This window comes from Methylobacterium sp. J-067 (assembly GCF_022829465.1).
GTDB lineage: Bacteria > Pseudomonadota > Alphaproteobacteria > Rhizobiales > Beijerinckiaceae > Methylobacterium > Methylobacterium litchii.
Genome location: NZ_JAKSXZ010000101.1, coordinates 1 through 115,343, shown reverse-complemented (window position 1 = coordinate 115,343; position 115,343 = coordinate 1). Strand labels below are relative to the sequence as shown.

Sequence of the window (115,343 nt, the reverse complement as noted above, 5' to 3'; positions counted from 1 at the left end):
CTGATCGGCCTGCAGACCGACCCGGACGTGCAGAACCTGCAGCGCAACCTCATCGACACGCTGCGGGCCATTCCGCTGGGCGGCGGCTCGCTGATGGTCGACGGGCGCCGCACCCGGCTCAAGAGCTTCCCCATCGGCATCGACGTGGCGGGCTTCCAAGAGGCCGCCGACAAGGCCGGCTCCAACAAGGTGGTCCGCGAGACCATGGCGGGCCTGCGCACCCGCAAGCTGCTGATCGGCGTCGACCGGCTGGACTATTCCAAGGGCGTGCCCGAGCGGATGGAGGCGGTGGAGAGCTTCTTCGCCTCGAACCCCGACCAGCGCGGCAACGTCACCTACATCCAGATCACCCCGAAATCCCGCAGCGAGGTGCCGGAATACGAGCAGCTGGCCCGCGACGTGAACGAGAAGGTCGGCGAGATCAACGGCTCGCTCGGCGACCCGGCCTGGACGCCGATCCAGTACATCACCAAGGCCTATCCCCGGCCCGTGCTGGCGGGCCTCTACCGGGCGGCCCGCGTCGGCCTCGTCACGCCGATGCGCGACGGCATGAACCTCGTCGCCAAGGAATACGTCGTCGCCCAGAGCGAGGACGATCCCGGCGTGTTGGTGCTCTCGAAATTCGCGGGCGCGGCAAGGCAATTGCCGGAGGCCCTGCTGGTGAACCCCTACGACCGGTTCGAGGTCGCGGAGGCGATCCGCATGGCGCTCTACATGCCCAAGGCCGAGCGCGTGGCGCGCTGGCGCCCCATGGCCGAGCGCATGGCCCGTGAGGACGTGGATTGGTGGGCGCGCAACTTCCTCGTCGAGCTGGAAGCCTTCCGCACCACCGAGCGCGAGCCGCCGACCACCGCCGCCGCGGCGGAATAACCCCGATCCTGTCCGGACCACGCCCATGATCGCCGTCGATGACGGGGTGCCGGCACCGCTCGGCGCGCATTTCGACGGGCGCGGGGTGAACTTCGCCCTGTTCTCCGAACACGCGACGGCGGTCGACCTCTGCCTGTTCGAGCCCGGCGAGCGGCACGAGACCCGCACCGTGCGGCTCCCCTGCCGCACCGACGACGTGTGGCACGGCTACCTGCGCGGCCTCCTGCCGGGGCAGCTCTACGGCTACCGGGTGCATGGGCCGTGGGACCCCGCCAACGGCCACCGCTTCAACGCCTCGAAGCTCGTGCTCGACCCCTACGCGCGGGAGATCCGGGGCCGCATCCGCTGGCACGACGCCCTCTATAGCCACCGCCGGAGCGGGACCCGCGCCGACCGGATCGACCGCCGCGACAGCGCCATCTACATGCCGCGCGGCGTCGTCACCGCCCCGGACGTGCCCGACCTCGCCCTCACCCCCGTGCGCCGGCCGCTCTCGGAGACGGTGATCTACGAGGCGCACGTCAAGGCGCTGACCCGCACCCACCCGGCGATCCCCGAGCAGGAGCGCGGCACCTACGCCGCCATGGCCCACCCGGCGATCATCGACCACCTCGTCAAGCTCGGGGTCACGGCCCTGGAACTGCTGCCGATCCAGGTCTTCGCCGACGACCGGTTCCTCGTGGACAAGGGCCTCGTGAACTTCTGGGGCTACCAGCCCTACGGCTATTTCGCCCCGGATCCGCGCTATCTCGGGGAGGGTGGCGTCGGCAGCCTCAAGGCCGCGATCCGCGAGTTGAACGCCGCCGGCATCGAGACCTGGCTCGACGTGGTCTACAACCACACCGCCGAGGGCGGCCTGACCGGGCCGACCCTGAGCTTCCGCGGCATCGACAACGCCAATTACTACAAGGCCGAGCCGGGCGACCCGTCCCGCGACCTCGATTGCACCGGCTGCGGCAACACCCTCGACGTGAGCCATCCGCGCGTGATGCAGATGGTGCTCGATTCCCTGCGCCACTGGGTGAGCGCCTACGGCATCGCGGGCTTCCGCTTCGATCTCGCCTCCAGCCTCGGGCGCTCCCCCGTGGACTTCACCCCCCGCGCCGCCTTCTTCCAGGCGGTGGCGCAGGACCCGGTTTTGGCGCGGGTGAAGATGGTGGCCGAGCCCTGGGACATCGGCATGGGCGGCTACCAGCTCGGCGGCTATCCGCGCGGCTGGAGCGAGTGGAACGACCGGTTCCGCGACGCCGCGCGGGGCTTCTGGCGGGGGGATTCGGGCACGCTCGCCAAGCTCACGCAGGGGCTGACCGGCTCGCGGGAGACCTTCGCCCAGTCGGGCCGCTCGCCGCTCGCCAGCATCAACTTCATCGCGAGCCACGACGGCTTCACCCTGGCCGACGTCGTCGCCTACGAGGAGAAGCACAACCACGCCAACGGCGAGGACAACCGCGACGGCCACGGCCACAACGTCAGCCGCAACTACGGGGTCGAGGGCGACACCGACGATTCCCGCATCCTCGCCCTGCGCGCCCGCCAGAAGCGCAACATGCTCGCCACGATCTTTCTCGCGCAGGGCGTGCCGATGCTGCTGATGGGCGACGAGCGCTCGCGCTCGCAGGGCGGCAACAACAACGCCTACGCCCAGGACAACCCGACGAGCTGGATGGACTGGACGTCCGATCCCGACCCGGACCTGACCGCCTTCGTCGCCCATTGCCTGAGCGTCCGCCGCGCGCAGCCGGCCCTGCGGCGGCGGGCCTTCTTCACGGGCGAACTCATCGATCCGGAGGAGCCCCTGCGCGACGTGCACTGGCTCTCCCCCGAGGGCGTCGAGATGGAGGGCCGCCACTGGGGCGACGACGGGTTGCGGGTCTTCGGGATGCAGATCGGCAACGACCGGGTCGAGGCCGACCGGCTGCTGATCCTGTTCAACGGCGGGGAGGAGGAGGTGGCCTTCCGCCTCGCCCCCATCGTCGGAGGCCCCTGGACGCCGTCCCTCGACACGGCGCGCCCCACGGGCGAGCCGGCCGCCGACGCCCCCGCCTACCCGGCGTCCGGCGCCGTGCCCCTGCCGGGCCGCTCGGTCCTGATGCTGACCGCCTCGGGAGCGCCGTGAGGCGGCTTCCGCCCGCGATGACGGCGGCCCTGATCTGCACCACCCGGCATCCTCGACGCGACTTGGCGCGCTAGGTGCGTTGCATGGGAACCGGATCGGAGCCGGGGCCTTCTCCCATCACCAGGGTGCGGCCCCGCTTCGCGGCGGATCCGACGCGAGCGAAAAAGGATGGCGGCCTAAGATGCGGCATGCCCACAGCATGGATTTCGGGGCCGAGATCGTCGAGGGCGGCGTGCGCTTCGCCCTCTGGGCGCCCACCGCCCGGAGCGTCACCGTCGTCGTGGACGGCACCGAGCACCCGTTGCCGGAATCCGGCGGCGGCTGGCGGCGCACCGCACTCCCCGGCATCAAGCCTGGCGCCCGCTACGGCTTCCGGATCGACGGCGACCTCGTCGCGCCCGATCCCGCCTCGCGCTTCCAGCCGGAGGACGTGTCCGGCCTCTCCGAGGTGATCGACCCCCGCGCCTTCGCCTGGACCGACGACGCGTGGCATGGCCGCCCCTTCGATGAGGCGGTGATCTACGAATGCCATGTCGGCGCGGCGACGCCGGAGGGCACCTATGCCGGCCTCGAGAAGCGCCTGCCCGACCTGAAGGCGCTCGGCGTCACCGCCATCGAGCTGCTGCCGCTCGCCGACTTCAAGGGAAGCCGCAACTGGGGCTACGACGGGGTGCTGCCCTACGCGCCGGACGGCGCCTACGGGCGGCCCGACGACCTCAAGCGCCTGATCGACACGGCCCACGGCCTTGGGCTGATGGTCTATCTCGATGCGGTCTACAATCATTTCGGCCCGGCCGGGAATTACCTCCACGCCTACGCCAAGACCTTCTTCACCGAGCGCCACCAGACCCCCTGGGGCGCCGGCATCAATTTCGACGGCAAGGACAGCGGCGCCACCGTGCGCCAGTTCTTCATCCAGAACACCCTGTACTGGCTGGAGGAATACCGCTTCGACGGCCTGCGCTTCGACGCCGTCCACGCCATCCTCGACGATTCCGCCAAACACTTCCTCGGCGAACTCGGCGAGACCGTCCGGCAGCGGTTCCCGGGCAGGCACATCCACCTGATGCTGGAGAACGAGAAGAACGAGGCCCGCTGGCTCGAACGCGACGCGGGCGGACGGCCCCGGATGCACGACGCCCAATGGGCGGACGACCTGCACCATTGCTGGCACGTCCTCCTGACCGGCGAGGATGCCGGCTATTATGAAAGCTTTGCCGACAAACCCGTCGAACGCCTCGCTCGCTGCCTGTCCGAGGGCTTTGCCTACCAGGGCGAGCCCTTCCCGACCCTCGACAACCATCCGCGCGGCGAGCCCTCCGCGCACCTGCCGCCGTCGGCCTTCGTCACCTTCCTCCAGAACCACGATCAGGTCGGCAACCGCGCGCTCGGCGAGCGCCTGAACCACCTCGCCGACCCGGACAAGCTGGCGCTCGCTCGCGCGGGCTTCCTGCTGGCGCCGCAGATCCCGATGCTGTGGATGGGCGAGGAATGGTCGGCCTCGACGCCGTTCCTGTTCTTCGTCGACTTCGCGCCGGACGAGGAGCTGAACAAGGCGGTGCGCGAAGGGCGCCGCAAGGAGTTCAAGAGCTTTGCCGCCTTCGCGGACGACACGTCCAAGATCCCCGACCCGACCGAGGAGGAGACCTTCCTCGCCTCGAAGCTCGATTGGTCGGAGCGGGAGCGCTCCCCCCACCGGGAGGTGCTCGCCGACACGACGCACCTGCTCGCCCTGCGCCGCGACGTGGTGGTGCCGCTAGCGAAGTCTGGCATCGCGGGCGCGCAGGCGCACCTGCCCCGGCCGGACGTGATCGATTGCACCTGGACCTTCGCGGCGGGCACCCTCCGCTTCGTGGCGAATTTCGGCGACGAGCCCTTCACGGTCGAACCGGGCAAGGGCCGCTCCGTCTGGACGAACGCGCCCGACGGGCGCGGCGCATCCCTGCCCCCCTGGACCGGCGTGGTCCTGACGGAGTCCCGTTCGTGAGCCGCCTCAAGGAAGACCTCGCCGATCTCGTCGGCGTTGCAGCCGGCTACACGGATGCCTTCGGCAAGCCCGTCGAGATCTCCCTCGACGTCCGCGTCGGCCTGCTCGCCGCCTTGGGCTTCCCCGTCGCGGACGAGGCCAAATTGCGGGAGGGGCTGGACGCCGTCCGTAGCCTGCGCTGCAACCTCGTGCCGCCGCTCCTGCCGGTGGAGGCACGCCGCGCCACCCGCATCCCGCTGCGCCTGCCCGGCGGGGCGAGCACTTTGGTCTGGCGCCTCGTGGACGAGCGCGGGGCCGCCCGCGAGGGCCGCGCCGCGATCACCCCGTCGGACCCGGCCTTCGATCTGCCGCCGCTGACCCCCGGCTATCACCGCCTGACCGTGGCCGTGGGCGAGGCCCGCGCGGAGTCCTTCGTCATCTCGGCGCCGCAGCGCTGCTGGCGCCCCCGCGCCTATGCGGAGGAGGGCGCCTCCGATTGGGGTCTCGCGGCGCAGCTCTACGGGCTCCGCTCCCCGGGCAACATCGGCATCGGCACCTATGCCGACGCGGGCGAGGCGGCCCGCGAGGCGGCGCTCCGCGGCGCGGCGTTCTTGGGCTTGAGCCCCGTGCACGCCCTGTTCGGCTCCGACCGCACCAAGATCTCGCCCTACTCGCCCTCTTCGCGGCTGTTCCTCGAAACCCTGTTCATCGCGCCCCGCGCCCTGCCGGGGCTGCAGGGCTCGCGGGCGGAGCAGATCCTGACCGAGTCCGCCCCCGCCGTGGCGGCGTTGCGCGAGGCCGCGCTGGTGGACCATGCCGGCGTCGCCGCCGTGCTCGATCCGGTGCTCCGGGCGCTCTGGGTGGACTCCCCGGCCCGGGCCGGCACCGACGAGGCCTTCGACCGCTTCCGGCGGGAAGGCGGGGAAGACCTCGTCTCCCACGCGCTGTTCGAGGCCCTGTCCGCCCACTTCAAGGGGCGCGGCGCCCATTGGCTCGGCGACTGGCCGGAGGATTTCCGCCGCGCCGGCACGGACTCCGTCACCGCCTTCGCCGCCGACCACGCGGAGGAGGTCAGCTACTTCACGTGGCTGCAATACCTCGCCGACACCCAGCTCGCCGCCGCCTCGCAATCGGCGCAGGATGCCGGGATGCGGCTCGGCCTCTACCGCGACCTCGCGGTCGGCGCCGACCGGGGCGGATCGGAGATCTGGTCCCATCCCGAGCGCTTCGCCGACAAAGTCTCCATCGGCGCGCCGCCGGACCTGCTGGCGCCCAAGGGCCAGAACTGGGGCCTGCCCGCCTTCGACCCGCTGGAGATGGAGCGCGATGGGCTCGCCGCCTTCCGCGCCCTGGTCCAGGCGAACATGCGCCATGCCGGCGCGATCCGCATCGACCACGCCTTCCAGCTCGCCCGGCTGTTCCTGATCCCGCTGGGCGAGGGGGCGCATGCCGGCGCCTACGTCGCCATGCCCTTCGAGCCGATGCTCGCGGTGCTGCGGCTGGAGAGCCACCGCAACAAGTGCCTCGTCATCGCCGAAGACCTCGGCACCGCGCCGGAGGGTTTTTCCGACGCGCTGATGAAGGCCGGCGTCCTCAGCTACCGCATCCTCGCCTTCGAGCGCGAGGGCGACGGCCGGTTCAAGGCGCCCGGCGCCTACCCGCGCGACGCGCTCACCGCCATCACCACCCACGACCTGCCGACCTTCGTCGGCTGGTGGCGCGGGGTCGACACCGACACCCGCCAGTCGCTGGGCCTCTACGATCAGGACCGGGCGGAGGCCGAGCGCGGCGAGCGGGTGGTGGAGCGCCGCCGCCTCGCCGAGGCCCTGGCCGGGGAACAGTTGCTCCCTGAGTCCGAGCCGCCGGAGGCCGCGCCCTTCGAGGGCGCCGCCCGCTACCTCGCCCGCGCCCCCTCGGTGCTGACGGCCGTGCAATACGAGGACGTGGTCTCCGAACTCGCCCAGGCCAACGTGCCGGGCTCGACGGAGGGCTATCCGAACTGGCGGCGCAAGCTCGACCGCGACCTGTCCGAGATCGCCGCGCCGGGCGGGCCGCTGGCCAAGCTCGCCGCCGCCCTCTCGGCCGAGGACCGGGGCGCGCGCAGCGCCTCGCGGCTGGCCGACGCCCCGCCGCGGGCGACCTACCGCCTGCAATTCCACAAGGACTTCACCTTCGCGGATGCCGAAAGGATCGTCCCCTATCTCGCCAAGTTGGGGATCAGCCACGTCTACGCCTCGCCGCTCCAGAAGGCGCGGCCCGGCTCGACCCACGGCTACGACATCGTCGATCACGGCCGGATCAACCCGGAACTCGGCGGCGAGGAGGATTTCGCCCGCCTCGCCGACGCCCTCCATGCCAACGGGCTGAAGCTCCTCCTCGACATCGTGCCCAACCACATGGGCGTCGGCGGGTCCGACAACCCGTGGTGGCTCTCGGTGCTGGAATGGGGCGCCCTGTCCCCCTTCGCGCACGCCTTCGATATCGATTGGCAGCGCCTCGGCGCCGGCCGCAACCTCGTGATCCCGTTCCTCGGCGAGCGCTACGGCGAGGCGCTGGAGAACGGCCTCCTCGAACTGAAGTTCGATCCCGAAAAGGGCGCGTTCAGCGTCTGGCACTTCGAGCACCAGCTTCCGATCCGGCCCTTCAGCTACCCGACGATCCTGAGCCGGGTGCTCGCGGCCATCGGCGCGGTCGATGACGACACGACGGCGGAACTGCTCGCCATCTCCGAGCGGCTGCGGGCCATGTCGCTCGACACCGACGAGACCCGCCGCCGGGGCTTCCCGGAGGAGGCCGAGGACCTGAAGCAACGGCTCGCCGCCGTCTACGCCACGTCGCCCTCGATCCAGCAGGCGACGGAGCGGACGCTCGCCTTGCTCAACGGCTTCAAGGGCCGGCCCGACAGCTTCGGCACCTTGCACCGGCTGCTCGAAGCCCAGGCCTACCGCCTCGCCCATTGGCGGGTGGCGTCGAGCGACATCAACTACCGCCGCTTCTTCGATGTGAACTCGCTCGCCGGCCTGCGGGTGGAGAAGTCGGACATCTTCCACCGCTCGCACGAGGTGGTCTTCCGCCACATCCGCGAAGGGCGGATCGACGGCTTGCGCATCGACCACATCGACGGTCTCGCCGACCCGGCGGGCTATGCCCGCGCGCTCCAGGCGGCGGTGGGTCCCGGCTTCTACGTGGTGGTGGAGAAGATCCTCGAACCCGGCGAGCGCCTGCGGCCCTGGCCGGTCGCCGGCACCACCGGCTACGACGTGCTGAACCAGCTCGACGGCGTGCTCGTCGACAAGGGCAAGCAGACCAAGGTCCGCCGCCTCTACGAATGGGCGACCGGCATGGACGAGCCCTACGGCGTGCAGTTGCGCGCCGCCAAGGCCGAGATCCTGGAGATCAGCTTCGCCAGCGAACTCGAAGTGCTGACGAGCGACCTCAAGGAGGTCGCCGACGGCGACCGCCGCACCCGCGACTTCACCGTCAACGCGCTGCGCCGGGCGCTGATCGAGATCATCGCGCGCTTCCCGACCTACCGCAGCTATCTCCCCGCCGATCTGGAGGAGGGCGAGGTGGAGCCGGAGGACGTGCGGCTCATCGAGGGCGCCGTGGCCAAGGCCAAGCGCTGGTCGAGCCTGCCCGACCGCTCGGTCCACGACTTCGCCCGGGACGTGCTCCTCGGCCGGATCGAGACCTCCGGCCCCGGACGGCCCGACCCGCACGTGGTGCTGCGCTTCCGCCGCCGATTCCAGCAGCTCACCGGCCCGGTCATGGCCAAGAGCCTGGAAGACACGCTGTTCTACCGCTACGCGGCGCTGCTCGGCCTCAACGAGGTCGGCGGCGATCCGGGCGAGTACGGCATCGACGTGGAGCATTTCCACGACCTGCAGGCCGCCCGCGCCCGCGACTGGCCGAACGCCATGATCGCCACGGCGACCCACGACACCAAGCGCGGCGAGGACGCCCGCTCGCGCCTCCTCGCCCTCTCCGAGATGCCCGAGGGCTGGGCCGGCGCCTGGGACCTCTGGCAGAAGACCAGCGGCCCGCATCTCTCGCGGATCGACGGCGAGCCGGCGCCCGACGCCAACGACCAGTGGATGTTCTTCCAGGCCATCCTCGGGGCGTGGCCCCTCGAATTGCTGGAGGGCGAGGACCGGCCGGCGGTCGAGTCGTTCCGCGAGCGCCTCAACGCCTATGCCGAGAAGGCGATGCGCGAGGGCAAGCGCCGGTCGAGTTGGGTCAACGTGGACGAGACCTACGAGGGCACCGTCCGCAAGCTGTTCGAGGCGATCATCGCGCCGGGCTCGGACTTCCTGCGGGAGTTGCGCCCCTTCGCGCAGCGCCTCGCCCATCTCGGGATGCTCGCGGGCCTCGGCCGCACCGTGCTGAAGACGACCCTGCCGGGCCTGCCCGACACCTACCAGGGCACGGAAATCTGGGACTTCTCCTTCGTCGATCCCGACAACCGCCGCCCGGTCGATTACGCCGCCCTGACGCGGATGATCGACGGGGAGGGCGAGGTGGCGCCGCTCCTGTCGCACTGGCCGGACGGCCGGGTGAAGCAGGCGACGCTCCACCGAATGCTGGCCGAGCGCGCTGCCCGGCCGGAGTTCTTCGCCCGCGCCGGCTACGAGGCGGTGGAGGCCACGGGCGAGCGGGCGGCGCATGTGCTCGCCTTCCGCCGCACCGATCTCGATCCGGCCGGGGAGGGCGACCTCGTCGTCGCGGTGCCGCGCCTGTTCTCCGGGCTCGTCGGGGACACGATGTGGTCCGGCGAGGCCTTCGCCGGCACCACCCTGGCGCTGGGGGCGGGGACGCGCTGGCGCGACGTCGTCACCGGGCGGGCGATCGACGGAAAGGGGGCCGACGCCGGCACCCTCTTCCGGGACCTGCCCTACGCCGTGCTGCGGCGGGTGGGGTGAGGCGACCCGAGACCGTCACAGGTCTCGGGCTAGGGCAGGGCACGCGTGAGGCCGGCACGGCCGGCCACCTCACGCGTTAGCGAGCAGCAGAAGAGGCATCCGCATGAACGCACCGACCAAGGCCGCCGCGCCCGCACAGGCGACGGGAACCCCCGGCACGCTGCCGGCCTCCCTGGCGCCCCGGGCCGAGGGGCCGCGGATCTACAACCTGTTCCCGCTGCTCGTGGGACGGGTCTCGGCCTGGACCGCCGAGCTGCCGCGCATCGCCGATCTCGGCTTCGACTGGATCTACCTGAACCCGTTCCACCAGACCGGCGGCTCGAAGAGCCTCTACGCGGTGGCCGACACGGACAGCCTCGACGAGCGCCTGCGCGACCAGGACGGCACCCCCGACGACGAGCAGATCCGCCGGTTCTGCGCCGCCGCCCGCGCGGCCGGCATTTCGGTGATGACCGACCTCGTCATCAACCACACCGCCGACAACGCCCGCCTCGTCCACGAGCGGCCCGACCTGTTCATGCGCGAGCCCGACGGGTCGATCATGCACCCGGCCGCGGTGGATCCCGACGACCCGTCGATCCGCACCGTCTGGGGCGATCTCGCCGAACTCGACTACCACAGCCCCGTCGCCCGGCAGGCGCTGACGGAGATCTTCGCCGGCTACGTCGCGCGGATGCAGGATCTCGGCGTCGGCGGCTTCCGCTGCGATGCCGCCTACAAGGTCCCGCCGGAGGTGTGGCGCGTGCTGATCGCCGCCGCCAAGGACAAGGACCCCGCCTGCCTCTTCGCCGCCGAGACCCTGGGCTGCACCTTCGAGGAGGCGCGGGCCACCGCCGGCGCCGGCTTCGACTACCTGTTCAATTCCTTCGCGTGGTGGGACCTCAAGAAGCCCTGGGCGCTGGAGCAATACGAGCGCCTGCGGGTGCTCGCCCCCTCCATCGCCTTCCCCGAGAACCACGACATGCCCCGCCTCGCCGCCGGGATCGGCGGGGGCAAGGAGGCGGTCGCCACGCAGTTGCGCACCCGCTACGCGCTCGCCGCCTTCTTCTCGGCCGGCGTGCTGATGCCGATCGGCTACGAATGGGGCTACCGCCGGGCGCTCCATGTGGTCGACAGCCACCCGGGCGACCGGGAGCACGACACCGGCGTCGACATCTCGGACGCGATCCGCGCCATCAACGCCCTCAAGGCCGAATTGCCCGCCGCCAACGTCGAGGGAGCGCAGATGCGCCTCTCGGCGCCGGATGCGGGCTTCGTCGCCCTCGTCCGCTACGACACCGGCCACCACGCCTCGGCGGGCCACGCGGTGCTGGTGCTCTACAACCCGACCGAGGCCCCGGAGCCGGTGGAGGCTGGGCCGCTCATCGCCCGCGCGGGCGGGATGCTCGGCCCCTTCGTGGACCGCACGCCGGGCGTCGAGCCCATCGCCTTCCACGGCGGCAGCCATGTCGACCTCGCGCCGGGGGAGCTGCGCATCCTCGCCGCGAGCCGCGCCAGCGTCGCCCGCCAACCCACCCGTGGCGAGCCCGAGGGCGAGGGCCGGGTGGTCATCGAGGCGGTGACGCCGGAACTCGACGGGGGCCGCTCGGCAGTCAAGCGCATCGTCGGCGAGGACCTGCGCGTCGAGGCCGACATCTTCTCCGACGGCCACGAGATCATCGCCGCCGCGATCCTGTCGCGGGTCGTCGGCACGACGGAATGGCGCGAGGACCCGATGGTCTTCGTGGACAACGACCGCTGGGCGGGCCGCTTCCCCCTGGAGCGCAACGCCCGCTACGAGTTCACCATCGACGCGTGGCGCGACCCCTTCGCCTCGTGGATGCGCGACACGATCAAGAAGCGCGACGCGGGCGTCGATGTGCGGCTCGAAACCATCGAGGGCGTGACCCTGGTGGAGAACGCCGCCTCGCTCGCCACCGGCCGTGACAAGGACCGCTTGGCGGCCCTGGTCGCGGCGCTCGCCGCCGAGCAGAGCGGGTCCGCCGCCCAACTGGAAAAGATTCTCCAGCCGGATTCCGTCGCCCTGGTGCGGCCCCATGCCGAGCGGGTCAACCGCTCGCGCTACCCGGTGGCGATTCCCGTGATCGCCGACCGCCTCGCGGCCCGGTTCTCGGCCTGGTACGAGATCTTCCCCCGCTCGCAATCCATGGACGTGAACCGCCACGGCACGTTCGACGACGTGATCGCAAGGCTGCCGGAGATCCGCGAACTCGGCTTCGACGTGCTCTATTTCACGCCGATCCACCCGGTCGGGCGCACCAACCGCAAGGGCAAGAACAACACCCTGAAGGCCCTGCCCGGCGATGTCGGCTCGGTCTACGCGGTCGGCGCGGAGGAGGGCGGCCACGAGGCCGTCCACCCGGACCTCGGGACGCTGGAGGACTTCGAGCGGCTGGTGGCGGCGAGCCACGCCTACGGCATGGAGATCGCCCTCGATTTCGCGATCCAGTGCTCGCCCGACCATCCCTGGATCAAGAACCACCCGGAATGGTTCGAGTGGCGCCCCGATGGCACCCTGAAGTTCGCCGAGAATCCGCCGAAGAAATACGAGGACATCTCGAACGTCCATTTCTACGGCGGGGCCCTGCCCTCCCTCTGGATCGAACTGCGCGACATCCTCCTCGGCTGGTGCCAGCGCGGGGTGCGGATCTTCCGCGTCGACAACCCGCACACCAAGCCGATTCCCTTCTGGGAATGGGTGATCGGCGAGGTGAACGGGCAATTCCCGGACGCGATCTTCCTCGCGGAGGCCTTCACCCGGCCGAAGATGATGAAGAAGCTCGCCAAGGCCGGCTACCAGCAGAGCTACACCTACTTCACGTGGCGCAACACCAAGGCCGAGCTGATCGAGTACAGCACGGAACTCGCCGGCGAGATGGGCGAGTACTACCGCCCGAACTTTTTCGCGAATACGCCCGACATCAATCCCTACTACCTGCAAACCAGCGGCCGGGCCGGCTTCGTGGTGCGGGCGACGCTCGCCGCGACGCTCTCCTCCGTCTACGGCATCTACAACGGCTTCGAATTGTGCGAGGCCGCGCCTTACCCCGGCAAGGAAGAGTATCTGAACTCGGAGAAGTACGAGCTGAAGGCCTGGGATTACGACCGGCCGGGCAACATCCGGGAGCACATCGTCAAGCTCAACCGGATCCGGCGCGACAACCCCGCCCTGTGGGACTTCCGCAACGTCGTGTTCACGCCGGCCTGGAACGACAACATCGTCGCCTACGCCAAGACGACGCCGGAGGGCGACAACTGCGTGTTCGTGATGGTCAACCTCGATCCCAAGAACCGCCAGGAATGCAGCTACGAGGTGCCCCTCTGGCTCTTCGGCCTGCCCGACGACGGGGCGGTGGAGGTCGAGGACCTGCTGCAGGGCTACACGTTCTCGCTCCGGGGCAAGGGGCACCGCATCGCCCTCGATCCGGCGGAACGCTCCTGCGTGATCTGGCGTCTCACCCCACCACGCCGGGTTGCGGGCTGAGGCTGCCCGTGGCACCTGCGGCTTTCTACGAAGGCCGCCCGGCCGCCGGCCGACTCCTGGCCGGCTCCTTCGACTTCATCGATGAGGCAGCGACGCGATGATCGATCGCAGCGATCCGCAATGGTACCGGGACGCCATCATCTACCAGATCCACGTCAAGTCGTTCTTCGACTCGAACAATGACGGGATCGGGGATTTCGAGGGGCTGACCCAGCGCCTCGACTACGTCCGCGACCTCGGCGTCACGGCGATCTGGCTGATGCCGTTCTACCCCTCGCCGCTCCGCGACGACGGCTACGACATCGCCGATTACGAGGGCATCAACCCGTCCTACGGGACGATGGAGCAGTTCCGCGCCTTCGTGGAGGCCGCCCACGAGCGCGGCCTGCGCGTGATCACCGAATTGGTCATCAACCACACCTCGGACCAGCACCCCTGGTTCCAGGCCGCCCGCGAGGCGCCGGCCGGCTCGCCGGAGCGGGACTTCTACGTCTGGTCGGACACCGACGAGCCGTACAAGGACACGCGGATCATCTTCCTCGACACCGAGGCCTCGAACTGGACCTGGGACCCGGTCGCCAAGCAGTATTTCTGGCACCGCTTCTACAGCCACCAGCCCGACCTGAACTTCGACAACCCGAAGGTGCTCGAAGCGGTCATCGCGACGATGCGCTATTGGCTCGACATGGGCGTCGACGGCCTGCGCCTCGACGCGATCCCCTACCTGATCGAGCGCGACGGCACGAACTGCGAGAACCTGAAAGAGACCCACGACGTCATCAAGGCGATCCGGGCCGCCCTCGACGAGAGCTACCCCGACCGGATGCTGCTGGCCGAGGCCAACCAGTGGCCGGAGGAGACCGCGCAGTATTTCGGCGACGGCGACGAATGCCACATGGCGTTCCACTTCCCGCTGATGCCGCGCATGTACATGGCGATCGCCCGCGAAGACCGGCACCCGATCACCGACATCATGCGCCAGACCCCGGAGATCCCGGAGGGCTGCCAATGGGCCATCTTCCTGCGCAACCACGACGAGCTGACCCTCGAAATGGTCACGGCGGAGGAGCGTGACTACCTCTGGTCGTTCTACGCCGCCGAGCGCCGCGCGCGGATCAACCTCGGCATCCGCCGCCGCCTCGCGCCGCTCCTCGAGAACGACCGGCGCAAGATCGAACTCATGAAGTCCCTCGTCCTGTCGATGCCCGGCACGCCGGTGCTCTACTACGGCGACGAGATCGGCATGGGCGACAACATCTATCTCGGCGACCGCGACGGCGTGCGCACGCCGATGCAGTGGACGCCCGACCGCAACGGCGGCTTCTCCCGCGCCAACCCGCAGCGGCTGTTCCTGCCCGCGATCCAGGACCCGATCTACGGCTTCGACGCGATCAACGTCGAGGCGCAGACCCAGGCGCAGACCAGCCTCCTGAACTGGACGCGGCGGATGATCGCCATCCGCAACAACAGCGTCGCCCTGGGGCGGGGCTCGATCCAGTTCCTCTACCCCTCGAACCGCAAGGTTCTGGCCTGGATCCGCGAGCACGAGGGCGAGCGCATCCTGTGCGTCGCCAACCTGTCGCGGGCGCCGCAGGCGGTGCAGCTCGACCTGTCCGAGTTCCGCACGGCGGTGCCGATCGAGCTGACCGGCGGCACCGAGTTCCCGCCCATCGGCGAGTTGCCCTACCTCCTCACCCTGCCGGCCTACGGCTTCTACTGGTTCTCCCTGTCGGCGGCCCAATCGGGCGTGGTCGGCCCGCAGCAGGAGCCGCCGGAACTGTTCACGATGGTCCTCACCGGGGGCATCGAGAGCCTGATGGCGGGGCGCGAGCGCGTCGCCTTCGAGCGCACCGTGGTGCCGCCCTTCCTGATGAGCCGCCGCTGGTTCGGGGCCAAGGGCTCGCGGATCAAGGGCGTGAAGGTGGTCGATTGCGCGGCCTTCGGCCCCCGCGAGGGCGGCGAGCCGCGCTACCTGCTGCCGCGCTTGGCCGTCTCGCTCTCCAACGGCGAGACCCACGAGTACTTCGTGCCGGTGGGCGTCGATGAGGGCCGCGAGGACGCGGACCTGATGGAATTCGCCGTGGCGCGGGTGCGGCGCGGGCCGCGCACCGGCCTGCTCTTCGGGGCGGCGGGCTCCAACGACTTCGCCGCCTGCCTCATCGAGGACATGCGCCAGCACCGGGAGATCCCGACCGAGCGCGGCAAGCTCGTCTTCGCCACCACCTCGGCCTTCGATCCGGGCGTGAGCGTGGACGTCGCCGACATCCGCCGCCTCAAGGCCGAGCAGAGCAACACCTCGATCGCGGTGGGCTCGAAGCTGATGCTCAAACTGCTGCGCCGGCTCCAGCCGGGCACCCATCCCGAGATCGAGGTCGGGCGCTTCCTCACCGAGGTGGCGGGCTTCCCCCACACCCCGGCCTTGCTCGGCACGCTGGAGCACGTTGCCGAGGACGGCACCCGCACCGCGCTCGCCGTGCTGCAGAAGTTCGTCCTCAACCAGGGCGACGCGTGGACCCTGATGCTGGAGGGCCTGCGCCGGGACTTCGAGACCGTGGTGCTCGCCCCCGAGAGCGAGGCCCTGAGCCCGCAGGAGGCGTTCCGCGATCACATGCGCTGGGCCGATCTCCTCGGCCAGCGCACGGCGCAGATGCACGCCGCCTTCGCCATCGAGACCGACGACCCGGCCTTCGCGGCGGAAGCCTTCGAGGAGGACGACCTCGCGATCCTCGCCAGGGACGCCCGCCATCAGGCCGAGCGCGCCTTCCGGGGCCTGAAGGGCCTCGCGGAGCGCGGCCTCGATGCCGGCAAGGACGCCTGTGCCGATCTCCTCGGCCGCCGGGCCGAGGTCGAGGCGCTGATCGAGCGCCTGACCCAGGGCTCGCTGCGGGGTGCGCACAAGATCCGCATCCACGGCGATTACCACCTCGGGCAGGTGCTGGTCGCCGAGAACGATCTCATCATCGTCGACTTCGAGGGCGAGCCCTCGCGGCCGGCGGACGAGCGGCGGGCGAAGTCGATGCCGCTGCGCGACGTCGCCGGGATGATGCGCTCCTTCGCCTACGGCGCCGAGACGGTGATCCGCGAGATCGCGAGCCGCTTCGCGGATTCGCAGGAGCGCGCCCGCGCGGCGGCCACGGCGTGGCGTGGCATGATCGATGCGGCGTTCCTCGACGGCTACCAGGGGGCCGTGGACGGCACCCGGGCCGCCGTGACCGACGAGCCCACCCGTGACCGTCTCTTGCGGCTCTGCCTCCTCACGAAGGCGCTGTACGAGGTCGATTACGAGGCCAACAACCGCCCGGACTGGATCGAAATTCCCGCACGTGGGGTTCTGTCCATTCTGGACGAGGACGGAGAGCGTACCGAATGACGGTGACCGACGAGACCTTCGCGCTACGGGCCGGAGAGGGAGCTTCCGGCTCGCCCGCTGGCTCCGAGCGTGCCGCGTCCCCGACGATCCCGACCGTCCACGCGGATGCGATCGCCGCGATCATGGGCGCCAGCCACGGCGATCCCTTCTCCGTGCTCGGGCCGCACAAGGTCGGCCCGAACCATTGGGAAGTCCGCGCCGTGCTGCCGGAGGCCCGCGCCGCGAGCCTGATCCTCGGCGAGCGCACGGTGCCCTTCGAGAAGCGCCACAATGACGGCTTCTTCGTCGCCCGCGTCGAGGGCGAGGGGCGGCCCCTCTACGAGATCGAGATCGAGGCCTGGGACGGCGCCACCCGCCGCCGCTTCGACCCCTACGGCTTCGGCTCGTCCATCGAGCAATACGATGTCGCCGGCCTGCGCGAGGTCGGCACCAACCTCGTCTACCGCATCCTCGGCGCCCAGGCCGGGCGCCTCGACGGGATCGACGGGTTCCGCTTCGCCGTCTGGGCGCCCAACGCCAAGAAGGTCAGCGTCGTCGGCGATTTCAACGAGTGGGACGGCCGCCGCCACCCGATGCGCCTCTGGCAGGATGGCGGGGTGTGGGAGCTGTTCGTCCCCGGCCTCCAGCCCGGCGGGCGCTACAAGTTCGAGATCCGGGGGCCGGACGGTGCCCTGGTGCCGCTCAAGGCCGACCCGGTGGCCTTCGCCGCCGAGCATCCGCCGGCCACCGGCTCGATCCTGCACGGCCTCGGGGCCTTCGACTGGCGGGACGACGGCTGGATGGGCAGCCGCGGCGCCAAGGATCCGCGCCACGCCGCGATCTCGATCTACGAGGTCCATCTCGGCTCGTGGATGCGGGTGCCGGAGGAGGGCAACCGCTACCTCACCTACAAGGAACTGGGCGAGCGCCTCATCCCCTACGTGAAGGAGATGGGCTTCACCCATATCGAGATGCTGCCGATCACCGAGTTCCCGTTCGACGGGTCCTGGGGCTACCAGCCGGTGTCGCTGTTCGCGCCGACCAGCCGCTTCGGCACGCCGGACGAGTTCTCGGCCTTCGTGGATGCCGCCCACGAGGCCGGCATCGGCGTGATGCTCGATTGGGTGCCCGGCCACTTCCCCCTGGACGCCCACGGCCTCGGCCAGTTCGACGGCACGCATCTCTACGAGCATGCCGACCCGCGCCAGGGCTTCCACCAGGATTGGGGCACGTACATCTACAATTTCGGGCGGACCGAGGTCGCGACCTTCCTCACCGCCAACGCCCGGTTCTGGCTGGAGCATTACCACCTCGACGGCCTGCGCGTGGATGCCGTCGCCTCGATGCTCTACCTCGACTACTCGCGCCGCCAGGGCGAGTGGATCCCGAACCGCTACGGCGGCAACGAGAACCTCGAGGCCATCGACTTCCTGCGCAAGACCAACGAGGCCACCTACAGCCACGCCCCGGGCACGATCACGGTGGCGGAGGAATCGACCTCCTGGCCGGGCGTCTCGCACCCGACCTACACGGGCGGCCTCGGCTTCGGCTTCAAGTGGAACATGGGCTGGATGCACGACACCCTGCACTACATGCAGGAAGACCCGATCCATCGCCGCTACCACCACCATAACCTGACCTTCGGGCTGCTCTACGCCTTCTCCGAGAACTTCATCCTGCCCCTGTCCCACGACGAGGTGGTGCACGGGAAGGGCTCGCTCCTGTCCCGGATGCCGGGCGACCGCTGGCAGAAGTTCGCGAACCTGCGGGCCTATTTCGGCTTCATGTGGGGGCACCCCGGCAAGAAGCTGCTCTTCATGGGCGGCGAGTTCGGCCAGGAGCGGGAGTGGAACCACGATGCCAGCCTGGACTGGCACCTGCTCGACGACCCCCTGCACAAGGGCGTCAAGGACGTGGTGCGCGACCTCAACCACCTCTACGCCGCGACGCCGGCCCTCCACAGCCGCGACTCGGAGCAGGCCGGCTTCCAGTGGCTCGTGGCGGACGACCAGGACAACAGCGTCATCGCCTGGGCGCGCAAGGGTGCGGGCGGCGAGATCGCCATCGTGGTCTCGAACTTCACGCCGATCCCGCGCGAGGGCTACCGCGTCGGCGTGCCGGCGGGGGGCCATTACCGCGAGGCGTTCAACTCGGACGCCGCGCAGTATGGCGGCTCGAACATGGGCAACGGCGGCGGCCGCGCGGCGGAGGCGCAAGCCAGCCACGGCCAGCAGCACTCGCTCAGCCTGACGATCCCGCCGCTCGCGACGGTGATCCTCGTGAGAGAGGGGTGAGGGTGTTCCCTCTCCCCGTTCGCGGGGAGAGGGAGGCGCCTTAGACCGTGCTCCACCGCAGGGCGACGCTGTTGCCGATCGCCCTGGCGTAGAGGTCCGCGTAGTTGTCGGCCGCGCGGTCCCAGCCGAAGCGGGTCGCCATGGCTCGGCGGCGCATGGTGTTGAGGCGCTTCTTCTGGCCGAAGGCGTCGAGCGCCCGGCGCACCGCGCCGGTCAGCCCGCTGGGCGAGGGGTCCGAGAAGGAGAAGCCCGTGGCGCCGTCCTCGACCGTGTCGGCGAGGCCGCCGGTCTGCCGCACGATCGGCAGGGAGCCGTAGCGCTGGGCGTACATCTGCGCGAGCCCGCAGGGCTCGAAGCGCGAGGGCATCAGCAGGAAGTCGCTGCCCGCGAAGATCCGCCGGGCCTGCCCCTCGTCGAAGCCGACATGCACGCCGACCTGCTCGGGATGCCGCTTGGCGAGGCCGCGGAGCGCTCCCTCGAACCGGCCCTCGCCCTGGCCGATCACCACGAGCTGGCCGCCCTCGGCGACGATGGTCTGGGCCGCCTCCAGGCTGAGGTCGATGCCCTTCTGGTGCACCAGCCGCGAGACGATGGCGAAGAGCGGCCCGCGCGAGACCGCCATGCCGAAATCCTTTCGGACCACATCGGCGTTGGCGCGCTTGCCCTTCCAGTCGTCCGCCTCGAAGGGCAGGGCGAGGTGCGGGTCGGTACGCGGGTCCCAGGATTCGTCGATGCCGTTCAGGATGCCCGCGAGGCGCCCCTGGCCGGCGCGCACCCGCAGCAGGCCGTCGAGGCCGCAGCCCATCTCCGGCGTCTGGATCTCGCGGGCGTAGGTCTCGCTCACCGTCGTGACCTGCGAGGCGTAGTAGAGCCCCGCCTTCAGGAACGAGAGCTGCCCGTAGAACTCGCAGCCATCCATCTGGAAGGCCGAATCCGGCACGCCGATCCGGTGCATCCCGTCGCGGGGGAAGAGGCCCTGGTAGGCGAGGTTGTGCACGGTCAGCACGCTCGGCAGCCGCACGCCGCGCCAGGCGAGATAGGCCGGGGCCAGGGCGGCCTGCCAATCGTGCAGGTGCAGGAGGTCCGCCGCCCAGCCGGCATCGACACCCAGCGCGAGGTCCGCCGCCGCGAGGCTGAGGCGGGCGAAGCGCACGTCGTTGTCCGCGAAGTCGCCCGAGGCGTCGCCGTAGGGCGTGCCCGGACGCTCGTAGAGTTCCGGCGCGATCAGCACGTAGACGCGCAGGCCGTCGGCCGTCTCGGCGAGGCCGAGGTCGCAGGGGGGGATGCCCGCGAGCCCTTCGAGGCGGGCCACCACCGGCATGTCCGGGAAGGCCGCGCGCACCTGCGGGTAGCCGGGCATCAGGACGCGGACGTCGTAATGCGCCCGCAAGGCCCGGGGCAGGGCGGCCGAGACCTCGCCGAGGCCGCCGGTCTTCACGAAATCGGCCATTTCCGGGGTGGCGTAGAGGATGCGCCGGCCCATCGGAATCGCAGAGGGCAGGGGCTTGTACGTGCACATGTCGGACTTCCGCGCGGTCAGTCCGGAGCGGTGCACGTGAAGCATGGGCGGTCTTCCAGCCCGGGAGAGATGCCCCGGATGCGCAAAGACCGGGTCAAACGGAACTGCCGCGATCTCAACCACGCCTAACGCTCCCTGTGCGCGACGGTTCCGCTGCGACGCACAAACGAGGCCACTTTTTCGGTTAAGGGCGCGTTATTGATGGTTGCAGTGCGACAATAAAAATCACGCTCGCGCTGTGAAAAGCAGTCGGGCCGGGCTTGCTAGTCTTTTGTGCAGGGCCGTCCAGGGGTCTGCCCTTGATCGCCAAGTCACTGTGCCTATAAAGACACATCGTCGAGGCGCCGATGCCGAAAAGAGCGGCGTCACAAGGTGTTGCCTCGACTTTGCCCGAGACCGTCCACAGGATCGGTGCGATCGGGCCCGGATGCCGGCCCGTTCATGCGGCGGCAATCTGGAACAGAACATAATCCGCCGACGTTATTGGGGGTTCGACTGTGCTCACCGAAGTTCAGACGCGTGCCGCTTCGCCCAGTGCCCCGTCCGAGACCGGACGCGACTCCGTGAAGGCGGCCGTCATCCCGGCGAAGGTGCGTCCGGTGCTGGCCGGAACCGGCGATCCCGTGGTCGACCTGCGGGAGGCGATCCGGGCCAAGCTCGGCATCGTCATCGGCACGACGCCGGAGAATGCCCGTCCGCGCGACTGGTTCGTGGCGACGGCGCTCGCCCTGCGCGACCGGATCGCGGAGGCCGGCCTGCCGAACGCGGGCAAGATCCCGCACAAGCGCGTCTATTATCTCTCGCTGGAATTCCTCATCGGCCGTCTGATGTCGGACGCGCTGAACAATCTCGGCCTCACCGAGACCGTGCGCGAGGCGCTGGCCGAACTCGGCATCGACCTCGATGCCGTGCAGGACGCCGAGCCCGACGCGGCTCTGGGCAATGGCGGCCTCGGGCGTCTGGCGGCCTGCTTCATGGAGAGCATGGCGAGCCTGTCGATCCCCGCCATGGGCTACGGCATCCGCTACGACCACGGCCTGTTCCGCCAGTCCTTCAAGGACGGCTGGCAGCAGGAGGCGCCGGAGACGTGGCTTGCCGAGGGCAACCCCTGGGAGTTCGCCCGCCGCGACGCGACCTACCGGATCGGCTTCGGCGGCGGCGTGACCATGTCGCTCGCGGGCGAGGGGATCGAGCGGCGCTGGCAGCCGGCGGAGACCGTGCTGGCCGTGGCCCATGACGTGCCGGTGGTCGGCTGGCGCGGGCGGCAGGTCAACAGCCTGCGCCTATGGAAGGCCGAATCCGAGGCGCCCCTCGACCTCGCCCGGTTCAACGGCGGCGACCATGTCGGCGCCCTCTCCCAGCGGATGAGCGCCGAGGCGATCTCCCGCGTCCTCTACCCGAGCGACGCCTCCGCCGAGGGGCAGGAACTGCGCCTGCGCCAGGAATACTTCTTCACCTCGGCCTCGCTGCAGGACCTCGTGGCCCGGCACAAGGCCGAGCGCGGCGACCTGCGCTCGCTGCCCGACCACGCCGCGATCCAGCTCAACGACACCCACCCGGCCATCGCCGTGCCGGAGCTGATGCGCCTCCTCACCGACGACCACGGCCTCTCCTGGGAGGATGCGTGGCACGTCACCACCAACACCCTGCACTACACGAACCACACCCTCCTGCCAGAGGCGCTGGAGACGTGGCCGGTGGAGCTGATGGAGCGGCTGCTGCCGCGCCACATGCAGATCATCTACCTGATCAACTGGATGCACCTCGAGGAGCAGGGCCAGTCGGGCAAGGGCGATGCCGCCCACCTCGCCTCGGTCTCGCTGATCGACGAGGCGAATGGCCGGCGGGTGCGGATGGGCCACCTCGCCTTCCACGGCGCGCGCCGGGTGAACGGCGTCTCGGCGCTCCACACCGACCTGATGCGCTCCACCGTCTTCTCCGACCTGCACGCGCTCGATTCGGACAAGATCGTCAACAAGACCAACGGCATCACCTTCCGCCGCTGGCTGCACACGGCCAATCCCGGCCTCACGAAGCTCGCCGTCGAGGCGGTGGGTGAGGGCGTCCTCGACAATCCCGAACGGCTCACCGGCCTCGACCGGTTCGCGCAGGATGCCGGGTTCGTCGCGCGCTACCGGGCCGTGCGCCGCGAGCGCAAGGAGGCGCTGGCGTCCATCGTCGCCGACCGCACCGGGATCGACATCGATCCCGACGCGCTCTTCGACGTGCAGGTGAAGCGCATCCACGAATACAAGCGCCAACTGCTCAACGTCCTGGAGACGGTGGCGCTGTATCAGGCGATCAAGGCCGAGCCGAACCGGACCTGGACGCCGCGCGTCAAGATCTTCGGCGGCAAGGCGGCGCCGAGCTACGTCCAGGCGAAGCTGATCATCAAGCTCGCCGCCGACGTGGCGCGGGCGGTCAACGACGACCCGGAGGTGGCGGGCCGCCTCAAGGTGGTGTTCCTGCCGAACTACTCGGTGAGTCTCGCGGAGGCGATCATCCCGGCGGCCGACCTGTCGGAGCAGATCTCCACGGCGGGCCTCGAAGCCTCCGGCACCGGCAACATGAAGTTCGCCCTGAACGGCGCGCTGACGGTCGGCACGCTGGACGGCGCCAACATCGAGATCAAGGATCACGTCGGCGCGGAGAACATCTTCATCTTCGGCCTCGACGCGGCCGGGGTGATCGCCCGCAAGGCGGTGCCGGGCTATGCGCGGGCGGCGATCGCGGCCTCCCCGCGCCTCGCGGCGGCGCTGGACATGATCGCCTCCGGCCGGTTCTCGCCGGAGGAGCCGGGCCGCTTCCGCCCGCTCACCGACGACCTGCGCCACCGCGACCCCTACCTGCTGACCGCTGACTTCGACGATTACTGGCGGACTCAGCGCGCCATCGACGCCGCCTGGGGCGACCCGGCGACGTGGTGGGCCAAGGCGATCCACAACACCGCCCGGATGGCGTGGTTCTCCTCCGACCGGTCGATGCGCGAATACGCCCAGGAGATCTGGCGCGTCCGCCTGGATTGAGGGGGATTCCCAAGGGCGAGCCCCAAGGGCAATTTCTTGGGTGGGGTGCCGGGGCGACGCCCCGGCATCGTCGGCGTGGAAGGACAGCGATGCGTACCCTGTTCCGGCTGGCCTTCTGGGGCATGCTCGGCCTTCTGGCCTTCGTGACCCTCTCGCCCATCGGGCTCCGGCCGGAGGTCGGCCCGGCGAATGTCGAGCGTGCCCTGGCCTACGCGGCCTTCGGCACGCTGGCGGCGTTGGCCTATCCGCGCCAGCGCCTCGCGATCCTCGTCTTCGTCGTCGTGGCGGCGGGCCTGCTCGAAGCTGGGCAGAACCTGTCGGCAACCCGCCATGGCCGGGTCGGCGACTTCCTGGTGAAGGCCGCGAGCGGCGTCGCCGGCTGGCTCGCGGCCAGCGCGGTCATGGCCCTGGCCCCGCGCGCGAAGGCCGGCTGACGGGGCCTAATCCTCGTCGGAGCCGAGATAGAGGCCCTCGGCGATGCCGTCCTCCATCATCATCCGGGCGCGGGCGCGCAGCTTCTCGGTCTCGCTCTTGAGCTGGCCGCAGGCGGCCAGGATGTCCCGGCCGCGCGGCGTGCGCACCGGCGAGGCGTAGCCGGCGTTGAACACGATCTCCGAGAAGCGCTCGATCCGCTCCCAGTCGGAGCATTCGTAGCGGCTGCCAGGCCAGGGGTTGAACGGGATCAGGTTGATCTTGGCCGGGATGCCCTTGAGCAGCCGCACCAGTTCCCGCGCATCCGCATCGGAATCGTTGACGCCCTTCAGCATCACGTACTCGAAGGTGATGCGCCGGGCATTGTTCAGGCCCGGATAGGCGCGGCAGGCGGCGAGCAGGTCGCGGATCGGATACTTGCGGTTCAGCGGCACCAGTTCGTCGCGCAGGTCGTCGCGCACGGCGTGGAGGGAGATCGCGAGCATCGCGTTCGCCTCGGCGCCGAGACGGGGGATCTGCGGCACCACGCCGGAGGTCGAGACGGTGATCCGCCGCCGGGACAAGCCGAGGCCCTCCTGATCCGACATCACGCCGACCGCATCGACCACCGCGTCGAAATTGTACAGCGGCTCGCCCATGCCCATGAACACGATGTTCGTGACGAGCCGGCCGACTTCGCCGGCGCCCCCGGCGTCGCGGCTCGGCATCTGGCCGGTCCAGTCGCCGAGTTCGTCGCGGGCGACGACGAGCTGCTGCACGATCTCGGCCGAGGAGAGGTTGCGCACGAGGCGCTGGGTGCCGGTGTGGCAGAACGAGCAGGTGAGGGTGCAGCCGACCTGACTCGACACGCACAGGGTGCCGCGATCCGGGCCGGGGATGTAGACGCACTCGATCTCGGCGCCGCGATTGTGCTCCTGCGCATTGGTCGGCGCCATGCGGATGAGCCACTTGCGGGTCCCGTCGCGGGAGACCTGCCGGGTCACGACTTCGGGCCGCTCCAGGGTGAAGTGCTGGGCGAGTTCGGCCTTCAGGCCCTTGCCGACATTGGTCATCTCGGCGAAGTCCTGCGCCCCGCGCAGGTTGACCCAATGCCAGATCTGGCCGGAGCGCATCCGGCTCTCACGCTCGGGCACGCCGGCCTCGATGAGGCGGGCCTTCAAGGCGTCGCGGGTCAGGCCGACGAGGGAGAGCTTCCGGCCGGGCAGGGCCTCGGGTCGGAACTCGGGGGTCTTCTCGATCGCGGAGAAAGCGGCCGCGCGGGCGCTGTCGAGCGACGGCGTCGCCATGGTGATGCACATCCCTTCGTGTGAAGGGAGTTCATATAGTCGATTTGGCCTCGGGATGCGACCTAGCGGGCTATGCGCCCCCGGCATCCCGGACCAATCCCGTCATTGCTTCGCTTACGCTCGCAATGACGGAAAGGATAATGCTGGGCGCCTAGGCGCCCGGCCTCCTCACGCAGCGGCAGTCTTCACCGGGATGCCCTTCTCGGACAGGAAGGTCTGCAGCTCGCCGGACTGGAACATCTCGCGGGTGATGTCGCAGCCGCCGACGAACTCGCCCTTCACGTAGATCTGCGGGATGGTCGGCCAGTTGGAAAAGGCCTTGATGCCCTCGCGGATGCCCTGGTCGGCCAGGACGTTCACGCCCTTGAACGGCACGCCGAGGTAATTGAGGATCTGCACCACCTGCCCCGAGAAGCCGCATTGCGGCATCTGCGGCGTGCCCTTCATGAACACCACCACGTCCTGGGAGGCGATCTCGTTCTGGATGGTCGAATGGGCGTCGGTCATCGAAGAGTCCTTGGTTTCCGTGTCCGTGATCTAGTGACGGTCGGGCGGGGATTTCAACACGGCGGCGAGGCGTTCGAGCGCCACATCCAGGCTGAAGCCCTTGGCCGTCAGTTCCTCCGGGGTGAACGGCATCTGCGCCGGCAAGCCGCGCAGGAGCTTGTCTCCGAAGATGTTCAGCGAGGCATCGGCCTGCCGCATCGCGTTCGTCCACAGGTGGTCCCAATCGATGCGTTGGCGCATCGAAGGCCGATAGTGGCGGTAGGCCGCTGCCTGAAACATGATGATCTCAGCGCGCCACGATTGCGTCGGCTGGGATTGGGGGGCGGAGACATATTTAAGGATGTGCACGAGCATCTGAGAGAGGGCAGAGTCCACGCCCTTGAAATCGGACCGCCCCACGCTCTCGATCTCCTCGATCACGTTCTGCCAATCGACCGCGTTCGACAGGTCGCTCCGGGCGGCGAGGGCGCGCAGGGCCGCGACCTGCTCGTCGGCCCAGGTCACGATGTCGTCGTCGTAGAGGGTCGGCTGGTCCATCGGCAGCGCCTCCGCGGGGGATCTCAATCCTGCGGGACGCCCGTGGTCAGCGCAAGGGCGTGGAGCACGCCCCCCATGCGACCCTGCAGGGCGCCATAGACCATCTGGTGCTGGGCGACCCGGGTCTTGCCCTTGAAGGCGTGGCTCAACACCGTGGCGGCGTAGTGGTCGCCGTCCCCGGCGAGATCGCGGATCGCCACCTTCGCGTCGGGCAGGGCCTCGACGATCATGCGTTCGATCTCGCGGGCATCCATCGGCATGGGGTTTCTCCGGATTCAGGCGGCGGGGGCGGCCGGCTGGCTCGCCATGTAGGTCGGCAGCCAGCCCTCGTGGGCCTCGCGCAGGTCGGCGATGGCGACGGTCTCGCCGCCCGGCAGGGTCAGGCGGTCGGACCCGGTGATGCCGATGACGGCCGCGTCGATGCCCTGCGCCGAGGCGCTGTACAGGAGGTCGGTCGCCGCCTCGGGCGGGATGGCGATGAGGTAGCGGGCCTGATCCTCGCCGAACAGGTAGGCGTGGGCGGGCAGGTCCACTGGCACCTCGGGGAGCGCCGCGCCGATGCCGCCGGCCATCGCCATTTCGGCGAGGGCCACGGCGAGGCCGCCATCCGACAGGTCGTGAACCGTGTCCGCGACGCCGGAGGTGATGAGGCCGCGCACGAAGTCGCCGTTGCGGCGCTCCAGGCCGAGATCGACCGGCGGCGGCGCGCCCTCCTCGCGGCCCTCTACTACGGCGAGGTAGGCGGACTGGCCGAGCCAGCCCTCGCCCGCGCCGATCAGCACCAGGGCGTCGCCCTCGCGCTTCAGGGCGATGGTGGCGTGGCGGGTGACGTCGTCCATCACGCCGACGCCGCCGATGGTCGGGGTGGGCAGGATGCCGACGCCGTTGGTCTCGTTGTAGAGGGAGACGTTGCCGGACACGACCGGGAAGTCGAGGGCGCGGCAGGCCTCGCCGATGCCCTTCAGGCAGCCGACGAGCTGGCCCATCACCTCGGGCTTCTCCGGGTTGCCGAAGTTCAGGTTGTCGGTGATGGCGAGCGGCTTGCCGCCCACCGCCGTGATGTTGCGCCACGCCTCGGCGACCGCCTGCTTGCCGCCCTCGACCGGATCGGCCTCGCAATAGCGCGGCGTCACGTCGCAGGTGATCGCGAGGCCCTTCGGCCCGTCCTCGACCCGCACGATCGCCGCGTCGCCGCCGGGCTTCTGCACGGTGTTGCCGAGGATGAAGTGGTCGTACTGCTCGTAGACCCAGCGCTTCGAGGACAGGTCCGGCGAAGCGAGGAGGCGGGTCAGGGCGTCCGCCAGGGAGGCGGGGGCGGCGATGTCGGCCGGGCGGATGACGTCCCGATGGGTGTTGGCGATGTGCGGCCGGTCGTAGAGCGGCGCCTCGTCGCCGAGTTCCTTGATCGGCAGGTCGGCCACCGTCTCGCCGTGCCACTTGATGACGAAGCGCAGGGTGTCGGTGGTCTTGCCGATTACCGCGAAGTCGAGGCCCCACTTCACGAAGATGCCTTCCGCCTCCGCCTCCATGCCGGGCTTGAGCACCATGAGCATCCGCTCCTGGCTCTCGGAGAGCATCATCTCGTAGGGGGTCATGCCCGCCTCGCGGGCGGGCACCTTCTCGATGTCGAGTTCGACGCCGAGGTCGCCCTTGGCGCCCATCTCGACCGCCGAGCAGGTCAGCCCCGCCGCGCCCATGTCCTGGATGGCGATGACCGCGCCTGAGGCCATCAGCTCCAGGCAGGCTTCGAGGAGCAGCTTCTCGGCGAAGGGGTCGCCGACCTGCACGGTCGGGCGCTTGGCCTCCGTGCCCTCGTCGAACTCAGCCGAGGCCATGGTGGCGCCGTGGATGCCGTCGCGGCCGGTCTTGGAGCCGAGATAGACGATCGGGTTCCCGACGCCGGCCGCCGCCGCATAGAAGATGCCGTCCTGCTTGGCGAGGCCGACCGCCATGGCGTTGACGAGGATGTTGCCGTCGTAGCGCCTGTGGAAGCCGACCTGCCCGCCGACGGTGGGCACGCCGAAGGAATTGCCGTAGCCGCCGACGCCGGCCACCACGCCGGAGACGAGGCCCCTTGTGCGGGGATGCTCGGGATCGCCGAAGCGCAGGGCATTCAAGGCGGCGATGGGCCGGGCGCCCATGGTGAACACATCGCGCAGAATGCCGCCGACGCCGGTCGCCGCGCCCTGGTAGGGCTCGATGAAGCTCGGGTGGTTGTGGCTCTCCATCTTGAAGACGCAGGCCAGCCCGTCGCCGATATCGATGACGCCCGCGTTCTCGCCGGGGCCCTGGATCACCCACGGCGCCGAGGTCGGCAGGCCGCGCAGGTGCTTTCGCGAGGACTTGTACGAGCAATGCTCGTTCCACATCGCCGAGACGATGCCGAGCTCGGTCAGCGTCGGGTCGCGGCCGATGAGCGCCCGGAAGCGGTCGTACTCGTCCGGTTTGAGGCCGTGCTGGGCCACAAGCTCGGGCGTGATCGGGACATCGTTGCGGAACATGCGGCGGTCTCGACGAACAGGCCTACGGCGGCGGACCCGGACACGGTGCTGGAGTGGGCCGCGACGGATTAGTGCCTTCCTGACCTGCGATGCAACATCTTGGGTGAGAGTCGCCTGAACGGAACAGGGGATCAGGCGGTCGTGGGATGGCTCAGGAACTCCTTGATCGCCTCCGCGAAACGATCTCCGTACGCCTCGCGCTTGCGCTCGCCGACGCCGTGGATGCTGCGCATCGCCCAGAGATCGACGGGTTTCTGCCGCGCCATCTCGATCAGCGTGCGGTCGGGGAAGACCATGAAGGCGGCGATTCCCTCGGCCCTGGCGATGGTCGCGCGCAGACCACGCAGATGCTGGAACAGCGCCTCGTCCGCCTCGGGCAGGCCCAGTTCCTCGGCGGCGCGGGGGGCGGTGCGGCGGCGCTCGCGGGTTTCGGGCTTGGGCTCGGGGTCCGGCCGCAGGGTGATGGGCTCGCGCCCGTAGAGGATCTCCGTGCCCTTCTCGGTGAGGCTGAGGCCGCCATAGCCGTCGGCGTTCTCGGCCACCGCGCCCGCCGCGAAGAGCTGGCGCAGGATCGCCCGCCACGCCGCCACCGGCTTGTCGGCGCCGACGCCGAAGGTCTTCAGCCCGTCATGGCCGTTGCGGCGGATCGGGTCGCTCTCCTTGCCGTGGACCACGTCGCAGACATAGGCCGCGCCGAAGCGCTGCCCGGTGCGCACGATGGCCGAGAGCAGCTTCTGCGCCGGCACGGTGCCGTCTACCAGCTCCACCCCGTCCCGGCAGAGGTCGCAGCGGCCGCAACGCCCGCTGGTCTCGCCGAAATAGGCGAGCAGCGATTGCCGCCGGCAGGAGGCGCCCTCGCAGAGCGAGATCATCGCCTCGAGTTTGCGCCGCTCGACCCGGCGGCGCTCGTCGGAAATCTCCTTCTCGTCGATCTGGCGGCGGCGCAGCGCCATGTCGTCGAGGCCGTAGAGGGTCAGCGTGTCGGCGGGCAGGCCGTCGCGGCCGGCGCGGCCGATCTCCTGGTAGTAGCCCTCCACGTTGGTCGGCATGTCGGCGTGGATGACGAAGCGCACGTCGGGCTTGTTGATGCCCATGCCGAAGGCGACGGTGGCGGTCATCACCATCCCGTCCTCCTGCAGGAAGCGGTCCTGGTTGCGGGCCCGCGTCCCCTGGTCGAGGCCGGCATGGTAGGGCAGGGCGGTGAACCCGTCCTTGCTGAGCGTTTCGGCCAGTTGCTCCGTGCGCTTGCGCGACGAGCAATAGATGATCCCGCTCTCGGAGCGGCGGTGCCGCAGGAACCGCTCGATCTGCCGGGACGGGTTGTCCTTCGGCTGGAAGGTCAGGCGGATGTTCGGCCGGTCGAAGGAATGGACGAAGATCCGCGGGTGCCGCCCCTCGGGGAACAGGCGCTCGGCGATCTCGGCGCGGGTCGCCGCGTCGGCGGTGGCGGTTAGCGCCACGGTCTGGACGTTGCCCAAAGCCTCGCGGGCGCGGGCGATCTCCCGGTATTCGGGGCGGAAATCGTGCCCCCATTGCGAGACGCAATGCGCCTCGTCCACGGCGAGCCGCTGGACGCCAGCCCCGCGCAGGGCCTCCATGCAGCCGTCCATGAGGAGGCGTTCCGGGGAGACGAACAGCAGGCGCATCTCCCCCGAGCGGATCGCCCGCCACGCCTCGCGCGATTCGGCCTCCGGCACGGTGGAGTTGAGGGTCGCCGCCGGGATGCCGACGCTGCGCATCTGCTGCACCTGATCGTGCATCAGGGCGATCAGCGGCGAGACCACAACGGTGAGTCCGGCATCGACCAGGGCCGGCAGCTGGTAGGTCATCGACTTGCCGGAGCCCGTGGGCATCACGGCGAACACGTCCTGCCCGTCGAGGACCGCGCCGATCACCTCGTCCTGGCCGGGCCGGAAATCCTCGTAGCCGAAGGTTTCCTTCAGCGCGGCGCGGGCCTCGTCGAGGCGGGTCATCCGGGTTCTCTCAATTTCTGGTGTGCTTGCGGCAAGGGTCGGGCTGGCTTACGTTTTTTGCGCTCACCAAGGAGGCCGCCATGCCGCTCACCATCGCCAGCGACGAGGTCGATCAGCTTGCCGAGAAATTGGCATCGCGGACGGGCGTGAGCAAGGCCGAGGCGGTGCGGGTCGCGTTGGTGAACGAACTGGCGCGGCAGGACGAGTCGTTGGCCGACTTTCTCGACAGGATCAAGCCGATCCAGGATGCCTTGGCGGCATACCCAAAATCCGGCCTGAAGGCCGACAAGGCCTTCTATGACAGCCTCTACGAGGATTGATGGTCATCGATGCTTCGGCTCTCGTTGCGATCCTCTGTCGCGAGCCCGGCTATGAGCTTATCGCCGACCAAATCCGACGTGCATCGCGACGTCTGACCAACGGGATCGCCCTGTTCGAGACGGCATTGGCCGTGGCTCGAATCCAATCAGTCGGCATCGATGACGCGGTCGCGATCGTGAATGATTTCCGCGTGAGAAACGGCATCGTGCCGGTCTCGATGGGATTGGTGGAAGCCCGCCTCGCCCTCGCCGCCCATGCCCGCTTCGGCAAGGGCCGCCATCCGGCGCGCCTCAACCTCGGCGATTGCTTCGCCTATGCCTGCGCCAAGGCGCACGGGGCGCGGCTGCTGTTCGTCGGCGAGGATTTCCCGCAGACCGACATCGCCCCCGCGCTCTGAGGCTCCCCTCACCCCCCGTGGAACTCGGCGATGTGCTGGGCCACGATGGCGTCGAACGAGGCGTCCGCCTGGAAGCCCAGTTCCGTCGCGGCCTGGGTGTCGAAGGCGGCGGGCCACGTTTCCACGATGCGCATCACCGCCTCGTCCGGCTCCCGGCGGATCAGGGCGACCGCCTCGTCGCCGGCCGCGCGACGCAGGGCCTCGATCTCCTCGGCGACCGTCGCGGAGACGCCCGGCATGGTCAGGCTCCGGCGGGTGCCGAGGCGCGTGAGGTCGAGGACCGCCGCATGGGTGAGGAAACCCACCGCCGCCGCCGGGCTCGCGAACCAGTGCCGCACCGTATCCGGCACCGGCAGGCGGGCTTCCTGCCCGGCCAGCGGCTCGCGGATGATGCCGGAGAAGAAGCCCGAGGCCGCCTTGTTCGGCTTGCCCGGCCGCACGCAGATCGTCGGCAGGCGCAGGCCGATGCCGTCGAAGATGCCCCGGCGCGAATAATCGGCGAGGAGCATTTCGCCCATCGCCTTCTGCGTGCCGTAGGAGGTCGCCGGGCGCAGGATGTAATCGTCGGGAATCACCCCCGGGAAGGGCGGGCCGAACACGGCGAGCGAGGAGGTGAACACCACCTTCGGCCGGTAGCCCTCGATGGCGCGGATCGCCTCGAACAGGAAGCGTGTGGCGTCGAGGTTCACCCGGTAGCCGAGGTCGAAATTCGCTTCCGCCTCGCCCGAGACCACCGCCGCGAGGTGGAAGATCACCTCCGGCCGGTCGCGCACCGCCGCTGCGGCGGCGCCAGGCACCGACAGGTCGGCGGCCTCCGCGCGCACCGGGCCGGGCACGCCGTCGGGGGCGGTGGGGGCGACCACATCGAGGAGCGTCAGGCCGGTGAGCGGCTGCCCGCCGACCATCCCCTCGCTCACGAGGGCATCGACGAGGCGCCGGCCGATCATGCCGGCGGCACCGAGGATCAGAGCGTGCATCGAAACCTCACTGCATCATGTCGAGGGCGCGGGCGAAGAAGTCGGGGCCGCCGAAATTCCCCGACTTGAGGGCGAGCAGCATCGGCTCCGGGCGGCCGGCGCTGCGCAGCACCGGCACGCCCGCGGCGATCTCCGGCCCGACGAGGAAGGCGCGCAGGCCGAGACGGTCGACGCAGGCGCCGGAGGTCTCGCCGCCTGCGATCACGAGGCGCCGCACGCCCGCCGCGACAAGCCCCTCCGCGATGGCCGAGAGGGCCGCCTCGACGGCATGGCCCGCGGCTTCCGATCCGTGCCTGGATTGGAGCGCCCGCACCGCCTCCGGCTCGTCTGAGGAGGCGATCAGCACCGGGCCCCGCGCGATCCGCTCGCGGGCGAAGGCCAGCGCCTCGGCCACCACCGCCTCCGGCTCGGACAGCAGCCGTCCGGCATCGAGGCGCAGCACCGGCATCAGGGCTTCCGCTGCCGCGACCTGCCCGAGGGTCGCCTGCGAGCAGCTTCCGGCGAGGCAGGCGGCATGGCCGCCGACCGGCTCGCCCACGGCGGCGCCGGCCGCGTCCCGCGTGCCTCGGCCATCCGCCGCCAGGGCGCGGGCCAGCCCCAGGCCGAGGCCCGAGGCGCCCACCGAGAATCGCCTCGCCACGATGGCGCGGCCGAGCGTTTCGAGGTCGTGGTCGAAGATCGCGTCGGCGATGGCCGCGCCCTTGCCCTCGGCGGCGAGCGCGTCGAGCCTGGCGGCGACGGTCTCCGGTCCTTTCGCGACGGTCGCCATATCGATGAGCCCCACCCCGCTCCGGCTCTGGCGGGCCAGCACCCGCACGAGGTTGGCGTCACGCATCGGGTTGAGGGGGTGGTCCTTCAGCGGGCTCTCGTTGAGGGGCACGGCCCCGACGAACAGGTTGCCCTGGTAGACGCTGCGGCCCGTCTCCGGGAAGGCGGGGGTGACGAGGGCGATGGCCTCCCCCGCCGCCTCGCGCAGGGCGTCCGTGACGGGGCCGATATTGCCCTCGTCCGTCGAGTCGAAGGTCGAGCAGACCTTGAACATCACATGCGCCGCGCCGCGTCCGCGCAACCACGCCTCCGCCTCGAGCGAGCGGGCGACGGCCTCCGGCGCCGGGATCGAGCGGCTCTTGAGCGCGACGACCACCGCATCCGTCTCCGGCAGCGAGAGGTCGGGGGCGGGGATACCGATGGTCTGGACCGTGCGCAGGCCCGCCTTGGTCAGGGTGTTCGCGAGGTCCGAGGCGCCGGTATAGTCGTCGGCGACGCAACCGAGGGCGAGCGTCATCGGGATCAGGCCTTCCTGTAGGGGGCGAACCAGCCGAGGCCCGCCTCGGTGTTCCCCGCCGGGATGTATTCGCAGCCGACGAACCCGTCGTAGCCGAGCCGGTCGAGTTCCGCGAACAGGAACGCGTCGTCCATCTCGCCGGTGCCGGGCTCGTGCCGGTCGGGCACGCTCGCCGTCTGCACGTGGCCGACCATCGGCATCAGGTCGCGCAGGCGCATGGTCACGTCGCCGTGCAGGATCTGGCAATGGTAGAGGTCGAACTGGAGCTTCAGGTTCGGCAGGGCCAGCTCGCGGATCAGGGCCGCCGCCGCCCCGAAATCGTTGAGGAAATAGCCCGGCATGTTCCGGCCGTTGATCGGCTCCAGCACGAGATCGAGCCCGGCCGGGGCGAGCGTGTCGGCGGCGTAGGCCACGGCCTTCCGGTAGGCGTCGCGGGCCCGTAGGTCCGCCGGGTCGGCGAGCCCGGCCATCAGGTGCAGGCGCTTCACGCCCGTCGCCCCGGCGTAGCGGAGGGCCGTCTCGACGCCCGCCTTCACCTCATCGAGCCGGTCGGGGAGGGCGGCCAAGCCCCGCTCGCCCCCGGCGAAATCCCCCGGCGGCATGTTGAACAGCGCCTGGGTCAGGCCGTTCGCCCGCAGCCGCTCGGCGATGGCCTCCGGCGGATGCTCGTAGGGGAACAGGAACTCCACCGCCGTGAAGCCCGCCCGGGCGGCGGCCTCGAACCGGTCGAGGAACGGCACCTCGTTGAACATCATCGTGAGGTTGGCGGCGAAGTGGGGCATTTTCTTCGGACTCCCTGGGTCGAGGACGGCGGTCTACTTTTCCGGCAGCAGGGCCCCGGAGACCTGCGCGTAGAGTCTTGCCACGGAGGCGTCGTCGTCCCGGCCCATGCCGGCGCCCGAGGCCATCAGGAACATCTGCAGGGCTGCCGCCGCCACCGGCACCGGGTATTTTTCCGCCCGCGCCATGTCCTGCACGATGCCGAGGTCCTTCACAAAGATGTCGACGGCGCTCTTCGGCGCGTAATCCGCGTCGAGGATGTGCGGTACCCGGTTCTCGAACATCCACGAATTGCCGGCCGACTTCGTGATCACCTCGTAGACGCGACGGAGGTCGAGGCCCTGCTTGGCCGCGAAGCTCATCGCCTCGCAGGCGGCGGCGATGTGCACCCCCGCCAGCAGCTGGTTGATCATCTTGAAGGCCGCGCCCTGGCCCGCCTCGTCGCCGAGTTCGTAGACCGTGCCGGCCATGGCGGTGAGGGCGTCCCGCGCCCCCGCGAACGCCGCCTGCGAGCCCGAGGCGAGGAAGGTCAGCGCCCCCTCGGCGGCGCGCGCGGCGCCGCCGCTCATCGGCGCGTCGAGATAATGCCGGCCGGTCTCTTCCAGCTGGGCCGCGAGGCGCCGGGCGATGGCCGGATCCATCGTCGCGGAGGAGACGAACACCGCCCCCTCCGGCATCGCCGCCGCCGCGCCGTCCGACCCGAACAGCACCGCCTCGGTCTGGGCGGCGTTCACCACCACCGCGACCACCACCGAGGCGCCCGTCGCCGCCTCGGCGGGGCTGGACGCCGCCTCGCCGCCGGCCTCCCGGAAGCGGGCGACGGCCTCCGGGTTCACGTCGCAGGCCGCGACGGAAAAGCCCGCCCGCAGGAGCGAGGCCGCCATCCCTGAGCCCATCGAGCCCAGGCCGATCACCGCCGCGCGGCGCTGTCTGGTGTCCGTCATCGCGGGCTCCTCACTTGTTCACGAGACGGGGCGGCACCGCGAACACGCAGGCCGCGCCGAGGACCAGCGTCACCGCCAGCACGTACATGCCGGCGGCGGTGCTGCCGGTGTAGTCGCGCAGCGCCCCGATGGCGTAGGGGCCGGCGAAGCCCGCGAGGTTGCCCACCGAGTTGATGAGGGCGATGCCCGCCGCCGCGCCCGCGCCGCTGAGGAAAGCGGTCGGCAGCGACCAGAACAGGGGCGAGCAGGCGAGCACGCCGCCGGCCGCCACCGAGAGCGCCGCGATGGCGACCACCGTGTCGGTGCTGGAGGCCGAGACCGTGAAGCCCACCGCGCCGATCAGCGCCGGGACGATGAGGTGCCAGCGCCGCTCGCGGAAATGGTCGGCGCTGCGGCCGAGGGCCACCATCACCACCGTCGCCACGAGGAACGGGATCGCGCTCACGAGGCCGATGTTGAAGTTGCCCTGGATGCCCGAGGCCTTGACGATGGTCGGCACCCAGAAGGCCAGCCCGTACTGCCCGGCCACGAACAGGAAGTAGATCAGGCTCATGAACCACACGCGGCCGTTGCGGAACACGGTGGCGAGGGAGTGTGGGCTGTCGGTCTTGGTGCGCTCCTCCGCGGCGATGTCGCGCTCCAGCACCTGCCGCTCGGCGGTGTCGAGCCACTTCGCCTCGGCGGGGCGGTTGTCGAGGTAGAGCAGCACGGCGATGCCGACGAGGACGGCGGGGACCGCTTCCAGCAGGAACATCCACTGCCAGCCGGACAGGCCGTGGGTCTCGTGGAACGTGTCCATGATCCAGCCCGAGAGCGGGTTGCCGAACACGCCCGAGACCGGGATCGCCGCCATGAACACGGTGATCACCCGCGCCCGGCGGTGGGAGGGGAACCACGAGGTCACGTAGAGGATGACGCCCGGATAGAACCCGGCCTCGGCCAGCCCGAGGAGGAAGCGCATCGCGTAGAAGCTCGCCTCCGAGTTCACGAACACGAACGCCCCGGAGATCAGCCCCCAGGTGATCATGATCCGCGCGATCCAGACCCGCGCGCCGACCCGGTGGAGGATGATGTTCGAGGGCACCTCGAACAGGAAGTAGCCGAGGAAGAAGATGCCCGCGCCGAGGCCGTAGGCGGTCTCGGAGAAGCCGAGCTCCTTCGACATCTGCAGCTTGGCGAAGCCGACATTCACCCGGTCGAGATAGGCGACGATGTAGCAGAGCATCAGGAACGGCACGAGCCGCCAGAAGACCTTGGCGTAGGTCTTGTCGATGAAGCTCTTGTCGCTGGACGCGGTGCTCCCCGGCGCCGTGGCGGCCTGCACTGGCATGGCTGTGTCCCTCCCTCGCCCCCCGGTTGCGGGTGGGCCGATCCACCGCTCCCCGGCGGCTGTGAATCGCGCTATATCTCGCTTTGGCAGCGCTGCCAATTCTGTTGTGAAACAAAATGCAGCCCTGTATGCCGGTCCTGGGGAAGGGCGCCGGGAGGGTGCGGGGATGGCAGGGTTCGACCCGCCGGGACGGCTCGTGACGCTCACCGACGTGGCGCGGGAGGCCGGCGTCGGCGAGAGCACGGTCTCGCGGGTGCTGCGCAACCACGGCTCCTATTCGAAGCGCGCGGGCGAGCGGGTGGCGGAGGCCGTGGCCCGCCTCGGCTACGTGCCGAACCGGCTGGCGGGGAGCCTCGCCGGGGGCGGGGCGGGCACGGGGTCGGGCCTCGTCGGGGTGGTGATCCCGTCCCTCGCCAACATCGTGTTCCCGGACCTGCTGCGCGGCCTCACGGCGGCCCTCGACGGCACGGGGATGCAGAGCGTCGTCGGCGTCAGCGAATACGATCCCGACCGGGAGGAGGCGCTGGTCGCCGCGCTCCTGTCGTGGCGGCCGGAGGCGCTGCTGCTCACCGGGCTGGAGCACAGCCCCGGCACGGTGAGCCTCGCCCGCGCGGCGGGGGTGCGGGTGGTGGAGATGATCGACACGGACGGGGAGGGGATCGACCGGGTTGTCGGCTTCTCGAACCGGGCGGCGGGGGAGGCGAGCGCCCGGCATCTCCTGGCCCGGGGCTACCGGCGGATCGGCTATATCGGCCTCGATCCGGGGAGCGACCGGCGGGGCGGCAAGCGGCTCGCGGCCTTCGAAGCGGTGCTGGCGGAAGCCGGCCTGTCCCTCGTGGGCCGGGAGGTCCGAGAGGGCCGCTCCTCCGCCGCCATGGGCCGGGCGGGGTTCGAGGCGCTGCTGGCGCGCCACCCTGACCTCGACGCGGTGTACTTCGCCAACGACGACATGGCGCTGGGCGGCTGGTTCGCCTGCCTCGCGGCGGGGCTCGCCGTGCCCGAGCGGATCGCCCTGTTCGGGTTCAACGGCCTCGACTTCACGGAGGCGATGCCCCAACCCCTTTCGACGATCCGCACCCCGCGCCTCGCCATCGGGCGCGCGGCCGCCGCCTGCCTCACGGGCGACGGCCCGGCCCGGATCGACCTCGGATTCGACCTCATCGAAGGAGCCACCGCATGAGCGAGGAAACCCGCCTGCGCGAGGAGATCTGCCGCTACGGCCGCTCCCTGTTCGAGCGCGGGCTGACGCCCGGCTCCTCGGGCAACATCTCGCTCCGCCTCCCCGATGGCGGCTGGCTGGTGACGCCGACCAACGCGTCGCTCGGCTTCCTCGACCCGGCGCGGATCTCCCGCCTCGACGGGGCGGGGCGGCTCCTGTCCGGCGACAAGCCGACGAAGGAGATCCCCCTTCACACCGCCCTCTACGAGAGCCGGGGGAGCGTGAAGGCCATCGTCCACCTGCACTCGACGCACGCGGTGGCGGTGTCGATGCTGCCCGAGATCGACCCGAAGGCGGTGCTGCCGCCGATGACGCCCTATTACCTGATGCGCACCGGGGGCACGGCGCTGGTCCCCTATTTCCGCCCCGGCGACCCGGCGGTGGCCGACGCGATCCGGGGGCTCGCCGGGCGCTATTCCTCCGTGCTGCTGGCCAACCACGGGCCGGTGGTGGCGGGCGACAGCCTGGAGGCGGCGGTCTTCGCCACGGAGGAGCTGGAGGAGACGGCCAAGCTCTACCTTCTCCTGCGCAACCTCAACCCGCGCCACCTGTCACCGGGGCAGGTGCAGGATCTGGTGAGCCATTTCGGCCTGACCCTGCCGGAGCATGACGGGCACGATCACGGGTGAGGGCAGCGCGGGCGGGCGAATGGGCCGCCCTACCCCTCGATCTTCGAGAAGTCCGCGACCTCCCGCGTGGCGGCGCGCAGCGCGTTGAGGAGCGCCAAGCGGTTCTCGCGGAGCTTCGGGTCGTCCGCGTTCACGGTGACGTCCGTGAAGAAGGCATCGACCGGGGCGCGCAGCGTCGAGAGCGCCCGCATGGCGCCGGCGAAATCCTCGGCCGCGACGGCCTTCGATGCCTCGGCGCGGGCCGTCTGCAAGGCCTCTGCCAGCGCCCGCTCGGCCGGCTCGCCCTGGGCGGCGAGGGCCGCATCGGGTTCGGCGTCGTAGGCGCGGCCGTCCTTCTTCTCCTCGATGCGCAGGATGTTGGCCGCGCGCTTGTAGCCCGCGAGCAGGTTCTTGCCGTCCTCGGTCTCCAGGAATTTCTGAAGGGCTTCGACCCGGCGGGCGATGAGCAGCAGGTCGTCCTGGCCGGGCAGGGCGAACACCGCGTCCACGAGGTCGTGCCGGGCCCCCTGGTCGCGGAGGTAAACTTTAAGGCGGTCGGCGAAGAAGGCGAGGAGATCCAGCGACTTAACGTTCGTCGTTTGACCGCCCCAGTCGACAGAACCAACACCTGCTGCGAACGCGCTTACTCCCGCAGGCGCATTCGCGATCTTCGCCTCGATGATGGACCTGCCGACTTCATCCGAATGCTTGTCGAAAATTCGCACAAGATTCAGCCGTCTGCCCTCAAGCAGATATCGGATCACCCCCAACGCCGCCCGGCGCAGCGCATACGGATCTTTGCTCCCCGTGGGCTTCTCGTCGATGGCCCAGAAGCCCACCAGCGTGTCGATCTTGTCGGCCAGCGCCACGGCGATGGCCACGGGGTCGCTCGGCACCCGGTCGGTGGGGCCCAGCGGCTTGTAGTGGTCGCCGAGCGCCGTCGCGACGCTGGGCGGAAGTCCTTCCAGCGCCGCGTATTTCGCGCCCATGAGGCCCTGCAACTCGGGGAACTCGCCGACCATCTCGGTGACGAGATCGGCCTTGGCCAGCCGCGCCGCCTGCTCGGCCTGGGCCGGATCGGCGCCGACCAGCGGGGCCAGCTCCTTCGCGAGCGCCGCGATGCGCTGGATGCGCATTCCCTGCGTCCCGAGCTTCTCGTGGAAGACGATAGTGTCGAGCTTCGGCAACCGGTCTTCGAGCTTGGTTGCCTTGTCGGTCTCCCAGAAGAACTTGGCGTCCGAGAGCCGCGCCCGCACCACCCGCTCGTTGCCGGCGGTGATGGCGAGGCCGCCGTCGGATGCCAGAAGATTCGAGACCAGGATGAAGGCCGGCGCCAGATCCTCAGAGCCGGACTTTCGCAGCACGAAGCACTTCTGATTCGCGCGGATCGTGGCGCGGATCGCCTCGGCGGGGATGTCGAGGAAGGCGGCGTCGAAGGAGCCGAGCAGCACCACCGGCCATTCCACCAGTCCGGCTACTTCCTCCAGCAGGCCCTCGTCCTCCACGAGGTCGAGGCCGCAGGCGAAGGCGAGGTCGCGGGCGTCGTGCAGGATCACGTCCTTGCGCCGGTCGGCGTCGAGGATGACCTTCGCCTTCTCCAGCGCCTGGATGTAGTCGTCGAAGCGGCGGACCTCGATCGGGCCCGGTGCCAGGAACCGGTGGCCGTAGGTGGTGGTGCCGGCCCTGATGCCGCCGACCTCGAAGGGGACCACCTCCGGCGTCTCGGTCTCGGGGCCGAAGGTCGCCACGATCGATTGCAGCGGGCGCACCCAGCGCAAGGCGCCGGGCTGGGCCGAGGCCGCGCCCCAGCGCATCGCCTTCGGCCAGGGGAAGCTCTTGACGATCTCCGGCAGGATCTCGGCCAGCACGTCCAGCGTCTCGCGCCCGGCCTTCTCGATCACCGCGAGGTAGAACTCGCCCTTCTTCGGGTCGGTGATCGTGGTCGCCTGATCGAGGCTCGTGAGCCCGGCGCTCTTGAGGAAGCCCTGGATCGCGGCCTCGGGGGCGCCGACGCGGGGGCCGCGCCGCTCCTCGCGCACGGCCTCGCCGCGCGCCGGCAGGCCGGCGACGTGCAAGGCGAGGCGGCGGGGCGTCGCGAAGGCCTTGGCGCCCTCGTAGAGGAAGCCGCGCGCCACGAGGGCGTCGGTGACGAGCTTCCGGAGATCCTCGGCCGCACGCCGCTGCATGCGGGCGGGGATCTCTTCCGAGCGGAGTTCGAGCAGGAGGTCGGGCATGGCGCGGCCATATCGCCGCGCCGCAACCCTGTCGAGGGCTCAGGCCGGCGTCAGCGCGCCTCGCCCTTCAGGATGGTGGAGAGCTGCCACTTCCGGTCGCCGATGGAGTGGGCGTCGGAGACCCGCCACGCCCCATCCTCGCGCACGAGGTCGTAGACGATGGATTTCGCGCCGTCGCCGCCCTTGCGCTGGACCGTGACCTTCGCCTGGTCCTTGCCCTCGGTGGCCTCCTTGAAGGTGAGGTTCTTCACCGTGTCGGGCTTCATCGGCTCGCCGTTGAGGCGGAAGTCGAAATCGAGGTTGCCGGTGGCGCCGTTCGCCTGCTTCGCGTCCGCGTCGAACAGCCCCTGCAGGCGCTTGGTGTAGACGGCCGAGTGATTCGGGTGCGGCTCGGCATAGAGCTTCTTCACCACGGCCTCCGGGCCGGGCTCGGCAGCGAGCGCCGGGGCGAGGCCCAGCACGAGGAAGCCGAGGGCGAAGGCGGTCTGTTTCATGATGCAAATCCCGCTGTGAGAGGCGCCGGAGACGCCTGCCTGAGCGGGGTGTGGAACGCGCGAGGGGCCAAGGGGCTCCCTTGAGGATCCGCCTACGCCCCGCCGCCCGCCGTCTTCAGCCACGCCGCGCCGCAGGCCTTGGCGAGTTCGCGCACCCGCAGGATGTAGCTCTGGCGCTCCGTGACCGAGATCACCCCGCGCGCGTCGAGCAGGTTGAAGACGTGGCTCGCCTTGATGCACTGGTCGTAGGCCGGCTGCACCATGCGGTGGCGCTCGCCCTCGTTCGGTGCACCCGCGTCCAGGTAGGCACGGCAGGCGGATTCCGCGTCGGTGAACTGGCGGAACAGCATCGTCGTGTCCGCCGCCTCGAAATTGTGGCGGGAATATTCCTGCTCGGCCTGAAGGAAGACATCGCCGTAGGTGACGCGGTCCTCGCCCTCGGCGCCGTTGAAGTCGAGGTCGTAGACGTTCTCGACGCCCTGCACGTACATGGCGAGCCGTTCGAGGCCGTAGGTCAGTTCCCCCGCCACGGGGGCGCATTCGAAGCCCGCGACCTGCTGGAAGTAGGTGAACTGGCTCACTTCCATCCCGTCGCACCAGCATTCCCAGCCGAGGCCCCAGGCGCCGAGCGTCGGGCTCTCCCAATCGTCCTCCACGAAGCGGATATCGTGCAGCTTGAGGTCGACGCCGATCGCCTCAAGCGAGGCGAGGTAAAGTTCCTGCAAGTTCGGCGGGTTCGGCTTCAGGATCACCTGGAACTGGTAATAGTGCTGGAGCCGGTTCGGGTTCTCGCCGTAGCGCCCGTCCTTCGGCCGGCGGGAGGGCTGGACATAGGCCGCCTTCCACGGCTTCGGCCCCAGCGCCCGCAGGGTCGTGGCCGGGTGGAACGTGCCCGCGCCGACCTCCATGTCGTAGGGCTGCAGGATCACGCAGCCCTTGTCCGCCCAGTAGGTCTGGAGCGCCAGGATCAGCCCCTGGAAGGATCGGTTGGGAGTGGGCGCGGGGCTCGGCATGCTCGGTCGGTGCTTTCGGACTCGGCCGGGGGTCTAGGAGAGCGGCGCCGTCGGCGCAAGGCGCGGCGTCCGAGGGGCGCGCCCTATGGCGCCGACGCGAACGGTCAAGATTGCTGCGACGACCGGAACCGGGATGCCCACAGCCAAGTTATTCGCGCAACCAGGGGTTATCCGGCGCCCGATGTGCTGCCGAATGTTGCGGAAACGGACCATGACCACGTCGCCCAGGAAGTCTTTCGCCCGTCGTAACCTTGCCCTCGTCGCCACCCTCGCCCTCTCGGCGATGGCCGCGACCCCGGTCGTGATGAACGCGAGCCGCGCGCTCGCGACCTCGGACGACCCCATCCCCGCCGCGACGCTCCGCGTCGAGCCGGTGGATGTCGCCCCCATCGCCCCGGTCGCCAAGCCGGCATGCCCGCACAAGGTGCGTGTCGTCTACGGCAGCTACGGCACGCCGGAGGGCTGCGCCGCGGTTCGCTAAACGTCACCCATGCCCGGCGGCCTCGCCCGAGAGCCGCCGGAGATGCAATTCCTCGAGGTCGAGTTCGGCCTCGATGGTCCTCAGCACCGAGCCGTGGATGCGGCCCTCCCGGTGCAGGGAGGCGAGGGCGGCCCGCCCGGCCCGGACGGCCCCGAGGGCGGCCTCCATGTGGGCGTCGCGCTCCCCTTCGGCCTCGGAGCGCGCGTCGCGCAGGCGCGAGGTCGCCCAGACCCGGCGGCGATACTGCTCCACGAGGATCGGGTGGCGGTGCTCCCCCGTCTCGGGGGCCAGCAGGGTTTCCAGGGCGGCGAGCCCGGCCTCGTTCACGGCGACGCGGGCCATGGCGGCGTCGAGATGTCCGTCCGGCAGGCTCGTGCGCGCATCGAGGCGCAGGCGCCGGATCAGTGGGCCCAGCGTCGTGCCCTGCACCAGCACCGTGAACAGGATCACCGCGAAGGCGGCGAACAGGATCGGGTCGCGGCCGGGGAAACCGAGCGGCAGGGCGAGGGCCGCCGCCAGCGTCACGACCCCGCGCATCCCCGCCCAGCCGACCACCAGCGGAATCGCCGGGCGGAGCGCGGGGGACGGGTCCCGCCAGCGCCGGGGCAGCAGCCGCGACAGGTAGACGGCGGGAAACACCCAGGCGAGCCGCGCCGCGACGCAGGCGAGCGTCGCCGCCAGCGCCAGGGGCAGGCCGGCGATGAGCGCGTCCGCGCTGCCGCCCATCCGGTCGAGTACGCCGCGCAGCGCCAGCCCGATCAGCACGAAGACCAGCGCCTCCAGCACGAAGACCACGAAGCCCCACACGGCCAGCGCATGCGTGCGGGTGCGGGCGTCGAAGGTCTCGTGCTCGCGCCCGCCGAGCATCAGGCCGCAGGCCACCACGGCGAGGACGCCGGAGGCGTGGATCTCCTCCGCCGCCAGATAGGCGAGGTAGGCGACGAGGAAGGTGACGATCGTGGCCGCGTCGGCATCGTGCAGGCGGGCGACGACCCGCGTGGCGACGAAGCCGAGGGCGACGCCCACCGCCACGCCCGCCACGGCGAGCCACGCGAAGCTGCCGAGCGCCGCCCAGGCATCGAAGGCACCGGTGAGGGCAGCGGCCACCGCGAAGCGGTAGAGCACGAGGCCGGAGGCGTCGTTCACGAGGCTTTCGCCTTCGAGGACGGTGACGGTCTTGCGCGGCAGCGTCACCCGCGCGAGCACCGCCTTGGCCGAGACGGCATCCGGCGGCGAGACGATGGCGCCGAGCGCGAAGCAGGCGGCCCAGGGCAGGCCGGGGGCGACCGCATGGGCGACCACCCCGACGACCAGCGTCGTGAACAGCACGGCCCCGAGGGACAGGGAGAGGATCGGCCCGATCGCGTCGCGAAAATCCCGCCAGACGGTGAAATAGGCCGATTCGAGCAGGAGCGGCGGCAGGAACAGGACCATGATCAGGTCCGGGTCGAGATCGAAGGCCGGCAGGCCCGGCGCGACGGCGAGCGCCATGCCGCCGACCACGAGGGCCACGGCGGGCGGCAGGCCGAGCCGGCCGGCGACCAGGGACAGGACCAGCGCGGCCGCGAGCAGCGCGAGCACCAGTTCGAACAGGGCGACGGGTGTCATGCCCCCGCTGTGGACGCGGCGACGCTCCGGGGCAAGCCGGACGGGTTGTTCAGAGCGCGCCTTCGCGGATCGCGCCGGGGTCGGCGAGCGCGTGCAGGAGCCGCGCGGCGCTGTGGGCGAAGCGGAGCGTCACCGCCTTGCGCCGGGGGCCGCTGAGGGCATGCTCGGGCGCCTCGCGCAGGATCGCGGCGCCGTAGGCGTCGGCGACGATCAGGCCGCATTCCTCGGGGATCAGGTCCTCCGGCACGTCGTCGGGGATCGCGAAGAAGAAGCGGTCGCAGAAGTCCCGGTAATCCGGCCATTTCCGGTCGGCGCGGAAATCGGCCACGCTCGACTTGATCTCCACGATGGTGAGCCGCCCGGCGCCGCAGAGGGCGATGACGTCGGCCCGGCGCCCGTTCACCAGGGAGAATTCCGGCAGGGTCACGCAGCCCATCTCCGAGAACAGCCGCCGCACCCCGCGCTGGATCCGCAGGGCGGTGGGGGATTGGCGCCGGTCCGGGGGGAGGATCAGCGCGGGTTCTGGTGTGGCGGTAGCTGTCATGACCGAATCGGTATCGTGCCGAATCGGGACATGGTGAAGGCGCGCGTCGGCCGCGTCACCTGCGGCGCGGCATCACGCGGCTCACTTCTCGAACCACGCGAGCAGCCCGGCGCCGGGCGCCAGCAGCACGAAGGCCCAGACCAAGGCCGAGGCGACGTTGGCCAGTTGGAAGGGCAGGCGGCTCATGCCGAGCACCCCGGCGAGCAGCGGCACGAGGGCCCGCGCCGGGCCGAAGAAGCGCCCGAGCGCCACGGCGGCGACGCCCCAGCGGTGGATGAACCCCTCGGCCTTGGCGGTCATCTCGGGGTAGCGGCTCAGGGGCCATTTCTGCTTGGCGCCCGGCCCGAGCCAGTGGCCGAACTCGTAGGAGACCCAATCGCCCAGGGCCGCTCCGACGGCGGCGCCGATCACCACCGGCCAGAAGGCGAGCCCGGCCCCGCCGACCAGCGCGCCGACGGCCACGAGGATCACCGTCGCGGGCACGAAGATCGAGAGGACGGCGATCGATTCGCAGAAGGCGAGCCCGGCCGCGATCAGCGGCGCCCAGGCCTTGTGGGTCTCGACGAAGGCCATCGTCGAGTCCTTGAGGGCTTCGATGTCCATGGGGGCGGAAAGCTCTCCTTGCGTCGGTCCCATCTGAGTCCGGCATGGCAGCTCGGCAAGAGCGGGGGTGCGAAGGCGCGTGGAACGGGCTAACCACGGCGCGTCGAGGAGCCCTTTAAGTGAACGTCCTCTCCATCCAGTCCCATGTCGCCTACGGCCATGTCGGCAACGCCTCGGCGGTGTTCCCGATGCAGCGGCTCGGGGTCGAGGTGTGGCCGGTCCACACCGTGCAGTTCTCCAACCACACCGGCTACGGCGCGTGGCGGGGCGAGGTCTTCGCCGCCGAGACGATCCGCGACGTGGTGCGGGGCGTCGGCGAGCGCGGGGCGCTCGCCCGCTGCGACGCGGTGCTGTCCGGCTACATGGGCTCGGCCGCCATCGGCGAGGCGATCCTGGAGGCGGTGGCCGCCGTGCGCGCCGAGAACCCGGCCGCCCTCTATTGCTGCGATCCCGTGCTCGGCGATACGGAGGAGGGCGTCTATGTCCGCCCCGGCATCACCGAGTTCATGCGCGAGCGTGCCGTGCCCGCCGCCGACATCCTCACCCCGAACCAGTTCGAGCTGAACCTCCTGACCGGCCTGCCGAGCGGCACCCTGGACGAGGCGCGCGCCGCCATCGCCGCCCTGCAGGCGCGGGGGCCGCGGGTGGTGGTCGTGACCTCGGCGGCCACGGCCGAGACCCCCGCCGACCGCATCGACCTATTGGCCGGGGAGGGCGGGCGGCTGTTCCGGGTGCGCACCCCGCGCCTCGACCTCGCGATCAACGGCGCGGGCGATTGCATCGCCGCCCTGTTCCTCGTCCACTACGCTCGGGAGCGCTCCGCCGCCCTGGCGCTGGAGAAGGCGGCGGCCTCGGTCTACGGCCTGCTGCGCGCCACCGCCGAGGCGGGCTCGCGGGAGATCCTGACCGTGGCCGCGCAGGACGAGTTCGTCGCCCCCTCCGCCGTGTTTCCCGCCGAGGCGGTCTGAGGCCAGCCGCCCCATCCGACAGAGGTGATGCCATGACGCGCCGCTTCGCCACCCTCGACGTGTTCACGACGCAGCCCCTCGTCGGCAACCCCCTGGCGGTGGTCCTCGATTCCGAAGGGCTCGACGGGGCGGCGATGCAGGCCATCGCCAAGGAGTTCAACCTGTCGGAGACGGTGTTCGTGCTCCCGCCGGACGAGCCCCGCTACCGGGCGCGGCTGCGCATCTTCACCCCCGCCCGGGAGCTGCCCTTCGCCGGGCATCCGACCGTCGGCACGGCGGTGCTCCTCGCCCTGCAGGATCCGCCCGGCGCCGACGCCCGCGCCTTCGGCCTGGAGGAGGGGATCGGCATCGTGCCCTGCGTCGTCGAGACCTTGCCCGACGGCACGGGCGGCCGCGCCCGGTTCAAGCTGCCCGCCCTGCCCGAGTCTCTCGGGCCGGGACCGGAGCCGGAGGTGCTGGCCGCCCTCCTTGGCCTGGAGCCGGGGGAGATCGGCTTCGGCCGCCACCGCCCGAGCCGGCACGGGACGGGGCCGCGCTTCACCTGCGTGCCGGTCGCCTCGGCCGCGCGCCTCGACGCCGCCCGTCCCGCCGCCGCGCCGGAGGAGGGCGACGGGCTCTATCTCTACGCCCCCGATCCGGAGGGGATGGGCCTCGCCTTCCGCACCCGGATGTTCGCCCCCCGGATGGGCGTGCCGGAGGATCCCGCCACCGGTTCGGCGGCGGCGGCCTTCGCCGGGGTGCTGATGCAGTTCGAGACGCTGGGCGACGGCATCCACGACATCGCCATCGCCCAGGGGCAGGCGATGGGCCGCCCGAGCACCATCGCCCTGCAGATCGACATCGCGGCCGGCGCCCTGCGCTCGGTGGAGATCGGCGGCGCGGCGGTCCTCGTGTCGGAGGGCACCTTGCGTGCCTGAGGCTTTGCGGGCCACGCGGCTGCGGGGGATCGAGGGGCGCCTCGTGCCCTACGCATGGCCCTGGGCGCGGGACAACGCGGACAAGATCGCCGCCCATTGGGAGCGGCGCCGCGCGGCACGGCCGGCGCTGTTCGACGGCATCGTCCTCCTGTCCTGCGCCTGCACCGTCGAGGGCGGGATCGCCCGGGTCGACTTGTTCGAGGCGCGGTTCTCGCAATTCGTGGCCTATCGCGACGGCGGGGCCTTCGACGCCACGGTCGCCAACGCCTTCGCGGCGATCGTGCCCTGGAGCGCGGACGGGGCGGTGCTGGTGGGCGAGATGGGCGCCCACACCGCCAATGCCGGCCAGCTCTACTTCCCCTGCGGCACGCCCGACCGGGACGACCTGCGCGGCGATTCGGTCGACCTTGCCGGCAGCGCCGAGCGGGAATTCGCCGAGGAGACCGGCCTGTCCGTGCCCGAGGGCGCCGCCGAGGAGTGGATCCTCCTCGAAGGGGAGGGGCAGCTCGCCTTCCTGCGCCCCGTGCGCTTCCCCGAGACCGCCGACATCCTCCTGGCCAGGGCTGAGGCGCACCGCCGGGCGGAGGCCGATCCGGAACTCGCCGCCCTGCGCCTCCTCCGAGGACCCGCCGACCTCGATCCGCGGCGGATGCCGGCCTTCGTGCGGGCCTATCTGGCGCACGCGTTCGGCTAGAGCGGCGCCGCACCAAATTTTCGCCGGGCGGGGGGAGCTTCGCCGCGTCCGGCACGTTCCCGCACTGCCCTCGCCGCGACGTGGCGGGCCGAGCACCGGAGACCCCATGTCCGATTCCCCTCGTTCGACGTTCCAGGCCCGTGCGGCCCGCTCGCGCATCCTGGAGGGTCTGCCCTATCCGCTCGGTGCCACCTGGGACGGGCTGGGGGTGAACTTCGCACTGTTCTCGGCCTACGCCACCAAGGTCGAACTGTGCCTGTTCGACGACCAGGGCGAGCGCGAGATCGAGCGGATCGAACTGCCCGAATACACGGACGAGATCTGGCACGGCTACCTGCCCGACGCCCGGCCCGGCACCATCTACGGCTTCCGCGTCCACGGCCCCTACGAGCCCACCGCCGGGCACCGGTTCAACCCGAACAAGCTCCTCATCGACCCCTACGCCAAGGGTCTCGTCGGCTCCATCACGTGGAACCCGGCCCTGTTCGGCTACAAGATGGAAACTGGCGACGACACCACCTTCGATGACCGCGATTCCGCCGCGTATACCCGCCGCTCGCGGGTGATCGACCCCGCCTTCACCTGGGGCCGCCACCAGAAGCCGAACGTGCCGTGGGAGCGGACCATCGTCTACGAGGCCCATGTGAAGGGCCTGACCAAGCTCCACCCGAAGGTGCCGGAGAAGCTGCGCGGCACCTATGCCGGCCTCGGCACGCCGGAGGTGCTCGACTACATCAAGAGCCTCGGCGTCACGTCGGTGGAATTGCTGCCGGTTCACTCCTTCGTGCAGGACGATTACCTGCAGGAAAAGAACCTTGTGAACTATTGGGGCTACAACACCATCTCATTCTTCACCCCCGCCCGGCGCTACGCGGCGGTGCCGGACTTCGCCTTCTCCGAGTTCAAGGAGATGGTTTCCCGCCTGCACGGGGCGGGCCTCGAGGTGATCCTCGACGTGGTCTACAACCACACGGCGGAGGGCAACGAGAAGGGGCCGACCCTCTCGTTCAAGGGCATCGACAACGCCTCTTACTACCGGCTGCTGCCGAACGAGAAGCGCTACTACATCAACGATACCGGTACCGGGAACACGTTCAACCTCTCGCATCCGCGCGTGCTGCAGCTCGTCACCGATTCGCTCCGCTACTGGGCGACGGAGATGCGCGTCGACGGTTTCCGCTTCGACCTCGCCACGATCCTCGGCCGGGAGCCCTACGGCTTCGACGAGGGCGGCGGCTTCCTCGACACCTGCCGCCAGGACCCGGTGCTGAACTCGGTGAAGCTCATCGCCGAGCCGTGGGATTGCGGGCCGGGCGGCTATCAGGTCGGCGGCTTCCCGCCGGGCTGGGCCGAGTGGAACGACCGTTTTCGCGATGACGTGCGCGGCTACTGGAAGGGCGACGGCGGCCTGCTGCCCGACATGGCGGCGCGGATCAGCGGCTCGGCGGACAAGTTCGACAAGCGCGGCCGCAAGCCCTGGGCGAGCGTCAACTTCCTTACGGCGCACGACGGCTTCACCCTGCACGACACGGTCGCCTACAACGACAAGCACAATGAGGCCAATGGCGAGAACAACCGCGACGGGCACTCGCACAACCTCTCCTACAATTACGGGGTCGAGGGTCCGACGGAGGATCAGGGCATCCGCGCGGTGCGGCTGCGCCAGATGCGCAACATGCTGGCGACGCTGTTCTTCTCACGCGGCACGCCGATGCTGCTGGCCGGCGACGAGTTCGCCCGCACGCAGAACGGCAACAACAACGCCTATTGCCAGGACAACGAGATCTCCTGGCTGGACTGGGACGCCATCGGCGAGGAGGAGCGGGACCTCGCGGAGTTCACGCAGCGCCTGATCATCCTGCGCAACGCCCTGCCGATCCTCAACCGCGGCCGGTTCCTGACCGGGCGCTACGACGAGGAGTTCGGCGTCCAGGATGTGACGTGGCTGCGCCCGGACGGCGGCGAGATGGCCCCGGAGAACTGGACGGACGGGGAGGCCCGCGCCTTCGCCGTGCGCCTCGACGGCCGCGCCCAGGCGACGGGCTTGCACCGGAAGGGCGGCGACGCGACGCTGCTCCTGCTGTTCAACGCGTACCACGACCTCGTGACCTTCAACCTGCCGGAGACGGTGGGTGGCGAGGCCTGGACGCGGCTCCTCGACACGAACCTGCCCGACAGCCAGGACGCGGAGAGCTTCGGCTTCGCGCAGCCCTACGCGGTGACGGGCCGCTCGATGCTGATGTTCGTGCTGAAGCCCGAGGACACGCCGGGCGACGCGGCGACGGAGATGGAGCGCTCGTACCAGCACGTGATGCAGGCCTTCGAGCGGGCCAATGTCGAGCAGGTGCGCTTCCACCTCGCCGAGAACGAGTGACGGGAACGACGATCGGGACGGGAGGCGAGATTTCCTCCCGTCCCGCCTTGCGTGACTCCCCTCGCGCAGGATACAGGACGCCCTCCGCGCGGCCGATCCGCGCCCGGCCCCGCGCCGGGCGCTTGGCCCCGGACCGGAGGGGTGGCCGAGTGGTTGAAGGCGCACGCCTGGAAAGTGTGTATACGGGAAACCGTATCGCGGGTTCGAATCCCGCTCCCTCCGCCATAGATCTGTCAATCCTAAAAACCCTGCATTGACAGCATCTTGGGCATCGACAGGATCAATGTGTCCCCCAGTCGATCCCCCGATGTGTCCCCCACGGAGTGCCTAAAATGCGTGGTTAGGCTTCTCGCGCCCTAGCACTTGGTTGCTGGGCACGTGATGATTGCCTCACGTTAGGATCGGGGTGAGCCGGATGATTGGCGGCTTTCGCGAGTACGGGGTGAGCGCAGCAGCGCGCCAGCCACTCATCGACTTCATGCTGACAGCTCTCGAAGGAGCGGGCTGTACCATCCTGTTCAAGTCGGATGCCAGCAAGGCTCCCTTCGTCATCACATTCGAGACGAGCGCGGGCGAGCGGATGGGCGTCGTCGCCTACGCCTTCAGAGCGAAGCGGACGCCGACACGCAACCGGCCTGTGGATGAGCGGAGCTTCCAGCTCAAGTACGGCAGCCTGGAGGAGTACCGCGACGCGAACACCCACACGCTGTGGCAGGACCCAACCGGCCTCTACACCACGCTGCTCGTCGGCATCGACCCGGAGGAGGGCTTCTTCGTTGGGGTCGATCCTGAGATGCACAACCCGACCAAGTTCTTCATCCGGCTTGAGTTCAAGGATCGCCACGCAGAGGAGATCAAGGCACGCTCGTGGTTCGCATGGGAGCGTGACCACAGAGGAGCCAAGGCCCTTGAGCAGCCCGCCGAGGTGCTGGTTGGCGGCACGGGGGAGAGCTTCCTCCGCTACGTCCAGTTCGAGCGTGCCGCCCAAGGGCTCGACCAGGGCAACCGCCAGCTTCTGGCAGAACGGCCCGAGAGGTTCTCGGCCCCGATCTCGACGGGCGAAGAGACGGAGGCTCGAGAGGCTGCGACGGTAGCCGAACACCCCCTCCTTCGTGAGCTGGAGCTGACGTCTGACGAGGTTCTGGAGGTTATCGCCGGAGCCAAGCGGCTGAAGATGGCTGTGCGAGGCTGGGTCGCAGAGGATCACCTCCGTAGGACCCTCATGAAGGTCGAAGGGGTGACGGAGTGCGAAAGGCTGGAGGGGGATGGCAACCCTGACATCCGGCTCCGCTACCGAGATCGCCTACCCCTGTTGATTGAGTGCAAGAACGTGCTTCGGGTCCGCAACAAGGCGGGTGAGCCTCGGGTCGACTTCCAGCGCACACGCGCCTCCAAGTCCGACCCCTGCTCGCGCTACTATGCACCCACTGAGTTCAACGTGGTGGCCGCTTGCCTACATGCGGTCACGGAGGCTTGGGAGTTTCGATACGCCCTGACCACCGCGCTCCCACAGCACCAGAGGTGCGTGGGTAAGATCGCGAGTAACGTGGCAGTAGGGGAAGGGTGGTCTAGCAATCCTGCGGCGGTGTTCGAGGCGGTGCATGGCACGGCGGGCTAAGAAGGTCGGACCACTCACAGCCATCAGCCTGTTCACGGGCGCTGGCGGTCTCGACTACGGCTTCGAGGCCGCAGGCTTCCGCACGGCTGTCGCGCTGGAGCTGGACCGGCGCTGCTGCGAGACCCTCCGACACAACCGCCCGTCCTGGCCCATCATCCAGGGCGATGCGGCTGCTGTGACAACCGACGAGCTGCTAGATGCTGCCGGGCTGCAAGTCGGTGAGGCTGACGTGCTCATCGGTGGGCCGCCCTGCCAGCCGTTCTCCAAGTCTGGGTTCTGGGCAACGGGCAGGACACAGCGGCTCGACGACCCTCGTGCAACCACGCTGGAGAGCTACCTCCGGGTGCTCGCAGAAGCGCAGCCCAAGGCGTTCCTCCTTGAGAACGTCGAGGGGCTTGGCTTCCGTGGGAAGGACGAGGGGCTCCAACTCATCCACTCGCGGCTGGCGGCCATCAACTCCGAGTTCGGCACCGCGTACAAGGCCACCATCGGAACCCTGAACGCCGCAGACTATGGCGTGCCGCAGCTTCGTAGGCGGATGTTCGTCCTCGGTTCTCGCGACGGAAAGCCGTTCGAGTTCCCGCAGCCCACCCATCTGCAACCCGTCGTGGGGGACTGGACGCAGAACGCGCCGAGCCATCTGACCGCGTGGGATGCGCTACACGATCTCTCCGAGCCAACCTCTCTCGACGTCCAGGCCACAGGTAAGTGGAGCGGCCTGCTCCCGACTATACCCGAGGGCAACAACTACCTCTGGCACACTGACCGTGGTGGCGGGCAGCCGCTCTTCGGCTGGCGTAGGCGCTACTGGTCCTTCCTACTCAAGCTCGCGAAGGATCAGCCCTCCTGGACGATCCAGGCGCAACCTGGGCCGGCAACAGGTCCGTTCCATTGGAACAACAGGCGTCTGACGATGCGCGAGATGGCGCGCCTTCAGACCTTCCCCGACAACGTGGACGTCACAGGCAGCCTTGCCGATGCACAGCGGCAACTCGGCAACGCCGTTCCCTCGCTCCTTGCAGAGGTTCTTGCGCGAGCGGTCGCATCACAGCTTCTGGGCATGGCCTCCAGGGTCGAGGAGCCGGTGCTTGCCGTCCATCAAGCTCTCGCACCGCCGCCGCCCCCCATCCCGCCAGCCAAGGTCCCTCGGGCCTTCATGGCTCTCAGGGGCACCCACGAGGCGCATCCTGGCACCGGCAAGGGCTTGCGGGCAGCGGTCCGCTCAGGGGCGCTCACGGCGGTCTGAGGAACGATAGGAGTTGCTCGCGTAGCGCGACGGGATCGGCCAGCTCACATTCCCAGAGCACGAGAGACTGCCACCCCATCGCAGCCAAGTCCGCCCGTGCGCGAGCATCACGAGCGACGTTGCGGGTGAGCTTCGGCACCCAGTAGTCGGCGCGTGTTCGGGGTAACTTCCCTGCCCGACAGGTGTGCTGATGCCAGAAGCAGCCATGCACGAAGATGGCCTTGCGATGCCGTGGGAAGGCGAGATCAGGTGTCCCAGGAAGGTCGCGTCTGTAGAGCCGGAAGCGAAACCCAAGTGCGTGTGCCATGCGACGCACGAGAAGCTCGGGCTTCGTGTCCTTCTTGCGGATGCTCCGCATGATGCGAGCACGCGCAGCTTCGTCCATCGTGGGCCGGCTCAGGATCGTACCTCTCACCTACCAGCAGCGGGCACCAGACGCTGCAGGTAGCTCACGACCTGCCCGGCGATCTGAGAGAGCTGGTCGAACGTCAGCACCTCGATGCGGTGAAGGTGGCCGTTGAACCGACGCAGAGCTTGGCGCTGCCCATCATCGATGTCCCTGCCCACGATGATCTTGGCTCGCACCTTGTGCGTGTCCTCGCCATCAAGGGCCTGGATACGAAGCCGGTCAGCGTCAAGCTCCTCGATGTACCGCTGGACCTGCCCGACCACGAATGCCAGCTCTGGACCCGCATAGTAGACGCGCCGCTCCTCGTTGAACCTGAAGAGCCTGCGGTCAGGGATGGGCGTCTTGATCTCAACGATCTCGATGAACTTATCGGCTGTTCTCCGCAGCACGAAGTCCTGCTGCGATCCGCGAACGAGGTTCCGATCTTGCAGAAGCTCGCTGTACTCACTACCGAACATCCAGGGGTGCTCGGCAAGCAGCTCCTGGAAGTCCTGCTCGCGCGTTGACGTCTCGATCAGGTACCTCAACTCTCCAAGGGCGCTCTTGTAGCGTGCGAGGTTCAGCGTCGCGGCAGCCTCAGCGAACAAGGCTGGGTTCCTCTCCGCCTGATCCAGCAGGTTCGTCAACAGCTCTGGCGCTTCGGTTGCTTGCCGAAGGAGATCGACCAGAAGCCCGGCCCTACCATTGGCCGACAGAGAACCAAGAACGGCCTCAACGCCCCCGGCATCCTGATTGCCAATAGGTAGCATCAGGTAGCGACCATCCGCACTTGGCATGGCTCCATCGCACGATGCCGCGATGAAGCTCAGTGCGCTCCGCATCTCGTGTTCGGTTTCCAGGGTGAAGGACTTAGCGTCTTCTCGCTTCCACTCCCCCTTGAGCTTGTGCTTCGTCCTGAAGCCTACGCTAGTGCCCTTCAGCTCTCCGGTGTTGCGGCTAACAATCTTGTAGCGGACCATCTCACGCTTCGAGCGTGGGCCCTCGCTAAGGACCAAGCTGTCTACTTGGGCAAGATCTGGAACCCGAGTTGAGTTGGGGATCGTGGACCGGATCGCAATCGGACGGTCTTCACTCCCCATAGCAAGCTCCCTGAAGCCTTGGTCAGAAGTAGTGGCCTACTGCCATGTAGGGTGCCATGAGGTTGCATCCAGATGGAATGGCAGATGATTATTGATCTCAGGCGCTCAGCGCTTCATCGCTTGCGATCTTGTCGGCGCGCTCGTTCAATGGATGCCCGGCGTGCCCCTTCACCCACGTCCAAGACACGGCCTCATGCTGCGCTACAGCTAATTCCAGAGCTTGCCATAGCTCGACGTTCAGCACTGGCTTCCCCGCCGATGTCCTCCAGCCCTTAGCCTTCCATCCCGGCATCCACTCCGTAATGCCCTTGATGACGTACTGGCTGTCTCCGATCATGCTCACGGTGGCACCCGGTCGGAGGGCGTTCAGCCCCGCGATGGCCGCAGACAGCTCCATCTTGTTGTTCGTGGTCTCCGGGTCCCGGCCCCTCACGATCTTCTCCCGGCCGGTGATCTCGTTGACCAAAAAGGCTCCGTAGCCTCCCGGTCCTGGGTTCCCGATACAGGCCCCATCGAAGGCAATGGTGATGTGCCTCACGGGCTCGGTGGTGGTCTCGTCTGTCATTGTGTTCAGTCCTGAAACAAAAAGGAGGAGCCCCTTGCGAGGCCCCTCCTGTGATGATGCTTGGTTTTATGTGGCGCTTAGATCGCCTACGATCCCGCTTCGGTTTTGAGCCTCCTCGGCCGCTTCGGTCTTTGAGCTTCGCGCGCGCGTTTCAACTCAGCCTTATGAGCTGTCCATTCCGCTGCGTTACGCTTCGACCGGGGCATCGCGTCCTGACACTTCTCGATGAAGTCCTTTAGCTCGGCTTTGGTCTCTGGCGACAAGCCGTCCATGCCGGCAAGTCCCATTCGCACCTGTGCCTGAACGTTGCGGAAGCGGCTGAGACGGTAGCTCTCCAAAGCCCACAACACGCGGTCTGCCTCATCCCGGTGGAGAGCCCTCTTATGCTGCAACACCTTAAGGTGGCTCTCCAAGGCTTCGCCCACGGCGTTCAGCACACTGTCTGGGACCGCGATCATTGTCACAGGTGCTGTAGTCATCGTGTCCCCCGTGCCTCCGCATGTGGCGGACCAAGCGCGACAATAGGACAACCATGCTGGGCTTCAACATGGCGCCATGCAGTCGCTTACCGCTTGCTGTCTTTCAGTACGATGGACGGCTTGAAGGGGTTCGGAAGCGGCTCCCTCGGCGGCACGGGCTTACGCTGTGAGGCCGCGTGGTCATCGATCTGCCGGACGAACTCCGCGTTCTGCCGGGCCTTCTCGGCGCTGGGCTTACCCTGCTCCTCAATGTTCCGATTAATCGTAGCGACCTCCTCGGGGGAGTAACCTCCACCGCTGACCGGCCCGATGCCCACAGAGGTGCCCGGCACGATGAACAGGGGCTTCAGACGGTCGGCGCTCTGACGGATGGCCCGCAGCTCGGCCTTCTGTCTGTCCTGAGCAGAAAGGTCCTGAAGCATGTCTGCCGTCAGGAACCGGGCGTCCTTGTCCTGCCCATTCTTCCACTCGATGGGCATGGGTTCGAGAGCAGGGTATCCATGGCGCTTGTTGAACAGCTGGAATGTCCCGTCAGGCATACTCATGACGGTAAGGTCACGGGCTGACTGAGCATCGAACTTGCCCGGCCCGTACTGCTTCACGAGGTCGGTGATGTACCGTTCGGTCAGCTTCTCGAAGTCGGCTGGAAGGCGCTTGTCGTTGGTGTTGACGGCCCACCCGTTCACGATGGCGTAGTGAGACCGTATACTTTTCACCGAACGCTCGACCGCATTGTCAGGCGTCATGTGGTACGCCTGAACGAGATAACTCGCCCGTCGTTCGATCTCAGCGTTTAGACTGCCGAGGTTCTCAGGGACCTCGCCACCGAACCACCCCTTGATACGGTCAACCCAAGATGCCCCTGCCATCTTATCGATGGCCTCAGTCACCTTCTTGACGGTCACAGCCTCCCTCTTGTCGTCTCGGTTGGCGTAGTACTGCAATGCACCCCGAAGCTGCTCGGTTGGGTTGCCATCTGCGACCATGGCAGTCTCGAAGATGGATCGAGCCCGCTCATCAGCAACTAGGGTGAGCAAGTTGGGCGCCTTCGCTGCGATGAGCTTATACCGCTCGAAAGCTTGAAGGGCTCCCTGGGGCATCTCCTTACTGGCCTGCTGAGAAGCTGTCGTGAGCTGGTTTGCCCCGTCATTGATCTCTTGTTTCCAAGCCTTCGGCACGATGCTGTTGAGGGAGTAGGTCGCCAGTTCCTGACCCATCCGCCACTGCTTGGCTTGATCCGGGGTGAGCTTCTTCTCGTTGACCTGCTGATTCTCCGCAAAGTCGAGCTGCTTCCCGTAGGCCTCCATCACCGCTTCGCGCTGGGCATCTACGGTGAACTTTTCGGTCGCGTTGTGGTCGTCGGAGAGGAAGAAGTCCTTGGTCGGCACCTCACGATCCTGGGGTGACAGGAAGTCACCACCTTCCAGACGCTGAAGGTTCTGGGCTGTGATGTTGGTCTTGAACCCCTGAGCTTTCTCCTGGGCTTCGTCTCCCTCGCGCTTCAGGGACAGCTTCTTCAGGCTCTCAGCACGCTTTAGCTTCAGAGCCTGCACCTGGGCTGGGGAGTAAGTGAAATTGTTTTTGGTGTTCCACTCGTCCAGCTGCTGATCCGTGAACGACGTGGGGTTGTACTCAGCATTGTATGAGAAGCGTGTCTTCTCGTCAGTCAGGTAGCGGTCATTCAACTCGCTCCGCTTCTTAGCGAACTCGGCAAGCTTCCCTTGGTACGCCTCACCCATACCCTGAGGGGCATCGATAAGTCGCCTCTCGACACCATCCTCACCCTTACGGGGAGCGGTGAGCACCGTGTTGACCGCATTGAAGATCTTGTCGCGCTGCTCAGGGCGCGAGTCCATGTCGTTCAGGAGCGGCGTGAGGCCGTTCAGGATGTACTGCTGCTGCTCCTTGTAGGGCAGCTTCGAGATGTCCTTGTTGTTCCTGACGAAGTTCGAGACATCGTTGACAAGGCTCTCCTGGCTTTGGTCGGTGTTGACCGCTTGCCGGATGATGGACGCCATACCGTCCTGGGTCGTCTGCTGTTGCCCGTACTGGGCAATCTCAGCCTTCTTCTTCAGGACCGACTGGAGGAGGCTGTTCTTCGAGCCCGCCATCTGCTCCATGTAGGAGGATGCGTAGCCCTTGTTCGTTCCGAACTGAAGAGTGCGCTTGGCGACGTACTCGTCATACTCCTTGTTGAAGTCACCGTTCTGGAAGTCGAACTCGGTGTTGAGGTGGTTGACCCACCACGCGGTATCGGCATCACCCTGAGACCTCGCCTGAAGCTGACCACCGTACTGGGCGTTCACCTGCTTCTGGAAGAGTGGGTTGGTCTTGATGATCTGATCCACCTCCTCCGGGGACTTGCCCGCGAAGGCTACCGCTACGGCGTCCTTATCGACCTCCTTGGCGTTCTTCTTCGCGTTCTTATCCTGCACCGCTGAGAAGTGCTGAAGGCCGCTGTTGAGGCTGGAGAGGCCACTGATGAGGTTCTCCAGATCGTGGTTGATCGGGGCCTGGGCAGGGCGCGCGTAGGTGTCCACTGGCGAAGCTGCGGGGCGCAGCTCGGTCGGGCGAACCACATCGAGCCCGTCCGCCAGCTTCATGCTGTCGCGAAGGCGGGTCTGCCCGGTGGCGTTGATAGGGTCTTGACTGGATGAAAGGCCTACGATGTTGGCCATGGGTATTCCTATGATGATCGAAGTGAATGGGAGGAACGAGAGCAGTTCGCCCTTGCCTGGAAGGCAGCTGTTCGAGATTAAGCCGTTGGGAGGCGGGTGAGCGGCAGTGCTTAGATTGGCCATGAGATGTCGGGAGTTTGATCTCTTAGCCGTCAGCGGCCCGCGCTGTGGCCGCAAAGGGCCATCTGATAAGCGCTCAGATTGTTGGGCTGTTGAGCCGAGGCGGAAGGCCATCCTTATGGCCCTCCTATAGGGAGGTTCGGTGACAGTTACTGAACGAGTGCAGAGGGGATGCACTCAGCGGTGACAGGGATGGTGTGAGAGGTGATCTGACGAGATACCACCTCCATCATGGTCCTTACCTCAGTCATCCGGGGGGCAGGGGCCATCAGACCATCATGGAGACCTAGGCCAGGGACACCCCTGAACTTCATCTCCTTCAGCACCTCCATCAGGATGGTGCTCTCCGTCATCATCAGCTCATGGCCCATACCCATCCCGAAGCAGGGGATCAGATCAGGGTGGTGGTCTGTAATGAGGTCTCTGACACGGGGCATGGTCAGCCCCCTGGGCATCTCGTGGTCTGAGCGGTCCACTTTGGGCCATCGCTTACGCTCGTACTCATCGAACATAAGGCAGTTGACGATGAGCTTGGTTGCCCTGCGGTACCCTATGAGGCCCGGTATGGCATACAGGTCATCAGGCGGGGGCTCCTTCCCGATCAAAGCGTAGGCCAGCCTCACGAACATCGAGGAGTAGTCGAGGATGCAGACAGGCTCCCCCTCAATCCTGATGTTCCCTCGTCTGGTCTTCGGCAGGTTCGACCACCAACCTCCGAACATTCGTCCACCACGGTCGAAGGTGGCATCCGTGGCCCCCGGTTTCAGCGTGAAGTAGCGTCGCTGCTGCCGCTGGTGGAGGTCTACCATCCCAAGGTTATCGTCCATGAAGTCGAGGTCAGCACCGACAAGGAAGCTGTTCAGGCTTTCCATGTCGCTTCTGAAGGCGTGGGTCATGGTGGTCTCGGGATAGTCCACCAACTCACGAGTAGGGCCCTGGGCGGAAGCATCGTCCTTCTGAGAGAGAATGACCGGCTCCCCGATGCCTCTGGCGATCCCCGAGAGATTGATTCCAATGCCTGACACCTTGGCCTTGAGCATCGAGGTTGGAGCGATGGCCGAAGCCTCACCCATCCCCGGTGAGGGACTGAAGGTGAGCCATCCGATGGAGGCGAAGGAGGTGAGAAGGTTCCCGAAGGTATCCCCGAACGCGGGGTGATCGTAACGGCTTCGGGGGCGCTGCATGTGGCCCGTCATGACCGCAAGGTGGCCAGTGTCGGACGGCATCAGGACCGTGTGAGCGAGGTTCATGGCTACCGCCTCCACCATGATGCGGTGCCTACGGTCGTCCTCCGGCTTGCGCTTGCGCTTGCGGGAGCCCTCTTCGTACTGGCCGACGATGTTGAGGGCTGCATCCACCAGCCGTTGCGCCTCTGGTGATCCCGCCGTCAGCCACTTGTCGAACCATCGGTGGCGTAGGGCATGGGTATTCATCGCGCGCCTCTCGGCACACGGGTCGGTGGTTCTGGCATGGTGAGTTCCTAGAGGGTGAGGTGGTGCCCGAAGGCGGGCGGGAAGGGCGCGGGGAGGGTCTCGAAGGGGACCGATTACCGATACACCCCGACTGAGACGGGAGCGCACTTCCCTAGTGGTAGCCCTAACTGGCTCGGAAGGTAGATCGTCTTGCTTCGTCAGGGAGTTGGTCGGTCCTGATCGGTATACCTTGGGTAAGCCGGAAACTCGGCCTTCTCCCTAGAGGGGTAAAGAATTGGCCTTCAGGGCAAATTGCCATGACAGATGAGTGGCTTGCTCGATCCTAAATGAGAGACCAATCACTCGCCTTCAATCGTGCATGTAGTCCAAGCAGGCAGCGCGAGGAGCCAAGGCCGCGACTTGGGCCAGAGCCTTCTGCTCGCCCTCGTAGCGTTCGGCCCAGCGCCCGGCAGGGTGGTCTCAGGCCCACCGCGCTAAAGCTGCCTCTGCCTCCGCTGGCTTGTCCCGGATGCGATAGACCGTCTGTCGGCTCAGGCCCGTCGCTGAGGCCACCACTGTCACCCCCTGGCCCTGCGCCAAGCCATCCCGCACGGCATCGAACTGTTCCCGCGTGAAGCTGGGCTTGCGGCCGAGATAAGCGTCATCCCGCCCCTTGGCGTGCTCGATGCCGGCCTTCTGTGCCTCCTTGGTGGCTTCCGCCTGGGCCTGCGCCGAGGCCGCCATGAAGCCGATGAGGGCATCCCTTACGGCTTGCTGCATCGGGTCCTTGGTGGCCCCGTCGAAAGTGAGCCCGTTGATGACCGTGCGGACTATGACACCAAGGCGCATCAGGTCCCGTATGGTCTCCGTCACGTCCGCGTAGTTGCGGCCCAAGCGGTCCACCCAGCGGACCACGAGCACATCCCCGCGCCTCAGCATGTCGAACAGGCGGCGGCCCTGCGGTCTCTCGCGGAGGGCGGTGGTGAGACCGGACACTCCCTCGTCAGCGACCACCTCGTCTATCTCGAAGCCTGCTGCCTCGGCCTGCTTGCGCTGGTGGGCGAGGGTCTGTTCGGCCGTTGAGACACGGGCGTAGAGGATGGTGCGGGACATGGCGATCCGTCCGAAAGGGCGATGTCCGATAGATCGAATGTCCGTATGACAAAGTCAACCCTTACGGACGCGCTTAAGGACATGCCCGGTGCCGTCCGTTGCGGTATACCCCTGCGGACAGCCCGCATGGACTGCCAAAGCGTCTGCTCTAAGTCACTGCCTCAGTCTTCCTGAACGATCCGAGGATGATTCCGTAATGGATAAGTGGTTCGATGGTATCGAGCAGCTACAGGCATTAGTGGACAGGGCTGGCGTAAAGGGTAGCTGGGAACAGAAAGGAACAACTTGGCGATTCAGCGGCATTAGAAGACAGGTCCTAAATTACTTCACCACCACGAACAAACTTCAGTTCCAGGGTCAGGAGATTGACGCCTTCAAGACAGCACTCGTTGGGGCAGCTGGCGAGAAGGTAGCTGAACCTGTCATTGCGCCGCCGCTTAGAGTCGAACAGGCGAAAATCTTCGTTGTCCACGGGCATGACACTCAGGCAAGGGAGCAGTTGGAACTCTGTCTGATGAAGCTCGGGCTTCAGCCATTCATACTCATGAACGCGCCCGGCGGAGGCAAGACCATAATCGAGGCCTTAGAGCATCGCATCTACGAGGACTCGGCCTTCGGTATCGTCCTCATGACGCCCGACGACTACGGTTACAGCAAGGCAAAGAATGATGCGGATCGTCAGCCGCGAGCCAGACAGAACGTCATCCTAGAGGCTGGAATGATCATGGCCGCGCTCGGCCGTCCTAAGTTGGTCGTGCTTAAGAAGGGTGCGCTGGAAATGCCGTCCGACCTGGATGGGTTGCTGAGACTGGAGTTCAACGATCACGTCAAAGAGGTCGTCCCGAAGTTGGCGCAGAGCATGATTGATGCGGGCATCCCCATCGATCCCGCAAGGATTGCTCATGCCTCCTCCTAGCGTATTCGGTTGGGGCCTTAAGGCTGCGTTCCCCGGCGCTCGTCCGTGCACTGTCGCTGGTGCCCCCCAGCGCTATGCCGGGTGGGGTCGTTGCTCTGCGATTTAAGGGAGGCCTACGGGGGACATTGGCCAGCTCGAATTGGTCGATGCCCCCTCGAATTTTTTCATCAGGCGCGATGGTCAGAAAACTCCTTCCGATGCGAAGCCTCTACGATCTTTACGAGAAGGTCGAGGTAACGTGCCGCAAGGAAGCGGGGGTCCATCGCAACCTTCTCTTCGTACAGCTTCTGCAATTTTGGCCCGGGTTCCCGGTCGGACGCTTTGACTGCTTCTAACACAAGCTCCAAGTCGGCTGCGAGGCCGCTCTCGTCTGCGCCTGTATGCTCGCACTCAAGGTCGAATTTCAGACCGGCGATGACGGTCGGGTTTGTAATGTCAGACATCATTGTCTCCTCAGTTGCTGAAGGGGTGGCACAAGTTAGCGCCCGAGCGCCTATGCTCTAGAGGGGCATCAAATCGATGCGCCCCTGAATCACCATGGAAGGGCCGCCAAGGCCTGTGACGTCAGAGACGTAGTGGTGTAGCTCAACTAGCGGCCGTGCCTCTGGAGGGCCTCTCAGCGCATTTAGGCGGCACTAGTCGGGATAGGGTCGCGACAGGGAGAGAACACCATTTGAGCGGTGCCGACTTCCAGGGTCAGCGTTCCATCATCCATAACTCGCCACCCAAGCGGGCGCGGATCATCGGCATTGGTGACGGTCTCGAACCACAGTTCCCCAATGCCAGGGATGGACAGAAACAGCGTCCCGCCACCTACCTCGAACTCACCACGACCGAACCGGAAAGAAAGCATCGCCGCATCCCAAGACTATGTAACGCCTACGTCTTTGCGTCAGCGGATGCAGTCTTGGTGTGGCAATCAACTTTGGTCAAGAGATAGGTGAGCGCTCATTCATAATTTTACGTACCCATGGGTGAGTAACAACTCGCGGGAATGCCAACTAAGTTATTGAGGATAAGCACTCATACGCGTGGGGGTAATCTACTCACCCTGGTGTATAGTCTCACCAGAATTTATTTTTGGGAGTACTACGGCCTCAACACAAGCCCGCATCGCTTCCATTGATGTGGTCCCGGCATACCGGCCCATCGTCATGCCAAGGGGAAGAGCGATGCCGTCCAGGGTGCCATCCTCAGCCTTGTGGCCCACTACGTTCGCGATGGTCCAAGCCGTGAAACCCTTGGCTCCTCGTTCCAATCCCTCAACGGCCTTGCGGACGAACCAGCGTCTCCATGAGTGGAAGTCCACGTTGGACTGCCGCTGGGTCAGGGATGCACGTTCATCGACGCCGAGACGCCTCCGCTCCCGCGTGAAGGCTTGGCTGACAGGTGCAGAGCGGTCGCGCTTCGATCCCTCCCGCTGCTCCTCTAGGTCCTCGAACAGGAACTCATCAGGGGCCTTACCGGTGCTCCTGCTGGCGATCAGTTCCGATAGGGCAGGGTGGGCTGGAATGGTCCGAAGCCCGCTGGGGGTCTTTGCGTCAGTGACCTTGAGGCATCCGTTCGCACAGTCACCCACCCGCAGGCCGGCCACTTCCTCCAGCCGAAGACCACTTAAGGCGCTCATCATCGAGAACTCTCGTTCTCTTCGGGACCGGATGCCGGCCAGCAGACGGCGCACCTCTTCGTCGGTGAATGGCCTCTTCCTCGCGGAGGCAGCTTCACGGCGCAGCTTGGGCTTCTCCAGGGACTGGCCTGTCCACGGGTTCTCCTTGGTCCCGTGGCGCTTGCCCAGCCACTTCCAGTAAGACCGGAGGCACGACAAGTCCTTGTTCGCGGTGTTCACGTCTACCCGTTCGCTCACGAACTGGTCGTGGATGTACCGACCGGCCATCCGTTGAGTGATCGCCTCCACCGACTTAGGGATGCGAGTTCGTCCGCACCACGCCTCCAGTCGGGCAAGGGCGCGGCGAATGTCCTCCTTGTAGCCGATGGACAGGTCCTTCTCTGCGAACCAGCGATCCACCAGGGAGGTAAGCGGTGTGCTGATGCCCAGAGCCACAGCCGCGAAACGCTCGGCCTCTTCGGCGCCATGCTGGTGCTCGATGAACTCAACAGTCGCCTGGAAGGCATCATCCTCAGGATCGGAGCCGTCTGCCTCTGCCCCGGCATCGTCAGTGCGGAGCTGACCTGCTTCCCGCAGCCGTTTGACTTCCAAGGCCTGATCAGTGAGCGAGGCCCGTACAACTGTCGCCTTCGTGCCCTGGAGGGACGAGCGGAGGCGCCTGATCACGTCCACCTTCTCACGCTCGGCTTCGAGCACATCGGTGGTGTTTAGGGTCTCCTTGAGCTTCGTCTTGCCCACCTTCGCAACCATCGAAGGAGGGACACGGACGACCACACGGATGCGGTTGCCGTGCCATTCGAGGTGAGTGCCGAGCTTCTTTAGAGAGGGCATGACGGAAGGGGTTCGACGGAAGGTGTGTCCCCCACGATGTCCCCCGATGTGTCCCCCAGCGCAAGCCCAAAAAGCATTGTGATGTCAGTGCTTCAACGGGTTAGTGCACGCTGGGCGGATGGTCCCGCTCCCTCCGCCAGCGCTCGATTTTAAGCCCGAAAAATCGTCTGCCCGAGCAGAGTGTCGGCCTCCCGCGCCGGACCTTCGGACGTTGCTTCAGGCTCGTCTGAAGCAGGCAATATTATCCATTGCATTCCCGGGTGGCGGCTAAGTTTGAACCCGTAGGTGGTTCGGCAGATCCTTCTGCTGCTCATCCCTCGATCTGTGACGTTCCCCACATCGTCGAATGCTGATTTGGCGACCCCCGCGGGAACCTCGCCGGTCTTTTGCATCGCAAAAACGAATTGTTGCGACATGCGCTTGACGCTGATCTGTCATGCGATATCGTTGGTATACCACATACAAGAACCCACCGGTGAGTCTGTCGTCGTATGGGGTCTGTCGTCCGCCGTGTTTCGGACGGAGTGAAGACTTGTGCACTCGCTCGATGCTGCTTCGGCCGGCGGTATCGATGCGCTCTATGCTTGTGATTACGTCAAACTCGCATCGCACACGCTGATACCATTCGTCAGAATCATCAAAAAACAGAATCGAACGCTGCGGACTGCGCTCCAGTCACTCAGCAGGGAGGTTATCCGATGCCACAACCAACTGAGGCAGTCCCCCAACGGGTCAGCGACGGGTTCCGCTGGATGCAGCTGGTCCTCGGCGTCGTCTGCATGGTCATGATCGCCAACCTGCAGTACGGCTGGACCTTCTTCGTCCCCGAGATCCAGAAGACGTTCGGCTTCGACCGCGCCGCGATCCAGTGGGCCTTCACCCTGTTCGTGCTGTTCGAGACCTGGCTCGTGCCGGTCGAGGGCTGGTTCGTGGACAAGTACGGCCCTAAGGTCGTGGTCCTGTTCGGCGGCGCCCTCTGCGGCATCGGCTGGGTCATCAATGCCTATGCCGGGACGCTCGGGATGTTCTATCTCGGCCAGATCGTCGCCGGCATCGGCGCGGGCGCGGTCTACGGGACCTGCGTCGGCAATGCGCTGAAATGGTTTCCCGACAAGCGCGGCCTCGCCTCGGGTATCACCGCCGCGGGCTTCGGCGCCGGCTCTGCCCTGACCGTCGCCCCGATCCAGTGGATGATCGCCGACAAGGGCTTCCAGGCCGCGTTCTTCTCCTTCGGCATCGGCCAGGGCCTGATCGTGGCCGCGCTGGCCTTCTTCCTGCTCTCCCCGAAGAGCGGGCAGGTCCCGGAGGCGGCGACCAACACCGCAATCATCCAGACGCGGCGCAACTACACGCCGAGCGAAGTCGTCCGCCAGCCGATCTTCTGGCTCATGTACTTCATGTTCGTCATCGTGGGTGCCGGCGGCCTGATGATCACCGCCAACCTGAAGCCGATCGCCGCCGACATCCACGTCGACAAGGTGCCGGTGACGCTGTTCGGCGTGACCATGGTGGCGATCACCTTCGCCGCCACGATCGACCGCGTGCTCAACGGCCTGACGCGGCCGTTCTTCGGCTGGGTCTCGGACCGGATCGGGCGCGAGAACACGATGTTCATCGCCTTCGCGATGGAAGGGTTCGGCATCTACATGCTCTACCTCTGGGGCAGCGATCCCCTGTGGTTCGTGCTCCTGTCGGGCTTTGTGTTCTTCGCCTGGGGCGAGATCTACTCGCTGTTCCCCTCGACCTGCACTGACACGTTCGGCTCGAAGTTCGCCGCCACGAATGCCGGCCTGCTCTACACGGCCAAGGGGACGGCCGCCCTGCTGGTGCCGTTCGCCAACTACCTGCAGCAGAGCTCCGGCAACTGGGACGGCGTGTTCCTGGCGGCGGCCGGGGCCAACATCCTCGCCTCGGTCCTGGCGATCGCGGTGCTCAAGCCCTGGCGCAAGCGCGTCGTGGCGGAGGCGCAGCTCCCCGCCCCGATCACCCCCCTGAACCGGGTCGCGACGGCCTGATCCGAGGGGCTCACCCCTGGCAGCATCGCGGAAAGGGCCCGGACCGGCGTCCGGGCCCTTTTCGTCGCCATGTTTCCCGTTCGAGGGAGGACCGACCCATGCTGGCGTCCGTCCAGATCACCGACTTGCTGGGGCTCGGCTGCCTGATCCTCGCCCTCGCGGTGGCCGGCCTCGCGGGCGTCGGCGTGGGGAGGCGCCTGACCGAGGATTCGAGCGAGTATCTCGCGGGCGGAGCGCTGCTCATCGCGATCCTCGGCCTCGTCTTCGTGCTCGCCGAATAGGGAGCGCGTCCGGCGAGGTGCCATCGCGCTCTTGCGGGTCGTCCCCACCGCCGGGGGACGGCCCCAAACCGGGATTGTTCCCGCGCCGCGACACGTCCTGCTGACGAGGACGAGATGCGGATGGTGGAATGGCGGACAAAAGGCGTGGGCGTGGCGTGGGACGTCCGGGGCACCGGGCAGGGCGGGGAACCAGGGGCCTTCTGGCGGGTGCGGCGGGGTTGCTGAGCCTGCCCGCGCACGCGGCGGAACTACCCGACCGGCGGGGCGCACCGGCCTTCGAAAGTGTGCGGATCTGCTCGACCTACGGAGTTGCCTTCTTCTCCATTCCCGGCACAGAGACCTGCCTGCGCCTCTCGGGCCGGGCGCGCTTCGAATACGCCTACCAGCCCTCCTTCAGCCGCAGCGGCAACAATGCCGGCGCCACGCCGGGGGATTACAGCGGCTACCAATCCCGCGCGCGGATCAACCTCGATGCCCGGACCCAGACGGGCTACGGCGCCCTGCGCTCCTTCCTGCGCCTCGATACCGGGAGCCGCACCGGCTTCGCCACCATGCATGCCGGGGCGCTGAACCGGATCGGCGGAGCCTTCCCCGGCACCGGCGTCGATCAGTTCGGGCGGGTCCAGCAGCAATTCACCGTCGACAAGGCCTTCGTGCAGTTCGCCGGGGTCACCGCCGGCCGCGCCTCGTCGTTCTTCGACTTCTACGCGCACGATTTCGAGTTCATCGTCGCCACGATGGGCTCCGACATCCCCTCGACCAACCTCGCCGCCTACACGGCGACGCTGGGCCAGGGCCTGTCCGCGACGCTCTCGGTGGAGGATCCCTCCTTCCGCCATACGCCGGTCTATTCGGCCCAGAACGCGGTGCCCCGGTCGGTGGTCGATTCCGGGGCCCAGGTCTTCGGGCCGGCGAACCCGGTCACGCCGGTCTTCGTCGGGTTCGACGCCGCCGGCCGCCCGACCGGCCTCGGCTTCGTGGACACGGTCCAGCGCAACCGCATGCCCGACGTGGTCGGCGTGCTGCGCTACGACCAACCCTGGGGCTCGGCGCAGATCTCGGGCGCCCTGCACGAGGTCAATCACGGCCAGATGGACAGCTTTGCCTTCACGGGCACGAATCTCGGCTCGCCCGTCACGCTCGGGAACAACCAGGCGCCGCGCGGCCCGGCCTCGGCCCTCGGCTTCGCGGTGCAGGGCGGCCTGAAGGTCAACCTGCCCCTCATCGCGGCCGGCGATACCCTCTACCTGCAGGCCGCTTACGGGGAGGGCGCCGCGCTGCATACGGGGCTGCCGGCCTATAACGGGCCCTGGGCGCAGGCGGCCACGGCGATCCAGGGGGCGGCCTTCTCGCAGTTCTTCAACGACGGCGTGATCAACCCCTTCACCAACCGTCTGGAACTGACGTCGAGCATCTCCTTCACCGCCGCGATGCTGCATTACTGGACGCCCTCGGTGCGCTCGGCCCTCTTCGGCTCCTATGGCGCCATGACCTTCGCCCGGGGCGCCCGCGAGGCGCAGGGCGCGTTCTTCAGCCTCACCAACACGGGGCCGGGCACCCCCGGCACCCGGTTCTTCGACCTGAGCCAGGTGCTGCGCGACAGCTACCGCTTCGTCGTCGGCGCCAACCTGATCTGGTCGCCGGTCAAGGAGTTCGATATCGGGCTCGAGGCGATCTACACCCGCTACGGGCCGCAGAAGGGCCGCATCCTCGACCTCGGCCGGTTCCCCAACCAGAACCCGGCCTTCGTCAACAACGCCGCCAACCCGGTGGCGACCGCCAACCAGGTCGATGCGGTCCAGGTGCGGGCGCGGGTGCAGCGGGACTTCTAGGGCCGGCGCCGTTAACGTCGTTTTCCGATATGACAAGTCCCCGCTCGCGACCTATTGCTGACCTGAGTTATATTGCGTCAACATCGCGCAGCACAGGCGATGATGAAAATAGCGCCGGTGATGATCGTTTAACGTCCAACCTCTACAACTCCCTGATAAGAGTTGTGGTGGTGGGGACGTTCGGGTGCGCCTCTTCGAAACAGACCTTCGCGCCCTGATGGCGGCGCTCGACAGGTCGCGGGCCCGGATCGAGTTCACGCCCGACGGGACCATCCAGACCGCCAACGCCAACTTCCTCGGCCTGATGGGCTACACCCTGGCGGAGGTGGTGGGCCGTCACCACAGCCTGTTCGTGCCTCCGGCCGAGCACGCGAGCGAGAGCTACCGCGCCTTCTGGGACGAACTGCGCCGGGGCGCGTCGCAGACGCGCGAGTTCCGGCGCATCACCAAGGACGGGCGGGCGGTCTGGATCCAGGCGACCTACACCCCCGTGCTCGACAGGGCCGGGCGGGTCGTCCGCGTGGTCAAGTTCGCCTCCGACGTCACGGATCAGGTTCTGCGCGCCATCGACCACGACGGCCAGCTCGACGCCCTGCACCGCTCCCAGGCGGTCATCGAGTTCGCCCTCGACGGCACGATCCTGACCGCCAACGCCAACTTCCTCGCCGCGGTCGGCTACCGGCTCGATGAGATCCAGGGGCGTCACCACAGCCTGTTCGTGGATCCCGCCGAGCAGGCGGGCGCGGCGTATCGCGGCTTCTGGGACCGCCTCGGCCGGGGCGAGTTCGCCTCCGGCGAGTTCCGGCGCATCGCCAAGGGCCGGCGTGAGATCTGGATCCAGGCGACCTACAACCCGATCTGCGACCGCGACGGGGTGCCGATGAAGGTGGTGAAGTTCGCCACCGACATCACCGAACAGAAGCTGCGCACCGCCGACGCCACCGGCCAGCTCGCCGCCGTGCACCGCTCCCAGGCGGTGATCGAGTTCGCCCCCGACGCCACGGTGCTCGACGCCAACGCCAACTTCCTCGGGACGGTCGGCTACACGATCGAGGAGGTGCGGGGCCGCGCGCACGCGATGTTCGTGGAGCCCGGCTACGCGCAATCCACCGATTACGCCGCCTTCTGGGACCGGCTGCGCGGGGGCGCCTTCGCCGCCGGCCTGTTCCAGCGCGTCGGCAAGGGCGGCAGCGCGATCTGGATCCAGGCGAGCTACAACCCGATCTTCGATCCGGCCGGGCGGCTGACCAAGATCGTGAAATACGCCACCGACGTCACCGCCAACATGGCGGCGCGCTCGACGGCCATCGACGCGGCCGAGGGGACCCTGGCGCATGTCCAGGCCATCACCGGCGCGGCCGAGCACATGAACGTCGCCGCGCACGCCATCTCGGACAGCATGGCCCGGTCGAAGGAGGTCGTGGACGACATCCAGGGCCGGGCGGGCGAGGCCGACCGGGCGACCGAGCGGCTCACGGCGGCGGCGGGCGCGATGGGCGACGTCGCGACGATGATCGCGGGCATCGCCCAGCAGATCAACCTGCTGGCGCTGAACGCCACCATCGAGGCGGCGCGGGCGGGCGAGGCTGGCCGGGGCTTCGCCGTCGTCGCCACCGAGGTGAAGGCCCTGGCGGGGCAGGCCGCCGCCGCCACCGCCCGGATCGGCGGCGAGGTGGTGGGGATGCAGGCGGTCTCGGCCGAGGTGGCGGCGACGCTGGCCTCGATCACCGCCGCGATCGGCACGATCAGCGCCCATGTCGACGGGGTGAAGACCTCGATGGACGACCAGTCGCGCGCCACGGGGAACATCCTCGCCAGCATGCGGCAGGCGGCGGAGGGCGTCTCCACCATCGGCACCAGCCTGGACGATTGGACGGAGGGCATGGAGGAGCGCCGCTCGGAGCGCCGCACCCGCGTCCTCCTGCCGGCCCATATCCACGCGGCGGGGCAGGAGCCGCTCGCCTGCTCGATCCGCGACCTGACCCAGGGCGGCGCCCGGCTGCACGTGCCCGCGCACGGGCGGGTGCCCGAGCGGTTCGACCTCGTCATCGACACGGATGGGCGCCGGTTCGCCTGCGCGACGCGGCACCGCGCGGCCTCGACGGTGAACGTGCAGTTCCTCGATCCGGCGCGGACGATCGCCGCGGCCGCGTGACCCCGGCCGCGCCCGCACCGGGGGCGCGGCCTCAGAGGCGAAGGCCCCGGGCGAGGCGCTGCTGCGCCGTCCGGATGTCGAGGGTGCGGCCCGCCTCGTCGATGATGCGGATGGTCTGGTAGCCCTCCTCCGCCCAGCGCATGGCCAGGACCACCGCGCTCGAAGGCTGCACCCGGGTTTCCGAGCGGGGTTGGGCATTCCGCTCGGCGCGGATCGTATAGGGCATGGCGACGCTCCTCGAATCGCACACCCGCGATTTTACCAATCGTCGCGCTGAAGATCTATCGTCGATGTATCATTTGCACGATACTATCGTGCAAAACCAATACGCGTTCCTAATTTGCCGGCACCGTCGGCGATACTGGACGAAATCCTCACGCGTGACGGCGCATCAGCGGTTCGCGCATCGTGGCGGCGCGGCGTTGGCGCTCCACCGGGCGCTCGCCGGGATGGCGGACATGCTCCAGGCGGATCTGGTCGATCAGCATCGGCCGGGCGAAGTAATAGCCCTGCGCGCAGCGGATCTGGGTGGCGGCGAGGAGGTAGGCGACCTCCTCGTGGGTCTCGACGCCCTCGGCCACGACCGACATGCCGAGCGCCATCCCGAGGGATTCGATCGCCTTGAGCACGATCTGGCTGCGCGGGCGCTGGTGGATGTCGGTGATGAAGGAGCGGTCGATCTTCAACTCGTCCGCCGTGATCTCGGCCAGCGCGGCCAGGGATGAATAGCCCACCCCGAAATCGTCGATGGAGACGCGGGCGCCGATGGCGCGGATGCGCGGCAGCACCTCCCGCTGGAACCGGCCCTTGGTGAAGAACGCCTCCTCGGTCAGTTCGAGGATGAAGCGCGGGGCGAGGCCGGTCTGGCCGAGGGATTCGCAGAAGGCCGTCATGAACGGCACGTCGCAGGCTTGCTTGGCCGCGATGTTGAGGCTCACCGTGATCTCGTCCCCGAACATGTCGTCGAGGTCGGGGATGGCGCGCACCGTCTCGGCGAGCACCTGCAGGGTGATCTCGTTGATGAGCCCGAGTTCGATGGCGAGGCCGACGAAATCCCCCGGCGCCTGGATCACGCCGAGTTCGTCGCGCCAGCGCAGCAGCACCTCCACGCCCTTCACGGCATGGGTGCGCATGTCGACCTTGGGCTGGAAGGCGCAGCAGAAGCAGCGGTCGCGGATGGCGAGGCGCAGGCGCTGCTCCACCGCCATGCGGGCGGTGGCCGCCTGGCTCATCGCCTCCTCGAAGACGCTGACGCCACCCTTCACGCTGCCCTTCACGCGGTACATGGCGCTGTCGGCCTGCCGCCGCAGGGTCTCGTAGGTGGTGCCGTGGTCGGGGAAGAGGCTCAGGCCCATGGAGGCCGAGGCGAAGATCTCGTGGCCGTCGATGAAGAAGGGCTGCTTCAGCCGCTCCGAGATCTCGGAGACGCCGGCGAGCGTCGCGTCGCGGTCGTGGACCGGGTTGAGCAGCAGCACGAACTCGTCGCCGCCGAGGCGGGCGAGCATGTCGCTCGGGCGCAGGGAGCCCCGGATCCGCTCCGCCACCTTGCGCAGCAGCGTGTCGCCGGCCGCGTGGCTGTAATAGTCGTTGATGTGCTTGAAGTTGTCGAGGTCGATGAAGGCCAGGGCGAAGCGGTCCGAGCGCTGCGCCCCGGCGATCAGTTCCTCGATGCTCTGCTCGAACATCAGCCGGTTCGGCAGGCCGGTGAGCGCGTCGATATAGGCCCGGCCGATCAGGTCGCGTTGGATGCGGTGGTGCTGGGTGACGTCGAGGAGGGTGGTGAGGGTGAAGTCCTCGCTGTCCACGGAAAGGGGGCGCGCCTGCGCCTCCACGACCCGGTCGCCGACCTCGGCCACCGCGCGGCCGGCGGCCGGGGGGCCGTCGGGGGCGGGCAGGTCGAGGGTCGCCTCGGGGTCGAGGTGCCGCGCGGCGGCGTTCGCCAGGATGCAATGGCCCTGCGCGTCGTGCACGACCATCCCCACGGGCAGCGCCTGGATGGCGGACTCGAGGAGATGACGGCGGTGGCTGGGATGGGCCGACTCGCTCACGCTCACTCCTGCTGCCACAGCGAACGGACGAGGCGGCTGCCGGCCTCCGCCGGGCCGGAGACGGCGTCGCCGGCCTCCAGCGGGCGGCGCAGCAGCCGGCGGTGGGCTTGGTCCAGGGCGGGGGCGTTGCCCTGCTCCGGGCCGGCCTCGCGGGCGAGCCGCGCGGCGACCGAGCCCTCGCTGTCCAGGCCGGAGGGCTTGCTCATGGTCGCGGCGCGCCAGCGCTCCACCACCGCGCCGACGAAGGGGCCGCCGGGCTGCGCCCGCCCTTCCTCCGGCATCCGCCCGCTCACGTCGTTGCGCGGCTGGCGCCCCGGGGGGAGCTGGCTGAAGGTCATGCGCGCGGGCACCGGCACGCCCTCGCCGAAGGCGATCACCTCGCCCGTCCCGAGGGAGGGCACGAAGGCGAGGAGGTTCACCGCGTCCGACACGGCGGCGGCCAGGAAGGCCTGGTCGCGCTCGTTCGTCATGCGCATGGCGAACAGGGTGCTGCACTGGGAGATGATCGCCGGGTCGAGCTCGGCCGGGCGCTGGGTGACGAGGCCGAGGAAGACCCCGTGCTTGCGGCCCTCGCGGGCGATCCGCGACAGGGCGCGGCGGGTGGGGGTGAAGCCGACGGAGCGGTCCGCCGAGGCGTAGCGGTGGGCCTCCTCGCAGACGAGGAGCAGCGGCACCGCGCCCTCGCTCCAGATCCCGAACTCGAAGGCGAGGCGGCAGAGGACGCAGACCACCGCGTCCACCACCTCGGTCGGCAGGCCGGCGAGCTGCATGATGGTCATCGGCCGCCCGTCCGGTTCCAGTCGGAACAGGTGGGCCAGGAGTTCGCCCATCATGTCGCCGCCGACATTGGCGTTCTCGAACATGAAGCCGTAGCGGGGATCGTTGCGGATCGTCTCGATCCGCGAGATCAGCCGGTGATAGTGCATCCGCGAGGCGCGGTTCTCCAGGCGGCCCATCCGCTCGTCGATGAGCAGCGTCAGATCCTGGAGGGTGTAGGGGACCGGCGTGTCGACGGTGAAGCCGGCGTTCTTGTTGAGGCCCCGCTTCACGATCTGCCGGTCGGCCGCCTCCTTGTATTGGAGGTACTTGGTCTTCGCGAGCGGGATCACCTCGGCGAGGATCTCGATCTCCTCGTCGACCGGCGGACGGCCGCCATAGATCACGTCGGTGATCTCTTCGAGGTTGAACAGCCAGAACGGCAGTTTGAGGTTGCGCGGGGTGACGATGTTTGCCCGGTCCCCGAAGCACGAGGCGTATTCGTTGTGCACGTCGAGGAGGAAGACGCGCACGCTCTCGTGCACGCTCATCACCCGGTCGAGGATCACCGCGACGCCGCTCGACTTGCCGACCCCGGTCGCCCCCAGCACGGCGAAGTGCTTGGACAGGAGGTCGTTGACCCGGATGCTCGCCGGGGTCTCGGGGTCCATGTAGAGGGTCCCGACCGGCACGTTGTCGCCGCCGGACACCTGATAGACCGCACGCACGTCGGCGCGCGGCAGAAGCTCGACCTCGTCGCCGATGGCCGGGTAGCGGGCCACGCCCCGGCGGAACCGCTTCTCCCCGCCCTCGGTGAGGATTTCACCCAGGAGGTCGAGGCCTGCGAAGGCCGACAGCCCGCCGCCGGGCTCGCTGCGCGAGGTGAGGGCGGTGATGATGCCGACGAGGACCGCCCCCCCGGCCTGGACGCGCACGAACCGGCCGACCGTGACCCGGTGGCTCGGCCGGCCGGCCTGCGACTCGAGGGCGAGGTTGACCTTCAGCCCGTCGATGGACGCCACCGTCCCGATCCGCGCCGCCGACTCGCCCTCGTCGGAGATGCCTGCCGTGCTGAACATCCGAAAAACCCCTGGCCGGCGTGTGGCCTGCGCGAGAGCGACACCGGGGAACGCGATCGCGCCGCTTCCCGTTCGGCACAATGCCCGGTTGTTGTTGACAATTCCTATACAGCGCCGCCGCGCAATCTCATTAACACGGTCTGAATTGTGGCGAGATCATTCTCTGTGTCGGTTTTAGCCGTGGCATCATTTGTCATCTGAGTTGATTAGTTTGCGTGTTCTATCGCAGTAACTCAAGCAATGCGGGGGGCGTTGCTTGTGCCGAGCCCGGACATCGCCCATAAGGAGGGAGGATGATCGCGGCACGTCGACAGGGGGCCTTCGGGGCCTCAGGAGCGGCTGGCGGGTGGTGGCAGGCCGCCGCCCGGATGATCGCGCTCGTCCTCGCCCTGGCCCTCGCGGTGCCGGCGGCCGGGCTCGCGGAGGATCTGGCGTTCCACCGGCACCATGACGGGACCGCACTCACCCTCGGACAGGCCGGCGCCGTCGCGGAGGCCGCGCCTCAGGCGGCCGATCCCGGTCTCGTCTGCCACGCCCATTGCGGCTGCCACGTGAGCGCGACCCCCTGCGAGGCGGGCCTCGCCCCGCCCGCCGCCTCGCCGCGCCCGCGCTACGCCCGCACCCATGTGACGGCCTCCTCGGTCGTCCCCGACAGGCTCCCCCGGCCCCCCCGCGCCTGAGGCGACGCGGACCCGCGTGGTCCGATCCGTCCCCTGACCGCAACCGATCGCGCGAGGCCAAGAGGCCCGCGATCCCGGCCGAGCCTGTTCCATGCGCATCCTTTCGAGCGCGGCCCTCGTGGCCGCCGGCCTCCTCGCGGGCGCCGCCATCCCCCTGTCCCTCGGCCCGGCCAGGGATTCCCCGCCGGCCCCGACCCCGGCCGCGCACGCGGACGAACACGATCACGACCACGGCCCGGCGGAGGCGGGCGAAGGGCTCGTCAGGATGACGCCGGAGCAGATCCGCGATCAGGAGATCGCGGTGGCGCCGGTACGCGGCGGGATCCTGTCCCGCCACGTTCTCGTGCCCGGCACGGTGACGCCCGATGCCGACCGCATCGCCCGCGTCCCGGCGCGGGTGGTCGGTACGGTCTCGCAGATGCGCAAGCGCCTGGGCGACGAGGTCGCCAAGGGCGACGTGGTGGCGATCCTCGACAGCCGCGAGGTCGCCGACGCCAAGAGCGACTACCTGACGGCCCTCGTCCAGTCGGAATTGCAGAAGGCCAATTTCGAGCGCCAGGAGAAGCTGCTCGCCTCCCGCGCGGTCTCCGAGGCAGCGTGGCAGAACGCCCGCGCCCTGTTCCAGGAGAACCAGCTGCGCCTGGACCTCGCCCGGCAGAAGCTCTCGGCGCTCGGCCTCGCCGCCGCCGAGGTCGCCGCCGCGCAGAAGCGGGACGAGGCGACCCCCAACGCCTCGACCCTGCGCCAGTACGAGCTGCGCGCGCCGCTCGGCGGGCGGATCGTGGAGCGCAAGGTCGATGTCGGCACGGCGGTCGGCAAGGAGGGCGACCCCGCCGACCTCTACACCGTGGCCGACCTGTCGAGCGTCTGGATCGACCTCGCGGTCTCGACCTCCGACCTCGCGGACGTGCGCGACGGCGCCCCGGTGGCGGTGCGGCGGGGGCAGGGGGCCGAGACCCCGGTCGGCCGGGGCCGCGTGATCTTCGTGAGCCCGCTCCTCAACACCGAGACCCGCTCGGCGCGGGTCGTCGTGGCGCTTCCGAACGCGGACATGGCGTGGCGCCCCGGCACCTACGTCACCGCCGAGATCGGCATCGCGGAGGATCCCGTCGCCGTGCGCCTGCCGAAGCCGGCGCTCCAGACGATCGAGGGCAAGCGCGTGGTCTTCGTGCGGGTGCCCGACGGCTTCGCCAAGCGCGAGGTCGAACTCGGCCGCGCCGACGACGACGCGGTGGAGGTCGTCTCCGGCCTGTCGCCGGGGGAGGAGGTCGTCGTCGGCAACAGCTTCCTCCTCAAGGCCGAGCTCGGGAAGAGCGAAGCCGAGCACGGCCACTGAGGAGACCGGACATGATCGACCGCATCCTCGACTTTGCCGTCCGGCGCCGCTGGCTGGTGCTGCTCCTCACCCTGCTCGCCGCCGGATTCGGGCTCTCCGCGGCGACGCGCCTGCCCATCGACGCGGTGCCCGACATCACCAACAACCAGGTGCAGATCAACACGCTCGCCCCCTCGCTCTCGCCGGTCGACATCGAGAAGCAGGTCACCTACCCGATCGAGGCCGCCCTCGCCGGCATCAAGGGGCTCGACTACACCCGCTCGCTCTCGCGCAACGGCTTCTCGCAGGTCACGGCGGTCTTCGCGGAAAAGCTCGACATCTACTTCGCCCGCCAGCAGGTGGCCGAACGCCTCGCGCAGGTGGCGCGGGACCTTCCCCCCGGCGCCCAGGCCGCCATGGGGCCGATCTCCACCGGCCTCGGGGAGATCGTGATGTGGTCGGTGCGCTTCGCGGACGCCAACGCGCGCCGGCCCGCCGCCGCCGGCAAGCCCGGCTGGCAGGAGGACGGCAGCTACCGCACCCCCGAGGGCCAGCGCCTGACCGGCGACCTCGAACGGAAGGCGTATCTGCGCACCGTGCAGGATTGGATCGTCCGGCCGCAGATCAGGACCGTGCCGGGGGTGGCGGGGGTCGACAGCATCGGCGGGTTCGAGAAGCAGTACCACGTCCAGCCCGATCCGACCGTGCTCGCCTCCCTCGACCTCTCCTTCGCGGACGTGGCCCGGGCGCTGGAGGCGAACAACGCCAACCAGGGCGCCCGCTACCTGGAGGACAACGGCGAGAGCTACGTGGTGCGCGCCGCCGGCCGGCTGGAGGGCATGGCCGACATCGGCAACGTGGTCGTGGCTACGCGCGGCGGCGTGCCGGTGCGGATCTCGGACGTGGCGAGCGTGCGCATCGGGCGCGACCTACGCACCGGCTCCGGCAGCGAGGACGGCGCCGAGGCGGTGATCGGCACCGCGCTCATGCTCATCGGCGAGAACAGCCGCACGGTGGCGGAGGCCGTCACGGCGCGGATGGACGCGATCCGCCGCTCCCTGCCCCCCGGCATCGAGATCCGCATCGTCCTCGACCGCACGCAGCTCGTGGAGGCCACGGTGCGGACGGTGGCGAAAAACCTCTCCGAGGGGGCGCTCCTCGTCGTGGTGATCCTGTTCCTGCTGCTCGGCAACATCCGCGCGGCCGTGGTGACGGCCCTCGTCATCCCCGTCGCCATGCTGATGACGATGACCGGGATGGTCGAGGCGAAGATCTCGGCGAACCTCATGAGCCTCGGCGCCCTCGATTTCGGGCTGATCGTCGATGGCGCCGTGATCATCAGCGAGAACGCCCTGCGCCACGTCGCGGAGCGCCAGCACGCCCTCGGGCGGCCCCTCGCCCTGGAGGAACGGCTGACCACCGTGCGGGATTCGGCCCGCGAGATGATCGCCCCCTCCCTCTACGGACAGGCGATCATCATCCTCGTCTACGTCCCGCTCCTCACCTTCACCGGGGTGGAGGGCAAGATGTTCGAGCCGATGGCGCTCACCGTCATCATCGCGCTGGCCTGCGCCTTCGTCCTGTCGCTGACCTTCGTGCCCGCGCTCCTCGCCATCGTCCTCACCGGACGGGTGAGCGAAACGGACAACGCCCTGGTCCGGGGGATGAAGGCCGCCTACCGGCCGGTCCTCGACGCCGCGATCCGGGCGCCCTTCGCCTTCGCCGCCCTCGCCCTGGCGCTCCTCGCAGGCGCGGGCCTCCTCGCGACCCGGCTCGGCACCGAGTTCATCCCGCAACTCGACGAGGAGGCCATCGCGCTCAACGCCACCCGCATCCCCTCGACCTCCCTCACCCAGTCGCAGGCGATGCAATTGAAGGTCGAGAAGGCGGTCCTGGCCTTCCCCGAGGTCGCGACGGTCTTCTCCAAGACCGGCACGGCCGAAGTCGCCTCCGATCCGATGCCGCCGAACTCCTCGGACACCTTCGTCATCCTGAAGCCGCGCGGGCAGTGGCCCAACCCGGCCCTGCCCAAGGCGGACCTGCAGGCGCGGATCGAGACGGCGGTCGGGCAGCTCGCGGGCAACGTCTACGAGTTCTCGCAGCCGATCCAGCTCCGCTTCAACGAGTTGCTCGCGGGCACCCGCGGCGACCTCGCGGTGAAGCTGTTCGGCGACGAGTTCGAGCCCCTGCTCGCCACGGCGAACCGCATCGCCGGGATCCTGCGCGGCATCGCGGGCGCCGAGGACGTGAAGGTCGAGCAGATCGAGGGCCTGCCCATCCTCGACATCCGGATCGACAAGGCCGAGGCCGCCCGCTACGGCCTCAGCACCGGGGCGATCCAGGACGTGATCGGCGCCGCCATCGGCGGGCGCGAGGCGGGGGTGGTGTTCGAGGGCGACCGCCGCTTCCCCATCGTCGTGCGCCTCACCGACCGGGTCCGCGAGGACCGCGAGACGCTGGAGAATATCCCCGTGCCGCTGCCGCCCGGCGCCGGGGGGAGGGCGGGCTCGGTCCTGCTCAAGCAGGTCGCATCCTTCTCCGTCACCGAGGGGCCGAACCAGATCAGCCGCGAGAACGGCCGCCGCCGGGTGGTGGTGACGGCCAACGTGCGCGGGCGGGACATCGGCTCGGTGGTGGCCGAGGCGCAATCTCAGGTGGGACAGGCGGTGGCCCTGCCGGCGGGCTCCGCCCTGACCTGGGGCGGGCAGTTCGAGAACCTCGCCTCGGCCAAGCGCCGGCTCGCGGCGGTGGTGCCGGCCTGCTTCCTCTTGATCCTCCTGCTCCTCGGTTCGGCGCTCGGCTCGGTGCGCGACGCGCTCCTCGTGTTCAGCGCCGTGCCCCTGGCGCTGACCGGGGGCATCCTCGCCCTGTGGCTGCGGGACATGCCGGTCTCGGTGCCGGCGGCGGTGGGCTTCATCGCCCTCTCCGGCGTCGCGGTCCTGAACGGCCTCGTGATGATCAGCGCGATCCGCAGTCTCGCCGCCGGGGGGCTTCCCCTGCGTGAGGCGATCCGCGAGGGCGCCGCGACCCGGCTGCGGCCGGTGGCCATGACGGCGCTCGTCGCCTCCCTCGGCTTCGTGCCGATGGCGCTCGCCACCGGGACCGGGGCCGAGATCCAGCGCCCCCTCGCCACGGTGGTGATCGGCGGGCTGATCAGCGCGACGCTCCTCACCCTCGTGGTTTTGCCGGGCCTCTATGCCCGGTTCGGCCGGCCCCCCGGCGGCGGCCCGACGAGCCGACCTGTTCTTGTCGAACGGAGCCGATCACTTGGCCGTGAGCCCAACGCGAAGAGATCGGCGCAAAACGAGCAGCAACGGCGTCCTATCGAAGGGGATAAAGTCGCAGGAGACCGCAATTCGCAAGTTTTCTCTAACCCCCGGTGAGCAACCTGTGGTGAGGAGCGGGCGGCATTGGGCCGAGCCCACGAGGGACGATGCGCGCGAACCGGGCTGCAGAGACGGGGGCTTCCGACGAGGCGGCGGGGGCTACGGCACCCGCCACGCCGCGCCGTCTGCTGGCCGCCCTCGCCCTCGTGGTGGTCGGCGGCATGTGGATCTACACCGCCTGGACGATCCACGACCTGCGCCGGCAGGCCTGGGACAGCGCCCGCCACGACGCCCTCGGCCTGCTCGGCACCAGCGAGCGGGCGATCGCGCGCGACATCGAACTCTACGACCTGTCGCTGATGACCGTGTCGAGCCGCCTGAACCTGCCTACCCTCGACGGGGCCTCGCCGGAACTGCGCCACCTCGGCCTGTTCGACCGGGTGTCGCAGGCGCGGGGCTACGGCTCGATCCTCGTCCTCGATGAGAAGGGCCACGCCTTCCTCGATTCGGGCTCCCTCGTCCCGCGCCGCCTCGACGGGTCCGACCGGCTCTATTTCACGATCCACCGGGACGCGCTGGAGACCGGCCTGTTCATCGGCCGCCCGTGGCGCACGCGGCTGAGCGGGCGGGACATGATCCCCCTGAGCCGCCGCTTCGCCTACGCGGACGGCAGTTTCGCCGGCGTCATCGTGGGCGCGATCGAGCTGGCCTATTTCCGGGAGGTCCTCGACCGCCTGAAGGGCAGCCGCGACTTCACCGTCACCCTCGACTTCACGGACGGAAGCGAGGTGATGAACACCGGGCAGCCCACCGCCGCCGACGCGCCGGGCCTGCGGGAGGCGCGGCAGGTCGGCCCCTGGCCGCTGCGCCTGTCGGTGTTCCTGCCGGCCACGGCCATCGACCGGGCCTGGAAGCCGCAGACCCACATCGTCCTGGCGCTGGCCCTGCTCCTGAGCCTCGGGATCCTCGGCGTCGTCGGGCTGCTGCACCGGGAGTTCAGCCGCCGGGAGCGCGCGGAGCGGCAGGCCCTGGCCGCGCGGGCCGAACTCGAACGGCTCGCCGCCACCGACGCCCTGACCGGCCTGTGGAACCGGCGGCATTTCGAGGTGAGCGTCACCCGCTGCGCCGAGCCCGCCGAGCGGGCGCGCTGGGCGCTGCTCAGCATCGACGCCGACCATTTCAAGGGCTTCAACGACCGCTACGGCCACCCGGCCGGCGACCGGGCGCTGAAGCAGGTCGCCGCCGTGCTGTGCGGGCGCGCGGCGCAGGCCGGCGGCAGCGCCTTCCGGGTCGGGGGCGAGGAATTCGCCCTCCTCGTCCGCTGCGAGCCCGGCGAGGCCGCGATGCTGGCGGAATCGGTGCGCGCGGGCGTCGCCGCCCTGGGCCTGCCCCATGCCGACCATCCGCGCGGCATCCTCACCCTCAGCGTCGGCATGGCCCATGGCGCGCTCGCCCCCGCCGCGAGCCTGCAGGGCTGGATCGACGCCGCCGACGCGGCCCTCTACGCCGCCAAGCGGCAGGGGCGGGACCGCGTCTGCCATGCCGGGGCGCAGGAAAGCCACCCGCCGCCGCGTCTCTCGGCGGCCGGCTGAGGCTCAGCCGTCCATGTGGCGCAGGTGGAGGTAGGTGGGGTCGAACTCGCCGGCCTTGGCGAGGGCGTCCCAATCGTGGATCGTCAGGCGCCCGCCCCCGAGGGTGATGAGGCCGCTCTCGCGCAGCTCCTTCAGGATCCGGTTCACATGGACCGAGGTGATGCCGAGCGCGTCGCCGAGTTCGTACTGCGTGAGGGGCAGGCCGCAGGAATTGTCGGCCGCGAGGCCGACCATCTCCAGGCGGATCATCAACTCGCAGAACAGGTGGGCCATGCGCGGGTAGGATTCCCGCCGGCCGTTGTTGAGCATCCATTCCCGGGCGAGCGAGCCCTCGATCAGCGTCGTGCGCCAGAACGCGTCGCCGAGGCGGGGCTCGGCGGCAAACAGCGCGCGCAGGGCCTCGTGCTGCACGAAGCCGATGCGCAGCGGCGCCACGGCGCAGATGCTGAAATCGAGCACCTCCAGATGCAGGCTCTGGAAATCCGGCACGTCGCCGGGGACGTGGTAGGCCGTCACCTGCCGCCGCCCGTCCTCGGTGGTCTTGTAGGTCGCCGCGATCCCGCTCAGCACCGCGAAGCACCGGTTCGGCCGGTCGTGCTCCACCACGATGTCCTGCCCGGTCTCGTACTCCGCCACGTGCAGCGGCAACCCGACCAAAGCCGCCCGCTCGGAGTCCGACAGGTCGAACAGCGCCACGCTCTCGATCTTGCGGACGAAGGGATTGGTGTCCGCCTGGATCGTCTCTGCCATCGCTGACCCCCCCCCTCGTGCCGGCAGCGATTATAGGGCATTCGCCCGGCCCTTCCGCCCCTTTCGCAGGGGCTGCGGGACCTTTTGAGTCCGGTCAAGGTCGGTGGCCCCGGCGGTGCCTTACCGCAACGGGATCGATCCCTGTGAAGGCCATCCCGGATCGCCCGACGTTCACCCGATCGCTCTCGCAAATGGACAGATATAGATTCTCACGTTTGCGCGATAGATTGATCGTGGAAGGATCATCCTCACCTCTTCCCTTGCGATGTCAGAGAATGGTGCAAGCGACCTTTAATTAATTCAAATTACATTGCGGAAGATCATTCCGGCGCGGGCGCAATGTTCAGGCGAATTCGTTTCCATCATCCGCTGACAGCCCTCCTCGTGCGGCGCGCCGAGACACTGCCGGCCACGCGGCAGGTGTCGGAACTGCGCAAGCAGATCCCGACCCTCTACGGATTGCTCTGCGTCAATTCCTGGACGCTCGCCGCCACGCATCTGCGCGTCGCCCCGGCTCTCCTGACCCTGGTCTTTCCCGTACTCGTCGTCTTCATCTGCTTCGCGCGCGCGGCGACGTGGTGGCGGATCCGGCCGGAGACGCTGACCGAGGCGCAGGCGATCCGGCAACTGAACGTCACGACGACCCTCACGGCCATCCTCTCGGCGGTGTTCGTGGGCTGGGCGGTGGCCCTGCGCGACTACGGCGGCCCCTACGAGCAGTACCACGTGGCGATCTTCATCAGCGTCACGATCATCGCCTGCACCTTCTGCCTGACGCACCTGCCGGCCGCCGCCTACATCAGCACCGGCACGGTGCTCGCCGTGTTCCTCGTCTGCTGCCTCCTCAGCGGGAACGAGGTCTTCCTGGCGGTCGCCGTCGACACCGCCTTCGTGACGGCGGTGATGGTGCGCATCCTGACCAGCAACTACCGGGATTTCGTGGAACTCGTCGCCTCGAAGGCCGAGGCGAGCCGGCTCTCCGACGAGAATGCCCGCCTCGCCCACACCGACAGCCTCACCGGCCTGCCGAACCGGCGCTACTTCTTCCAGCACCTCGAAGACCTGACCCGGACCTGCGCCGCCGAGGACGGGCGCTTCGCCCTGGCGATCTTCGACCTCGACCAGTTCAAGCCGATCAACGACACCTACGGCCACACGGCGGGCGACCGGGTGCTGGCCGAGACCGGGCGGCGCCTCGCCGCCTTCGCGGGGCCCGGCGTGACCCTCGCCCGCCTCGGCGGCGACGAGTTCGGCGTCCTCATCCGCGATCCGGCGGCGCCCGCGACGGTGATCGCGTTCTGCGACGGGATCTGCGCGGCCTTGCAGGAGCCGATCCGGCTGGCGGAGATCCGGGTGGTGGCCGGATGCTCCTGCGGCCTCGCCAAGTTCCCGAGCGCCGGCCGCGAGGCGGCGGCCCTGTTCGACCGCGCCGATTACGCGCTCTACCATTCCAAGCTGCACCGCCGGGGCCGGACGACCCTGTTCTCGCAGGTCCACGAGGACGCGATCCGCGCCGAGCGGGCGGTGGAGACCGCCCTGCGCACCGCCGACCTGCCCGCCGAGATGCGGATGCACTACCAGCCGATCCTCGACACCGAGACCGGGGCGATCACCCTGGTGGAGGCCCTGGCGCGCTGGACGAGCCCCGTCCTCGGGCAGGTCCCGCCGGACCGCTTCGTGGCCGCCGCCGAGCGCAGCGGCATGATCCACGCCGTCACGCTCCTGCTGCTGCGCAAGGCGCTCGCCGACGCCGCCCGCCTGCCGCACCGGGTCGGCCTGTCCTTCAACCTCTCCGCGCACGACCTCGCCGCCCCCGAGACGGTGGACGCGATCATCGCCGCCGTGCGCGAGAGCCGCCTCGACCCCCGGCGGCTCACCCTCGAACTCACCGAGACCGCGCTGATGCGCGACTTCGAGCAGGCCAAGACCGCGATCGTCGCCCTGCGGGCCCTGGGCATCAAGATCGCCCTCGACGATTTCGGGACCGGCTATTCGAGCCTCGGCTACGTCCACCGCCTGCCCCTCGACAAGATCAAGATCGACCGCAGCTTCATGGCCGCCGCCGACACCGAGGTCGGCGGGAGCGTGATCGCCACGATCCTCAGCCTGTGCCGCAACCTCGGCCTCGACGGCATCGCGGAGGGGATCGAGACGGAGGACCAGCGCGAGGCCGCCCGCCGCCACGGCTGCCGCTACATCCAGGGCTACCTCGTCGGCCGCCCGATGCCGATCGGCGACCTCCTCGCCCGCCTCGCCGAGGACGAGTCCGGCGGCGAGCCCCTGCGCCTCTCCGCCTGAGGGGACCGCCCGCGCCCGCCCGTGGCGCATCGACCGCCCGCCCTGGCCATGGCGGCGATGCTTGCCATATCCGCCCCATGCCCGCATGAGGCGACGGGCTTCCGCATGCACGCGCCGATTGTAGGGGCAGCGCCTGCGCGGATCCCGCGAGCGGAGGCGATCAAGGAGCGGCCGTGCCCAGCCAAGACATTCCCGGCGAACTCCGGCAGTATTTCGAGGCCTCGCACATCGCGCTCGCCCTGGCGGACGTGACCGAGGACAACCCGCTGCTGCTCGTCAACGAGCCGTTCCGCGCGCTCACCGGCTACGACGACGCCGAGGTCATCGGCCGGAATTGCCGCATGCTCCAGCGCGACGCCGAGAACCGGCAGCCGCGCGCCAAGATCCGCAGCTTCCTGGAGGCCGGGCGGCAGGCCTCGGTGCGGACCACGATCCTCAATTTCCGCAAGGACGGGAAGCCCTTCGTCAACCTCCTCTACATGTCGAAACTGACGGCTCTCTCGGGGGAGGTGCGCTTTCTTTTCGCATCCCAATTCGATGTCAGCCGCTCGCAACCGGAGCTACTTTCCGCCTACGATAACGAACTGGGACGGACCCTCTCCCGGCTCGGCCCGGCTTTGGCCGAAAGCGGCATGGTCATCGAGGGCTCGCTGATGATCATCGCCAACACCGTCGCCACCGTTGCGCAGGCGAAGCTCACCCTCGCGGATCTCGATGCACCAGGATTTCCTTGACGACGCCGGGGCGGGCGCCTCCGAAATCCACGACGGTCCCGAGAAGGCCGAGTCCGTACCGTTCACCGGCCCCGTCGTCGGGATCGGCGCCTCCGCCGGCGGCCTGGAAGCCCTGCGCGAGATGCTGGCCCGCGCCCGCTTCCCGACGGGCATGGCCTTCGTCATCGTCCAGCACCTCGACCCCAACCACGAGAGCATGCTGGCCCAGCTCCTCGACCGGCACACCGAGCTGGAAGTGCTCCAGTGCGAGGGTGGCGAGCGGATCGCGGGCGACCGCGTCTACATTATCCCGCCGGGGCGGGGGCTCGCCATCCAGAACGGGGTGCTCGAACTCACGCAGTTCGTGCAGCCGCGCGGCCTGCGCCGGCCCATCGACGACTTCTTCCTGTCCCTCGCCGTCGATCAGCAGGCGAACGCGGCCTGCGTGATCCTCTCCGGGACCGGGGCGGACGGCACGACGGGCCTACGGGCCATCAAGGAGCATGGCGGCGTCTGCGTGGTGCAGCAGCCGGATTCGGCCCGCTACGACGGCATGCCGCTCTCGGCGGTCGGCACCGGGCTCGTGGATTTCGTCCAGCCGGCGGGCGAGATCGTGGATTGCCTCGCCGCCTTCTTCCGCCGCCGCAGCCACGACGGCGCGGGCGAGCAGGCCGACCTCGTCGCCGACCACGTGGACGACCTCTGCCGGGTGATCCGCGCCGCCGTGGGCCACGATTTCGCGGGCTACAAGCGCACCACCCTGGTGCGCCGGGTCGAGCGGCGGATGCACGTCCTCGGGCTCGATTCCGGCCGGGCCTACCTCGCCCGCGTCCGGGCCGACAAGGACGAGTGCGAGGCGCTGTTCCGCGACCTCCTCATCAACGTCACCCGCTTCTTCCGCGACGCGGAGATGTTCGAGGTGCTGCGCGAACGGGCGATCGAGCCCCTGCTGCGCACCCGCAACCCCGACGAGGACCTGCGGGTCTGGATCCCCGGCTGCTCCAGCGGCGAGGAGGCCTACAGCATCGCCATGCTGTTCGCCGACGCCGCCCGGCGGATGGACGTGCCGGCGGCGGTGCAGATCTTCGCCACCGACATCGACGAGCGGATGCTCCAGATCGCCCGCGACGCGACCTATCCGGCCGCCGCGCTCGCCGACATCCCCGCCCACCTGCGCGAGCGCTACGTGGTGCCCCATGCCGAGCGCTTCACCATCGCGCCCGAGATCCGCGACCTGATCCGCTTCTCCAGCCACAGCCTCGTGAAGGACCCGCCGTTCTCGCGGGTGGACCTCCTCTCCTGCCGCAACCTGCTGATCTATTTCGATGACCGGTTGCAGCAATCGGTGGTGCCGCTGTTCCATTACGCGGTGCGGCCCGGCGGCTACCTGTTCCTCGGCCCCTCCGAGAGCGTGAGCCGGTTCGAGCAGCTTTTCCCGGCCATCGACCAGCACGCCCGCCTGTTCGAGCGCCCGCCCGGCGCCCCGAAATACCCGATCGACCTGCCCGGCGGCGCCCGCCGGGGCGATGCCCCGCGCGGCGAGCGCCCGGAGCGCCGCGAGCCCTCCATCGGCGACGAGACCGTGGCCGTGCGCCGGGTGGTGGAGCGCTACGCCCCGCCGAGCATGGTGCTGAACGAGGATGGCGGCATCATCGCGGCCTACGGACGGCTGAGCCGCTACTTCGACTTCCCCGTGAGCCGCGCGGGCGGCACCAGCGCCATCACCCTGGCCCGGCCCGGCCTGCGCGACGTGATCGGCCCTCTGCTGCGCCAGACCCGCGACGCCCGCAAGCGCGTGGTGGTGCGCGACGTCGACGTCCAGTCGGAATACGGCATCCAGACGGTGGAGGCGATCTGCGATCCCCTGCCGGACGGCTCGATGCTGCTCATCATCCGGGACATCGGCGCCTTCAAGCCGTCGAACGACCTCGACCTGATGGAAATGGACACCGGCGGCGACCACGTCGAAGCGCTGGAAGAGGAATTGCTGCGCACCCGCTACAAGCTGCGCTCGACCGTCGAGGAACTGGAGACGACGAACGAGGAGCTGAAGAGCTCCAACGAAGAAATGATGTCGATGAACGAGGAGCTTCAATCGACGAACGAGGAGCTCTCCACCGTCAACGACGAACTGAAGACCAAGGTCGAGGCGCTGACCATCGCCAACGCCGACCTGCGCAACTTCTTCGAATCGACCGACCTCGCGGTCATCGTCCTCGACCGGGCCCTGCGCGTGCGCAGCTTCACCACGGCGGCGACCACGATCTTCCCGCTTCAGCCGAGCGACCGGGGGCGGCCGTTGGCCGACGTGTCGAGCCGGCTCGCGGGGCAGGATTACCTGCACGACGCCGAGGCGATCGTCGCCGGCAGCACGGTGATCCAGCGCCGCATCCTCACCCGCGACGGCGCGCGCACCCTGTCGCTGCGCGTGCTGCCCTACCGGCAGCAGAACGGTAGCATCGACGGCGCCACCCTGGTCCTCACCGACATCACCGAGGCCCTGGCGCTGGAGCGCCAGCTCGCCTCCGAGCGGGAACGGCTCGACCTCGCGGTCAAGGCCGGCGGCATCGGCGTGTGGGAATACAGCCCCGATTCCGCGACCATCGTCTTCGACAGCACGGCCGGGGCGATGTTCGGCCTCGCCCCCGACACGCCGCACGGCACCGAGACCCTGGTCTCCCGCGTTTTCCCCGAGGACCGCGAGGCGCTGGAGACGGCGTTGGGCGAGGTCTCGCACGGGCTCGACGAGTTCGAGGCGCGGCTGCGGGTGCGGGCGGGCAAGCACGCCTCCCGCCATATCCGCAGCTACGGCCGCCTGACCCGCAGCGGCGACCGCAAGCGGGTCGTGGGCGTCTGCATCGACGTGTCGCCGGAATACGCGCTGGCCGAGACCCGCGACCTGATGCTGCGGGAGATGAACCACCGGGTGAAGAACCTCTTCGCCATCATCGGCGGGATGATCTCGGCGGGCGCGCGCACGCACAAGGAGATCGGGGTCTTCGCCTCCGACATGCGCGACCGCATCTCCGCCCTCGGCCGCGCGCATTCGCTGGCCGACCCCACGGGCACGCAGGGGATGAGCGACCTCGCGGGGCTCATCAACGCGACGCTCAGGCCCTATCGCGACCACGTCCCGACGACGATCGACGGGCCGCTGGTCGCCGTGGACTGGCGCCACGTCTCGTCGCTGGCGATGATCCTGCACGAATGGGCGACGAACTCCGTCAAGTACGGGGCGCTCGGCTCCAACGACGGGTCCCTCTCCGTCACCTGGGAGCGGGTCCCAGACGGGCTCACCCTCACCTGGATCGAGCGCGTGACCAGCGTCGCCAGCCCGCGCCCCGGCCGGGGGTTCGGCTCCCTGCTGGTGGAGATGTCTCTGCGCCAGCTCGAAGCCTCGGTGGAGCGCGAGCACGACGACACCGGGCTCAAGCTCGTCCTGAACCTGCCGGGCCTCGTCCTCACCCGGTCGTGACGGCCTCCGCGAGGCGGCGGCCCGAGAGCCATGCATTCTCGACGCGGGGGCCGGTGAGCCAGTCGCCGCAGGCGCCGAGGCGCGTGCCCGGATCCCACAGCACCTCGCGCCGCGCGGCGCCGGAGCGCGCGTAGCGCCAGCGATGGGCCTTCAGCAGGGAGGGCGCCACCGGGGCGAGGCCGGCGGCGGCGAAGAACGCGGCGAGCAGGTCTTGCGCCACGGCGTCCGCCTCCTCTTCGAGATGGGCGCGGGACCAGTCCGGCCCCGCCTGGATCACCCAGGCTTCGGTGGCCGGGCGGCCGGGCTTGGCGGAGTTGCGCGCCGCCCAGCCGATGGCGCCGTCCGTGCGCAGCACGTCCCCGGCGACATCGAGGCGGGCGGGGAAGGCGGCCATCGCCGTCCAGCACGGCGCGGAGGGCGTCTCCCGCGCGACCTCGGCGAGGGCGGGGGCGTGGTCCGCGAGGAGGGGGCCGGTCTGCTCGGCGGGGATCGCCGTGAGCACCGCCGAAAACCCGCGCTCGTCGAGCCCATCGACCCGCAGCCGCCAGCCGGTCGCCTCGCGGACGAGGCCGTCGACCCGCGTCTCCCAGCGGACGGGCAGGTCGCGGGCGAGCGCCACGAGGGGCGCGTTCATGGCCGGCACCCCGACCCAGGCCTCCGCCCCAGCGGCGGGCCAGGGCGCCACGAGCCCGGCCTCCCGCCAGGCCGCCAGCCGGGCGACGAAGGCGGGATCGCGCCCGGTCATGTATTGCGCTCCGTGGTCGAACCCGACCGGCCCGGCCGGGCTGTCCCCCGACCGGCTCGACATCCGCCCGCCGGGCTTGCGGCCCTTGTCGAACAGGGCCGTCGCGAAGCCCCGCTCCCGTAGGGCCTCCGCGCAGGCGAGGCCCGCCATCCCGGCGCCGACGATCGCGATCCGCTCCATCCGTCCAAACCTCCCCGTCAGCCGTGCAGCATCGTGGGAATGGCGCTGCGCAGGCGCGAATAGCCCCGGTTCGCGCGCGGCCACGCCCGCTCGTCCCAGTCGCGGCGGAGGCGCAGGCAGCCCGCCGGCAGGGCATCCGCCGAGGGGCCGACCGGCGCCCAGGCCGTCACCACCGGCAGGCCCTCCTCCCACCCCTCGGAGACGGGCGCGGCCGGGCACCTGAAATGCGCCCCGGCGCGGGAGAGGGCGTCGGCCATCGCCGCCGTATCGGCCTCGCGCACCCGCGCCACCGCCTCCTCGGCATGGACGACGAGGCCGCCGACCCGCGTCACCCGGGCCGGGCCGAGATCCAGGCTCTCCGGGTTCAGGTCGTCGAGGTGCAGGAGCAGGGCGACCTCCCCGGCGGGCGGGGCATCGGCCCGCGCGAGCGGTGCCTCGCGGGGCGGCGTCGCCTCGTCGAGGGAGTCGGCGTCCTCATCGAGGCCGTTGGGATCGTAGCCCTTGCTCGTGTAGCGGCGGATGTTGTCGCGGCGTGCGAGGTAGTGCTTGCCCCGCGTGTGCAGGCCGGCGACCCAGCGCCAGGACAGGGTGTTGCTGGCGGGATCGCCGTCGAGGAGGTGCGCCAGGAAGAAGGCCGCCCCGAGTTCCCAGGGCAGGCGCAGGGTGAAGATCCAGATCGAGGCGAACCACATCCGCGTGTGGTTGTGCAGCCAGCCCTCCTCCACGAGTTGCCGCGCCCAGGCGTCGAACCCGTCGATCCCCGTCTCCCCGGCGATGGCCCGGTCGTGGATGCGCCGCAGGCCGGGTTCGGCGTCGAGGCGGGCGCGGGCGGCGTCGCGCCCCTCGCGGTAGCCGGTCCAGGCGGCGGGATGGGTTTCGAGATGGCCCTTGAAGTAGGTCCGCCAGAAGACCTCCGAGACGAACTTCTCCGCGCCCTCGTCGCCGTAGGCGTGCAGCGCGGCGCGGGCCACCTCCTCCTCGGTGACGAGGCGGCGGCGCAGGTAGGGGGAGAGGGCGGAGGTCGTGGGCGTCTCGCCCCGCCCGCGATCCGTGTTGCGGGCGGCGGCGTAATCCGCGCCGGGGCCGTCGAGGAAGGCGGCGAGCGCGGCGAGCCCGGCGTCGCGGGTGAGGGGGAGCGGATGCGGCATGGGCCTCATCTAGGCCCGCGCCGCGATCCGGCATCAGCGCGGGTGCAGGAACCGCGTCGCCAGGGTGGCCCAATACGCCGCGCCCAGGGGCAGCACCGCGTCGTTGAAATCGTAGGCCGGGTTGTGGAGCGGCACGCCGGGCTCGGCCCCGTCCGCCCCGATCCAGGCATAGGCGCCGGGGCATTCCGCGAGCATGTAGGAGAAATCCTCCGAGCCCATGGAGGGGGCGATCTCGTCCTTCACCTCCGTGAGGCCGCCGACCGCGCCGGCCGCGTCGAGGGCGAGGCGCACCGGCCCGGCGGCGTTGATCGTGGCCGGGTAGCCGATCGTGTAGGTGATCTCGGCCGTCGCCCCGTGGGTCGCCGCGACGCCCTTGGCCAGGGCCTCGACCAGCCCGGCGATGCGCTGGCGGGTCGCCTCGCCGAGGCAGCGCACCGTCCCCCGGATCACCGCCCGGTCGGGGATCACGTTGTAGGCCTCGCCGCCATGGATCTGCGTCACGCTGAGCACGGCGGGCTCGGTGGGGGCGATCCGGCGGCTCACCACCGTCTGCAGGGCCAGGACGAGCTCGGCCGTCGCCACGAGCGGGTCGGTGCCGCGCTCCGGCATGGCCGCATGGGTGCCGTAGCCGTGGATCGTGATCTCGAACGTTTCGAGGGAGGCCATGATCGGCCCGACGCGGGTGGCGAAGGTGCCGACCGGCAGGCCCGGCCAATTGTGCAGGCCGAACACCGCCTCGCAGGGGAAGTCCCGGAACAGGCCGTCCTCCACCATGGCCCGGCCGCCGCCCTCGCATTCCTCCGCCGGCTGGAAGATCACGTGGACCGTGCCCGCGAGGTCGTCCCGCCCCGCGAGGTGGCGCGCCGCGCCGAGGAGCATCGCCACGTGGCCGTCATGCCCGCAGGCATGCATCACGCCGGGCGTCGTGGAGGCGTAGGGCAGGCCGGTGGCCTCGCGGATCGGCAGGGCGTCCATGTCGGCGCGCAGGCCGATGGCGGGGCCGGCACCCCGGCTCAGCGTCCCGACCACGCCGGTGCGGCCGAGGCCCGTCTTCACCGCGTAGCCGCAGGCGGCCAGTTCCCGCGCCACGAGATCCGCCGTGCGGGTCTCCTGGAAGGCGAGTTCGGGATGGGCGTGGAGGTCGTGCCGCCACGCCACCATGCGCTCGACGATGTCCGCCGCGATGCTCATTCCGTCACTCCCGTTGCCGCCCCCGCCCGCCTTGCTACCCCAAAGGGGCGTGCAGGAAGAACTGCGCGATCAGGGCCGCGCCGAGGAACGTGCCGGCATTGGCCATGAACGAGACCACGACGATGCGCCAGCCGAGGCGGCGGAAGGCGGGCACGTCCTTGGCGACCGACAGGCCCGCGAAGGTGAGGATCGGCGTCGCCAGGGCGAGGAAGTTGATCTTGCCCGTCATGGCCGCGATCTCGGCCGCATAGGGCGTGGCGGGATAGGTGAGCGCCATGCCGATGAGCGAGACCCAGAGCACGGCGGGGAGCTTCCGGCCGCAGGCGAGGTACAGGGCGTAGCCCGCCAGCACCGCGCCGACGATGATCGCCATGCCCGCGACGACGGTGCGGTCCGGCGCGACGCCGTAGGTCAGCCAGTTGCCGATCAGGCCGTAGGCGCCGATCATGATCCAGGCGAGCACGGTCTCGGGCAGGCCGATCCGCGCCTCCTCGTGGACCGGCGCGTCCAGGGCCGCCGGGGCGGGACCGGCCGCGTCGGGCCGGTGGCGGCCGAGGATCGGCTCCAGCTTGCCGTAGGCCCAGATCGTGAAGGGCAGCGACAGGAACAGGGTGAAATACGTGCCGATGGTGGTGGTGACGAGGTTGCTCGCCGCCGCGAAGGTCGCGACCTCCTTGGCCACCTCGGGCGTCTGCTGCGCGGCGATGGCGCCGGAGGCGGCGGCCATCATGCTGCCGGAGCCGACCCCGGCGCCCATGGCGAGCGCCAGGGGGTTGAAGATCCCGAGCGAGGTGATGAGCCCGGCCAGGAGAGCGATGAACACCGCCCCGAACACCGTGCCGGTGAGGTATTCCGCCAGCACGCCGCGCCCTTCCGGCGAATCCATGCCGTAGCGCTCGCCGATGATGGCGAGGCTCGGCTCGCGGCCCACCGAGAAGGTTGCGCCGATGGCCTCGCGCTTGATGCCGAGCAGCAGCGCCACCGGCAGGCCGAACACCATCGTCCCGAAGAAATGGCCGAATTCCTGGAAGACCAGCGCCCAGCCCGAGGCGAGGATCTTGGGCAGCGAGCCGCCCACCAGCAGGCCGAGTTTGGCGATGAAGATCAGGAGCGCCGGCTGCAGATAGGCCGAGGCCGCGTTCTGCATCGCGCCGGAGAGGCGCAGCGGCGGCGGCAGGCGGGGGCTCAGGAGGCCGATGGCCCCGCCCAGCAGCAGCGCCCAGAGGAGGGGGAGCAGGATGATCTTGCCCGTCCCCACCGGGATGCTGACGTTGCCGATCGCCTCCGCGATGACGACGATGACGAGGGCCAGCAGGAACAGCAGCAGCTTCCCGCCCCCCGTGACGGGCCGCGTCCTCGTTCCCGCCGCCAGCACGTCCGTCGTCATCGCCGTCTCCCCCGTCCGTCCCGATTATCCCACGTAGCCGAATGCCACCGCCGGTTGCGCGGCCGTCTCGACCCACACGCTCTTCGTCTGGGTATAGGCCATCAGCGCCTCCCGGCCGGAGGAGCGTCCGAAGCCCGAGCGCCCGAAGCCGCCGAAGGGCGAGGCCACGTTGATCGTCTTGTAGCCGTTGACCCAGAAGGTCCCCGCCCGCACGGCGGCCGCGACCCGGTGCCCGCGCCCGATGTCCCCGGTCCAGACCGCCCCCGCGAGCCCATAGGGGGTCGCGTTGGCGAGCGCCACCGCCTCGTCCTCGTCGTCGAAGGGCAGGACGGTGAGGACCGGGCCGAACACCTCCTCGCGGGCGATCTCCGCCTCCGGGCCGACCCCGTCCACGATGGTCGGGCCGTAATAGAAGCCGCCGGTCTCCTGCAGGGCGTCCGGGCAGGCGCCGCCCGCCGCGATGCGCGCGCCCGCCGCCGCGGCGGCCTCGACCATGCCGGCGATCTTGTCCCGCTGGCGGCGGTTGTTGATCGGCCCGATCTGCGTCGCCGGGTCGGTCGGGGCGCCGACCGGGATGCGCCCGGCCGCATGGGCGAGGCGGGCCACGAAATCCGCGTGGACCGAGCGGTGGACGAGGAGGCGCGAGCCCGCGACGCAGCTCTGCCCGGCGCCGCCGAAGATCGCCGCCTGGGCGCCGAGCAGCGCGCGGCCGAGGTCGGCGTCGGCGAAGACGATGTTGGCGGACTTGCCGCCGAGTTCGAGGACGCTCGGGACGATGTTGCGCGCCGCCGCCGCCGCGATCTGCGCCCCCGCCTCGGCCGAGCCGACGAAGACGACGAGGCGGGTGTCGGCATGGGCGACCGCCGCCGCGCCGGTGGTCGGGCCGGCGCCGGCCAGCACCGAGACGAGGCCGCGCGGCATCCCCTCGGCCTTCGCGCAGAGCACGCCCAGGGCCAGGGAGGTGAGGGGGGTGAGTTCGGAGGGCTTCAGCACCACCGCGTTGCCGGCGCAGATCGCCGGGGCGATCTGCCAGCCCGCCGTGAAGATCGGCGCGTTCCAGGGGGTGATCTGCACCACGGTGCCGTAGGGCTCGTGACGGGTGTAGTTCAGGTGCGAGGTCGGAACCGGGATGACCTCGCCGTGGAGCTTGTCGCACCAGCCGGCATAGTACTCGAACATCTCCGCGACCTTGGCGACCTCGCCGCGCGTGTCGCGGATCGGCTTGCCGGCCGAGAGCGTCTCCAGTTCGGCCAGGGCCTCGGCGTGGCGGCGGACCAGGGCGGCGACGGCCCACATCGCCCGGCCGCGGGCGGCGGCGCTCATCGCCCCCCAGGCGCGCTGGCCCTCACGGGCCGCCGCCATGGCGGCCTCCACGACGGAGGGCCCGGCATCGGCGAAATGGGCGAGCACGCCGCCATCGGCCGGGTTGACCAGGGCGAGGGCGTCGCCCGTGCCGGCCAGCACCTCGCCGGCCACGACGCTGCCGATCGTTCCGCCGGGCAGGAGGTCGGCGAGGAGGTCGGCGACGCGGGCGGCGGCGTCGGAGCGCGTGGGTGCGGACATCAGAGGACTCCCTCGTTCGCGCGGTAATCGGCCATGCGGGTGAAATCGGCGGTGTCGGGGATGCTCACGCGGCTCTCGCGCCAGATCCGCCCGACCTCGTCGGAGAGGGGCAGCGCGACCCCGCTCTCGGCAGCCAGTTCGAGGGCGAGGCGCACGTCCTTACGCATCAGCCCGGCGGAGAAGCCGCTGTCGAAGGTGTCCGGCACGACCCAGCGGGGCACCATCACCTCGCTGACGGCGCTGCGGCCGGTGGCGGTGTTGACGACCTTCACCGCCTCCTCGGCGGAGAGGCCCGCCGCCTGCGACAGGCGCAGGGCCTCGCCCGTGGTGACGAGATGGGCCGCGACCAGCAGGTTGTTCACGAGCTTGACGATGTTGCCCGCCCCCGAGGGGCCGACATGCGGCGCGCGGGCTGACATCGCCTCCAGCACCGGCCGGGCGAGGGCGTAATCCTCCTCCCCGCCGCCGACCATCATGGTGAGCGTGCCCTCGGCGGCGCCGGACGGGCCGCCGCTGACGGGGGCGTCGAGGAGGGCATGCCCGGCCTCGGCCAGCCGCGCGGCGAGGCGGCGCGTCGTGCCGGGATCGGAGGTCGAGGTGTCGATCACCACGACCCTGCGGTCGCTGCGGGCGAGGAGCCCGCCCTCGGCGGTGACGACCGCCTCGACGTCCCTGGCGAAGGGCAGGGAGAAGACCAGGGCATCGGCCCGGCGCAGCACCTCCGTCAGGGAGGGCACGAAGGTGACGCCCGCCGCCTCGACCGCCGCCCGGCGGTCTGCCGCGATGTCGAAGCCCAGCACCGTGAAGCCCTTGCGGGCCAGCGTCGCGGCCATGCCCCGGCCCATGTTGCCGAGCCCGACGACGCCTATCGTTGCGATGTCCATGCCGATCGATTCCCGTGGTCGGCTCAGAATGTCCCTCCCCGCGAGCGTTGCGACAAGAAGGGAATTCGACACGAGCCGTGCGGAAATCGCGAACGGTCGCTCAGGTCGGCGTCGGCCGGAAGGCCACCATCCGCTCCGCGAGCCAGCCGATCAGCCGCCCCATCGCCTCCGGCAGGCGCCGCCCGGCGCGCACGACCAGATGCGCGCTCGCCTCGGAGAGGATCGGCTCGCGCAGGGGCACGGCCGCGAGCTGCCCGGCCTGCAGTTCCGCCGCCACCACGAAGCGCGGCAGGAAGGCGATGCCCATTCCCGCCGTGACGAAGCGGCGGTGCAGCTCGAAGGCGCCGGTCTCCAGGCGCGGGACGAGGCGGAAGCCGCCATCGGCTTCCGCGCGGCCGAGCATCTGCCGCACCCCGTGATCGGGCGGCAGCAGGATCGCGGGCTCGGTGGCGAAGGCGCGCAGGGGCACCGGGCCGGAGGCGCGGGCGAGGGGATGGCCCTTCGGCAGGATGGCGAGGAGGGGCTGGCGCGCCGAGACCACGCCGCAGACATCCGGCCGGGCCGGGGGGTTGTAGGCGAGGCCGAGATCCGCCTCGCCCTGCGCGACGGCGGCGAGGATGCCGTCCGTGGTGCCGCCCTCGATCTGGTAGGCGATGCCGGGATGGGCCTGCGCGAAATCCGCCAGGGCGTTGTCCACGAGGTCGATGAGGAAGCCCGCCCCGCAGCGCAGGCGGATCGTGCCCTGCTGCACCCCGCGCAGGCGCTTCAGCCGGTCCTCCAGCAGGGTGGCCTCGTCGGCCTGCCGCTGGGCGTGCTCCGCCACCATCCGCCCGGCTTCCGTCGGCACGACGCCGCGCGGCAGGCGTTCGAGCAGCGCCTCGCCGACCTGCGCCTCCAGGTCGATGATCTGGCGGCTCACCGCCGAGGCGGCGACGTTCAGGGTCTCGGCGGCGGCCCGCACCGAGCCGGCGCGCACCACGGCGAGGAAGTAGCGCAGGGCCCGGTCGGTCATGGGGCCTCCCAGGCCGGCGCGCCCTGGGTGATGACGCGGCAGGGCTGGCGCCGCTCCACGATCACCTCGGCTACGCAGGAGGCCTCGAACAGGGCGAGGTCGGCGGGCAGGCCCGGCGCCATCGCGCCGGGGCCGAGGCCGAGGGCCCGGGCCGGGATCGCCGTGGCATGGTCGAGGAGGGCGGTCAGCGCCGCGTCCGTGCGGCAATCGAACCGGTAGGCCGCGAGCATAGCCCGGTCGACCATGCCGGTGACGGAGGACGGATTCCAGCAATCGCGCACGTTGTCGGTGCCGAAGCAGATCGCGACGCCGAGTTCCCGCAGGCGGGGCAGGGGAGGGCAGCGGGCCCCGCCCGGCACGCTGCTCACCAGGGTGACGCCCGCCCGCGCCAGACCCTCCGCGATCCGGCCGAGGCGGTGATCGTCGGCCTCGGCCAGGGCGAAGGCGTGGCTGATCGCGACCCGGCCGTGCAGGCCGGCGGCCTGGGTGCGGGCGATGATCGCCTCGATCTCGGACAGCCCGCCCTCGCCGCCATCGTGGAGATGGATGTCGAGGCCGCGCCCGTGGCGCTCGGCCAGGGCGAAGAGCGTGTCGAGGGGCGCTTGCGCATCCCCGTCGATGCCGAGCGGGTCGAGGCCGCCGACGAGGTCGGCGCCCATCCGCATCGCCTCGTCGAGGTGATCCGCCGCCGGGGGGCAGGCGAGGAGGCCGCTCTGCGGGAAGGCGACGATCTCGATCCGCATCCGCCCGGACCAGCGGGCGCGCAGGTCGAGGATCTGCGCGAGGTGGCCGGTCCCCGTCACGTCGTCGATGTCGACATGGGTGCGCAGGCTCGTCGTGCCCCCGCGCAGCATCCGGTCCAGCAGGGCCTCGGCCCCCTGCTCGGCGAGCGGCACCCGGCTCTCCCGCCGGAAGGCCTTCTCGTCCTCGATCCGCGCCCGCACCGAGCCCGCCGCCCGGTGAGGGCGCCAGGGGAGCCCGAGCAGGCACTTGTCGAGATGGACATGCGCATCGGTGAGGCCGGGCAGGACCAGCGCCCCGGCGCAGTCGATCTCCCGCGCCGCCTTCGGGCCCGCTTCGCCGGGTTCGCGGATCGCTGCGATGCGGCCCCCGGCGATGTCGATGACCCGCTCCCGCCCGTCGAGGTTCGCGCGCAGGAGGCGCAGGTCGGGGGCGGCGCTCATGCGCGGCCCGCCGCCACGACGGTGCGGATCGCGAAGCTCGATTGCAGCCGCGCCACGCCGGGCAGGCGAGACAGAACCTCCTTGTGCAGCCGCTCGTAATCGGCCGCGTCGCTGATCTTGAGCTTCACGAGGTAATCGGCCGTGCCGGTCATCAGGTAGCAATCCTGCACCTCGGGGCAGCGCCGCACGGCGGCCTCGAAGCGGTTCAGGTAATCCTCCGTCTGCCGGTCCAGGGTGAATTGCGTCAGCACCACCAGCCCCGGCTCGTCGGTGACGCCGCCGATGATCGCGGTGTAGCCCCGGATCACCCCGCTCTCCTCCAGCACCCGCACCCGGCGGTGGCAGGCGGAGGCCGACAAGCCGACCTTCCCCGCGAGGTCGGCGTTGCTGATGCGCCCGTCGGCCCGCAGGGCCCGGATGATGCGGTGGTCGATCTCGTCCATGGCGGAAACGTCCGAATATCCGCAGAAAGTTGCACCGCCACGCTTAGAACGCAATCACCTGCGGCGGAAACGCCGGAAATTCGGTGATCCTGCGTGTAGCGTAGCCCTGTCGTCGCGGAGGCGGGCATGGGCATTGTCGATCGGGTCATGAGGCAGGACACGAGCCTCGCCGCCGCCTTCCTGAGCATCGACCTCGGCGCCCTCCGGGACAATTACCGCCTCCTCGCCCGCCGCGTCGGCCCAGCCGCCTGCGCCGCCGTGGTGAAGGCCGATGCCTACGGCCTCGGAGTCGCCCGCGTCGCCCCCGTCCTGGCGGAGGCCGGCTGCCGTCAGTTCTTCGTCGCCCAGGTGGGGGAGGGGGTGAGCCTGCGGGCGATCCTCGGGCCTGGACCGGGCATCGGCATCCTCAACGGCACGACCCCTGGCAGCGAGGCGGCCTGCGCCGCGAGCGACCTCGTCCCCGTCCTCAACGACGCCGCGCAGCGGGACGCCTGGGCGGGGCTGGCGCGGCATCTCGGGCGCCGCCTGCCCGCGATCCTGCAGGTCGATTCCGGCATGACGCGCTTCGGCTTCGACCCGGCAGAAGCCCTCGCCCTCTTCGATGAGCCCGATGCCTTCGCGGGGCTCACGCTCACGCTGGTGATGAGCCACCTCGCCTGCGCCGACACGCCGGAGCATCCGGCCAACGCGGCCCAGCTCGCGGCCTTCTCGGCCGTCCGCCGCCGCCTGCCCCGCGTGCCGGCGAGCCTCGCCGCCTCGTCGGGGATTGTCCTCGGGCCGGAGTTCCATTTCGACATGGTCCGCCCCGGCGCCGCCCTCTACGGGATCGCCCCTCAGCCGGGCCGCGACAACCCGATGCGGCCGGTCGTCTCCCTGCGCGCGCGGGTGATGCAGCTGCGCGCCGTGCCGGCGGGCACGCCGGTCGGCTACGGCCATGCGGGCGTCACGGCCCGGGACTCGCGCCTCGCCACGGTGGCGGTCGGCTACGCGGACGGGTTCCCGCGCGGCACGGACGGCGCGGCGGGCTTCCTCGCCGGGACGCGCCTGCCGCTCGTCGGGCGGGTCTCCATGGACAGCCTCGTCCTCGACGCCACCGACGTGCCGCCCGGCGCCATCGGGCCGGGGTCGCTCGTGGACCTGATCGGGCCGGAGCAGGGGGTCGATGCCCTCGCGGCGGCCTCCGGCACCATCGGCTACGAGGTGCTGACGCGCCTCGGCCAGCGCTTCCACCGCAGCTATACCGGAGCCTGAGGCAGGCCATGCATGTCACGATCCTCGGCGGCGGCGTCGTCGGCGTCACCTCGGCCTATTACCTCGCCCGTGCCGGGCACCAAGTCACGGTGCTGGAGCGCCAGCCGGGCGCGGGGCTGGAGACCAGCTTCGCCAATGCGGGGCAGGTCTCGCCGGGCTATTCCGCCCCCTGGGCCGCGCCGGGCATCCCGGTGAAGGCGATGAAGTGGCTGATGATGCGCCACCGTCCCCTCGTCCTGTGGCCGAGGCTGGAGCCACGCCTCTACGGCTGGCTGGCGCGGATGCTCGCGAACTGCACCGAGGAGGCCTACACCCGTAACAAGGGCCGGATGGTGCGGCTGGCGGAATACAGCCGCGACGTGCTGCGCGACCTGCGCGCCGAGACCGGCATCGCCTACGACCACCGCGAGAAGGGCACGCTCCAGCTCTTCCGCACGCAGAAGCAGCTCGACCATGTGGGCGACGACACCCGCGTCCTCGACGCCTACGGCGTGCCCTACGACGTGCTGGACCCCGCCGGCTGCATCGCCGCCGAGCCGGCGCTCGCGCGGGTCGGCGGGGTGTTCGTGGGCGGCCTGCGCCTGCCCGGCGACGAGACCGGCGACGCCCATCTCTTCACGCAACGCCTCGCCGCGCTCTGCGAGGGGCTGGGCGTCACCTTCCGCTACGGCGTCTCCATCGCCCGGCTCCACCATGAGGGCGGGCGGGTCACGGCGGTGGAGACCACGGACGGCGAACGGCTCGCGGCGGATGCCTATGTCGCGGCGCTCGGCAGCTACACCCCGGCTCTGCTGCGGCCCTTGGGCATCGCCCTGCCGGTCTATCCGGTGAAGGGCTATTCCCTGACCCTGCCGGTCACGGACCCGGAGGCCGCGCCGGTCTCGACGGTGATGGACGAGACCTACAAGGTCGGGATCACCCGGCTGGGCGAGCGGATCCGCGTCGGCGGCACGGCCGAACTCGCGGGCTTCAGCAGCCTCCTGCGCGAGCCCCGCCGCGAGACCCTGGCGCGATCCGTCGGCGACCTCTTCCCCGGGGGCGGCGACCTCGCCCAGGCGACGTTCTGGACGGGCCTGCGCCCGATGACGCCGGACGGCACGCCCATCGTCGGGGCGACGCCGCTCACGAACCTGTTCACGAACACCGGCCACGGCACGCTCGGCTGGACCATGGCCTGCGGCTCGGGCCGGCTGCTCGCGGACATCGTCACCGGCCGCACCCCGGAGATCGCAGGCGACGACCTCGCCGTCGCCCGCTACGCGGCGTAAGAGAGCCCCCGGCGGTTCCTTCGTACCGTGGTCGCCCGTGTCAATTCGTAAGGGCCAATCAGTTCGCAAGGGCCAAGAGGTAGGCGTCCCATTTCTTCGCGGCGGCATTGCGGGCTGCGGGATCGCTTGGTTGCTCGTACATCGCCTGTGCCGCGGCCATGGCGCTCCGAAGCATCGGGTCGTGATAGACGACGGGCTGCAAGATTGCGGAGATGGAATCGATGAAGGCGCGACCGCCCGAGCTCGGTTGGCCCTTGGCCAACGCGGTGAGGATGCGGTCGAGGGGGGAGCCCCCCGTCTTGGGGTCCCCACCCGTCACGAAGTCCGCCCGAGTGGCGATCAGCGAGGTGAGATCGGTCACATCCATCTCGTCGAGGTTCTTCATCATGCTCTGCAACCGCAAAGCCTGGATTGCCGGATCACGGGCTGCGGCGAGGATCGCCTCCGACTTGGGCGTCGAGAACAGGGTGAACATGCGCTGCGCCGATTCGGCGGCGGCCTCGGCATCGTTCGGGTAGAGGACGTGTGACACCGCAGTATCCAGCGGTTTCTTCATCTCGATCGTCCACATTGCCCAGCTCGGGACACCGTCGTTCAGCCGGGCCGTGAGATTGGTGGAGGTGGCCGTCCACGGATTGCCGTTGATTGCGTCGAGCACCCGCGTCAGCGGAGACCCATTTCGCCAGTTGCTCCCGCCGGGCAGGTTCTCCGGAACCGTCAACGCGGCGGCCACCCCCCCCATCTGAGAGACGCCGGCGCGCTGGATCATGTCCGACAGCTGGGCGGACGTGATCGTCGGATCCTTGGCGGCGGCGAGGATCGCCGCCACCTGGGCCGACGGCGCCGAACCTCCCGGCTGACCGGATGGGGGGATGGCGAAAAAGTGAACGAAGATGTCCCGCGACGGGTCGTTCGCCGACGTGCTCTGCGCCACGGCACCCTGCGCACCGGAGCGATCGACACTGAAGACGGGCTGCGAGGCCTGCTGATCGCGGGCGATCGCCGCCGGCCAGAGGGAAGGTCGAAATCCGCCGATCGAGGACGCCATAGCCCGTACCTTCCTTAAAGACGGTCCAGCCTGAGGCGCTAACCTGACGGCAACCTGTCGGCCCGGCCTCGCCCTTGCGGGTCGCACGGCGTAAACGGGCGCCATGCCCGCGCGCCCCCTCGTCCTGTTCCCCGATCCCCACCTCTCCGCCCGGGCGGCGCCGGAGGAGGCGTTCGGCCCCGACCTCCGGGCTGTGGCGGAGGACGTCCGCGAGACCCTGCTCGCCGTCTCGGCCCTCGGCCTGACGGCGCCGCATATCGGAATCCTCCGGCGGGTCGTCGTCGCCCGCATGGCGCCGGAGGACGCGCCGCGCATCTACGTGAACCCCGTCGTCCTCTGGGCCTCCCCCGAGACGGCGACCCACGACGAGGGCAGCGTCAGCATGCCGGGCGTCCGCGAGCGGATCACCCGCCCTGCCCGCATCCGCCTCGGCTACCGGGACCTCGCGGGCGACGCCCACGAGGAGGAGGCGGCCGACTTCTCGGCAGCCATCCTCCAGCATGAGATCGACCAGCTCGACGGCCTGTTCTGGATCGACCGCCTCTCGCGCCTCAAGCGGGATCGCCTGCTCAAGCGCTTCGCCAAGGCGAAGCCGGCCTGAGCCTGGCTCCCGGCCCGGTTGACTCTGTAACGTTATTACATTTTATCTGGTCGCGTTCCGGCAATCGATCGGTCACGGCCATGCGCGACACCCGACTTCCTGTCACCGTCCTCTCCGGCTTCCTCGGCGCGGGGAAGACGACCCTGCTCAACCACGTCCTGCACAACCGCGAGGGGCGGCGGGTGGCGGTGATCGTCAACGACATGAGCGAGGTGAACATCGACGCCGACCTCGTACGGGACGGCGGCGCCGGCCTCTCCCGCACCGACGAGCGGCTGGTCGAGATGACCAACGGCTGCATTTGCTGCACCCTGCGCGACGACCTCCTCGCGGAGGTGCGCCGCCTCGCGGGGGAGGGGCGCTTCGACTACCTGCTGATCGAGGGCACCGGCATCGCCGAGCCCCTGCCGGTGGCCTCGACCTTCTCGTTCCGCGACGAGGCGGGCCATTCCCTCTCGGACGTGGCCCGCCTCGACACGATGGTCACGGTGGTCGATGCCGTGAACCTGCTCAAGGATTACGGCTCGAACGACTTCCTGCGCGACCGGGGCGAGACCGCCGGCACGGAGGATGCCCGCACCCTGGTCGATCTCCTCGTGGAGCAGATCGAGTTCGCGGACGTGGTGGTGATCAACAAGGCGCGGGACGTGCCCGCCGACCGCCTCGCCCTGGTGCGCGCGGTGGTGCGCGGCCTGAACGGCGACGCACGGATCGTCGAGACGGATCACGGGCAGGCGCCCCTCGACGCGATCCTCGATACCGGCCTCTTCGACGAGGAGCGGGCCGAGCGGCACCCGCTCTGGTTCAAGGAACTCTACGGCGCCGCCGAGCACGTGCCCGAGACGGAGGAATACGGCATCGCCTCCTTCGTGTACCGGGCGCGGCGCCCGTTCGATCCGGCGCGGTTCAAGACCTTCATCGACGCGACCTGGCCGGGGCTGATCCGGGCCAAGGGCCATTTCTGGCTGGCGACCCGGCCGGATTGGGTGGGGGAATTCTCCCTCGCGGGGGCCGTGGCCCATGTCTCGGCGATGGGCTTCTGGTGGTCGGCGGTGCCGCGCAAGCGCTGGCCGGAGGCGGACGAGTTCCGCCAGCGCCTCCAGGGCGTGTGGAGCGAGGTCTGGGGCGACCGACGGCAGGAACTCGTCTTCATCGGCACCGGCATGGATCGGGCCGCGATCACCGCCGCGCTCGATGCCTGCCTCGTGGAGACCGGACGCGACGCCACGCCCTTCGATCCGGCGCCCTACCGGCACCTGCCCGACCCGTTCCCGGAATGGCGCCGCGCCGCGTGAGGGCGGCGGGTCAGGTCCGCAGGGCGAGGGCGTCGAGCCAGCCCCGCGCGGCGGCGTAGCGGATGATCTCGGCCCGCGTCCGCAGGCCCAGCTTCTCGGCGGCCCGCGCCTTGTAGGTCTCGACCGACTTCACGCTCACGTCGAGGCGCCGGGCGATCTCCTTGTTGCTGAAGCCCTGCGCGATGAGCCGCAGGGTCTCGGTCTCGCGGGGGCTCAGGGCCTCGCCGCCCTCGGCCGCCTCCGCCCGCCCGGCCGCGCCGGACGGGTCCAGGGCATGGCCGGCGATGGACGGGTCGAGATAGACGCCGCCCGCCGCCACCGCGTGGACCGCGCGCAGCAGGTCGTCGGCGGCCGAGCGCTTCAGCAGGTAGCCCCGCGCCCCCGCCTTCAGCAGCGGCTGCACGTAGGCCGCGTCCTCGTGGACGGTGAGGATCAGCACCCGCGTGCCGGGGCATTCGCCCGTGACCCGCTCGGTGAGTTCGAGCCCGTTGAGCCCCGGCATGGAGACGTCGATCACCGCCACGTCCGGCCCGGCGGCGCGGATCATCGGCAGGGCGTCGCGGCCGCTCGTCGCCTCGCCCACGAGGTCGATCTCCGGGTCGGCGGTCAGCAGCGTGCGGATGCCCGCGAGCACGATCGGGTGGTCGTCGGCCAGGGCGACGCGGATGCGGTCCATGATGGTCTCCATGCGCCTCAGGCCGCCTGCGGCACGGGGATGTCCACGAACAACGCCGTGCCGACACCGGGGGACGTCTCCAGGGTGAGCGTGCCGTCGAGGAGGGCCAGCCGCTCGCGGATCCCCGACAGGCCGAGGCGCGGCTTGCCCGGCGCCCCGGCTCCGCCCGGTCGCGCGGCATGCTCCGCGTCGAAGCCGATCCCGTCATCCTCCACGATCACCCGCATCGCGTCGGTGCGGTGCTCCACCGCGACGCTGACGGTCGCCGCCACCGCATGCTTCAGCACGTCGGTCAGCGCCTCCTGCACGATGCGGTAGACGGCGGTCTCGACCGGCGCCGGCACCCGCGCCGCGTCGCCCAGGAATTCGAGGTCGGCCCGGATGCCGTGTCGGCGGCTCCACTCCCGCAGCAGCGTGGCGAGGGCTTCGCACAGGCCGAGGTCGTCGAGGGCGGTGGGGCGCAGATCGACGGCGGCGCGGTGGATGTCGCGGCCGATCTCCCCAGCGAGCCCCTGCAGCCACTGGACGTGGCGGCCCGCCTCCGGCCCGCTGCCGGCGACGAGCCGTTCCAGGCTCTTGAGGCCGAGCGAGAGGCCCGTCACCGTCTGCCCGACCTGATCGTGCAACTCGCGGGCGATGCGGCGTTGCTCGTTCTCCTGCGCCTCGCCGAGTCGCCGGAGCAGTTCCAGCCGCTCGGCCTCGGCGCGCTTGCGCGGCTCGATATCCGACACGACGCCGTAGATGAGCCCGGCCGGCGCCTCGCCGTGCAACTGGGGCGCCCGGCCGGCGAGGCGCACCCAGCGTGGCCCGCCCGTCCCGTCGGCGACGCGGAACTCCTCATCGACGGGGCCGCCCTCCGCGAGGCTCCGGCCGATGGCGTCGTCGAGCCGCGCCCGGTCCTCGGCGAGGACGGCGCCCAGGGCCCCGGCGAGGCCGGTCTCGGTCTCGCGGCCCTCGGCGACCTCGCCCCGCCAGCCGAGCAGCGTCGCGGCGCGGGCGGAGGCGGTCACCTGCCCGCGCCCGGCATCCCAGCGCAGGGTGCCGAGTTCGGCGGCCTCGGCGGCGACGGCCCCCTGTTCCTCGCTCGACCGCAGGGCGAGGGTGAAGCGCGCCTGCTCGCCCGCCCGGCGCTGGGCCATGTCGCGCCCCACCAGCCCGACGAGGGCCAGGGCGAGGCCGATGCTGAGGACGCTGCCCCCCGCGAGCACCGCGTAGGAGCGCGAGACCGGGGCGTTCAGCGCGGCCACCGGCATCCCGAAATGCACCGACCAGCCGCCCGTGTCCTTGAGGGTGCGGTAGACGACCTCGACATTCGCGCCCTCCAGGGTCGGGCCGGTGTAGAAGCCCTGTGGCGCCCGGCGGATCGCCGCCTGCAGGGCCGCGTTCGCCGGCTGGCCCAGTTCCTCCGCCTCGGCGCGGGTGCGGGCGATGGTGATGCCGTCCGCGTCCACGATGGTGCCGACCCAGCCCTCCGGCGCCCCCGCATCCCGCAGGATCGAGCTGACCGCGTTGGTGGCGAGGCGCACCGAGAGGACGTAGCGCAGCACGCCATCCCGGATCACCGGCACCCGCAGGGCGACGAGGCGCTTGCCCGAGACCGTGCCCACCGGCCCGATCCCGCCGATCACCGGCTTGCCCGTGCGCACGACGGCGTCGAAGCTCGCCCGGTCCGAGGTGGGCCCGAGGGTGTCGTCCAGCGAGCGCAGGAGGTTGACCACCTGCCCGCCGTCCGGCCCGGCCAGCTCGACCGTCTCCCAGAGGGGATGGGCCTGCCGCAGGCGCTCGGCCTCGGCGTAGAAGGCGGCGAGGTCGGGCGTGTCGAGGGTGGCCGAGGCGGCCTCCGCCTCCAGCACCGTGACCTGCGAGGCGAGGTCGGAGGCGACGCGCTCGGCCACGCGGGTCGCGCTGGCCACGGCCGCCCGCCGGTCGAGGTCGCGCTGCTGCTGCGCCATCAGGGTCGCGACCCAGCCGCTGAGCAGCAGGACCGGGATCGCGGCGGCGAAGACCAGGGCGACGAAGGTGCGGCCGTTGCCGCGACTCAGGTGGTGCTCGCCGCCCGGGACCCCTCCTGTTCTGCGGATGCTCATGGGGCGCGCCGGGCGAACCTTCCCTCCGGGACAATCCCCGCGAGCCTACCCCGTTCGGGGCGCGTCAGGTCAAGCCGGCACCCGGGCGGGTGCGGCGGCGGGGCGGGTGAGGGCGGGGTGGGGCGCCCGCGCGCCGAGGTCGCTGACCGACCCGTCGAACCCCTCGAACCACGCGCGGCGCTCGCGGGATTCCCCCGGATAGGGGCAGGCGTCGCGCGGCCGACCGAGCGTGCGGGCCCGGGCGCCCTGCTTGATGATTTCCATGATCATGGACCCGATCCTCCCGCTTGCCGAAACGTAGCGGTAACAGGAGGGCCCATGATCGTCGTGCGGACAAGTATTTTCGGCGCCGGCGCCGGTCTCTCCGACACCTGTCGGGGTCATCCCGACAGGATCGGCGGAGGAATCGTCTTGACCGTTGCCTGTCGATGACTGTCCTTCGTGGCCGGGCTCAGTAACCGTAAGGCCCGTAGCCGAAGCCGATGCCCCGGAAGCCGCGATAGTGGCGGCCGTAATGCCGGCGGTGATGCCGGTGGCCGAAATGGCGGTGATGGCGCAGGCCGTGATGGCGCAGGCCGTGATGGCGCCCGCGGAATCCGTGATGGTGCCCGGCGTGATGCCCGCCCAGCCCATGACCCCGGACAGGCCGCGCCTCGCTCGATGGCGAGAACAGGAGAAGGCTCGATACCGCCGCGAGGGCGATCGCAAGGTGTTTCATCGGGATGGCTCCTTTGTCTCGACCATCCCTGATCTGGGAGCGGGGGGCCGCTCTCGCAGTCGGAGAGACCCGCGACCCTGTCGGGACAACCCTGACAGCCCCTCTGTCACCCCTGCGGGCGGGGGTTGCGAGGGTGGGGTCGATTGACGAAGCGTTAAGCATGGCCCTGGGACTCTGCACCGCATCGCATGGACGAGGAGCGACATGACGACAGCGAAGGCCTTCACCGCCCGGTTCACCCTGGGCTGGCGGCAGCGGGACCGGGATGCGTCCCCCGACGCGGCGGGCGCGGTGGCGCAGGCGATGCGCCACGCCTCGCCCGAGGATTGGGCACGCTACGGCGGCGGCCTCGTCGCCCCGGACCTCGCGGAGCAGGGGGCCTCCCTCCACGCCGGCCGCATCGACGACGGGAGGGACGAGGCCGGGCATGACCTGTCCGCTGCCGTTTGATCTCGGTCTCGTCGGGGTCCGCCCCTCCGGCAAGCCGCCCCGCGCCGCCAACGACAACGGGCACCACGCCCTCACTTGGACCCTGCACGCGGTCGGCGGCGCCTCCCTCGGCCTCGCCGTCCTCTGCGGACTCGCGGCCATCCTGACGGTCTGACCGGCGGGCCGACCCCGTGCGGCGCCGGGCTACAGACGGCGGCCGTCGCCATCTGAATGCTGTATACGGCGGGTGCCATCCGGCCGGAGGTTTGCTATGCGGACCCCGCCCGGACCCTGCCGCGCCGACAGGTTCGGGCTCTCGGCACCGTCTGCAACGGGCGGCCCCGGCCGCCGAACCTCCCGAGTGTTTCGAAGATGGATCGACTGACCATTGGCGGCCTCGCCGTCGCGCGGGTGCTCCACGATTTCATCGCGGAGGAGGCCCTGCCCGGCACCGGCATCTCGCCCGAGGTGTTCTGGGGCGGCCTCGGCGCCATCGTCCGCGACCTCACCCCGAAGAACCGGGCCCTTCTGGCCAAGCGCGACGAGCTTCAGGCCAAGATCGACGCCTGGCACCGGGAGCGGGCGGGCAAGCCCGTCGATCCGGCGGCCTACAAGGCGTTCCTGACCGAGATCGGCTATCTCCTGCCGCCCCCTGGCCCGGTGCAGGTGCGCACCGAGAACGTGGACGACGAGATCGCGCGCATCGCCGGGCCGCAGCTCGTGGTGCCGGTCTCGAACGCCCGCTACGCGCTGAACGCCGCCAACGCCCGCTGGGGCTCCCTCTACGACGCCCTCTACGGCACCGACGCGGTGTCGGAGGAGGGCGGGGCGGTGGGCGGCGGCGGCTACAACCGCGCCCGCGGGGCCCGCGTCGTCACCCGCGCCCGCAGCACGCTCGACCGCTTCGTGCCGCTGGCGGGCGGGCGCCACGCCGACGTCGTGACCTACGCCGTCGAGGACGGGCAGCTCGTCGGCAACATGAACACCGGCGAGACCGTGCCGCTGGCGCGGCCGGAGCTGTTCGCGGGCTATCGTGGCCGGGCGAGCATGCCCTCGGCCCTGCTCCTGCGCCACCACAACCTGCACATCGAGGTCGTGATCGACCGCACCCACCGGATCGGCCGGTTCGACGCCTCGGGCGTCGCCGACATCCTGCTCGAATCTGCCGTCTCCACGATCATGGATCTGGAGGATTCGGTGGCGACGGTGGATGCGCAGGACAAGGTCGTCGTCTACCGCAACTGGCTCGGCCTGATGAACGGCACCCTCGCGGCCGGCTTCGAGAAGGACGGCCGCCGCCAGGAGCGCCGCCTGAACCCCGACCGGCACTACATCGCCCCGAACGGCGGCGAGGTGGTGGTGCCCGGCCGCTCGCTGATGCTGGTGCGCAATGTGGGCCACCACATGGACACCGACGCGGTGCTCGACGGAGAGGGCCACGAGATCCCCGAGGGGATGCTCGATGCCGCCGTGACGGCGATGATCGCCATCCACGATTTGAAGGGCGATTCCGGGCTGCGCAACAGCCGGAAGGGCTCGGTCTACATCGTCAAGCCGAAGATGCACGGGCCGGAGGAGGTCGCCTTCGCGGTCGAGCTGTTCGACCGGGTCGAGGCGATGCTGGGCCTGGAGCCCAACACCCTCAAGATGGGCATCATGGACGAGGAGCGCCGCACCACGGTGAACCTCGCCGCCTGCATCGCGGCGGCGGCGAGCCGCGTGGTGTTCATCAACACCGGCTTCCTCGACCGCACGGGCGACGAGATCCACACGGCGATGGAGGCCGGCCCGGTCATCCGCAAGAACGACATGAAGGCGACGCCCTGGATCAAGGGCTACGAGGAGAACAACGTCGATGTCGGCCTCGCCTGCGGGCTGAAGGACCGGGCGCAGATCGGCAAGGGCATGTGGGCGGCCCCCGACGCCATGGCCGAGATGCTGATGCAGAAGGGCGGCCACCCGAGGGCCGGCGCCTCGACGGCCTGGGTGCCCTCGCCCACCGCCGCGACGCTGCACGCGCTCCACTATCACGAGATCGAGGTCGCGGCGCGGCAGGCGGAGCTCGCCCGCCGCCCCCGCTCGGCCCTGGACGAGATCCTGGAAATCCCGCTCGCCCGCTCGAACTTCGCCCCCGACGACGTTCAGCAGGAGATCGACAACAACGCGCAGGGCATCCTGGGCTACGTGGTCCGCTGGGTGAACCAGGGCGTCGGCTGCTCCAAGGTGCCGGACATCCACGATGTCGGCCTGATGGAGGACCGGGCGACCCTGCGCATCTCCTCGCAGCACATCGCCAACTGGCTGCACCACGGGGTGGTCAGCGAGGAGCAGGTGATGGAGACGCTGAAGCGGATGGCCAAGGTGGTGGACCGGCAGAATGCCGGCGACCCGCTCTACACGCCGATGGCCCCCGGCTTCGACGGCCCGGCCTTCCAGGCGGCGAAGGACCTCGTGCTCAAGGGCCGGGCGCAGCCAAACGGCTACACCGAGTGGGTCCTCACCGCCCGCCGCCGCGAGGCGAAGGCGGCCGGCTAGGCTAGGCCGCGGGCCGGGGGAGGGGCGCTCACGCCTCGCCCCCGACCTGCCCGAACTCCCCGACCTGTCCGAACATGGCCGCCTGCCCCAGGGCGCGGGCCTGCGCCTCGGGGCCCCGCGCCGTCGCCCGGTGTTGCGGGCGGCCCGCGATCAGGATGTCCTCGATCGCGCCGAGGAGGGCGACCATGCGCGGATCGGTCAGGCTGTAGAACACCACCTTATGCTCCCGCCGGGTGGCGACGATCGCGGCGTTGCGCAACTCGCCGAGCTGCTGCGACAGGGTCGGCTGGCGGATGCCCAGGCGCTGCTCGATCTCCGAGACCGCGCATTCGCCCCGCGCCAGCAGGGCGAGGATCCGCAGGCGGTTGGGGTTGGCGACCAGCTTGAGCCGGTCGGCGGCGGCGGTCGCGGCCGCCTCGTCGGGCCCGGGGAGCGTCACAGGCGCTCCAGCCGGTGATACCAATCGGCCCCGCAGGCGCCGACCTCGTCCCCCGTCATCGGCGGATGGGTCAGGACCGGATCGCCCGGCCGCCAGCCCTCGGGCGTCGAGATGTCGGCCGCGTCGCTCGCCTGGAGCGCCCCGACCAGCCGCAGGATCTCGGCGACGCTGCGCCCGACCGTGAGCGGGTAGGCGGTGAGGGCGCGCACGATTCCCTCGGGGTCGATGACGAAGGTGGTGCGCACCGTCGCGGTGGAGGTCGCCCCCGCCGGCAGCATCCCATAGGCGCGGGCGATGCCCATCCCCGGATCCTCCACGATGGGAAAGGGGATCCGCACGCCGAAATGTTGCGCGATGCTCTGCTGCCACGCCAGATGCGATGACAGGCTGTCGACCGAGAGGGCGAGGAGATCGCACCCGAGCGCCTGGAACGCCGCGTGGGCCTGCGCGAAGGCGATGAACTCGCTGGTGCAGACGGGGGTGAAATCCGCCGGGTGCGAGAACAACACCAGCCAGCGCCCGCGATAGGCGCCGAGGGTGCGCAGCCCCATCGTGGTGCGGGCGCGGAAGGCCGGCGCGGCATCCCCGATGAGCGGCGGAGGGCCGGGCGGCACGGTGGCTTCGATGGTCACGGCGCGAGGCTCTCGGACAGGGCGGCCGCGATGATGGCGGCCGGCGTCCCAGGGGTCAATCTATCGTCTGACGATATGGCGAAGCTGGCCTATGAGAAACATGGATTGACAGCGCGGCGCTGCAGCGCACACTGCGCGGCGATGTGTCGCTGAGTCGGTCGGGTCTAGCCGTCTCCGGCCATCCCTGACGGGGACCGATCCGATGCTGGCCGACCATCTCCCGAATGCGCTCGATCTCGCCCGCAGCCAGTTCGCCTTTACCGTGGTCTGGCACTTCCTGTTCCCGTCCTTCACCATCGGCCTCGCGAGCTACCTCTGCGTGCTGGAGGCGTTCTGGCTCGCCACGGGGCGGGACGTCTTCCTCGACACCTACCGCTACTGGCTGAAGATCTTCGCCGTCGTCTTCGCCATGGGCGTCGTGTCCGGGTTGGTGATGAGCTACCAGTTCGGCACCAACTGGTCGGTCTTCTCGGACAGGACCGGCCCGATCCTCGGCCCGCTCCTGGGCTACGAGGTGCTGACGGCCTTCTTCCTGGAGGCGGGCTTCCTCGGGGTGATGCTGTTCGGGCTGGAGCGGGTCGGGCCGCGGCTGCACTTCCTCGCCACGGGGCTCGTGGCGTTCGGCACACTGATCTCCGCGTTCTGGATCCTCTCGGCCAATTCGTGGATGCAGACGCCCACCGGCTACGGCCTCGATGCCGAGGGCCGATTCGTGCCGGCGGATTGGTGGGCGGTGGTGTTCAACCCGTCCTTCCCCTACCGCTTCGCCCACACCGTGACGGCGGCCTACCTGACGACGGCGATGATCGTCGGCGCCGTGGGGGCGTGGCATCTGCTGCGCGACCGCGCCAATCCCCGCGCCCGGCTGATGTTCTCCATGGCGATGTGGATGGCGGCCCTGGTCGCGCCCTGCCAGATGGTGCTCGGCGACCTCCACGGGGGCAACACCTACCACCACCAGCCTGCCAAGGTGGCGGCGATGGAGGGCCATTTCGACAGCGTGACCCGCGCGCCCTCGATCCTGTTCGGCTGGCCGGACGCCCAGGCCGCCGAGACGAAATACGAGATCGGCATCCCCGGCCTCGCGAGCCTTTACCTCGCCCACGACCTCGACGCGAAGGTGACGGGGCTGAAGGATCTGCCCCGCGAGACGTGGCCCACCAACCTGCCCCTCGTCTTCTGGGCCTTCCGGGTGATGGTCGGCCTCGGCCTCATGATGATCACCCTCGGCCTGTGGTCCCTCGTCCTGCGTGCCCGGGGCCGGCTGTACGAGACGCCCTGGCTGCACCGCTTCGCCGTGGCGATGGGGCCCTCCGGCCTGATCGCCGTGACGGCGGGATGGGTGGTGACGGAGGCCGGGCGCCAGCCCTTCACGGTCTACGGTCTGCTGCGCACGGCGGACAGCGTCTCGCCCATCGCCGCGCCCGCCGTGGCGGCCTCGCTCGCGGCCTTCGCGCTCGTCTACTTCGCCGTGTTCGGGGCGGGCATCTGGTACCTGTTCCACCTGTTCGACCAGACCCCGCGCCCGCACGAATCCGGCCCGCCCGTCGGCCAGCCGGTGCGGACCGCCGGCATCACCTCGGCCCCCGCCCTGGCGGCCGAGTGACGGAGGCTGTGATGGACATCGACCTCACCCTGATCTGGGCCTTCCTGATCGCCACCGCCGTGTTCCTCTACGTGGCGATGGACGGGTTCGACCTCGGCATCGGCATCCTCTTCCCGGCGATCCACGCCAAGGCCGACCGGGACGTGATGGTGAACTCGGTCGCCCCCGTCTGGGACGGCAACGAGACGTGGCTGGTGCTCGGCGGCGGCGGGCTGTTCGCGGTCTTCCCGCTGGCCTACGCCACGATCCTGCCGGCCCTCTACATGCCGCTCATCCTGATGCTGCTCGCCCTGGTGTTCCGGGGCGTGGCCTTCGAGATGCGCTTCCGGGTCGCCACGCCGCGCGGGCAGCTCTGGTGGGACCGGGCCTTCTCGTGGGGGAGCGTCGTCGCGGCCTTCTGCCAGGGCATCGCGCTCGGCGCCTTCGTCCAGGGAATCCGCATCGAGGGCCGCGCCTATGCCGGCGGCTGGTGGGACTGGCTGACCCCGTTCTCGCTGCTCACCGGCATCGCCCTGGTGGTGGGCTACGGCCTCCTCGGCGCCTGCTGGCTGATTTGGAGGACGGGCGGCGAGTTGCAGATCCGCGCCTATCGCCTCGCCAAGCCCCTCGCAGTGGCGACGCTGGTCCTCATCGCCGTGGTCTCGGCGACGATGCTCGGGGTGAGCGCCGCCTTCCGGGCACGCTGGCTCGGCCTGCCGGGCATGCTGGTGGGCGCGCCGGTGCCGCTCCTCGTCGGGGTGCTGGCGTGGCGCTTCGCCCAGGCCCTGGAGCGGCGGGAGGAGGTCTCGCCCTTCCTCTGCGCGCTGGGCTTCTTCCTGCTGTCCTATATCGGGCTCGGCATCAGCATGTGGCCCTACATCGTGCCGCCGAGCGTCACGATCTGGCAGGCGGCGACCCACCCGAAATCCCAGGCGTTCCTGCTCTACGGGGCGGCGGTGCTGGTGCCGCTGATCCTGGCCTACACGGCCTACGTGTACTGGCTGTTCCGCGGGAAGGTCACGGCGGAAGCGGGGTACCATTGATGCGCCGGCTCGGGTGGTTCGTCCTGCTCTGGGGCCTCAGCGTCGCGAGCCTCGCGGCGGTCGCCCTGCCGCTGCGATGGCTCCTGAAGGCCGTGTGACCGAGGCGCGGACCAGGGTCCCCGCGCTCCGCCTACGATCCGGCGAGCAGGCCCGCGGATTGGACCACGACCACGACGAGCGTGCACAGCACCGCCGCCGCCATGACATACGACACGATTTTCATGAGGGGCGGCATCGCGGGGCTCCTGGCTTCGTGGGGGACGAGGGTCAGTAGCCCCGGCGCGGCGGGGTGGTCGCCCGGCCGGTGACGCGGCGCGTGACGAAGGCGATCAGCTTCGGCAGCAGGAAGGCGGTGAGAATCTTGCGGATCATCGGGATCTCCAGGGTGCGAGGATGTCAGCGCGAGGGGCGGGCGAGCCAGCCCAGGGCGAAGGCGACGCCCACCAGCGCGAGCAGCGTCGTGCCGCGGTTGGCGTCGGCGTAGCGGACGGCGCTCCGGCCGTGCGTCGTCGCCTGGCGGCGGGCCTCCTGGGCGTAGTGCCGGCCGTCCTCGATCAGATGATCGGCCCGCTCACGGGCCTCGTGGGCAAGGTGGCGGCCATCCTCGGCAAGGTCCTCGGCGCGATCGCGGGCGCGGCCGTAGGCGTATTGGGCACTGCCCGCCACCTGGTTCACGGCGCCGCGCACTTGGCGGGCCGGATCGCCGGTCAGGCCACCGAGGGTGGTCTGCGCGCGACCCTTGAGGTGACGGGACGCGCCACGGATCTGGTCGCGGTTCATGGCTTTCTCCTGTGCGGGTTGGAGGGGGGATCGGGCGGCACCAGCCGGGCCGGCGCCGCCGTCGGGGGGATCAGTGCTTGCCGGTGACCTTGTCGGCGATGTTCTTGGCGCCGTCCTTGACGTCGCCGACGGTCTTCTGCGTCTCGCCCTTCAGCTCCTGCGCCTTGCCCTCGGCCACGAGCTTGTCGTTGCCGGTCACGTTGCCCACGCCCTGCTTGACGTTGCCGACGGCCTCGTTGGC

89 protein-coding genes, 1 tRNA gene and 2 pseudogenes (1 of these 92 running past the window's edge) are annotated in these 115,343 nt (G+C 69.7%); 43 read left to right on the top strand and 49 right to left on the bottom strand.

Annotated features, from left to right (window positions below; all coding sequences use genetic code 11):
• The 7 genes from MKK52_RS12740 to glgB all read left to right on the top strand — a co-directional run.
• On the top strand, positions 1–870 hold the 3' portion of the coding sequence (locus MKK52_RS12740; RefSeq protein WP_243954245.1) for a trehalose-6-phosphate synthase. It extends 552 nt beyond the left edge of the window; 870 of the gene's 1,422 nt are visible here — the last part of the coding sequence; the start codon falls outside the window, past its left edge; its stop codon occupies positions 868–870.
• 25 nt (positions 871–895) lie between these two features.
• Positions 896–2,986 carry a glycogen debranching protein GlgX gene (gene glgX, locus MKK52_RS12735; protein WP_243954243.1) on the top strand — a complete coding sequence of 697 codons (2,091 nt, stop codon included), beginning with the start codon at positions 896–898 and terminating at the stop codon, positions 2,984–2,986.
• A gap of 181 nt (positions 2,987–3,167) precedes the next feature.
• Positions 3,168–4,973, top strand: a complete 1,806-nt coding sequence (treZ, locus tag MKK52_RS12730; protein ID WP_243954241.1) for a malto-oligosyltrehalose trehalohydrolase — start codon at positions 3,168–3,170, stop codon at positions 4,971–4,973.
• The gene (locus MKK52_RS12725; RefSeq protein ID WP_243954239.1) at positions 4,970–9,871 is read left to right on the top strand and encodes a malto-oligosyltrehalose synthase; all 4,902 of its coding nucleotides are present in this window, start codon (positions 4,970–4,972) and stop codon (positions 9,869–9,871) included. The genes treZ and MKK52_RS12725 overlap by 4 nt, the downstream gene beginning before the upstream one ends.
• A 103-nt stretch (positions 9,872–9,974) precedes the next feature.
• Entirely contained in the window at positions 9,975–13,355 is a 3,381-nt protein-coding gene (locus MKK52_RS12720; RefSeq protein ID WP_243954237.1) for a maltotransferase domain-containing protein, read from the top strand.
• Between the two features lie 97 nt (positions 13,356–13,452).
• On the top strand, positions 13,453–16,725 hold the full coding sequence (gene treS / locus MKK52_RS12715; protein ID WP_243954235.1) for a maltose alpha-D-glucosyltransferase: 3,273 nt from the start codon (positions 13,453–13,455) through the stop codon (positions 16,723–16,725).
• Positions 16,722–18,998, top strand: coding sequence for a 1,4-alpha-glucan branching protein GlgB (gene glgB, locus MKK52_RS12710; RefSeq protein ID WP_243954233.1), 2,277 nt, complete (start codon positions 16,722–16,724; stop codon positions 18,996–18,998). Before treS ends, glgB begins: the two co-directional genes overlap by 4 nt.
• Positions 18,999–19,038: 40 nt before the next feature.
• On the opposite strand, the gene glgA is transcribed toward glgB, so the two are convergent.
• Positions 19,039–20,517 carry a glycogen synthase GlgA gene (gene glgA / locus MKK52_RS12705; RefSeq protein ID WP_243954306.1) on the bottom strand — a complete coding sequence of 493 codons (1,479 nt, stop codon included), beginning with the start codon at positions 20,515–20,517 and terminating at the stop codon, positions 19,039–19,041.
• Between the two features lie 563 nt (positions 20,518–21,080).
• On the opposite strand from glgA, the gene MKK52_RS12700 reads away from it, so the two are divergent.
• Both MKK52_RS12700 and MKK52_RS12695 read left to right on the top strand, forming a co-directional pair.
• Complete coding sequence (locus MKK52_RS12700; RefSeq protein WP_243954232.1) at positions 21,081–23,543, top strand: glycogen/starch/alpha-glucan phosphorylase; 2,463 nt, start codon at positions 21,081–21,083, stop codon at positions 23,541–23,543.
• A gap of 89 nt (positions 23,544–23,632) precedes the next feature.
• Positions 23,633–23,977: a hypothetical protein gene (locus MKK52_RS12695; RefSeq protein WP_243954230.1), complete on the top strand. Its 345-nt coding sequence runs from the start codon at positions 23,633–23,635 to the stop codon at positions 23,975–23,977.
• A 6-nt stretch (positions 23,978–23,983) separates the two neighbouring features.
• On the opposite strand, the gene rlmN is transcribed toward MKK52_RS12695, so the two are convergent.
• The 6 genes from rlmN to recQ all read right to left on the bottom strand — a co-directional run bounded on the left by rlmN (position 23,984) and on the right by recQ (position 30,779).
• On the bottom strand, positions 23,984–25,261 hold the full coding sequence (gene rlmN, locus MKK52_RS12690; RefSeq protein ID WP_243954228.1) for a 23S rRNA (adenine(2503)-C(2))-methyltransferase RlmN: 1,278 nt from the start codon (positions 25,259–25,261) through the stop codon (positions 23,984–23,986).
• A 168-nt stretch (positions 25,262–25,429) separates the two neighbouring features.
• Positions 25,430–25,768 carry a Grx4 family monothiol glutaredoxin gene (grxD, locus tag MKK52_RS12685; protein WP_243954226.1) on the bottom strand — a complete coding sequence of 113 codons (339 nt, stop codon included), beginning with the start codon at positions 25,766–25,768 and terminating at the stop codon, positions 25,430–25,432.
• 30 nt (positions 25,769–25,798) lie between these two features.
• Positions 25,799–26,305, bottom strand: coding sequence for a DUF29 domain-containing protein (locus tag MKK52_RS12680; RefSeq protein WP_243954224.1), 507 nt, complete (start codon positions 26,303–26,305; stop codon positions 25,799–25,801).
• Positions 26,306–26,328: 23 nt separating this feature from the next.
• Entirely contained in the window at positions 26,329–26,565 is a 237-nt protein-coding gene (locus MKK52_RS12675; RefSeq protein WP_243954222.1) for a BolA/IbaG family iron-sulfur metabolism protein, read from the bottom strand.
• Between the two features lie 15 nt (positions 26,566–26,580).
• Positions 26,581–28,806, bottom strand: a complete 2,226-nt coding sequence (gene purL, locus MKK52_RS12670) for a phosphoribosylformylglycinamidine synthase subunit PurL (RefSeq protein ID WP_243954220.1) — start codon at positions 28,804–28,806, stop codon at positions 26,581–26,583.
• 131 nt (positions 28,807–28,937) lie between these two features.
• Positions 28,938–30,779, bottom strand: a complete 1,842-nt coding sequence (gene recQ / locus MKK52_RS12665; protein WP_243954217.1) for a DNA helicase RecQ — start codon at positions 30,777–30,779, stop codon at positions 28,938–28,940.
• A gap of 80 nt (positions 30,780–30,859) precedes the next feature.
• Between recQ and MKK52_RS12660 the strand changes: the two genes are divergently transcribed.
• Positions 30,860–31,099: a type II toxin-antitoxin system VapB family antitoxin gene (locus MKK52_RS12660; RefSeq protein WP_243954216.1), complete on the top strand. Its 240-nt coding sequence runs from the start codon at positions 30,860–30,862 to the stop codon at positions 31,097–31,099.
• On the top strand, positions 31,099–31,497 hold the full coding sequence (locus MKK52_RS12655; protein WP_243954215.1) for a type II toxin-antitoxin system VapC family toxin: 399 nt from the start codon (positions 31,099–31,101) through the stop codon (positions 31,495–31,497). Before MKK52_RS12660 ends, MKK52_RS12655 begins: the two co-directional genes overlap by 1 nt.
• Positions 31,498–31,505: 8 nt before the next feature.
• Here the strand turns inward: MKK52_RS12655 and denD are convergent, their stop codons facing one another.
• Genes denD through MKK52_RS12630 form a run of 5 tightly spaced genes read right to left on the bottom strand, consistent with a single transcriptional unit; the run spans position 31,506 to position 36,813 of the window.
• Entirely contained in the window at positions 31,506–32,474 is a 969-nt protein-coding gene (gene denD / locus MKK52_RS12650) for a D-erythronate dehydrogenase (protein ID WP_243954214.1), read from the bottom strand.
• 7 nt (positions 32,475–32,481) lie between these two features.
• Positions 32,482–33,759 carry a 3-oxo-tetronate kinase gene (otnK, locus tag MKK52_RS12645; RefSeq protein ID WP_243954213.1) on the bottom strand — a complete coding sequence of 426 codons (1,278 nt, stop codon included), beginning with the start codon at positions 33,757–33,759 and terminating at the stop codon, positions 32,482–32,484.
• Between the two features lie 5 nt (positions 33,760–33,764).
• Positions 33,765–34,541, bottom strand: a complete 777-nt coding sequence (gene otnI, locus MKK52_RS12640; protein ID WP_243954212.1) for a 2-oxo-tetronate isomerase — start codon at positions 34,539–34,541, stop codon at positions 33,765–33,767.
• Positions 34,542–34,574: 33 nt separating this feature from the next.
• A complete protein-coding gene (gene ltnD, locus MKK52_RS12635; RefSeq protein WP_243954211.1) occupies positions 34,575–35,483 on the bottom strand; it encodes an L-threonate dehydrogenase in 909 nt (302 codons plus the stop codon).
• 10 nt (positions 35,484–35,493) lie between these two features.
• The gene (locus MKK52_RS12630; protein ID WP_243954210.1) at positions 35,494–36,813 is read right to left on the bottom strand and encodes an MFS transporter; all 1,320 of its coding nucleotides are present in this window, start codon (positions 36,811–36,813) and stop codon (positions 35,494–35,496) included.
• Between the two features lie 166 nt (positions 36,814–36,979).
• Here MKK52_RS12630 and MKK52_RS12625 point away from each other — a divergent pair, with 166 nt between their 5' ends.
• The gene (locus MKK52_RS12625; protein WP_243954209.1) at positions 36,980–37,993 is read left to right on the top strand and encodes a LacI family DNA-binding transcriptional regulator; all 1,014 of its coding nucleotides are present in this window, start codon (positions 36,980–36,982) and stop codon (positions 37,991–37,993) included.
• Entirely contained in the window at positions 37,990–38,661 is a 672-nt protein-coding gene (locus tag MKK52_RS12620; protein WP_243954208.1) for an aldolase, read from the top strand. The genes MKK52_RS12625 and MKK52_RS12620 overlap by 4 nt, the downstream gene beginning before the upstream one ends.
• 29 nt (positions 38,662–38,690) lie before the next feature.
• Here MKK52_RS12620 and glyS read toward each other — a convergent pair whose 3' ends face one another.
• The 3 genes from glyS to MKK52_RS12605 form a co-directional block, all read right to left on the bottom strand.
• On the bottom strand, positions 38,691–40,874 hold the full coding sequence (gene glyS, locus MKK52_RS12615; protein WP_243954207.1) for a glycine--tRNA ligase subunit beta: 2,184 nt from the start codon (positions 40,872–40,874) through the stop codon (positions 38,691–38,693).
• Between the two features lie 50 nt (positions 40,875–40,924).
• Positions 40,925–41,368, bottom strand: a complete 444-nt coding sequence (locus MKK52_RS12610; RefSeq protein WP_243954206.1) for a hypothetical protein — start codon at positions 41,366–41,368, stop codon at positions 40,925–40,927.
• 92 nt (positions 41,369–41,460) lie between these two features.
• Positions 41,461–42,381, bottom strand: a complete 921-nt coding sequence (locus tag MKK52_RS12605) for a glycine--tRNA ligase subunit alpha (protein ID WP_243954205.1) — start codon at positions 42,379–42,381, stop codon at positions 41,461–41,463.
• A 211-nt stretch (positions 42,382–42,592) separates the two neighbouring features.
• On the opposite strand from MKK52_RS12605, the gene MKK52_RS12600 reads away from it, so the two are divergent.
• A complete protein-coding gene (locus MKK52_RS12600; RefSeq protein WP_243954204.1) occupies positions 42,593–42,862 on the top strand; it encodes a hypothetical protein in 270 nt (89 codons plus the stop codon).
• A gap of 3 nt (positions 42,863–42,865) precedes the next feature.
• Here MKK52_RS12600 and MKK52_RS12595 read toward each other — a convergent pair whose 3' ends face one another.
• The 3 genes from MKK52_RS12595 to MKK52_RS12585 form a co-directional block, all read right to left on the bottom strand.
• A complete protein-coding gene (locus MKK52_RS12595; protein WP_243954203.1) occupies positions 42,866–44,470 on the bottom strand; it encodes a Na+/H+ antiporter in 1,605 nt (534 codons plus the stop codon).
• A 49-nt stretch (positions 44,471–44,519) separates the two neighbouring features.
• The gene (locus MKK52_RS12590) at positions 44,520–45,014 is read right to left on the bottom strand and encodes an MmcB family DNA repair protein (RefSeq protein WP_243954202.1); all 495 of its coding nucleotides are present in this window, start codon (positions 45,012–45,014) and stop codon (positions 44,520–44,522) included.
• A gap of 81 nt (positions 45,015–45,095) precedes the next feature.
• Positions 45,096–45,617: a DedA family protein gene (locus MKK52_RS12585; protein ID WP_243954201.1), complete on the bottom strand. Its 522-nt coding sequence runs from the start codon at positions 45,615–45,617 to the stop codon at positions 45,096–45,098.
• 119 nt (positions 45,618–45,736) lie between these two features.
• On the opposite strand from MKK52_RS12585, the gene pdxY reads away from it, so the two are divergent.
• From pdxY to MKK52_RS12550, 7 genes are all read left to right on the top strand, one after another.
• Positions 45,737–46,585: a pyridoxal kinase PdxY gene (gene pdxY / locus MKK52_RS12580; protein WP_243954200.1), complete on the top strand. Its 849-nt coding sequence runs from the start codon at positions 45,737–45,739 to the stop codon at positions 46,583–46,585.
• Between the two features lie 32 nt (positions 46,586–46,617).
• Positions 46,618–47,502 (top strand): PhzF family phenazine biosynthesis protein, encoded by an 885-nt coding sequence (locus tag MKK52_RS12575; RefSeq protein ID WP_243954199.1) that lies wholly within the window; start codon positions 46,618–46,620, stop codon positions 47,500–47,502.
• Positions 47,495–48,196 carry an NUDIX hydrolase gene (locus tag MKK52_RS12570; protein ID WP_243954198.1) on the top strand — a complete coding sequence of 234 codons (702 nt, stop codon included), beginning with the start codon at positions 47,495–47,497 and terminating at the stop codon, positions 48,194–48,196. Before MKK52_RS12575 ends, MKK52_RS12570 begins: the two co-directional genes overlap by 8 nt.
• 106 nt (positions 48,197–48,302) lie before the next feature.
• On the top strand, positions 48,303–50,570 hold the full coding sequence (gene glgX, locus MKK52_RS12565) for a glycogen debranching protein GlgX (protein ID WP_243954197.1): 2,268 nt from the start codon (positions 48,303–48,305) through the stop codon (positions 50,568–50,570).
• Between the two features lie 135 nt (positions 50,571–50,705).
• Positions 50,706–50,795 (top strand) — tRNA-Ser (locus MKK52_RS12560).
• 190 nt (positions 50,796–50,985) lie between these two features.
• Positions 50,986–52,188 (top strand): hypothetical protein, encoded by a 1,203-nt coding sequence (locus MKK52_RS12555; RefSeq protein WP_313898752.1) that lies wholly within the window; start codon positions 50,986–50,988, stop codon positions 52,186–52,188.
• Positions 52,172–53,434 carry a DNA cytosine methyltransferase gene (locus MKK52_RS12550; RefSeq protein ID WP_243954195.1) on the top strand — a complete coding sequence of 421 codons (1,263 nt, stop codon included), beginning with the start codon at positions 52,172–52,174 and terminating at the stop codon, positions 53,432–53,434. The genes MKK52_RS12555 and MKK52_RS12550 overlap by 17 nt, the downstream gene beginning before the upstream one ends.
• On the opposite strand, the gene MKK52_RS12545 is transcribed toward MKK52_RS12550, so the two are convergent.
• The 7 genes from MKK52_RS12545 to MKK52_RS12515 all read right to left on the bottom strand — a co-directional run bounded on the left by MKK52_RS12545 (position 53,421) and on the right by MKK52_RS12515 (position 61,289).
• Positions 53,421–53,819 (bottom strand): very short patch repair endonuclease, encoded by a 399-nt coding sequence (locus MKK52_RS12545; RefSeq protein WP_243954194.1) that lies wholly within the window; start codon positions 53,817–53,819, stop codon positions 53,421–53,423. The two genes, MKK52_RS12550 and MKK52_RS12545, sit on opposite strands and share 14 nt — an antisense overlap.
• Before the next feature lie 26 nt (positions 53,820–53,845).
• Positions 53,846–54,802, bottom strand: coding sequence for a Shedu anti-phage system protein SduA domain-containing protein (locus MKK52_RS12540; protein WP_243954193.1), 957 nt, complete (start codon positions 54,800–54,802; stop codon positions 53,846–53,848).
• A gap of 217 nt (positions 54,803–55,019) precedes the next feature.
• The gene (gene rnhA / locus MKK52_RS12535; protein WP_243954192.1) at positions 55,020–55,487 is read right to left on the bottom strand and encodes a ribonuclease HI; all 468 of its coding nucleotides are present in this window, start codon (positions 55,485–55,487) and stop codon (positions 55,020–55,022) included.
• Between the two features lie 86 nt (positions 55,488–55,573).
• Complete coding sequence (locus MKK52_RS12530; protein WP_243954191.1) at positions 55,574–55,966, bottom strand: hypothetical protein; 393 nt, start codon at positions 55,964–55,966, stop codon at positions 55,574–55,576.
• 86 nt (positions 55,967–56,052) lie between these two features.
• Entirely contained in the window at positions 56,053–58,644 is a 2,592-nt protein-coding gene (locus MKK52_RS12525) for a hypothetical protein (protein ID WP_243954190.1), read from the bottom strand.
• Between the two features lie 269 nt (positions 58,645–58,913).
• A complete protein-coding gene (locus tag MKK52_RS12520; protein WP_243954189.1) occupies positions 58,914–60,197 on the bottom strand; it encodes a hypothetical protein in 1,284 nt (427 codons plus the stop codon).
• Positions 60,198–60,656: 459 nt separating this feature from the next.
• Positions 60,657–61,289 carry a recombinase family protein gene (locus MKK52_RS12515; protein ID WP_243954188.1) on the bottom strand — a complete coding sequence of 211 codons (633 nt, stop codon included), beginning with the start codon at positions 61,287–61,289 and terminating at the stop codon, positions 60,657–60,659.
• A gap of 196 nt (positions 61,290–61,485) precedes the next feature.
• Here MKK52_RS12515 and MKK52_RS12510 point away from each other — a divergent pair, with 196 nt between their 5' ends.
• Positions 61,486–62,205 (top strand): TIR domain-containing protein, encoded by a 720-nt coding sequence (locus MKK52_RS12510; RefSeq protein WP_243954187.1) that lies wholly within the window; start codon positions 61,486–61,488, stop codon positions 62,203–62,205.
• Between the two features lie 167 nt (positions 62,206–62,372).
• Here the strand turns inward: MKK52_RS12510 and MKK52_RS12505 are convergent, their stop codons facing one another.
• Together MKK52_RS12505 and MKK52_RS12500 are read right to left on the bottom strand one after the other, a co-directional pair.
• The gene (locus MKK52_RS12505; RefSeq protein WP_243954186.1) at positions 62,373–62,651 is read right to left on the bottom strand and encodes a hypothetical protein; all 279 of its coding nucleotides are present in this window, start codon (positions 62,649–62,651) and stop codon (positions 62,373–62,375) included.
• A 596-nt stretch (positions 62,652–63,247) separates the two neighbouring features.
• Positions 63,248–64,663, bottom strand: coding sequence for a tyrosine-type recombinase/integrase (locus MKK52_RS12500; RefSeq protein ID WP_243954185.1), 1,416 nt, complete (start codon positions 64,661–64,663; stop codon positions 63,248–63,250).
• A gap of 698 nt (positions 64,664–65,361) precedes the next feature.
• Here MKK52_RS12500 and oxlT point away from each other — a divergent pair.
• The 4 genes from oxlT to MKK52_RS12480 all read left to right on the top strand — a co-directional run bounded on the left by oxlT (position 65,362) and on the right by MKK52_RS12480 (position 70,946).
• Entirely contained in the window at positions 65,362–66,678 is a 1,317-nt protein-coding gene (gene oxlT / locus MKK52_RS12495) for an oxalate/formate MFS antiporter (protein ID WP_243954184.1), read from the top strand.
• A 98-nt stretch (positions 66,679–66,776) separates the two neighbouring features.
• Positions 66,777–66,959 (top strand): hypothetical protein, encoded by a 183-nt coding sequence (locus MKK52_RS12490; RefSeq protein ID WP_243954183.1) that lies wholly within the window; start codon positions 66,777–66,779, stop codon positions 66,957–66,959.
• Positions 66,960–67,087: 128 nt separating this feature from the next.
• Positions 67,088–68,791 (top strand): porin, encoded by a 1,704-nt coding sequence (locus MKK52_RS12485; protein ID WP_409564663.1) that lies wholly within the window; start codon positions 67,088–67,090, stop codon positions 68,789–68,791.
• 217 nt (positions 68,792–69,008) lie between these two features.
• A complete protein-coding gene (locus MKK52_RS12480; protein ID WP_279597806.1) occupies positions 69,009–70,946 on the top strand; it encodes a PAS domain-containing methyl-accepting chemotaxis protein in 1,938 nt (645 codons plus the stop codon).
• A gap of 31 nt (positions 70,947–70,977) precedes the next feature.
• Here MKK52_RS12480 and MKK52_RS12475 read toward each other — a convergent pair whose 3' ends face one another.
• The 3 genes from MKK52_RS12475 to MKK52_RS12465 all read right to left on the bottom strand — a co-directional run bounded on the left by MKK52_RS12475 (position 70,978) and on the right by MKK52_RS12465 (position 74,829).
• Complete coding sequence (locus tag MKK52_RS12475) at positions 70,978–71,172, bottom strand: hypothetical protein (protein WP_243954180.1); 195 nt, start codon at positions 71,170–71,172, stop codon at positions 70,978–70,980.
• 148 nt (positions 71,173–71,320) lie between these two features.
• Positions 71,321–72,994, bottom strand: a complete 1,674-nt coding sequence (locus tag MKK52_RS12470) for a putative bifunctional diguanylate cyclase/phosphodiesterase (RefSeq protein WP_243954179.1) — start codon at positions 72,992–72,994, stop codon at positions 71,321–71,323.
• Between the two features lie 2 nt (positions 72,995–72,996).
• Positions 72,997–74,829 carry an ATP-binding protein gene (locus MKK52_RS12465; RefSeq protein ID WP_243954178.1) on the bottom strand — a complete coding sequence of 611 codons (1,833 nt, stop codon included), beginning with the start codon at positions 74,827–74,829 and terminating at the stop codon, positions 72,997–72,999.
• 293 nt (positions 74,830–75,122) lie between these two features.
• Between MKK52_RS12465 and MKK52_RS12460 the strand changes: the two genes are divergently transcribed.
• The 4 genes and pseudogenes from MKK52_RS12460 (at position 75,123) to MKK52_RS12445 (ending at position 81,742) form a co-directional block, all read left to right on the top strand.
• Positions 75,123–75,509 (top strand): hypothetical protein, encoded by a 387-nt coding sequence (locus MKK52_RS12460; RefSeq protein WP_243954177.1) that lies wholly within the window; start codon positions 75,123–75,125, stop codon positions 75,507–75,509.
• Between the two features lie 91 nt (positions 75,510–75,600).
• Positions 75,601–76,845, top strand: a complete 1,245-nt coding sequence (locus tag MKK52_RS12455; protein ID WP_243954176.1) for an efflux RND transporter periplasmic adaptor subunit — start codon at positions 75,601–75,603, stop codon at positions 76,843–76,845.
• An 11-nt stretch (positions 76,846–76,856) separates the two neighbouring features.
• Positions 76,857–80,036, top strand: a pseudogene (locus MKK52_RS12450) (efflux RND transporter permease subunit); the annotation flags it as partial.
• Between the two features lie 221 nt (positions 80,037–80,257).
• Positions 80,258–81,742 carry a diguanylate cyclase domain-containing protein gene (locus MKK52_RS12445; RefSeq protein ID WP_243954174.1) on the top strand — a complete coding sequence of 495 codons (1,485 nt, stop codon included), beginning with the start codon at positions 80,258–80,260 and terminating at the stop codon, positions 81,740–81,742.
• Between the two features lie 3 nt (positions 81,743–81,745).
• On the opposite strand, the gene MKK52_RS12440 is transcribed toward MKK52_RS12445, so the two are convergent.
• Positions 81,746–82,492, bottom strand: coding sequence for a Crp/Fnr family transcriptional regulator (locus tag MKK52_RS12440; protein ID WP_243954173.1), 747 nt, complete (start codon positions 82,490–82,492; stop codon positions 81,746–81,748).
• Between the two features lie 339 nt (positions 82,493–82,831).
• Here MKK52_RS12440 and MKK52_RS12435 point away from each other — a divergent pair, with 339 nt between their 5' ends.
• From MKK52_RS12435 to MKK52_RS12425, 3 genes are all read left to right on the top strand, one after another.
• Positions 82,832–84,790 (top strand): putative bifunctional diguanylate cyclase/phosphodiesterase, encoded by a 1,959-nt coding sequence (locus MKK52_RS12435; RefSeq protein ID WP_409564662.1) that lies wholly within the window; start codon positions 82,832–82,834, stop codon positions 84,788–84,790.
• A 173-nt stretch (positions 84,791–84,963) separates the two neighbouring features.
• Complete coding sequence (locus tag MKK52_RS12430; protein ID WP_243954171.1) at positions 84,964–85,524, top strand: PAS domain-containing protein; 561 nt, start codon at positions 84,964–84,966, stop codon at positions 85,522–85,524.
• The gene (locus MKK52_RS12425) at positions 85,505–88,978 is read left to right on the top strand and encodes a CheR family methyltransferase (protein WP_243954170.1); all 3,474 of its coding nucleotides are present in this window, start codon (positions 85,505–85,507) and stop codon (positions 88,976–88,978) included. Before MKK52_RS12430 ends, MKK52_RS12425 begins: the two co-directional genes overlap by 20 nt.
• On the opposite strand, the gene MKK52_RS12420 is transcribed toward MKK52_RS12425, so the two are convergent.
• The 9 genes from MKK52_RS12420 to MKK52_RS12380 all read right to left on the bottom strand — a co-directional run bounded on the left by MKK52_RS12420 (position 88,965) and on the right by MKK52_RS12380 (position 98,715).
• Positions 88,965–89,903, bottom strand: a complete 939-nt coding sequence (locus MKK52_RS12420; protein WP_243954169.1) for an NAD(P)/FAD-dependent oxidoreductase — start codon at positions 89,901–89,903, stop codon at positions 88,965–88,967. The genes MKK52_RS12425 and MKK52_RS12420 overlap by 14 nt on opposite strands.
• Positions 89,904–89,920: 17 nt before the next feature.
• A complete protein-coding gene (locus MKK52_RS12415) occupies positions 89,921–91,051 on the bottom strand; it encodes an FAD-binding domain-containing protein (protein ID WP_243954168.1) in 1,131 nt (376 codons plus the stop codon).
• A 33-nt stretch (positions 91,052–91,084) separates the two neighbouring features.
• On the bottom strand, positions 91,085–92,242 hold the full coding sequence (locus MKK52_RS12410) for a M20 aminoacylase family protein (RefSeq protein ID WP_243954167.1): 1,158 nt from the start codon (positions 92,240–92,242) through the stop codon (positions 91,085–91,087).
• 34 nt (positions 92,243–92,276) lie between these two features.
• Positions 92,277–93,629 carry a DUF3100 domain-containing protein gene (locus MKK52_RS12405; RefSeq protein ID WP_243954166.1) on the bottom strand — a complete coding sequence of 451 codons (1,353 nt, stop codon included), beginning with the start codon at positions 93,627–93,629 and terminating at the stop codon, positions 92,277–92,279.
• Positions 93,630–93,653: 24 nt separating this feature from the next.
• A complete protein-coding gene (locus MKK52_RS12400) occupies positions 93,654–95,192 on the bottom strand; it encodes an aldehyde dehydrogenase family protein (protein WP_243954165.1) in 1,539 nt (512 codons plus the stop codon).
• Positions 95,192–96,076 carry an NAD(P)-dependent oxidoreductase gene (locus tag MKK52_RS12395; RefSeq protein ID WP_243954164.1) on the bottom strand — a complete coding sequence of 295 codons (885 nt, stop codon included), beginning with the start codon at positions 96,074–96,076 and terminating at the stop codon, positions 95,192–95,194. The genes MKK52_RS12400 and MKK52_RS12395 overlap by 1 nt, the downstream gene beginning before the upstream one ends.
• Before the next feature lie 100 nt (positions 96,077–96,176).
• Complete coding sequence (locus MKK52_RS12390; protein WP_243954163.1) at positions 96,177–97,088, bottom strand: LysR family transcriptional regulator; 912 nt, start codon at positions 97,086–97,088, stop codon at positions 96,177–96,179.
• On the bottom strand, positions 97,085–98,272 hold the full coding sequence (locus MKK52_RS12385; protein WP_243954162.1) for an amidohydrolase: 1,188 nt from the start codon (positions 98,270–98,272) through the stop codon (positions 97,085–97,087). Before MKK52_RS12385 ends, MKK52_RS12390 begins: the two co-directional genes overlap by 4 nt.
• The gene (locus tag MKK52_RS12380) at positions 98,269–98,715 is read right to left on the bottom strand and encodes an Lrp/AsnC family transcriptional regulator (RefSeq protein ID WP_243954161.1); all 447 of its coding nucleotides are present in this window, start codon (positions 98,713–98,715) and stop codon (positions 98,269–98,271) included. The genes MKK52_RS12385 and MKK52_RS12380 overlap by 4 nt, the downstream gene beginning before the upstream one ends.
• A 147-nt stretch (positions 98,716–98,862) precedes the next feature.
• On the opposite strand from MKK52_RS12380, the gene alr reads away from it, so the two are divergent.
• Positions 98,863–99,966, top strand: a complete 1,104-nt coding sequence (gene alr, locus MKK52_RS12375; protein ID WP_409564661.1) for an alanine racemase — start codon at positions 98,863–98,865, stop codon at positions 99,964–99,966.
• A gap of 8 nt (positions 99,967–99,974) precedes the next feature.
• A complete protein-coding gene (locus tag MKK52_RS12370; protein WP_243954159.1) occupies positions 99,975–101,234 on the top strand; it encodes a D-amino acid dehydrogenase in 1,260 nt (419 codons plus the stop codon).
• A 58-nt stretch (positions 101,235–101,292) separates the two neighbouring features.
• On the opposite strand, the gene MKK52_RS12365 is transcribed toward MKK52_RS12370, so the two are convergent.
• Positions 101,293–102,282 (bottom strand): hypothetical protein, encoded by a 990-nt coding sequence (locus tag MKK52_RS12365; protein WP_243954158.1) that lies wholly within the window; start codon positions 102,280–102,282, stop codon positions 101,293–101,295.
• Positions 102,283–102,385: 103 nt separating this feature from the next.
• Between MKK52_RS12365 and MKK52_RS12360 the strand changes: the two genes are divergently transcribed.
• Positions 102,386–102,883 carry a peptide deformylase gene (locus tag MKK52_RS12360; RefSeq protein ID WP_243954157.1) on the top strand — a complete coding sequence of 166 codons (498 nt, stop codon included), beginning with the start codon at positions 102,386–102,388 and terminating at the stop codon, positions 102,881–102,883.
• A gap of 80 nt (positions 102,884–102,963) precedes the next feature.
• A complete protein-coding gene (gene zigA / locus MKK52_RS12355; protein WP_243954156.1) occupies positions 102,964–104,178 on the top strand; it encodes a zinc metallochaperone GTPase ZigA in 1,215 nt (404 codons plus the stop codon).
• 10 nt (positions 104,179–104,188) lie between these two features.
• Here zigA and MKK52_RS12350 read toward each other — a convergent pair whose 3' ends face one another.
• The 4 genes from MKK52_RS12350 to MKK52_RS12335 form a co-directional block, all read right to left on the bottom strand.
• On the bottom strand, positions 104,189–104,854 hold the full coding sequence (locus MKK52_RS12350) for a response regulator transcription factor (protein WP_243954155.1): 666 nt from the start codon (positions 104,852–104,854) through the stop codon (positions 104,189–104,191).
• A 17-nt stretch (positions 104,855–104,871) separates the two neighbouring features.
• Complete coding sequence (locus tag MKK52_RS12345; RefSeq protein ID WP_243954154.1) at positions 104,872–106,941, bottom strand: ATP-binding protein; 2,070 nt, start codon at positions 106,939–106,941, stop codon at positions 104,872–104,874.
• A gap of 69 nt (positions 106,942–107,010) precedes the next feature.
• Complete coding sequence (locus MKK52_RS12340) at positions 107,011–107,211, bottom strand: Rmf/CrpP family protein (RefSeq protein ID WP_243954153.1); 201 nt, start codon at positions 107,209–107,211, stop codon at positions 107,011–107,013.
• 181 nt (positions 107,212–107,392) lie between these two features.
• Positions 107,393–107,659 (bottom strand): hypothetical protein, encoded by a 267-nt coding sequence (locus MKK52_RS12335; protein ID WP_243954152.1) that lies wholly within the window; start codon positions 107,657–107,659, stop codon positions 107,393–107,395.
• A 204-nt stretch (positions 107,660–107,863) separates the two neighbouring features.
• Between MKK52_RS12335 and MKK52_RS12330 the strand changes: the two genes are divergently transcribed.
• From MKK52_RS12330 to MKK52_RS12320, 3 genes are all read left to right on the top strand, one after another.
• Positions 107,864–108,109, top strand: coding sequence for a hypothetical protein (locus tag MKK52_RS12330; RefSeq protein ID WP_243954151.1), 246 nt, complete (start codon positions 107,864–107,866; stop codon positions 108,107–108,109).
• Positions 108,087–108,263, top strand: a complete 177-nt coding sequence (locus MKK52_RS12325; RefSeq protein ID WP_243954150.1) for a hypothetical protein — start codon at positions 108,087–108,089, stop codon at positions 108,261–108,263. Before MKK52_RS12330 ends, MKK52_RS12325 begins: the two co-directional genes overlap by 23 nt.
• A gap of 197 nt (positions 108,264–108,460) precedes the next feature.
• The gene (locus MKK52_RS12320; RefSeq protein WP_243954149.1) at positions 108,461–110,623 is read left to right on the top strand and encodes a malate synthase G; all 2,163 of its coding nucleotides are present in this window, start codon (positions 108,461–108,463) and stop codon (positions 110,621–110,623) included.
• 154 nt (positions 110,624–110,777) lie between these two features.
• Here MKK52_RS12320 and MKK52_RS12315 read toward each other — a convergent pair.
• Together MKK52_RS12315 and MKK52_RS12310 are read right to left on the bottom strand one after the other, a co-directional pair.
• A pseudogene (locus tag MKK52_RS12315) lies at positions 110,778–111,062 on the bottom strand (ArsR/SmtB family transcription factor); the annotation flags it as partial.
• Positions 111,059–111,652 (bottom strand): peroxiredoxin, encoded by a 594-nt coding sequence (locus MKK52_RS12310; RefSeq protein WP_313898751.1) that lies wholly within the window; start codon positions 111,650–111,652, stop codon positions 111,059–111,061. The pseudogene MKK52_RS12315 and the gene MKK52_RS12310, both read right to left, overlap by 4 nt.
• A 244-nt stretch (positions 111,653–111,896) precedes the next feature.
• Here MKK52_RS12310 and MKK52_RS12305 point away from each other — a divergent pair, with 244 nt between their 5' ends.
• From MKK52_RS12305 to MKK52_RS12295, 3 genes are read left to right on the top strand one after another with little or no spacing between them, the layout of a single operon-like run.
• The gene (locus MKK52_RS12305; protein ID WP_243954147.1) at positions 111,897–113,300 is read left to right on the top strand and encodes a cytochrome ubiquinol oxidase subunit I; all 1,404 of its coding nucleotides are present in this window, start codon (positions 111,897–111,899) and stop codon (positions 113,298–113,300) included.
• A gap of 11 nt (positions 113,301–113,311) precedes the next feature.
• Entirely contained in the window at positions 113,312–114,322 is a 1,011-nt protein-coding gene (gene cydB, locus MKK52_RS12300; RefSeq protein WP_243954146.1) for a cytochrome d ubiquinol oxidase subunit II, read from the top strand.
• Positions 114,322–114,420: a DUF2474 family protein gene (locus MKK52_RS12295; protein ID WP_243954145.1), complete on the top strand. Its 99-nt coding sequence runs from the start codon at positions 114,322–114,324 to the stop codon at positions 114,418–114,420. Before cydB ends, MKK52_RS12295 begins: the two co-directional genes overlap by 1 nt.
• A 298-nt stretch (positions 114,421–114,718) precedes the next feature.
• On the opposite strand, the gene MKK52_RS12290 is transcribed toward MKK52_RS12295, so the two are convergent.
• Complete coding sequence (locus MKK52_RS12290) at positions 114,719–115,102, bottom strand: CsbD family protein (RefSeq protein WP_243954144.1); 384 nt, start codon at positions 115,100–115,102, stop codon at positions 114,719–114,721.
• Between the two features lie 70 nt (positions 115,103–115,172).
• Positions 115,173–115,343 (bottom strand): CsbD family protein (locus tag MKK52_RS12285; protein ID WP_243954302.1); only part of this gene is annotated, 171 nt, incomplete at its 5' end.

Excerpts from the sequence above, each read along its gene's own strand:
- ltnD (WP_243954211.1), bottom strand. The coding sequence starts at position 35,483 with ATGACGGACACCAGACAGCGCCGCGCGGCGGTGATCGGCCTGGGCTCG.
- glgX (WP_243954197.1), top strand. The coding sequence starts at position 48,303 with ATGTCCGATTCCCCTCGTTCGACGTTCCAGGCCCGTGCGGCCCGCTCG.
- MKK52_RS12600 (WP_243954204.1), top strand. The coding sequence starts at position 42,593 with ATGACCACGTCGCCCAGGAAGTCTTTCGCCCGTCGTAACCTTGCCCTC.
- MKK52_RS12555 (WP_313898752.1), top strand. The coding sequence starts at position 50,986 with ATGATTGGCGGCTTTCGCGAGTACGGGGTGAGCGCAGCAGCGCGCCAG.
- zigA (WP_243954156.1), top strand. The coding sequence starts at position 102,964 with ATGCGCGACACCCGACTTCCTGTCACCGTCCTCTCCGGCTTCCTCGGC.
- glyS (WP_243954207.1), bottom strand. The coding sequence starts at position 40,874 with ATGCCCGACCTCCTGCTCGAACTCCGCTCGGAAGAGATCCCCGCCCGC.
- MKK52_RS12585 (WP_243954201.1), bottom strand. The coding sequence starts at position 45,617 with ATGGACATCGAAGCCCTCAAGGACTCGACGATGGCCTTCGTCGAGACC.
- treS (WP_243954235.1), top strand. The coding sequence starts at position 13,453 with ATGATCGATCGCAGCGATCCGCAATGGTACCGGGACGCCATCATCTAC.
- MKK52_RS12525 (WP_243954190.1), bottom strand. The coding sequence starts at position 58,644 with ATGGCCAACATCGTAGGCCTTTCATCCAGTCAAGACCCTATCAACGCC.
- MKK52_RS12455 (WP_243954176.1), top strand. The coding sequence starts at position 75,601 with ATGCGCATCCTTTCGAGCGCGGCCCTCGTGGCCGCCGGCCTCCTCGCG.
- rlmN (WP_243954228.1), bottom strand. The coding sequence starts at position 25,261 with ATGGCGACGCCGTCGCTCGACAGCGCCCGCGCGGCCGCTTTCTCCGCG.
- MKK52_RS12695 (WP_243954230.1), top strand. The coding sequence starts at position 23,633 with ATGCGTACCCTGTTCCGGCTGGCCTTCTGGGGCATGCTCGGCCTTCTG.
- MKK52_RS12575 (WP_243954199.1), top strand. The coding sequence starts at position 46,618 with ATGACGCGCCGCTTCGCCACCCTCGACGTGTTCACGACGCAGCCCCTC.
- otnI (WP_243954212.1), bottom strand. The coding sequence starts at position 34,541 with ATGCCCCACTTCGCCGCCAACCTCACGATGATGTTCAACGAGGTGCCG.
- MKK52_RS12365 (WP_243954158.1), bottom strand. The coding sequence starts at position 102,282 with ATGGCGTCCTCGATCGGCGGATTTCGACCTTCCCTCTGGCCGGCGGCG.
- MKK52_RS12625 (WP_243954209.1), top strand. The coding sequence starts at position 36,980 with ATGGCAGGGTTCGACCCGCCGGGACGGCTCGTGACGCTCACCGACGTG.
- alr (WP_409564661.1), top strand. The coding sequence starts at position 98,863 with ATGAGGCAGGACACGAGCCTCGCCGCCGCCTTCCTGAGCATCGACCTC.
- MKK52_RS12360 (WP_243954157.1), top strand. The coding sequence starts at position 102,386 with ATGCCCGCGCGCCCCCTCGTCCTGTTCCCCGATCCCCACCTCTCCGCC.
- MKK52_RS12440 (WP_243954173.1), bottom strand. The coding sequence starts at position 82,492 with ATGGCAGAGACGATCCAGGCGGACACCAATCCCTTCGTCCGCAAGATC.
- purL (WP_243954220.1), bottom strand. The coding sequence starts at position 28,806 with ATGTTCCGCAACGATGTCCCGATCACGCCCGAGCTTGTGGCCCAGCAC.
- recQ (WP_243954217.1), bottom strand. The coding sequence starts at position 30,779 with ATGACCCGCCTCGACGAGGCCCGCGCCGCGCTGAAGGAAACCTTCGGC.
- glgB (WP_243954233.1), top strand. The coding sequence starts at position 16,722 with ATGACGGTGACCGACGAGACCTTCGCGCTACGGGCCGGAGAGGGAGCT.
- MKK52_RS12385 (WP_243954162.1), bottom strand. The coding sequence starts at position 98,272 with ATGAGCGCCGCCCCCGACCTGCGCCTCCTGCGCGCGAACCTCGACGGG.
- MKK52_RS12395 (WP_243954164.1), bottom strand. The coding sequence starts at position 96,076 with ATGGACATCGCAACGATAGGCGTCGTCGGGCTCGGCAACATGGGCCGG.
- MKK52_RS12445 (WP_243954174.1), top strand. The coding sequence starts at position 80,258 with ATGCGCGCGAACCGGGCTGCAGAGACGGGGGCTTCCGACGAGGCGGCG.
- MKK52_RS12550 (WP_243954195.1), top strand. The coding sequence starts at position 52,172 with ATGGCACGGCGGGCTAAGAAGGTCGGACCACTCACAGCCATCAGCCTG.
- treZ (WP_243954241.1), top strand. The coding sequence starts at position 3,168 with ATGCGGCATGCCCACAGCATGGATTTCGGGGCCGAGATCGTCGAGGGC.
- denD (WP_243954214.1), bottom strand. The coding sequence starts at position 32,474 with ATGCACGCTCTGATCCTCGGTGCCGCCGGCATGATCGGCCGGCGCCTC.
- MKK52_RS12345 (WP_243954154.1), bottom strand. The coding sequence starts at position 106,941 with ATGAGCATCCGCAGAACAGGAGGGGTCCCGGGCGGCGAGCACCACCTG.
- MKK52_RS12340 (WP_243954153.1), bottom strand. The coding sequence starts at position 107,211 with ATGATCATGGAAATCATCAAGCAGGGCGCCCGGGCCCGCACGCTCGGT.
- MKK52_RS12380 (WP_243954161.1), bottom strand. The coding sequence starts at position 98,715 with ATGGACGAGATCGACCACCGCATCATCCGGGCCCTGCGGGCCGACGGG.
- MKK52_RS12655 (WP_243954215.1), top strand. The coding sequence starts at position 31,099 with ATGGTCATCGATGCTTCGGCTCTCGTTGCGATCCTCTGTCGCGAGCCC.
- MKK52_RS12540 (WP_243954193.1), bottom strand. The coding sequence starts at position 54,802 with ATGGTCCGCTACAAGATTGTTAGCCGCAACACCGGAGAGCTGAAGGGC.
- MKK52_RS12720 (WP_243954237.1), top strand. The coding sequence starts at position 9,975 with ATGAACGCACCGACCAAGGCCGCCGCGCCCGCACAGGCGACGGGAACC.
- MKK52_RS12490 (WP_243954183.1), top strand. The coding sequence starts at position 66,777 with ATGCTGGCGTCCGTCCAGATCACCGACTTGCTGGGGCTCGGCTGCCTG.
- MKK52_RS12500 (WP_243954185.1), bottom strand. The coding sequence starts at position 64,663 with ATGCCCTCTCTAAAGAAGCTCGGCACTCACCTCGAATGGCACGGCAAC.
- grxD (WP_243954226.1), bottom strand. The coding sequence starts at position 25,768 with ATGACCGACGCCCATTCGACCATCCAGAACGAGATCGCCTCCCAGGAC.
- MKK52_RS12435 (WP_409564662.1), top strand. The coding sequence starts at position 82,832 with ATGTTCAGGCGAATTCGTTTCCATCATCCGCTGACAGCCCTCCTCGTG.
- MKK52_RS12620 (WP_243954208.1), top strand. The coding sequence starts at position 37,990 with ATGAGCGAGGAAACCCGCCTGCGCGAGGAGATCTGCCGCTACGGCCGC.
- MKK52_RS12460 (WP_243954177.1), top strand. The coding sequence starts at position 75,123 with ATGATCGCGGCACGTCGACAGGGGGCCTTCGGGGCCTCAGGAGCGGCT.
- MKK52_RS12605 (WP_243954205.1), bottom strand. The coding sequence starts at position 42,381 with ATGCCGAGCCCCGCGCCCACTCCCAACCGATCCTTCCAGGGGCTGATC.
- MKK52_RS12290 (WP_243954144.1), bottom strand. The coding sequence starts at position 115,102 with ATGAACCGCGACCAGATCCGTGGCGCGTCCCGTCACCTCAAGGGTCGC.
- MKK52_RS12520 (WP_243954189.1), bottom strand. The coding sequence starts at position 60,197 with ATGAATACCCATGCCCTACGCCACCGATGGTTCGACAAGTGGCTGACG.
- otnK (WP_243954213.1), bottom strand. The coding sequence starts at position 33,759 with ATGACGCTCGCCCTCGGTTGCGTCGCCGACGACTATACCGGCGCCTCG.
- MKK52_RS12480 (WP_279597806.1), top strand. The coding sequence starts at position 69,009 with ATGGCGGCGCTCGACAGGTCGCGGGCCCGGATCGAGTTCACGCCCGAC.
- MKK52_RS12530 (WP_243954191.1), bottom strand. The coding sequence starts at position 55,966 with ATGACTACAGCACCTGTGACAATGATCGCGGTCCCAGACAGTGTGCTG.
- MKK52_RS12475 (WP_243954180.1), bottom strand. The coding sequence starts at position 71,172 with ATGCCCTATACGATCCGCGCCGAGCGGAATGCCCAACCCCGCTCGGAA.
- MKK52_RS12510 (WP_243954187.1), top strand. The coding sequence starts at position 61,486 with ATGGATAAGTGGTTCGATGGTATCGAGCAGCTACAGGCATTAGTGGAC.
- MKK52_RS12610 (WP_243954206.1), bottom strand. The coding sequence starts at position 41,368 with ATGAAACAGACCGCCTTCGCCCTCGGCTTCCTCGTGCTGGGCCTCGCC.
- MKK52_RS12675 (WP_243954222.1), bottom strand. The coding sequence starts at position 26,565 with ATGCCGATGGATGCCCGCGAGATCGAACGCATGATCGTCGAGGCCCTG.
- MKK52_RS12295 (WP_243954145.1), top strand. The coding sequence starts at position 114,322 with ATGCGCCGGCTCGGGTGGTTCGTCCTGCTCTGGGGCCTCAGCGTCGCG.
- cydB (WP_243954146.1), top strand. The coding sequence starts at position 113,312 with ATGGACATCGACCTCACCCTGATCTGGGCCTTCCTGATCGCCACCGCC.
- MKK52_RS12465 (WP_243954178.1), bottom strand. The coding sequence starts at position 74,829 with ATGTTCAGCACGGCAGGCATCTCCGACGAGGGCGAGTCGGCGGCGCGG.
- MKK52_RS12660 (WP_243954216.1), top strand. The coding sequence starts at position 30,860 with ATGCCGCTCACCATCGCCAGCGACGAGGTCGATCAGCTTGCCGAGAAA.
- MKK52_RS12420 (WP_243954169.1), bottom strand. The coding sequence starts at position 89,903 with ATGGAGCGGATCGCGATCGTCGGCGCCGGGATGGCGGGCCTCGCCTGC.
- glgX (WP_243954243.1), top strand. The coding sequence starts at position 896 with ATGATCGCCGTCGATGACGGGGTGCCGGCACCGCTCGGCGCGCATTTC.
- MKK52_RS12400 (WP_243954165.1), bottom strand. The coding sequence starts at position 95,192 with ATGTCCGCACCCACGCGCTCCGACGCCGCCGCCCGCGTCGCCGACCTC.
- MKK52_RS12320 (WP_243954149.1), top strand. The coding sequence starts at position 108,461 with ATGGATCGACTGACCATTGGCGGCCTCGCCGTCGCGCGGGTGCTCCAC.
- MKK52_RS12630 (WP_243954210.1), bottom strand. The coding sequence starts at position 36,813 with ATGCCAGTGCAGGCCGCCACGGCGCCGGGGAGCACCGCGTCCAGCGAC.
- MKK52_RS12590 (WP_243954202.1), bottom strand. The coding sequence starts at position 45,014 with ATGACAGCTACCGCCACACCAGAACCCGCGCTGATCCTCCCCCCGGAC.
- MKK52_RS12410 (WP_243954167.1), bottom strand. The coding sequence starts at position 92,242 with ATGAGCATCGCGGCGGACATCGTCGAGCGCATGGTGGCGTGGCGGCAC.
- MKK52_RS12325 (WP_243954150.1), top strand. The coding sequence starts at position 108,087 with ATGACCTGTCCGCTGCCGTTTGATCTCGGTCTCGTCGGGGTCCGCCCC.
- oxlT (WP_243954184.1), top strand. The coding sequence starts at position 65,362 with ATGCCACAACCAACTGAGGCAGTCCCCCAACGGGTCAGCGACGGGTTC.
- MKK52_RS12680 (WP_243954224.1), bottom strand. The coding sequence starts at position 26,305 with ATGGACCAGCCGACCCTCTACGACGACGACATCGTGACCTGGGCCGAC.
- MKK52_RS12390 (WP_243954163.1), bottom strand. The coding sequence starts at position 97,088 with ATGACCGACCGGGCCCTGCGCTACTTCCTCGCCGTGGTGCGCGCCGGC.
- MKK52_RS12415 (WP_243954168.1), bottom strand. The coding sequence starts at position 91,051 with ATGCCGCATCCGCTCCCCCTCACCCGCGACGCCGGGCTCGCCGCGCTC.
- MKK52_RS12595 (WP_243954203.1), bottom strand. The coding sequence starts at position 44,470 with ATGACACCCGTCGCCCTGTTCGAACTGGTGCTCGCGCTGCTCGCGGCC.
- MKK52_RS12425 (WP_243954170.1), top strand. The coding sequence starts at position 85,505 with ATGCACCAGGATTTCCTTGACGACGCCGGGGCGGGCGCCTCCGAAATC.
- glgA (WP_243954306.1), bottom strand. The coding sequence starts at position 20,517 with ATGTGCACGTACAAGCCCCTGCCCTCTGCGATTCCGATGGGCCGGCGC.
- rnhA (WP_243954192.1), bottom strand. The coding sequence starts at position 55,487 with ATGACAGACGAGACCACCACCGAGCCCGTGAGGCACATCACCATTGCC.
- MKK52_RS12335 (WP_243954152.1), bottom strand. The coding sequence starts at position 107,659 with ATGAAACACCTTGCGATCGCCCTCGCGGCGGTATCGAGCCTTCTCCTG.
- MKK52_RS12370 (WP_243954159.1), top strand. The coding sequence starts at position 99,975 with ATGCATGTCACGATCCTCGGCGGCGGCGTCGTCGGCGTCACCTCGGCC.
- MKK52_RS12350 (WP_243954155.1), bottom strand. The coding sequence starts at position 104,854 with ATGGACCGCATCCGCGTCGCCCTGGCCGACGACCACCCGATCGTGCTC.
- MKK52_RS12305 (WP_243954147.1), top strand. The coding sequence starts at position 111,897 with ATGCTGGCCGACCATCTCCCGAATGCGCTCGATCTCGCCCGCAGCCAG.
- MKK52_RS12485 (WP_409564663.1), top strand. The coding sequence starts at position 67,088 with ATGGCGGACAAAAGGCGTGGGCGTGGCGTGGGACGTCCGGGGCACCGG.
- MKK52_RS12505 (WP_243954186.1), bottom strand. The coding sequence starts at position 62,651 with ATGATGTCTGACATTACAAACCCGACCGTCATCGCCGGTCTGAAATTC.
- MKK52_RS12545 (WP_243954194.1), bottom strand. The coding sequence starts at position 53,819 with ATGGACGAAGCTGCGCGTGCTCGCATCATGCGGAGCATCCGCAAGAAG.
- MKK52_RS12330 (WP_243954151.1), top strand. The coding sequence starts at position 107,864 with ATGACGACAGCGAAGGCCTTCACCGCCCGGTTCACCCTGGGCTGGCGG.
- MKK52_RS12405 (WP_243954166.1), bottom strand. The coding sequence starts at position 93,629 with ATGACGACGGACGTGCTGGCGGCGGGAACGAGGACGCGGCCCGTCACG.
- MKK52_RS12515 (WP_243954188.1), bottom strand. The coding sequence starts at position 61,289 with ATGTCCCGCACCATCCTCTACGCCCGTGTCTCAACGGCCGAACAGACC.